Raw genomic sequence first — 113,064 nt, 5'->3', positions numbered from 1 at the left:
TTGGTCGGCATTTCGCATTGGAGTTCGATCGCGCCCGCATTCAATAGTTTTGGACGTAGTTTCTCGGAGTAGAAGTTCTTCAGCCCACCTTCCGCACTGGAAACGCACGGAAACAAAATAAGCGATAACAAGACAATAGCCGCTTTTGGCATCTTCACCCCCCCAAAAAACTCTTACGCACTTCGGGATCGGCCAGCAGTTCCTTGCCCGTGCCGGTGTACGCGTTCCGCCCCTGAACCAGCACATATCCCTTGTCCGCGATTTCCAGCGCCTGACGGGCGTTTTGCTCGACCATCAGGATTGGCAACCCGGTGCGCGAGACCTCAATGATCCGGTCAAACAGCTCATCCATCACGATGGGCGAGACGCCGGCGGTTGGTTCATCGAGCATCAGCACCTTTGGCTGAGTCATCAGCGCGCGGCCCACGGCGACCTGTTGGCGTTGACCGCCTGACAGCTCTCCGGCCGCCTGATTGCGCTTGTCGCGTAGGATGGGGAAGAGGTCATAGACCTGCTCCATCGTCTGGCTGATGTCGTCGCGGCGGATGAAGGCGCCCATTTCCAGGTTTTCCTCAACCGTCATCGACGTAAAGATATTCGAGGTTTGCGGCACAAACCCCATCCCTTTGATCACGCGGTCCTGCGGCGAGAGATTGGTGATATCCTCACCATCCAGCCGCACGCTGCCCGAGCGTACGTCCAGCATCCCGAACAGTGCCTTCATCGCCGTGGATTTACCGGCTCCGTTCGGGCCGACGATAACCGCGATCTCACCTTTGTTGGCGGAAATCGTGCAGTCATGCAAAATGTCCGGCCCTTTGCCATAGCCACCGGTCATGGTGTCGCCGATTAGGAAGGGGCCACCTGCAACCTTAAATGTTGCGCCGCTTTTGCGATGCGCGGGGGTCATGGTTCCGACGCCATGCGGATTGGTGATCGAGGCGTCCTTATTGCCCTTGTCGTCGTGATAAGGGTTGTCGGTTTTGCCAGCGGTCATGTTTGGGCCTCCAGCTTGTCTTTGTTCTTCAGGCCAGTGCCCAGATAGGCTTCGATCACGTGCTCGTTGGCCTTGATCTCGTCCAGAGTGCCTTCGGCGAGAACTTTACCCTCGGCCATGCAGATGACCGGGTCGCAAATCTTGCCAATGAAATCCATGTCATGCTCAATGACGACGAAGGTATAGCCGCGCTCTTTGTTCAGGCGGATGATCGTGTCGGCGATGGTCATCAGCAGCGTGCGGTTCACGCCTGCGCCGACCTCGTCCAGAAACACGATCTTGGCATCGACCATCATGGTGCGACCCAGCTCCAACAGCTTTTTCTGTCCGCCCGAGACCTGACCAGCTTTGTGATCGGCAAGGTGTTCGATGGTTAGAAATTCCAGAACCTCGTCAGCTTTGGCCTGCAACGCGCGCTCTTCGTTCGCGATGCGCTTGCGACCAAACCAGGTGTTCCAAAGCGATTCACCAGATTGCGCGCCGGGAACCATCATCAGGTTTTCGCGGCAGGTCATCGACGAAAACTCATGCGCGATCTGGAACGTGCGCAACAGACCCTTATGAAACAAGTCGTGCGGCGGCAGGCCGGTGATATCTTCACTATCCATGAAAACGCGGCCGCTGGTCGGTGGAAGTACACCCGCGATCACATTGAACAGCGTCGTTTTTCCGGCCCCGTTTGGCCCGATCAGGCCGGTGATCGAACCCTTCTGGATTTCCAGCGATGCTCCGTCCACCGCATGAAACCCGCCGAAATGCTTGTGCACGTCTTCGACGACGATCATCTTTTCCCCTTGCCGCCTTTCTTGGCGCTTTGTCCCGCCCCGTTTTCCGGGGTGCGGCCTTTTTTCACTGAAACAGCCCGGACACAAGGCCCGGGCTGCTTGTTTTTATGACTGTTGACGCCGGATCAACGGAAGTTAACGGTTTTGTTTTCGCCGTCGGTCACTTCGATCTCACGATACGAGCCGGCGCTTTCACCGGGGCCGATCAATTCAACGCCTGAAGCGCCGACATAGTCGATGTCCTGACCTGCCGCCAGCAATTCCAGACCCTTGGCCAGTTCTCCGGGATAGATTTTCTCGCCGGGTTCATTGGCAACTTCCATGATCTTTGCGCCGTAATCCGCCGGGTTGGTCGAACCCGCGGCCTGCATGGCCAGCATGAACAGGGCAGCAGCGTCATAGGATTCAGGCGAGTAGGGTGACGAACCGTCAAACCCTTCGGCTTCGGCCATCGCAAAGTACTTTTCAGCACCTTCTCCACCAGAACCGGCGATCTGACCGAAGGAACCGTTTAGGTCAGGTCCGACATTGGCAGGCAGCGAGTCGCCAATCATGCCACCGGGCAGACCGAACGTGTCGAACGCACCGCTGTCCAGTGCTGCCTGGATAATCCCCAGACCGCCCTGGTCCAGATAGCCCGCGACAACCAGAATGTCGCCACCGGCTGAGGCCAGCGCGCCGACTTCGGCCGAATAGTCCGCTTTGCCGTCTTCGTGCGCAGCGACGATGGTGATTTCACCGCCCGAAGCTTCGAAAGACGACTGGATCGCATCTGCAAGACCTTTGCCGTAGTCGTTGTTGGTGTAGGTCAGCGCAATCGAGCTGATACCGCGATCGTTCAGAATGTCTGCCATTACCTGACCTTCGCGCGCATCCGACGGAGCGGTACGGAAGAACAGTCCGTTATCTTCCATTGTCGACAAGCCAGGCGAGGTCGCCGAGGGCGAGATCATAACCATGCCGTTCGGAATTGCGACGTTCTGAAGGATTGCACCGGTAACGCCCGAGCAATCTCCGCCAATGATGCCGGCAACGCCGTCCGCGATCATGCGTTCACCGTTCGACGTGGCTAGGCCGTTATCGATGCAGCCGGTGTCGGCGCGAGACGCGGTGACTGTTGCACCGTCCAGAAGCTTGCCGGATTCGGTGACTTCGGCCATCGCCAGTTCAGCACCCGAACCCATGGCAGGTGCCAGCGATTCAATCGGTCCGGTAAAACCGAAAAGAACGCCGAGTGTTACGTCTTCGGCCATGGCTGTGCCGGCCAATAGAGCAGTTGCTGCAGTTGCAGTAAGCAGCTTTTTCATTAGGTTACTCCCATGTTGGAACATTTTCTTCCTGCTCAAGACCCTAGGCAAGCTGTCACAAAAAGAAAAGTCCCAACGAAAAAGTGTTTTTGCGGCTTGGAACTCTATCTGTTTTCATGACGCGCGCGATCGCGAAACTGGTTCGGAATACGACGGAGTGCTTTTATGATTCGGGTTTTTGTAATAGTGGGTCTTGCTTGGGCCGGAATCGCAAGTGCACAGAACGTGCAAACGTCGCAAGGGACGGTTGAGCTTACCGAAATGGCAAGTGGCCTCGATACACCTTGGGCCGTGGACATTTTACCCGACAACAGTTTCCTGGTGACAGAACGCAAAGGAGAACTGTTGTATGTCCGCGATGGAGTAACTCAGCGCGTGCGCGGCGTTCCGAAAGTGGCTCCGAACGGGCAGGGTGGATTGTTGGATGTCACCATCGCAAGAGATTTCGCGGAAACCCGCGAAATATTTCTGACCTTTGCAAAGCGCCAGTTCCGCAAAGCAGGGACCTCGCTGGCGGTTGCGCGCCTGTCGGAAGACGGCGATCGGCTTACCAAGGTACGCGTGATCTTTGAGGCCGTGCCCGGCGGTCGCACTGGAAAGCATTTTGGATCGCGCGTTGTGGAAGCTACGGATGGTAGCTTGTTTGTAACGATCGGTGACAGGGGTGACCGGCCTGCCGCCCAAGATACGACAAACCACATCGGATCGGTGATCCGCGTCAATCGCAACGGGACCATCCCTGACGACAACCCATTTGTTGATGATGACGATGTTCGGTCCGAGATCTGGTCGTTCGGCCATCGCAACCCGCAGGGGGCTGGTCTGGACGCCGAGGGACGTCTTTGGATTTCCGAACACGGCGCGAGAGGCGGGGATGAGATCAATCTGGTCAAACCGGGATTGAACTATGGCTGGCCAGTTATCTCTTATGGCGTTCATTATTCAGGTGAGAAAATCGGCGAGGGAACCTCGAAACCCGGAATGGAGCAGCCCGAGCATTATTGGGACCCATCCATGGCCCCATCGGGCTTGATGGTGTATTCCGGCAAACTGTGGCCGGAATGGACGGGTGATATCTTTGTCGGTTCGCTTAAGTTTGACTACATCGCGCGGCTCGCAGGATCACCGCTGCGCGAAGTTGAGCAAATCAAAGCCCCGGAAACAGAACGTGTGCGCGATGTCGTTGAGGCTCCGGACGGGTCGATATGGTTTATTTCAGTCGGGCAGGGCGCGGTTTACAGGATGACGCCACCTGACTTGGGCTAAGGGAGGCTCGCGGAACAGATAAGCGCGCGGTTTCATCGTGCCGCAAATCATCTTGAAGGCGCGCGTCCTAAAGGCTCTGTAAGTTTTTCTGAAGAACTTAAACTGACAACCTGTCGCCGTGCGCACCACGTTCCCGATACGGTGTGGTGTTGTAATGGGCCCGGTAGCACTTTGAGAAATGCGACGGGCTGGCAAAGCCGCACGCCAATGCCACGTTAATCACGCTCATATCGGTCTGCATCAGAAGATTGCGCGCTTTGTGCAGACGTAACTCCATATAATACCGCTTCGGCGAGCGGCTCAGGTAACGTCGGAAGAGGCGCTCAAGCTGACGCGTCGACATGCCGACATCCTTGGCCAGGATCGAAGGCGAGATGGGCTCTTCGATGTTCTTCTCCATCATGAGGATGACCTGACTTAGCTTCGGATGGCGCACACCGATACGGGTGGGGGTCGACAAGCGTTGGGTGTCCTGATCGGTTCGAATTGACGAATAAATCATCTGGTCGGCCACCGCATTGGCCAGATCTTCACCGAAATCATCAGCGATGATTTTTAACATCAGGTCGATCGAGGACGTGCCGCCTGCTGTCGTCATTCGATTACCGTCGATTTGAAACACAGATTTGGTCAGTTGGACCTCATCAAATTCCTCGATGAAACTGTCCGAGTTCTCCCAGTGGATGGTCGCGCGCTTGCCGTCCAAAAGCCCGGCCTTAGCCAATGAGTAGGCAGCCGTGCACAGACCACCGATGCGCAAACCGCGCCGCGCCTCGCGGCGGACCCAATTCAGCACCTTCTTTGTGGTCGCTGTCTGAACGTCCACACCGCCACAGATCAACACAACATCGTCCCGTTGCAGTTCGACCAGATCGCTGTCCAATGCAAAGGTTGTTCCGGCTGAGCAGCTTATGGACCCACCGCCTTCACCCATGAGTGACCACGAATAAAGCGTCTTGTCCGCCATTCGGTTGGCGATCCGCAGGCTGTCCAGGGCCGAAGCAAATGACAGCAGCGAGAACTTGTCCAACAGGACAAACACGAAGTGACGTGAGGTGGCTGCAGTGTCTTCCACCGTGACAACTTGGCGTTGCTCTTGCATGGCGAGGTGTCCTTGATTCGGCGCTCGACGGTTTTGTGTCGGCGACAACTTTGGCAGCCACCTTGACCAAAGCTTGTTTGCGACGTCAAGGGGCGCAAATCGTATATGGTCAGTCTTCAATGCATTTTGTATAGAGGCACCCTGAATACTTCAGCGGAGATCAAAGCTATGACTGAATGGCAAAAAACGAACTGGCGCAACAAGCCCCGGGTTCAGATGCCAGACTATACCGACGCGGCCGCACTGGCCAAGGTCGAGGCGCAGCTTTCGCAGTATCCCCCGCTGGTCTTTGCGGGCGAGGCACGGCGTCTTAAGCAACATTTGGGTGCCGCCGGTCGCGGCGAGGCCTTCCTGTTGCAAGGCGGGGATTGTGCTGAAAGCTTTGAACAATTCAGTGCCGATGCGATTCGTGACACCTTCAAGGTGATGCTGCAAATGGCGATGGTTCTGACCTATGGTGCCAAGGTGCCTGTGGTCAAAGTGGGCCGCATGGCGGGACAGTTCGCCAAACCACGCAGTGCCCCGACCGAGGTGGTGGATGGTGTCGAGCTGCCAAGCTACCGGGGTGATATCATCAACGAACTGGCGTTTACCCCCGAAGCGCGCATTCCGAATCCCGGCAAAATGTTGCAGGCCTATACGCAAGCTGCCGCAACGCTGAACCTGCTGCGGGCATTTTCGACCGGTGGTTTCGCCGATATGAGCCGGGTCCACTCCTGGACGCTTGGCTTCACCGATGAACAGGACGTACAGAAATACTCGGAAATCGCGGATCGGATTCAAGACACGATCGACTTCATGGATGCGGCAGGAATCACTGCTGAGACGACGCATGAATTCTCGACCGTAGAATTCTACACCAGCCACGAAAGCCTGCTACTTGAATATGAAGAGGCGCTGACCCGCCTTGATTCAACCTCGGGCAACTGGCTGGCAGGTTCGGGTCACATGATTTGGATTGGTGACCGCACGCGTCAGCCTGATGGTGCGCATGTCGAATTCTGTCGCGGTGTACTGAACCCCATCGGTCTGAAATGCGGTCCGACGACAACGGCCGAAGACCTTAAAGTTTTGATGTCCAAGCTGAACCCCGAAAACGAAGAGGGTCGTTTGACCCTGATCGCCCGGTTCGGCGCAGGCAAGGCCAGCGAGCATCTGCCGCGCCTGATCAAAGCCGTCAAGGAAGAGGGTGCCAAGGTGACTTGGGTATGCGACCCGATGCATGGCAACACGATCAAGTCGGCAACTGGCTACAAGACCCGTCCGTTCGAGTCCGTGCTGCGTGAGGTGCGCGATTTCTTTGGCGTGCATCAGGCCGAAGGTACGGTGCCCGGCGGCGTGCATTTCGAGATGACCGGCCTGGACGTGACCGAATGCATCGGCGGCGTGCGCGCAGTCACCGAAGAAGATCTGTCGGATCGTTATCACACCGCCTGCGACCCGCGTCTGAACGCCTCGCAGTCGTTGGAACTGGCGTTCTTGGTTGCAGAAGAACTCACCAATCTGCGCCGTGATCGAAGCAAACGCGAAGCCAGCTAAGGCACTGTGGCTATTTAACGAAAGGCGGGCAGGGATTGCCCGCCTTTTTCGTTTTAATCATCGCGGGACACTACCAGTCTCAGGTGAGACCTGGGGCGTTTGAACTCTTGAGGAGACTCGGCAAACCCGGTCGAAAGCTGCCGCTTTGGTCTTTTGGGCGCCTGAACGTCGGAAACAGCGCGCAGTTCTGCGTCTTGAATGGTGAAACGGCGGGGCGTTGCGCCGATCGCGCCATCACTCACCAATACTCCGAGAACACGGCTGACATCTCCAAGATCGCTTTTTAACGGCAATAGTATCATTCGCGCCTGTACTCGGGCGCGACCGAGTTTGCCTGCGGAGACAAGGTCAAATCCAGCGATGGCAGGCTGGGCAAAAACCTGCTCCAGCACATCAGAAATCTCCGAACGCGCACTGGGCTCAAAGAAGGCTGTCAGGGGCATGCCACGGACTTCCATGCCCGCAAGTTTGTTCAGATGACTGCCTGCAACACGGAACCGCGCCAGCCGCGGGGTGATCCGTTCAAGTATGAACGTGTATTCCAGGATATTCTCAAGCCCTCGCGGATCGATCTGGGATCGCTTGGGGATGCCGTCACTGGTTAGCAACGCGGTCCAGTAAGCCTCGGCCTGTCGGATGGGCGAAAGGCTGCGCCCATTGTCAAAACGATCCATTGTAACGATCTTTCCAGAATTCGACCCGAACCTGTTGCCGAAAAAACTATTCATTTTCATCACCCTAGCGTCAAGCGACCGCAATTTTCATAAAAAGCCAGACATCTGGATCATCCAGATCTGCCTTGGTCCAAAGTTGACACGGGTTGATTCAATTTTGGAGGAAATCTTTAATGAATGGTTAACTTCCGGCTGAACACGCAAATTCAGCAAAGGCTTGCCCTGCGGCCATTGTTAGCTTTAGGTGCGGCAAGCGAGCAGACAGGGGCAGCAAGTATGATCAGATCCATGACCGGTTTCGCCTCAGGCAAGGGGGTTCTAGGGCCGCATAGCTGGACGTGGGAGCTGCGCAGTGTGAATGGCAAAGGGCTGGACATGCGCCTGCGCGTGCCCGATTGGTTAACCGGGTTAGAGGCCGCCTTGCGCAGTCAGATGACCAAGGCGCTGAGCCGTGGGAATGTCACTCTGTCTTTGCGATTGAGCCGGGATGAAACTGCCCTTGATTTGGTTTTGAACGAAGCCGCGATGGGTGCGGCGCTTGTTGCAATGGCGCGAACACAGGAAATGGCAGCGGCCAGCGGCGTAACCCTTGCGCCTTCAACCGCATCAGATCTGATTTCAATCAAGGGTATGTTGGAGGCCGGCAGCGATGTGGACGATCCGGCGCCGCTGGTGGAGGCTTTGACGGTTGATTTCGAAGACCTGTTGGCCCGCTTTGTCGATATGCGTCAGGCCGAAGGTAAAGCCTTGGCCGAAATCTTGGACTCACAGCTACGCCTAGTTTCGGAACTGGTGACTCAAGCAGCCGAACTTGCCGAACAGCGAAAGGACAAAATGGCAGACACGCTGCGGGAAAACCTTGCGCGGGTGCTGGACAACGCGCAGGGGGTTGAACCCGATCGTCTGGCACAGGAACTGGCGCTGATCGCGGTCAAATCCGACATCACTGAAGAGATTGACCGGTTGAAAGCCCATGTCGACGCAGCACGCAGTCTGCTATCGCAGGATGTGGCGGTGGGGCGCAAGCTGGATTTTCTGATGCAAGAGTTCAATCGCGAAGCGAACACGCTGTGTTCAAAGGCGCAAAGCGCTGATCTGACATCGGTGGGGCTTGAGTTGAAAGCCGTAATAGACCAGATGCGCGAGCAAGTGCAAAATGTTGAATGAATATGGGAAGACCTGATATGGCAGATCGCCGCGGCCTACTTATCATCCTGTCTTCGCCGTCTGGCGCAGGTAAATCCACCTTGGCGCGTCGGTTGATGGCGTGGGACGGAGACCTCGAATTCTCGATTTCGGCCACAACCCGCGCTCCACGCCCCGGTGAAGAGCATGGGCGCGAGTACTATTTCCTGTCGGAGGATGAGTTCAAACAGCAAGTCGCCAAAGGGCAAATGCTGGAACACGCCCATGTGTTCGGAAATTTTTACGGCTCGCCGGCCGGACCCGTGCGGGAGTCGATCAACGCCGGTCGGGACGTCTTGTTTGACGTTGACTGGCAGGGTGAGGTGCAGATCCGTAACTCGGACTTGGGAAAGCACGCGCTGTCCATCTTTATTCTACCACCTTCGATCCCTGAACTGCGGCGACGTCTTGAGACGCGCGGGCAGGACAGCGAGGACGTGATCGCCAAGCGGATGCTCAAAAGCTGGGATGAGATCAGCCACTGGGGTTATTACGACTATGTCTTGGTCAATGACGACCTGGATGCAACCGAGGAAAAACTGAAAACCATTGTCAGCGCCGAAAGAATGCGGCGTATCCAGCAACCCAGACTGCAAAACCATGTCCGAACCTTGCAGAACGAATTTGAGGGCCTGTCATGACTGTTTACGCCTTGGGTGAGCATTCTCCGCAAATCCACGAAGACACATGGGTTGCCCCGGATGCGAACCTGATCGGTAAAGTCGTGCTGGAAAAAGGGGCTTCAGTCTGGTTCGGCTGTACCATTCGTGCTGACCACGAGGAAATTCGGGTGGGCGAAGGCAGCAATGTACAGGAAAACTGTGTCATGCATATCGACGCCGGCTACCCGCTTACCATCGGCAGAAACTGCACTATTGGGCACAAGGTGATGCTGCACGGTTGCACCATCGGTGAAAACACTCTGATAGGCATGGGAGCTATCGTTCTCAATGGTGCAAAGATCGGGAAGAATTGCCTGATAGGGGCCGGAGCGTTGATTACGGAAGGCAAGGAAATCCCTGATAATTCGCTTGTCGTGGGATCGCCGGGAAAGGTCGTGCGGCAACTGGATGACGCCGCAGCACAGAAGATCACTTGGAGCGCGCTTCATTACCAAGAGAACATGCGCCGGTTCCGCGATGAGTTGAAGCCCCGGTCTTAACGCTTCGGGAAAAGAGCATAGTGATGTCAGACGATCTGCTTGCCGAGTTTGTCGCGGCCATTCCGATGCCGGCTTTGATGGTCGATCAGACGGAACGGATTATCGCGGCCAATACCGATGCAAAGACGTTGTTGGCGCAGAACATCGTCGGCCGCCATTTCGCAACAATCCTAAGGCAGCCGCAGGTTATCGAGGCGATAGAGCAAAGCCTCCGCTCGAAAGGGCCGGCCATAACGCGACACCTGTCCAACGATGGCGCGCAGGACACAACGTTTGAGGTTAAATGCCGCTACATGAACGACGTTGGCGCGGTTTCGGGCGGTGCGACGTTGGCTATTTTTCAGGACGTCACACATGTCGAGCAGGCCAGCCAGATGCGCCGGGACTTCGTGGCAAACGTTAGTCATGAATTGCGGACACCCCTGACCGCTTTGATGGGCTTTATTGAAACTTTGCAAGGCCCGGCCCGTGACGATGCCGCTGCACGCGAGCGCTTTCTGAAGATCATGTCTGACGAAGCCAACCGGATGAACCGTCTGGTCGGGGATCTGCTGTCCTTGAACAGGGTTGAAAGCGAAGAGCGGGTGCGTCCGAAAGAACAGGTTGAGCTAACGGGGCTGTTGCAATCGACGTTGAATTCTCTGCGCCCTCTGGCCACGGATGCGAAGGTTGATCTGAACCTGAACGCGCCGGAAGGCCCGGTAACGCTGACTGGGGACAATGATCAGTTGCGGCAGGTTTTTACCAACCTGATTGAGAACGCCATCAAATATGGTGGTAGCGGCGGCAGTGTTGAGGTGCGGGTTATACCCTCGGAACGTGACACCGCCATGCGTGGTCCGGCGGTTCGGGTTCAGGTGATTGATAAGGGGCCGGGTATTGATGCGGTTCACCTGCCGCGTCTGACTGAGCGATTCTATCGTGCAGACAGTCACAGATCCCGCCAGTTGGGCGGAACCGGATTGGGGCTTGCGATCGTAAAGCACATAATCAACCGCCATCGTGGCCGGTTACGGGTAGAAAGCGATCTGGGTAAGGGCGCGACGTTTACCGTTATTTTGCCGCGTTAAGGCGGTCGGAACGTCTGGATTCAGCTTAGTTTGCTCAACCTATGTAAAAATTGCATGTCCGCTTTGCGCTACGTCACGCAGGTTTCTTCTGCTCTGTCATAAAGCTGTTACAAACTTGTCACAAAAGGCTTACGCACGGCTTTTAGAGGTTCGCGCAAGATCATCATGGGGTGATCAGAACTTTTCTTTTCAGGGAGACTGAAATGTCCTTTGTAAAACTGTCGGCTTCTGCGCTGGCTATCGCTGCTGTTTCGGCAACCACCGCTGCAGCCCGTGACAACGTCCAAGTCGCAGGTTCGTCGACCGTGCTGCCTTATGCTTCGATCGTGGCAGAACTGTTTGGTGAAAACACTGATTTCCCGACACCGGTTGTTGAGTCGGGTGGTTCCTCAGCTGGTCTGAAGCGTTTCTGCGAAGGCGTTGGCGAAAACACCATCGATATTGCAAACGCATCTCGCGCTATTCGCGAGAAAGAGATTAAGGCCTGTGCCGAAAACGGCGTGACCGACATCATGGAAGTCCGTATCGGCTATGACGGTATCGTCTTTGCAAGCCAGCAGTCGGGCCCGGCCTTCAACGCGTTTGAGCCTGCCGATATCTTCAACGCCCTTGGCGCCAAGGTTCTGAAAGACGGTGAAATCGTCGACAACCCATACAACACGTGGGCTGAATTCAACTCTGATCTGCCGGATGTTGAAATCGCAAGCTTTATTCCCGGCACCAAGCACGGCACTCGCGAAGTCTTTGAGGAAAAAGTTCTGCTGATCGGCTGTGAAGCGACTGGCGCAATGGAAGCCATGGTTGCCGGCGGTATGAGCGAAGACGACGCGGAAGACGCGTGTCTGGACGTTCGCACAGACGGAAAATCGGTCGATATTGACGGTGACTACACCGAGACCCTTGCGCGTATCGACACCAACCCGAACGGTATCGGCGTGTTTGGTCTGGCGTTTTATGAGAACAACACCGACAAGCTGAAAGTGGCCACCATGTCCGGTGTCGCTCCGTCGACTGAAACTATCTCGACCGGTGAATACCCTGTGTCGCGCCCGCTGTTCTTCTACGTCAAGAAAGCACATATCGGTGTGATCCCTGGCTTGAAGGAATACGCGCAGTTCTTCGTCGCTGACGAGATCGCAGGTCCGTCGAGCCCGCTGGCCAACTACGGCCTGGTTGCTGACCCTGAGCTGGCAAAAACTCAGGAAGCAATTGCCAACGAAGTCACCATGGGTTCGGGCAGCTAAGCCTGACGCTGGTCTAATTTGCTGGGGGCGAATTTCGATGTCGCCCCTACGCACCTTTAAATACCAAATGAGACCAGTGGGGGTGTCATGCCGATACTTTGGCTCTTTCTGATCGTTCTGGCGATCGCGGCGGGCGGCTATTTTGTTGGGCGGTCGCGCGCATTGCAAAGCGCCGGAGGCGATAGCCGAAGCCTCCATTCGCTGCCTTCCTTTTACGGCGCTAACGTTTTCCTTAAGACAATCGTGCCTGCATTTGGTCTCATGATCCTATGGTTGCTCGTGCAGCCGATCTACGTGAATAACCAGATATCCGGCATGATCCCGGAAACGGCGATTGAGGAAGGTTCGTCCCGCAGCCTGGTTCTGGCAGAGGTGCGCCGCGCGGCGCGTGGATTGGACAATGCGGTTGATCAAGGTCTTATAACCGAGGATATCGCCCAGAACGCGCGCGCCGATTTTACTGACATGACACAACGCCTCAAAGATGCAGGCCAGGTCGTTACGTCGAATATCACGCAACCGGTTCTGCGCGCGGCTCAGAGCTATCGCGTTCTGAATTCGACGGGCCGCACTGCCATGACGATTGCTGTGCTGCTTGCCGCGGTGGCTGGCGCGGCCTTCAGTTTGTGGCAAACAAACACAGTTTTCCGCGCCCGAAATGTCGTTGAGCAAGGTGTTCAGGTTCTGCTTCTTGCGGCCGCCTCTATTGCCATCCTCACCACTGTTGGGATTGTTCTTTCCCTGGTTTTCAACACCTGGGAATTCTTCACGCTCTATCCGGCGTCAGATTTCTTTTTCGGAACCACCTGGTCGCCCAGCTTTTCCGGCCGCGGTGGTTCGTCTGAGCTTGGTATAATTCCATTGCTGTGGGGCACGTTCTACATATCGCTCGTTGCCTTGCTGGTGGCCGTTCCGATCGGTCTTTTTGCGGCCATTTATCTAAGTGAATACGCATCCCCGCGTGTGCGGGCCTTTGCAAAGCCTCTGCTGGAGGTTCTGGCCGGTATCCCGACGATTGTTTACGGCCTCTTTGCGCTGCTGACCGTTGGGCCGCTCTTGCTGGGCGTTTTCGGTGACGAGGGGCTGGGATGGATGAAAGCAGGAACCGCTGTTGTGACAGCCGGGCTTGTTATGGGCATCATGCTGATCCCGTTTGTTTCATCGCTTTCAGACGACATCATCAACGCGGTGCCGCAGGCCATGCGTGACGGATCATACGGATTGGGTGCAACCCAGTCTGAGACAATCCGACAGGTTGTCCTGCCTGCTGCCTTGCCGGGGATCGTTGGAGCGATCCTTCTGGCGGCGTCGCGCGCTATCGGTGAAACCATGATTGTGGTTCTGGGGGCAGGGGCTGCCGCCCGGCTCAGCCTCAATCCGTTCGAAGCCATGACAACCGTAACGGCCAAAATCGTAAGCCAGTTGACGGGTGACGCTGATTTTGCATCGCCCGAGGCATTGGTGGCCTTCGCACTGGGAATGACCCTTTTCATCCTCACACTGGGGCTTAACGTCTTTGCCCTTTACATCGTGCGCAAGTACCGGGAGCAGTACGAATGACCGACGCAAGCATGGAAAACCCCGGAACGGGTCGCCGCGCAACCTCCCTCACCGCCAGTGATGAGCGCACGCTAAAGCGCGCCAAGGCCGAAAAGCGCTTTCGTCTTTACGGTATAATTGCGATTGCAACAGGCCTGTTCTTTCTGGTGGTACTTTTTGCGTCGATCCTGAAAGAAGGAATACCCGCATTCACGCGAACTGTTGTCAGCGTTGAGTTCACCCTGACAGAACCGCAGCGGGCCGAGGCGGAAAGCACGCTGTTCAAGACCAAGGCCTATTCTGATCTTTTCATTGCAGAGTTGAACGGCAAGCTGGCGGAAAGCGGGATCAGCGTCGACTTTGACGAAGCCGCGATTGAGCGTCTTTTGGGAAAAGTCGGTGGCACAATCCGAACCTTCTACAGCGAAAATCCGGACCAAGTGGGTGAGCCAATCAACTTCGAATTGGCAGCTTCCAGCCGGGTCGACGGTTATTTCAAGGGCCGCGTGTCGCGCGACACACTTCAGGATAGCCGTTTTCTGCAACTCAGCGATCTTGATCTTGTCGACGCGTTGACAGAGGCGGGGATCATAAAACAGGTGTTCAACTGGCCCTTCATCACCGGCGCGGATTCTGGCGTGGATAACCCCGGCGGGGCAGGTATCGGTGCCTCGGTCGTGGGTTCGTTCTTCATGATGCTGGTGGTTCTGGCGTTGTCGCTGCCGATTGGCGTGGCCGCCTCGATCTATCTTGAGGAGTTTGCGCCTCAGAACAAGTTTACGGACCTGATTGAGGTGAACATCTCTAACCTGGCGGCCGTGCCCTCCATTGTTTTTGGTATCCTGGGTCTCGCGGTTTTCATCCAGTTCATGCACTTGCCGCAGTCGGCGCCGTTGGTCGGGGGGCTTGTTCTGACATTGATGACCCTGCCAACAATCATCATCTCGACCCGTGCTTCCTTGAAAGCGGTTCCACCATCGATCCGCGATGCCGCGTTGGGGGTAGGGGCGTCAAAGATGCAGGCGGTATTCCATCACGTGTTGCCCTTGGCCGCGCCGGGAATTCTGACGGGCACGATCATCGGACTTGCTCAGGCACTGGGCGAGACAGCGCCTCTACTGCTGATCGGTATGGTTGGATTCGTAGCCCGCGGATACCCGGACGGTTTTCTGGCTGGTTTCACCGAACCGAACTCGGCCATGCCCGCCCAGATCTATACCTGGGCCGCGCGCGCAGATGTGGGCTTCTATGAAAAAGCGTGGGGTGGGATTATCATTCTTCTCATGTTCCTTCTCACGATGAATATTATCGCAATCATCCTGCGCCGCCGCTTTGAACGGCGCTGGTAAGGAAGGGCAGTAAAATGAACGACATGTCGCGAGTGGAGAGACAAGTGGACACCAATGAAATCAAGCTGGAGTGCCGTGATTGCCAAGTTTATTACGGTGACACCCATGCTATCAAAGACGTGAATGTCGATATTGAAGACAAGACCGTCACTGCCTTCATTGGTCCGTCCGGCTGCGGTAAATCGACATTCCTGCGGTGCCTGAACCGGATGAATGACACAATCGACGTCGCGCGTGTTGAAGGGACCTATAAACTGGATGGCGAAGACATTTACGACAAACGCGTCGATCCCGTGCAGCTGCGCGCAAAGGTAGGCATGGTTTTCCAAAAGCCCAACCCGTTTCCCAAGTCGATCTATGACAACGTAGCTTATGGTCCGCGTATTCATGGGCTTGCCAGGAATAAGGCGGAGCTGGATGAAATCGTTGAAAAATCCCTGCGTCGCGGCGCAATCTGGGATGAGGTGAAAGACCGGCTTGATGCGCCCGGCACTGGCTTGTCCGGGGGACAGCAACAACGTCTGTGCATCGCCCGCGCCGTCGCGACCGAGCCTGAGGTTTTGCTAATGGACGAGCCGTGCTCGGCCCTGGACCCGATCGCAACCGCGCAGGTCGAGGAACTGATTGATGAACTTCGATCGCGATATTCCGTAGTGATCGTGACGCATTCGATGCAGCAGGCCGCGCGGGTCAGCCAGAAGACCGCATTTTTCCACCTCGGAAACCTTGTTGAATTTGGCGAGACGGGCCAGATCTTCACCAACCCCGAAGACCCCCGCACCGAAAGTTACATCACCGGCCGGATCGGCTGAGCACAGGTATCAAAGCATGAGCGAACAACATATCGCATCCGTATTCGACCGGGATCTCGAAGCCATTCAGGCCCACATCATGAAAATGGGCGGGTTGGTCGAGGCCGCAATCATGAGCTCGGCCAGATCGCTTGAAACGCGCGATGAAGAACTGGCCCAGCAGGTTCGTCAGGGCGACAAGGCAATTGATGCTTTGGAGGACCTGATTAACGAGGAGACTGCGCGACTGATCGCCCTTCGCGCACCCACGGCCAGCGATTTAAGGCTGGTGCTGTCGGTGCTGAAAGTATCCGCAAACCTGGAACGCATCGGCGACTATTCCAAGAACATCGCCAAACGCACAACGGTTTTGGTCAACGCTGGTGAGATCAATGGCAGCGCCGCCGCCCTGCGGCGAATGGCGCGCGAGGTTGAGCGTATGCTACGCGATGCGTTGGACGCGTATATTCAGCGTGATGCCGAATTGGCGACGGATGTGATCGCCCGCGATGAGGAAGTGGACCAGATGTACAATGGCCTGTTCCGCGAATTCCTGACCTTCATGGCCGAGGATCCGCGCAACATATCATCCTGCATGCATCTTCATTTCATTGCCAAGAACATCGAACGCATGGGCGACCATGTCACTGCGATCGCTGAGCAGGTCGTATATCTTGTTACCGGTGAACGTCCGACCGAGGCGCGACCGAAAGCCGACATAACCTCGCAATCCGCCTAGGAGTTTTGACAGATGTCCGCTGATCAACCGACCGTTCTGGTTGTCGAGGATGAACCCGCGCAACGCGAAGTTCTGGCTTACAACCTTGAAGCGGAAGGGTTTCGGGTTTCGAGGGCCGGTAGCGGCGACGACGCAATGCTGCTGGTCGATGAGGAACATCCAGACATTATCGTTTTGGATTGGATGATGCCCAACCTCAGTGGGATAGAAGTCTGCCGCCGCTTAAAGTCGCGCCCAGATACGCGGTCGATCCCGATCATCATGCTTTCGGCCCGCACGGAAGAAGTTGACAAGGTGCGCGGCCTTGAGACCGGCGCGGACGACTATGTGATCAAGCCGTATTCGGTTGTTGAGCTGATGGCGCGCGTGCGCACGCAATTGCGACGGGTCAGGCCCGCAACCGTTGGTCTTCGGTTGGAGTTTGATGATATTGTTCTGGACTCGGAAACGCACAAGGTCAGCCGCGACAGCAAGCCGTTGAAACTCGGCCCGACCGAATTCCGACTGCTCAGCACATTCATGGAGAAACCGGGCCGTGTCTGGAGCCGTGAACAATTGCTTGATCGGGTCTGGGGTCGCGATATCTATGTAGATACGCGTACGGTTGACGTTCACATCGGGCGGTTGCGCAAGGCATTGACGCAACACGGTGGGCAAGACCCCGTAAGAACTGTGCGCGGAGCCGGGTACGCCTTGGGATAAATCCAGGGGGCAGGGGTATGAGTTCCGCTCATGGTTAGATGCGAAACTCTTACTGTCATTTGACTGCGTGCCGGGTTAGTTTGCCCCCAAGCCGACTATGCGGAGAAACACCATGAACGCCCCCGACACCAAGCCAACCCTACGTGCAAAAGACGCGCCAGACATGGGTAAATTCGCATGGGATGACCCGTTTCGCCTGAGCGATCAGTTGAACGAAGACGAGCGTATGATCGCCGCCAGCGCGCAGGCCTATGCTCAGGAAAAACTGCAACCTCGTGTGACCGACGCGTTTCAAAACGAAGAAACGGATCCCGAAATCTTTCGCGAAATGGGTGAGATGGGCCTGCTGGGCACCACGATCCCTGAACAATACGGCGGCCTTGGGGCAGGGTATGTCTCATACGGTTTGGTCGCGCGTGAAGTTGAGCGTGTAGATTCCGGTTATCGCTCGATGATGTCGGTGCAAAGCTCGCTGGTGATGTACCCGATCTATGCTTACGGCAGTGAGGAACAGCGCCGGAAGTATCTTCCAAAACTGGCCAGTGGCGAATGGATTGGCTGCTTTGGTTTGACCGAAGCGGATGCAGGGTCAGACCCGGCAGGGATGAAGACCCGTGCGGAAAAGATCGACGGTGGTTATCGTCTGACAGGAAGCAAGATGTGGATCTCGAACGCTCCGATTGCGGATGTGTTCGTCATCTGGGCCAAGTCTGATGCACATGACGGAAAGATACGCGGGTTTGTGCTGGACAAAGGCCTCAAGGGTCTGAGTGCGCCGAAAATCCAAAACAAGTTGAGCCTGCGCGCATCTATTACTGGTGAGCTTGTACTAGAGGGCGTCGAGGTCGACGAAAGCGCGCTGTTGCCGCATGTCCAGGGCCTCAAAGGTCCGTTTGGCTGCCTGAACCGTGCGCGTTATGGCATCAGCTGGGGCGTGATGGGCGCAGCGGAGTATTGCTGGCACGCCGCACGCCAATACGGCTTGGACCGTAAACAGTTTAACCGGCCGCTGGCACAGACCCAGCTGTTCCAACGCAAATTGGCTGACATGCAAACAGAAATCGCTCTGGGTTTGCAGGCAAGCTTGCGTGTGGGTCGCCTGATGGATGACGCCGAAGCTGCGCCGGAGATGATTTCGGTCATCAAGAGAAACAACTGTGGCAAGGCTTTGGATATCGCGCGCATGTCGCGGGACATGCACGGCGGGAATGGCATCTCACTTGAGTTCCAGGTCATTCGTCACATGGTTAACCTTGAGACGGTGAACACCTATGAAGGTACTCATGACGTGCATGCACTGATCCTGGGGCGGTCGCAGACGGGGCTGCAGGCCTTTTACTGATAAGTCGTGTAATTGGTATTATGTTAAAAATGCGAAAATAGCTGAGAGCGGTTTTCAGCGTAACGCCAATTACTTACGATCGTGCCCTAATTTAAAGTCTGGATGTGCTGCATGGACTTGCGTGGAAAAACTGTGGTTGTCACTGGTGCTGCGCACGGGATCGGCAAAGGTCTGGCCCAACGATTTTCTCAGGACGGTGCCAAGATTGTCTGCGCGGATATCGACGAAATTGGCGCTCAGCACGTGGCGCGAGATATTGATGGGCACGCCATAACCTGCGACGTGTCGCGCGAAGACGCAATCAAGGCGCTGATTGAAACTGTTGAGGATTCGATTGCGCCCATTGATTTATTCTGCGCGAATGCCGGTGTTCTGACATTGGGCGGATTGGAGGTTCCGAACGAAGACTGGGATCGGATCTGGACGATCAATGTTATGTCCCATGTCTGGGCAGCGCGGCACTTGGTGCCACGTATGATTGCACGCGGCGGCGGATACTTCCTGATTACAGCGTCAGCCGCCGGAGTGCTGAACCAACCCGGGGCTGCCCCTTACGGTGTTTCCAAGCACGCCGCTGTCGGGTTTGCAGAATGGCTTTCCTTGACTTATGGCCGCAAAGGATTGCGCGTTTCAGTTCTGTGTCCGCAAGCTGTGCGGTCTGAAATGACTCGCGGCCATGAGACCTCGGTCGCAGCGATTGACGGCATGCTAGAACCCGAAGATGTTGCCGAAACCTGTGTTCAAGCCATCCGATCTGAACAGTTCTTGATACTTCCGCATCCTCAAGTTCTGGACTACATGCAACTCAAAGCTAATGATTATGACCGCTGGCTAGCAGGAATGCGAAATTTAAATCAGAAGTTTATCGAAGACAGCTAAGGTTTCTTCCGCGCTTTGCGCATCAGGCCTTCCTGCGCTACGGATGCGATCAAAGTCCCGTCATCGGTATAGATGGAGCCACGATTGAAATTGCGTCCCTGCCCGCTCCATGGCGAATCCATCGAGTACAGATGCCAGTTTTCGAAATGAACCGGCGCGTGAAACCACAAAGCGTGGTCTAGGCTGGCGCCATTGATCTCTCCGGTAAACCAACTTAGCCCATGCGGACGCATTCCTGACGACATCAGATACATGTCCGACGCGTAAGCCAAAATTAGGTGTTGCGTTACCGGGTCGGCGCCGGCCGCGCCTGGCATTCGGAACCAAATCTGGTTTCGGTCATCTGATTTTGCGGGGTTGAATGGGTTCAGATGATCCACTTCACGCACTTCGATGGGCCTTTCGCGCATGAGCTCGGCACGAAGTTTTTCCGGAACCTTATCTTCATATTTCTTCCGCAATTCTTCTCGCGCTGGATAGTTTTCTGGTGCTTTGGTCTGCGGCATGGCGTGATAATGATCCCAGCCTTCATCCTTTACGTGAAACGATGCCGACATGTTCAGGATTTGCTGTCCATGCTGAATGGCGACCACACGCCGAGTTGTCATGGAACCTCCGTCTCGGGCTCTATCTACCTGATATATAACCGGAATGGTCGGATCACCAGCACGGATAAAATAGGCATGCAGCGAATGACACAGCCGATCATCGACCGTGCGGTACGCTGCTGCCAAAGCCTGCGCGATGACCTGCCCACCAAAGATGCGCGTCGGTGTTTCCCCGCCAGAGCCCGTCCCGCGAAACAGATCAACCTCAAGCCTTTCGATGTTCAAAAGGTTCAGAAGAACACGTTCCGCTTCGGTCATGTTTTTATCTCCGGTGTGCTGTGTATGGATTTGGTATCAGCGCTCAAGGTGTCATTCAATCATCGCCCCAAGGACCAACGCCTTGAGTTCTGCGCGCGATGGGTACGAGCTGGAGGGCGACAACTGCGTGAAGAAAACAGTGCTCAGGTCGTTGACCCGGTCGATCCAAAAAAATGTCGATGCCATGCCGCCCCAACTGAAGTCGCCCAACGATCCGGGCACACGCGTTCGGCCCGGGTTAGTGATAACGGCACCGCCTAAACCAAAGCCTGTCCCTTCCATGGGTTGTTCCGCAAAACTCTGCGGTCCCATAGAGGCAATATCACCCGGTAAGTGATTGGTCATCATGTACGAAACTGTTTTTGGACTTAACAATCGGTGTCCGTCGCCCTGCCCGCCGTTTCTTAGCATTTCGGCGAAACGGGAATAGTCGTCGATCGTGCTGACCAATCCACCGCCGCCTGAAAATGTTGTTGTGTTTTCAAACGGAGACTCGCCAGCCGCATCCACCAATCGCAGCGTGTCATGCCCTGTTTTGGCAGAATTCAACGCCATCGCGTCGCCGGCCAATGGGGTATAGAGCGACGCAAACCGATCCCCTGCTCCCAACGCGGGCGTGAAACCCGTTTCATGCATCCCAAGCGGTTCAAGGATCTCTTGCGTAAGGAACTTGTCCAGGGGCTGGCCTGAGACGACCTCGATCACGCGGCCCAGCACGTCAATGCCAACCGAATACTCCCACCGCGTACCGGGCTGAAAGGCCAAAGGAAGTGCAGCAAGGTCCGACACGCGATCAGCTAAGAGCCCCTGGTCAGGTTTAAAGAGCAAATCCTGCGCATCCATCAGTTCTGGCACAACTCCGGGGTTAAACGGATAGCTAAACCCACTCGTGTGCGTCAGTAACTGATGCAGTGTTGGTGTTGGTGCGTCCTCGGTTTGATCAGCCCGTACGGCACCCGGAATCAGGGCCTTCATATCCGCGAAAACTGGTAAGAATTCAGATAGCTGCGCGTCGAGGTGAAACAAGCCACGCTCAGCCAGCATCATCAATGCAACGGTGGTCACCGGCTTTGTCATCGAATAGATGCGTACGAGCGTATCGCGCTGGAACGCTAAATCATTTTCGATGCTTCTTTTTCCGCAGGCGTTGGAAAAAACCTCCTCTCCGTTGTGTTTTATCAACAAGGAGCTGCCTGCGTATTTCCGCTCGTCAACATAACGCTGCATCCAGTCCGTGATACGGTTCAGGCGCGACGGTTCGAATTCGGTCATCTATGTTGCCCCTCGTTTTACAACGCGATACTGCGCGCCGTTGCTCCGAGTTAAAAGCGGATTCTTCAAGACTTCTACGGGAAGGGTCAGCAGCCTGTTACACTTGGCCTGTAGCGGATTCGCTTGTCACGAGTTGGAACAGTAAAGATTGTCGCCATTTCGGAGGAGCATCATGACGCGACACATAGATTTCGTTTATGATTTCTGTAGCCCCAATGCCTTTCTCGCGTATAAAACACTGCCCGATGTGGCGGAAAGGCATGGTGCTCAGGTGTCCTACGCGCCGGTTCTGCTTTCGATAGTCTTCAAGGTTACCAACAACCAGAACCCGTTCCAGGCGTTTTCCGAAAATCGCCAGAAAACGGCGTATCTGAGCCATGATCTTCACCGGTTTGCGCGGATGCGCGGTCTGAGTTTCCACATGAGTCCACACTTTCCGGTCAACACAAAGCTGGCCATGCGAGGTGCGGTTTTTTCATCAGGAAAATCTTGGGAGACCAGATATATAAAGGCGGTATTTGATGCAATGTGGGTACACGGACAGAAGGTGGACGACATAGGTGTCCTGTCCGAAATTTTGCAAGAAAACGAGCTACCAGTGCGCAAGATACGTGAGGCAATTTTCAGTACTGAGATCAAACAACACCTGAAGGATCAAACAAAAGCCGCCATCAAGCGCGGCGTTTTTGGTGTGCCCAGTATGTTTGTGGGGACCGAGATGTTTTTTGGAAAAAACAGCATGACAGACTTAGGACTGGAGCTATCGAAAACAGCCTAGTCTTCTAACGCTTCCAGCCCGTGCTTTGCGAACATCGGAACATATGACCCCAAGATTTTAGCGCGTTCAGGATCAGAAGCATTACCGTCTTGAGCGCGTTTAAAGACACCCTGCAAAATACTGCCCATACGGAAGAAATTGAAGGCAAGGTAAAAGCCGAAATTCTTGATACCCGGCAATTGTCGGCGCTGACAATATTGATCGATAAATGCCTGATCGGAAGGTAAACCCAGACTGGTCCGGTCGACTCCAGCAAGCCCGCGTCCCTCGGTGCCGGGTGGCATGCGCCACTGCATTATCACCGCTGCCAAATCAGCGTAAGGGTGTCCGATCGTTGAAAGCTCCCAATCCAGTACGCCAATGCAGCGGTTTCCCTGTTTCTCAAACATCAGGTTGTCGATCCGGTAGTCCCCGTGAACCAGTGTTCGTTGACCATCATCCCGCGGTACCGAGCTCTCAAGTACCGTGATCAGGGCATCCATCTCGGCGATATGCGACGTTTCCGATGCGCGATACTGTTTGATCCAGCGCGCAATCTGACGCTCAAAATAATTACCGGGTGGGCCGAAATCCGACAGACCAACAGCATCAATATCCACGTCGTGCAAATCGGCCAAAACCCGGTTCATTTCATCCAGAACAGCAGCGCGCGTTTCGTTGCTTTCGCCGCGCATTGTGGGTTCCAGAAAAATCCGGCCGTCCAGATGCTCCATCACGTAAAAATCCGAACCTATGACAGTTTTGTCTTCACACAGCAGGTACACCTTCGGAACGGGTACCGCAGTGTCCGCTAATGCGGTCTGAACGCGAAACTCTCTGTCGACGGCATGAGCGGATTTAAGCAGTTTTCCGGGCGGCTTGCGGCGTAAAACGTATGTGCTTTTTGGGGTCGTCAAAAGGAAAGTGGGGTTTGATTGCCCTATTGCGAATTTGGTCGCTTCAATCGGCCCCTGATACCCGGGCAGATGGCGACTGAGATATGTGTCAACGGCCGACAGATCCATTTGTGTACTGTTCATCTTTCACCTTCGCAATCACATGGCTTCGGCGAAGATATTGCCGGCTGTTTCCACGTTGATACCACCGGACACTGGAATAACCGCCCCGGTAACATAGCTGCCCCCGCGTCCGCACAGGAATAACATGCAGCCCGCAATATCCTCATCGCGTCCAACACGCCCCAATGGCACCGTACTTCCAACCCGCTCTCGGGTCTCTTCGTCGGCGGTGGCAAAGGCGGTCATTTTTGAAACGAATGGTCCGGGTGCCAGAGCGTTTACGGTGATATGATGGGGCGCGAACTCTTTCGCCATGATTTTAGTCAGGTGCAGAACAGCAGCTTTTGAGGCTGCGTAACTATAGGCACCATCCCCCATTGGCACCTCTCCCATCACAGAGCCAACATTCACTACGCGCGCTGGATCATCGGCCGAGCCCGATTTCATCAGTGTGGGCAGAAGTTTTTGGGTAAGGTCGAATAGACCAGCGACGTTTACAGACATGACTTTGTCCCACGCATCGTAGGGGAATTGACCCATCGGAGCTCCCCATGTTACGCCTGCATTATTCATCAGTATATCAAGCGTTTCTGTGCGCTTGTTTATCTCGGTTACTAATGCATCGATCCCTTCTTGCGTAGCGACATCGCCGCCAAATCCTTCGGCACGACCAGACGCATCCAGAGCGTTTAATTCAGAAGCAACCGCCTCGCAGGCCTCGGCCTTGCGCGACGCAATCAGAACGCGCGCACCTGCACGCACCAGCGCCTCGGCCGCCATTCGGCCAATACCGGTCGCTCCTCCGGTGACAAGCGCTGTTTTGCCCTGCAATGAGAAAAGCGTTTCGGGGGTCATCGTCTGCTCCTTTGTTTTTGGTCGCTTTCAGACGGTATGCGATGGAAACCGTTGATTTCTTGACAATACCGACTGTGGCGACAAAGTTCATTCCGAGCGAATAACAAGGATAACGGGACGAAAATGCAAGCTTTACTCAGCGTCTTGCCGGGCGGGCCTGAAACTCTGCAGCTGAAAACGCTGCCCGACCCTATACCGGGCAAAGGCGAGCTTCTGGTTGGTGTCCGGGCCGCAGGCGTGAATTTCCCCGATACACTTGTCATTCAAGACCTCTACCAAATCAAACCACCTCGCCCCTTTGCTCCGGGTGGCGAAATCGCCGGAGAAGTCCTGGCTATTGGTGAGGGCGTGACTGGTTTCATAATTGGAGATCGCGTTCTGGCGCTTACCGGACATGGTGGGTTCGCCACGCATCTTACGCTCCCTGCGGCAACTGCTGTAAAGATTCCGGAAACAATGCCTTTTGAAGATGCCGCTTGTTTCATTTTTACCTACGGTACGTCCTATCATGCGTTGAAGGACCGGGCTGCGTTGCAGCCTGATGAAACGCTGTTGGTGCTTGGAGCAGCAGGAGGTGTAGGCTCTGCAGCAGTTGAGTTGGGCAAAGCGATGGGTGCACGGGTTATTGCGGCAGTATCCTCGGAAGAAAAAGCTGCCTTTTGCCGAAGCCTGGGCGCGGATGAAACGATTATCTACGCAAATGAAATGGATAAAACGGCACAGAAGGCATTTTCGTCTGAAATCAAAGCTTTGTCCGGGCCTTCGGGTGTAGATGTGGTTTATGACGCCGTTGGCGGTGATTACGCTGAACCCGCGTTGCGCAGTGTGGGCTGGGCCGGACGATACCTGGTGGTTGGTTTTCCGGCCGGCATCCCCAAAATTCCACTAAACCTGCCCCTTTTGAAAAGCTGTCAGATTGTCGGCGTTTTTTGGGGTGCGTCTGTGTTGCGTGATCCCAAGGGCCATTCCAAAAACGTAAAAGATTTGTTTCGGTTATATGTCGAAGCTCGTATAAAACCAAGGATCAGCGCAGAATTTCCGCTGAACCATGCGGCCGACGCTTTGACCTATCTTTCCAATCGCTCGGCACTCGGGAAGATCGTAGTTACTATGCCCGACAAAGCGGAGCATGTTTGAAACAGAATGTCGTGTTCGCTTATTGCGAGTGCTTGGCGGTGGACATTTCCACCTATCCGCGACTAAGAACCTGTAATGGGGACAGTGAAGTAATGCAAAAAGTTCTGATTTTAAACGGCCCGAATCTGAATCTTTTAGGAACCAGGCAGCCAGAGGTTTATGGCAGTACGACGCTTGGGATGGTGGAAGACCTGTGTAGGACTCATGGATCCTCGCTTGGAGTAGATGTGACTTGTTTTCAGTCCAACCATGAAGGGGCGTTGATTGATGCCATTCACAGAGCAAAGGGTGAGCAGGACGGGCTAATTCTGAACGCCGGCGCGTATACGCACACGTCAATCGCCTTGATGGACGCGATCGCATCGGTCGAGCTGCCGGTGGTTGAAGTTCATTTGTCAAACATCCATGCGCGCGAGAAATTTCGGCATGCGTCCTACATCGCAAAGGTCGCGATTGGTCAGATCTGCGGCTTTGGTGCGCACGGATACGTGCTGGCCCTGGATGCTCTTTCCGATCATTTGAAAAACAGGTCAACTCTATGAAGTTGAGTGAATACCTGCACTTTCTAAGTTACACCAAGACCCTGGAAGAGCTCTGGGATGCCCACTGTCGACAGATGGCGAAGTTTGGCTTTGACCGGTTGATTTACGGCCATACGCAATTTCGAACGGAAACATCATTGGGCGACCCCGAAGACTTTTTGGTCCTGACCAACCATGAAAAGCCGTATCTGGACGGGTTTTTGCGCGGCGGGCTGTACTTTCACGCCCCGATGCTCAAGTGGGCGTTGAACAACGAAGGGGCCGCAAGTTGGAGCATGGCTCAGAAGATGGTTGCCAGCGGCAAAATGTCCAAAGAAGAGCTGGACGTTCTCGATTTTAATCGAAAACAGGGTGTGTCATTCGGATACACGGTCAGTTTCACGTCAGTGTCAATGCGATCGAAGGGAGCGATCTCGCTGTCCGCGGGAGAAGCAGCCTCGCAAAAAGAGGTTGATGAGATGTGGGAGAGTTGTGGCGACGATATCTTGTTGATGAACAATGTTGCACACCTCAAAATTCTCACTCTGCCCTATCACGCGCCGAACCGGGCCTTAACCAAGCGTCAGCGGGAAGCCTTGCAATGGGTCGGAGACGGAAAAACCACTCAGGATATCGCTTTGCTGATGGGCCTCACATCGGCAACGGTTGAGAAACATCTGAGGCTAGCCCGCGAGGCACTTTCTGTGGAAACGACAGCTCAGGCTGTACTTAAAGCCTCGTTACAGAACCAAATGTTCATAATGGAAGTGTAGATCGCTAAACTGACGCGAAAATGCATCAATTTACCTTAGGTAAGGAAATCATGACTTTCCGAATCTTTGCCCTTAGTTGCAAAATGATATCGTTCCGTGAGTGGTGGCTTTAGCCAGGGAACATTTGGGTTGGATCTTTGCAATATCAAGGCTCTCCATCCGCTCTGACAATCAGGCGTCTATTTGTACGCGTCTGTGTGTCGGAATTTTGAGGAGCCCCGACCATCCCCATCTTGCGGGGCTCCTCATTTACCCTGAATTATTAGAAACGAAAAAGGGCGCTTTCGCGCCCGTTCTTCTCTCCGCACATGACTTCGAACCGTACTTCCGCATTACGCGGATGGTTTTTGAGTGCGCCTGGGCTTTAATCGCCCAGACGCATTCTTTTAACCCTGAGCAGCCTTTGCGACCTCGGCTGCGAAGTCTTCTTTTTCGACGACGATGCCTTCGCCAACTTCCAGGCGTACAAAGCCTGTGATGGTGGCACCCGCTTCCTTAGCTGCTGCTTCAACAGTCAGATCAGGATTCACAACGAATTGCTGGTTCAGCAGAGTCGACTCGGCGACGAATTTCTTCATGCGGCCTTCGATCATCTTCTCGATCACCTGCTCCGGCTTGCCGGATTCGCGGGCGATGTCCATCTGAACTTGCTTTTCTTTCTCGACAACCGCCGGGTCCATGTCCGCTTCGGACAGGGCCGCTGGGTTCACAGCTGCAATGTGCATCGCAACCTGCTTGCCGATTGCTTGGTCGCCACCGCTTAAGGCAACCAGAACGCCGATTTTGCCCATGCCGTTGGTGGCTGCGTTGTGGACGTAGGACACAACAGTGTCGCCCGACAGTTTTGCCATGCGACGCACTGACATGTTCTCGCCAATGGTGGCGATCTTGTCCGTCAGAGTGTCGGCCACATTCTTACCGCCCAGATCAGCCGCCAACAGCGCCTCGACATTGTCGACGCCCTCGGCTGCGTATGCGATCTTGCCAACCATTTCTTGGAATTCCGCGTTCTTCGCAACGAAGTCGGTTTCCGAATTCACTTCGACCGCAACACCGTTGCCGCCGTCAACGTGGACGGCTACCAGACCTTCTGCTGCGGTACGGCCTGATTTCTTGGCTGCCTTGGCCAGGCCTTTGGTGCGCAGCCAGTCAACGGCTTCGTCCATGTTGCCGCCGGTTTCTGTCAGCGCCTTTTTTGCGTCCATCATGCCTGCGCCGGTCGAGTCGCGCAGTTCTTTAACCATTGCTGCTGTGATTGCCATCTCTTGGCTCTCCTCAATTCAAACGGATTTGGGGCAGGTCATACCCTGCCCCATATGTCATTTACGTGACGGGCAGCTTACGCTTCGGCTTTGGCTTCCGACGCGGCTTCATCCGCCGGGGCTTCGTCAGCAACGGCTTCTTCAACCGGAGCTTCTTCGAATGCTCCAAGGTCAACGCCTGCTGCACCCATTTGCGCAGTCATACCGTCCAAGGCGGCGCGCGAAGCCAGATCGCAATACAATGAGATCGCGCGGGCTGCGTCGTCGTTGCCAGGGATGATGTAATCAACACCGTCGGGTGAGCAGTTGGTGTCAACAACAGCCACAACCGGGATACCCAGCTTGTTGGCTTCTGCAATGGCCAGTGCTTCTTTTTTGACGTCGATGACGAACAGCAAGTCAGGAACGCCACCCATTTCACGGATACCGCCCAGCGAAGCTTGCAGCTTGGCTTGGTCACGTTCCATGCCCAGACGCTCTTTCTTGGTCAGACCTTCGGCACCGGATTCCATAGCTTCGTCGATCTGGTTCAGACGGTTGATCGACTGGGAGACGGTTTTCCAGTTGGTCAGAGTGCCGCCCAGCCAGCGGTGGTTCATGTAGTACTGAGCCGACTTTTCAGCCGCTTCCGCGATCGGGCCAGCGGCTTGACGCTTGGTGCCAACGAACAGAACACGGCCGCCTTTTGCAACGGTGTCACGAACGGCTTGCAGCGCCTGATCCAACATCGGAACTGTCTGGGTCAGGTCCATGATGTGGATGCCATTGCGCGAGCCGTAAATGAACGGGCCCATGCGGGGATTCCAACGCTGTGTCTGGTGACCAAAGTGAACGCCAGCTTCCAATAGCTGACGCATGGAGAACTCGGGAAGAGCCATGCGGTATTTTCCTTTTCCGGTTTGCGCCTGGGCGGGGGTGAAAGAAGCAGATGCTCCAACCGGCGGTCTTGATGAGGATGTCTCCCTCAAAAAGCCCAAACCCCGCCTGCGGGTTTGAATGGCGCGCGTATAAGGTAGGTTTTGTCGTTGCGCAAGGGGTATTCGTCCGTATTACTCAAGCCGTGCCAAGCTATGAGCGTGGCGCACCGCCTCTTCACAATGCGCGGCCAGTGCCTTGCGGTCTTCAAAGTCGCTAACCTTGGCCGGGGTGTGATAAATCAGTTCCACGCTACCCTGTCGGCGTGCCCCCAGCGTTTTGATCAGATGTGGACCAAAATCCATCTCACCCCACCAGCCATAAAACCTTTCAGGCTGGCCATTGGGAGCGTGGAAAATAACCGTCACCGGCTGCACGTACATGAACTCGCGCAACTCGTCTGCGAAGAACGCCGCAAAGAGCGTTGTTTTAAAAGGTAAAACGCGCAGTCCGTCTGTTGACGTTCCTTCCGGGAAAAACAGAAGCTTGTGGCCAGCCTTCAGGCGGGATTCGAAGACTTTGGTTTGTTCCTTTGCTTTCTTACGGTCGCGCTCAATGAAAACCGTGCCAGTTGCGTGAGCCAGCCAACCTATCACGGGCCATTTTGCAACCTCGGCTTTAGAGACGAAATAAACACGCTTCCTCGCATTCAGCGCGAAGATGTCCAGCCAACTTGTGTGGTTGGCCACCACGGCACCGCGCTGCCGCATCAATTCGCCAGATGTCCGAAAACCGATTCCCAGAATCCGGAACGCGTTGCGACAGACGAATTGTGAAATGAACGGAGTGATCGGACGGCGCACGCCGAATAGGGGGTACTCGACAAGGCGAATGAGGACAAGAACGGCCAGTCCACCGAACACCAGCAAAGCCAACGGCACGCCTCGAAGGACAACCAAAACCCAGCCCACCGGACCAAGGACAACCGAATCTGGCGCATCCTCGCTGTTCCAGATCGGCTCACTCACTGCGTTGGACTCCGCCATAGATGCGCCGTTGACGTGTATTCATGCGGGCAGTGTCGAGGATCAGACACACATCCGTTGTGTTGAAGCTGTGGTCAATAAATGCACCTTCACCAACGAATCCCCCAAGCCGCAGATAGGCTTTGATAAGAGCCGGCACCTGCACCATCGCGGCCCGACGATCCAGATCTTGCGGCGCGACAAGATCCATGGATTCAAACTGCCCCGGTTGCGCCCTTACCCGAAGGTCCGGGGGTGCCAGGTGGTTGTGGTGCAACATCGACAGGGGCTGCGCCAGTTTCTGGACGTCGGTCCCATGAAAGCTGGCGACACCGAATAAAACCTCAATCTCACGTTCTTTGACATAGGCCGCAAGCCCGTTCCAAAGATGGTACATTGCCGTGCCGCCACGATAGTCGAGATGCAGACAGGACCGACCCAACTCTAGCAGCTTTCGTCCGCTTTGTTTGAGGACGCTGAGATCGTATTCGTCTTCCGAGTAAAACTGCCCAAGCTTCGCAGCGCATTCGCCGGATAACAGCCTGTAAACACCGACAACCTTTCCGGTATGGTTGTCGATCGCCAGCATGTGGTCAAAGTAAGGATCGAACTTGTCCTGTTCTAATTCAGCCGCGTGGTCGACCATTTCTCCGCCACCGCCTAATTCACGGACAAATACGTCATATCGCAGCCGCTGCGCCGCGCGCAGCTCAGCCTTTGTTTCCGCAAGTCTGATCGTGAAGGATGGGCCCGCATCCGGCATTGGTGGTTCCGTTTTTGTTTGCGCGCTGATACCTCAACTCTCGGGGGTATGGCAACATAAGCAGATATGCGAGAAAGTTAACCTTTCCTAAACCAGTTTCACGGATCAAAGACAGGCATCAGAGCGATACGCGTTCCGTCAATCACCACTTTCCCTTGGTCGCGAAAGTTCACGGTGACCTTGCCGCCGACGTTAGACTGTACCTGTCCAACGCCCCAATCGGGGAAATCGGGGTGGCGGACAAACATGCCCGGTGCAAGAATGGCATTCAGGTCTGTCATCATGGGCTCCAGGTCCGGCGGCAGATACATCAGGAGGTACGCATGAGCGACACCACAGTCAACCTGGCGGAGTTGATCGGTTCAAGAATCTGTCACGATCTGATCAGCCCTATTGGTGCGATCACAAATGGGCTGGAACTGCTTGAGATGGTTGGCTCGATCCATGGCCCTGAGATGGATTTGATCTCGGGCAGTGTTGGCAGTGCAGGCGCGCGCATACGGTTTTTTCGGGTCGCGTTTGGTTCGGCCAGCGCTCATCCGCTGGGGCGCACCGAAGTATCAGAGTTGCTGAGGGATATCGAACGCGCAGGGCGCTTGCGCGTGAATTGGCACCTGACCGAAGCGATCCCGCGCAACCAGGTCAAACTAGTCTTCCTCGCCTTGATGTGCTGCGAAAGCGCGATGCCGTTTGGCGGCGAGGTCACAGTGGAACAAGCGGATGAAGGTTGGACGATAACCGGTTCTGCTGACAAACTGAATGTCGAGGCGGACCTGTGGAAAAACTTGCCGACGGGGCAGTTCGCAAACAAACTGACACCAGCGCAGGTGCAATTTCTTCTTCTGCCGGAGACTGCCGCTTCAATGGGGCGGCGGGTGGTGGCCGAAACCACCTCAACCCGAGTGGAGATCCGGTTTTAGGACCGTGTCGTTCCCTCTCCGCGAACAAGATATTTGAAGCTGGTCAGTTGCGCCGCTCCCACTGGACCGCGCGCATGCATCTTTCCTGTTGCGATTCCGATCTCGGCGCCCATACCAAATTCGCCACCATCGGCGAACTGCGTCGATGCGTTGTGCATCAGAATCGCGCTGTCCAGCCGCTCAAAGAACCGCGCGGCAGCGTCTGCGTCTTCCGTCATGATACAGTCGGTGTGGTTTGAGCCATATTGACGGATATGGGCAATGGCCGCGTCGATATCGGCCACGGGTTTAGCCGCAATGATACTATCGAGATATTCTTTGCCCCAATCCTCCTCGGTGGCAGCAAGCGTCCCATCGATGGCCAGATCGCCCTCGGCATGCACTTCTACACCTGCTGCGTGCAACGCGGCAATGACGTCCCTGCCCAGCGTTTTTGCCACGTCTTCGTGGATCAACAGACACTCCGCTGCACCGCAGATACCCGTACGTCGGGTTTTGGCGTTTAGGACGACATCCAGCGTTTTCTTAGGATCAGCAGCTTTGTCGATGTAGATATGCACAATGCCTTCAAGATGGGCAAAGACGGGAACGCGGGCTTCGCGCTGAACCAGGCCGACCAGTCCCTTGCCCCCGCGCGGCACGATAACGTCAACATAATCCGTTAAAGTCAAAAGCTCCTGAACGGCGGCACGGTCCCGGGTTGGGACCAACTGGATGGCATCTTCGGGCAGATTGGCGGCCTTTAGCCCCTCAACAAGACAGGCGTGAATGGCACCTGAGGAATGAAAGCTTTCCGACCCGCCCCGCAGGATCACCGCATTGCCGGATTTCAGGCACAGCGCACCTGCGTCCGCAGTGACATTTGGACGGCTTTCATAGATCACACCAATCACGCCTAAAGGAGTGCGCAGACGCTGGATGTTCAGGCCCGACGGCATATCCCACTCCGTAAGCACTTCGCCCACAGGGTCAGCTTGGTCTGCGACAGTGCGCAGCCCGTCAACCATGCCCTGAATGCGGGCCTCGTCCAACATCAAGCGATCCATCATCGCCGGGCTCAGACCTTTCTCGCGACCGAACTCAAGGTCTTTCTTGTTTGCCGCGATGATGTCGGCCCGGTTGGTCCAAACTGCATCTGCAGCAGCGATCAGCGCTGCGTGCTTACGTTCGGCACTGGCAAAGGCCAATTCCGCCGAAGCCGCCTTTGCGCGTTTTCCGAGATCGGCCATCAGTGTGGGAATGCTGTCGAAATCCTTCATCTCATGTGCCCTTTGATCATGTGCGTGGTGTTTTTTCATCGCGCTTCTACAGCGCCAAATCATCTCGGTGGATCAGGACCGCCCGTCCTGGATATCCTAGAATGGCCTCAATTTCCGAAGACTTGCGCCCCTTGATTGCGTCTGCTTCTTGCGCGGTATATCGGCTGAGACCTTGCGCCAAACGGCGGGCTACCGGATCCAGAATAGCCACCGGATCACCGCGGCCAAAATCTCCGGTCACTTCAACGATGCCAGCGGGAAGCAAACTTTTCCCATTACCAAGCGCACGGGCGGCACCGGCGTCAACCACGATTTCACCGCGTGGCTTCATCGCAGAAATCCAGCGTTTCCGCGCCGCATGCGGGTCCAACGTCGCCGTGAACCACGTGCAATTTGCCCCATTCTCAAGCGTCTTCAGAGGGTTCAGGGGCGATCCTTCGGTAATCGCCATATCACATCCTGCAGCCGTCGCCATCTTGGCCGCCAGCAGCTTGGTCTTCATCCCGCCTTTGGACAAGCCCGATCCGGCGTCCCCTGCCATATTTTCAATCTCCGGGGTGATTTTTTCGATCACGTCGAAACGTGTGGCCGAACTGTCCTCATTCGGATTTCCAGTATAGAATCCATCCACGTCTGATAACAAGATGAGCTGATCCGCGCCCACCGTGACTGCGATCTGTGCCGCCAACCGGTCATTGTCACCATAGCGGATCTCATCGGTCGCCACCGTGTCGTTTTCGTTGACAATTGGAACCACGCCCAAGCTGAGCAGTGTTTCCAGCGTCGCGCGCGAGTTCAGGTATCTGCGACGGTCGGTGCTATCTTCGAGCGTGACCAAAACTTGCCCAGTCTTGATGTTATGTGGTGTCAGTGCCTCTTCATAAGCGCGCGCCAATCGGATTTGTCCAACAGCCGCCGCGGCCTGAGATTTTTCGAGCGCCAATGTTTCCATCGGTAAACCCAGGACCCCGCGCCCCAAGGCAATTGAGCCGGAAGAAACCAGAATGACATCCGTGCCCTGCCCCTTCAGCCAAGCCACGTCTTGCGCCAAGGAATGCAGCCAGTCCGATCGCAATAAACCCGAGCTCCGATCCACCAGCAAAGCAGACCCGATTTTGACCACCAGTCGTTTGGCAGAGGTCAGGGTTGCCACGTCCTCGCCTCCTCAGCGGGCTTTTGCCGTAAGCGGTTCTCGTCAATCTGCGCGCGCAAGGCTCGCAGCACGTCGGTTACACCGAGATGGGCCACACCTGACATGGTCATCACCGGGCCGCCCACCGCCTCTTCCAATTCAGCTTTGGTAAGGTCGCGTTCTTCGTCGTCCAGCGCGTCGACCTTGTTTAGCACCGTAATCCGGGGCTTTTCGGCCAATTCGCCGCCATAGGCCTCAAGCTCGTGAATGATAGTTCGGTAGTCTTCGGCAACCGTCTGGGACGTTCCGTCAACAAGATGTAGCAGAACGGCGCAGCGTTCGACGTGGCCAAGAAACCGATCGCCGATACCCCTGCCCTCATGCGCGCCTTCGATCAGGCCGGGGATGTCGGCCACCACGAATTCGACATTGTCGACACCGACAACGCCGAGATTGGGGTGCAGGGTTGTGAAAGGATAATCGGCAATCTTCGGGCGTGCGTTCGATGTGGCGGCCAGAAAGGTCGACTTGCCCGCGTTGGGCATGCCAAGCAAGCCCACATCTGCAATCAGTTTCAGCCGCAGCCAGATCGTGCGCTCAACCCCAGCTTGCCCAGGATTGGCCCGGCGCGGTGCCTGGTTGGTGGCCGACTTAAAGTGCAGGTTTCCAAAGCCGCCATTGCCACCCTGGGCCAGCAGAAACCTCTGACCCACCTCGGTCAGATCGCAGATGACCGTTTCTTCGTCCTCGTCCAGGATCTCGGTGCCTACAGGCACGCGCAGAACGATGTCATCACCATCCTTACCTGTTCGCTGCTGCCCGCGCCCCGGCTGGCCGTTTTTGGCGAAGAAATGCTGCTGATAGCGAAAATCGATCAGGGTGTTCAGCCCATCCACGACCTCAACCCAGACCGAGCCACCTTTGCCGCCGTCCCCGCCATCGGGTCCGCCGTATTCGATGTATTTTTCGCGCCGGAAGCTGACGCAGCCGCTACCACCGGCCCCGGACCGGATGTAGACCTTTGCAAGATCGAGAAATTTCATGACTGTCCCCTACTGCAAAGGCCCCATCGGCCACAAGTCAGAGTTTTTTACTATACGTCCAGGTGGGTACATTTGCGTCGCGCGCAACGGAATAGCTTTCGGCATCGCCAAGATACTGGAACCCGCAATGTGTCAGAACACGGGCCGAGGCCGGATTATCCTGTAACACGCTGGCGAACATGGTGGCGTTCCCCAGCGGATTTGCGTTGACCAACGTCTCTACTGCCAGCGACGCAATGCCCGAGTTCCAATAAAGCGGGGCCACCCAATACCCCACTTCGGTCTGATTGCGATCTAACCGCGTCAACGAGATCAGGCCGATCAACTCGGGTCCGCCATCTTTGGTGGCATCCATCACCCATACGTCCTCTTCGCGATCCTCGGCCATGGAACGGGTCACAAAGGCCTCAATCGAGCCGGGCGGCAAGGGATGCGGGATCGACGTGGTCATACGCGCCACGCGCTCATCACCGGCATAATGTTCGATGAGACCCATATCCGACCGACGCAACGGGCGAAGGTCGAACCGTTCGGTTTCTATGACCGGCTGGTTGATGATTGTCTCCAGTTTCATCTGTGCGTTCCTCCTCCGAACACAACGTAAATTCTGACGCGAAATTAAATCTTATCTGCGCCTACATTGGATATCTGTTGCCTGACGGTCATAAGCAGCGCGTGTAACTAGGCCGTTTAAACGGACAGGTATGTAACTTGCTGAACAGGTCATCAGGGCGATACTTCAAAACTGCGTTAAAACGAGAAAGGGGACCGGCACTTTCTGCCGGTCCCCCATGAATTTTCAAAAACCTTCTGGGCTTCGGCTTACTCTGCGGCCTCCGCCACTGGCAGGACCGAAATAAAGGTGCGGTTCTTTAGTCCCTTGTGGAACTTCACGGCGCCATCAACAGTAGCAAAGATGGTGTGATCTTTGCCCATCCCTACGCCTTCGCCCGGCCAGAACTTGGTGCCGCGCTGACGCACGATGATGTTGCCTGCGATGGCTGCTTGGCCACCATACAGTTTCACGCCAAGGCGACGACCTGCTGAGTCGCGACCGTTACGGGAGGAACCGCCAGCTTTTTTATGTGCCATTCTCTCTCTCCTTAGCCTTGAGCCAGCTCTTTGGCTTGCTCAACCCATTCGGGCTTCACTTTGATGGTGTCGATAGCAGCAATCTGCTCGTCCGACAAGGCGGCCAGAGCGGCAAAGCTCTCGATACCGGCCTCATTCAGCTTTTTGGCAGCGGCGGGACCGACACCGTTCAACTGAGTCAGATCGTCAGCGGCAGCAGCGGCGGGTGCCTCTGCTTTGGCTTCTGCTTTCTTGGCAGGCTTTGCAGCCGGTGCCGCTTCGCCAGCCGGAGCAGACCCGGTTGCAGCTTTGATGCCCGACTTGTCAGCGCCCGACGACAGGATGTCGGTGATTTTGACCAGAGTCAGCTTCTGACGGTGGCCAACAGTACGCTTTGAGCTGTGCTTACGACGGCGCTTGACGAACTTGATGACCTTGTCACCTTTGATCTGTTCGATCACTTCGGCCTGAACGCCTGCGCCTTCAACGAAAGGTGCACCAACAACCGGAGCATCTCCGCCCAGCATCAGAACATCGTTGAATTGAACTTTTTCACCTGCATCGGCAGCCAGTTTTTCAACGCGGAGCACATCGCCCGCCTGAACCTTGTACTGCTTGCCGCCAGTCTTGAGGACCGCAAACATGCGTCTTTCCTTTTTCAAACCGCGTTCTGTGGTCCCCGGCTGGGTGTTTTGGCTTTCGCCACCTCGAACAGCGCGCCCTTTTCGGGCTGTGTGAAGACCCCGGGGAAGGCCCGTTGGGTCAATAATAACGATACCCGGCGCGGAGAAACCGGCCGGGATGCGCGCTTATCCATATTGTGGGAAGGAAAGTCAACAACAAATGCAGGCCTAGAGGTCTGACCCTTTGAGTACCTGTGCCACCGCCTCACCCAACTGAAAATAGATCGCATCGAACATCTGATCAAAGCTCTCAAAAAGGGCTGTATTGACGGCCTTGCCCGTCTCGGTCCGCGAAAACGCGATATTCTCGCGCATCTGCGCATCGCTCAGCGGTTTGTAGGCCAACAGGAAAAAGGAATAAAGCCAGGTGCGGGTTTCTTCGGTGGTATCGTCCTTTTGTTCAAGAAGCTGCGTCAGCAGTTCCGCTTCGTTCTGGCCTGCCCCAATGTTTAGTCCGCGGAAAAAATTGTAGTCTGCGCTTATCGAATTCTGAACGTTTTCTTCGATCAGATTGTTGACTTGAATGTATTCATCCACCAGCCGATACAAATCCGCGTCACGGTCCGCGTTTTTGTAGCTATCCTGCGCCATCTCTTCGATCGTTTCGTCCGACAACGCCACACGGGCCGATAGTTCGAGTGACACAAGGGTCTGTCCAAGCTCGCTTTCGAAGAAGAGGATTGCTTGGTCCAGCTGTTTGTCAGAAAGCGTGTCATCAAACACCTCTTCGACATACAGGCGCATTTTGTCGGCGTCATAAATCCGGGCAACCTGATCCACAAAGACCGGACCGCCCTTATTGTCCAGAAACGTCTCTTGCAGGTTTTGCCCCAGTATTTCACCTTCGTCGCGCAGGATGTCGATGACTTCGTCCAGCTGCAAAGCACGCAACAACCGGTCAACTCTTTCCTCCGCTTGCAGCGGAAAGGCTGATACGAAACACGTTAGTACGACCGCAATCAGGCGCATCAGATATCCTGAGCCGGGTGTAAGTCCGCCATCCGCGCAGCGAGATCTTCGAATTTCATCGCCATAATCTCATACTGAACGGCGTTAAGTAGCTCATAGACCTCTTGCATCAATGGCTGCTCCAGGGCGTCAGCATATGCGACAACATCCGCGTCAGAAAAATCCTGATAGGTGTAGGCTGCTCCTGCAAGCGCAGACATCTGCAACGCTTGGCGCATGCCTGTTTCGTTCTGTCGCATCATTTCGCGTAGCTCATCTGCGCTCAATTGCAGGTCGATCACGCCCGAAGCGCTGGCGGCCAGCAGAAATCGCAATTGGATTTCCTGCAGTGCGCGCAGGGCTGTCCCGCTGGAATCAATTGCCGCGTTCATGCGTTTGAGGTTTTCAACCCGGCTTGAACCCTCTTTGATAAGGTCAGCTACGATTTCCTGCCCCTCTTGTTGCTTGGCGTCTTCGTCCTCGCGCAAGTGGGATGCGTTTTCCGCCTCGACCAACCGCTGACCCAAATCCGAAGCATAAAACTCAACCGCGTGGTTCAGCGCCTCATCCCTTAGCGTTTGTTCCAAAATCGATACGGCAGTTTCATGCATGTCATCGACGTTGAACACGTCTTCGGTTAGCCGCTTCCAATCGGAACCGAACCCGTCGGGGTCGATCCCGAGCATTTGTGGCGCTGATGCGGACGACAAAGCAATGCTCTCCAAAGCCACATCAAATCCTGTTGTGGTCAGAAACGCTTCTATCCGGTCGCGCCCGGCGGCGAAGGTCTGCGCGGGCAACAAGGCGAACGTCAGAAGTATGAACGAAGTAATCAGGGCGGTGCGGCGAAGAAGATGGGTCATACCACAGAGCCTAGGTGATTTAATCCCTGTGGCAATGGAAAATCCCGTGATGATGAGATTCGGGAATTTTCTGCTTGCACCCCTGCGCGTTCCTCACTAAATCCCCCCCTCACAGACCCCCGCGGAGAGGTGCCGGAGTGGTCGAACGGGGCGGTCTCGAAAACCGTTGTGGGTGCAAGCCCACCCAGGGTTCGAATCCCTGTCTCTCCGCCACTTTTCAAAGTTATCTTTACCGGTCCAACGGCCTGCGAAGATCGGCCGCATCGCAGCCTCGGTACTGGCGGCATGAAATCGCCATGAGGTCACAAGACATCGGCGTAGCCTGGCCCAATCCCAGGGTTTTACACAATCTTCGGGATTTCTGGTGAGACAATCGCTATTTTTCAGTAGCTTTAAGGCACATTTTTCAAAGGAGAGAGTTATGTCGCGCACCCTTCTCGTAGTTGTATTTATCGCAGCAATAGGTGCCGGAGTTTACTATTTCGCAGCACAACCTGACCCCACCCCAGCTGAGCAAGTCCAGGCTGCGACTGAGGATGCAAGCGAGGCAGTCAGCGAAACGGCCGACGCTGCTGGCGAAACGGCCGACACCGTAGCTGAGGAAACTAATGAAGCCGCATCTTCCATAGTTGAACAGGCAACAGAAGCGGCGGACCAAGCCGGGCAGTCAGCAACTGATCTGGTCAACCAAGCCGGTGAGGATGTCGCTGCACTCGCCAATCAAGGTCAAGATCTGTTGAATTCGTGGATTGAGGAAGGCGCGCTAACCCTTGAAAACTTTGACTATGACGCCATCGTCGCTTCGGTTCAGGAAAGCGATCTTGCGCAGGACCTGAAAACACAAGCTATTCAAATTCTCGAAGACATACAGGCGTCGCCTGAGTTGATAGCGGCTAAGTTACAAGAGCTTCGCGACCTTTTGACGGGGCAATAAGGCGAATAGGGCTGAGCCTTTTGGCTCGGCCCCATGCTCGTGACTCAGCGACAGCTCCACTAACGTCAAGCTGCGGGTCGATTGACGTGCCACACTGCATTTGTTTGGTTGCGATCCAGCCGAGGGTAAATAGATATCTTCAAAAGCTGTACCGCTGATATCATGGTTTGCTCTGGCCGGATTTCACTGGCCGAGATGATCTTTTCAAGAATAAGGAATACGCATGACCACTCTACCCCACAGTATGTTCGCAACCGTATTGCTTCACGACGGTTTCACCGGCTCGCCCACCGGTCCGTATATCGATGATGCTGGGGACTGGCTGGCCGAGGCAGAGCTGCCCGTACCAGAACCGGGCCCCGGGCAGGTTCTGATCAAACTGCGGGCGGCTTCGGTCAACCCGTCCGATATTCATTTCATCAAGGGTGAGTATGGACAACCACGCGTCAAAGGCGCTGCTGCTGGGTTTGAAGGCTGCGGCGATGTTGTGGCCACCGGAAAAGGGGCCGAAGCGCTGCAGGATCAACGCGTCGCCTTTGTTACCGCAGGTTCCGGTGCATGGGCAGAATACGTGTTGGCCCCGGCAATCATGTGCATTCCCCTACGCCCCGAGATTTCCGACGAAGACGGTGCTGCACAGATCGTGAACCCGCTGACGGCAATGGCGATGGTCGATATAGCGCGCGCATCCGGGGATGCGTTCGTTCTTTCCGCGGCCACCAGTCAATTGGGAAAACTGATGTGCAGCCTTGGCCGCGATCTTGGCCTGAAGCCAATTGCACTGGTCCGGCGACCGGAAACGGTGGAAGCGTTGAAAGAACTTGGCGCGGCAGAAGTGCTAGTGACAACGCACCCCAACATTTTGCAGGACTTCAGCCAGATTTGCAAAGAACTGAAGCCCCGTGTTTTTCTGGATGCCGTGGTTGATCAACTGTCTGAACAGGTGTTCTGCGCCATGCCCAACCAAGCGCGCTGGATCTGCTATGGAAAACTCAGCGCTGAAGCGCCGACCCTGACCCAGAGTGGACAATTGATCTTTATGGGAAAGCAGATCGAAGGGTTCTGGCTGACCAACTGGGTTACATCCACGCCGCCGGAAGATCAGGCGCGCGTGGTAGCCGAGGTGCAAGCCCGCTTTGCGGATGGACGATGGAAAACAGATGTTTCGGAACGGCTCGCGCTGAAATCTTTGGTGCCGAATCTCGCGTCTGCGCTGAAAAAGAGCGGTGGGAAGGTGATTATCACACCTTAGCAGAACCATCCCAATACCGGCACAGAGGTTGTGACCCGCACACGGCGATAACCGCAAGCAAGCGGGATAAGCATGACAATCGCCCGTAGGATCACAAAAACCAGGGTTTGTTGGTCGCGCACAAATCAAAAAAAACGGCCGCAATTTCTTGCGACCGTTTGAAATTCGAAACCCGTTGCGATTAACGCTTCGAGAACTGGAACGAACGACGGGCTTTGCGCTTACCGTATTTCTTACGTTCCACAACGCGGCTGTCGCGGGTCAGGAAGCCAGCGGCTTTCAGTGCGCCACGCAGGCTGGGATCGTACAGTTGCAGCGCTTTCGAGATGCCGTGCTTCACCGCACCGGCCTGACCGGTCAGGCCACCGCCTTTGACGGTTGCAACAACGTCGAACTCACCTTCTACACCGGCAACCTGGAACGGTTGGCGCAGGATCAGCTGCAGAACGGGACGAGCAAAATACTTGTCCTGATCCTTGCCGTTCACGGTGACCTTGCCGGAACCCGGCTTGATCCAAACGCGGGCAACAGCGTCTTTACGCTTGCCGGTGGCGTAGGAGCGGCCCAGTTCGTCACGTACGGGTTCACGCACGATGACTTCTTCGGCCACGGTTTCAACGCCTGCGACGGCGCTCAGCTCTTCGAGAGTATTGATCTGATCAGCCATCGGTCATTAGCTCCGGGTGTTTTTCTTGTTCATGGACTTTACGTCCAGAACTTCGGGCGCTTGCGCCTCATGAGGATGCTCGGCACCGGCGTAAACGCGCAGGTTGGTCATCTGCTGACGTGCCAGACGGTTGCCCGGCAGCATGCGCTTGACCGCTTGGGTCACGACGCGCTCGGGGTGTGCGCCCTCGAGGATCTGCTGCTTGGTGCGCGACTTGATGCCGCCCGGGTGGCCCGTGTGCCAGTAGAAGTTTTCTTCGCGCTTCTTGCCGGTCATCTGGATTTTGTCAGCGTTGATCACGATGACGTTGTCGCCCATGTCCATATTCGGGGTGAACGACGCTTTGTGCTTGCCACGCAGGCGCATGGCGACGATCGAAGCAAGACGGCCCAGAACAACGCCCTCGGCGTCGATCAGGATCCATTTCTTGTCGATGTCTGCAGGAGTTGCAGAAAAGGTTTTCATGGCAGGATAGTCCTGTTTGATGTGAAAGACCGCCCCACGACAGAGCGGCCCGAATTCGATGAAGCGTATTTAGAGGCGTGCGCGATGCAGGTCAATAACGTTTGACGCTTTAAAAATGTTCTATTTCAATAGCTTACAAAATAGGTATCATTTTACCCCAAAATCAGACACTGATTTGCTCTGGCGGATTATCCAGCAACTTACGCAGTCGCTGCATCGCGTCTTCGAAACGGTCCAGCGATACATGCCCGTTCATCGCGATGCGTACTGCATTTGGCGCGCGCCCGTCACGAAGGGCGAACTCATCGGCTGAACGTAGTTGAATCCCTTCACGCTCGGCTGCACGGCTGAAGGCGGCAGCGCGCCAACCGGATGGTAAATGAAGCCAAACAAAAGGAACATCCGGCGCCCAGTTGAGTTCAAATCCTCCCAAAGCATTGACCGCGACACGGACGTATTCCCCCATCTTTGCACGAACGTCCTTTGCTATCTGGCGCGTTCTGGGGTCGGACAGCAACAGGCGGGTCAGCTCAGCCAGCGGTTGGGCCAGTCCGAAATACCCATATTCGGCGGAACGCCGCAAATCTCCACTTCTTTCCCGCGGCGCGATGGCGAAACCGACCCGCAACGCTGGTGTCAGTGTTTTTGAGATTGATGTCACATGCCACCCCCGCTCGGGCGCAAGGGCGCGATAGCTCGGCGCGCGCGCGGCGCCCATGCGGTAACAATCATCCTCGACAATCTGCAGGTCAAAGCGGCGGGCCACTTCCACAATTTCTTGTCGACGTTCAAGTGGCGTGTGCACCCCTGTGGGGTTCTGCACTTCTGGTGAAACGCAGACGGCTTGCGCCTGAGTTTGGCGAAGAACGCGCTCCATATCGGTCGGATCAATGCCCCATTTATCCATTTTCACACCGACAACATCAGCCCGCATCAACTCACCGGCCCGGCGGAATCCGGCATACGACAGATCTTCGATCAGAATCAGGGGCTTGGGGCCGTGCAAAATGGTCTGAAAGACAAGGCACAGCCCGTTCTGACCGCCGTGGGTCAGAACGATGTCGTCATGCGAGAGCGCACCCAGAGGAAGGTCTGACAGCCAGTCAACCACGATCTGCCGCATCGGTTGATAAGCGTCTCGGGTTGGATAGTTCAGGAATAGGCCAGGATCAGCTTTGGATACCTTTTGCAAGCACTCGCGGATCAAGGCCACCTGCCCCACATCTGCCAGACGCGGGCTGAACAGGCTGACACTGGCGTTGTTCTTGTCATCGCGCAGGTGAAGCTGACGGGCCCAGACATCATCCAAGACCGGAGATTTTGGCGGAGCCACGAATGTACCACGCCCTACCTCAGCTTGTAGCAATCCTTCGTCCGTCAGAATGGTATAAGCCCGCGCGACAGTTCCCGGAGTGATCTTCAACCGATACGCCAACTCTCGCACCGGAGGAAGTTTTGCTCCGACCTCCAGCATCTTGTTATCAATGGCCTTCCGGATGGTGTCAGCGACCAGTGTGTATTTTGGTCCCTTAGATGCCGGCAGTGCTTCGGGCCAAATTGTATCCATTACAATTCTTCCTTTGCTTTTGACACAATCCTGAATGTATCACCACAATGTACTTAGCATATTAGCTTTGTGTCAATACAATTTTGAAAGGATACCCGATATGACACGCGCAATGCACAACCCCGCCCTCATGCTGCTGAACGACAGTCCTCGACTGCCGCTGATCGCCGCGCTGGCCGTGCGGTTTGCTGCGATTGTCACAACATGGGAACGTCAACGCCGCACGCGGATCAATTTGTCCAAACTGGATGACAGACTTTTGAAGGATGTTGGCCTGACACGGCATGAAGCACGCAAGGAATACACCCGGCCATTCTGGCAGGGCTGAGTTTCCCCAGTCCCACGATGGGACCTCTTCCTGGCCGGGCAATGCCCGGCCTTTTTTTATCCAAACGCAGCCGCGGCCGATCCTTCAGGCGGAAGCGAATACGTCATAGTGGCCCGCGCGACAGGCTTGTCGGACCCTTCGGAAAACATAAGCACGTCCCCAACGGCAAGACTGCGACCAAGTTTCAGCATGCGGCAATGGGCGATCATATCCTTGCCACCCAAGGGTTTACGCAGAAAATCTAAAGAACTGTTGGTCGTTACAGCCAGAGAAAGTCGTCCTTTGCGCGCAAGGATCAACGCATACACGCTCACATCAGCCAAACCGAACATAGACGGGCCCGACACTGTCCCCCCTGGCCTCAGATGTCTGTCTTCGACAACCAGCCGCATCACGATCGAGTCTTCATGGAGCTCTTCAATGACAAAATCCCGATGCACCTGCGGAAATATCTGCGCCATATATTCCGACAGATCGTTCCGACTCATTGCCAATGACATGCTTTCCCTCCTCGACTTGCCGACCTAGAGTTGGCCAACATCGCAACGGAGAGCAAGATGGCAATTCTGGAACGTAACGACACTGGCGCGGTCGCCACCCTTAAGCTGAACGCGCCTGACCGGTTGAATGCGCTGAGCGACGAAATGCTTGCCGCTCTTCAGGCCGAGTTTGACGCTCTCAGCGGTGATTCCTCTGTACGGGCAGTGATCATAAAAGGGGAAGGTAAGGCGTTCTGCGCAGGCCATGACCTTAAACAAATGACAGCAGGTCGTCAGGCCGAGGACGGTGGCAAGGCCTATTTTCAGGATTTGTTCGGCAGATGCGCACGCATGATGCTGTCGATTCGATCCCTGCCCCAGCCGGTCATCGCGCAGGTCCATGGCATCGCGACGGCTGCGGGATGCCAATTGGTCGCCACGTGTGATCTGGCAGTTGCCGCCGAAGGGACGCGGTTTGGTGTGAATGGCGTGAATATCGGCCTGTTCTGTTCGACCCCAATGGTTGCGCTCAGTCGCAACATTCCTCGCAAACGAGCGTTCGAGATGTTGACAACTGGTGAGTTCATTTCAGCCGAAACTGCCGCGGAATTGGGCTTGGTCAATCGTGTCGTGCCGGAAATGCTGCTGGAGCATGAAACTGCGACGCTTGCAAGTCAGCTTGCGGACAAGCTGGGTTCCGCCGTCAAGATCGGGAAGCAGGCCTTTTATCAGCAGTTAGAAATGCCGATTGAACAAGCCTACGATTACACCGGAGACGTAATGGCTCAGAATATGCTGCACCGTGATACCGAAGAAGGCATTTCTGCATTTATCGAAAAAAGGCCGCCAAACTGGCATCAATAAGGCGATTATTGTCAACAATTTTTAGCATTGTTCGCAATTTAGCACTTTTCAAAAGGGCGACACTGTGGCAATGCTGGGACAGAGCTTAGGCTCTGGAGACACTTTTGGGTCGCCGTGGGCGGAAGGTCCCTCCAAGCTGGTTTCTCTCACCGGCATCGACATTCCCGCAGCGGCGACCCCAAGATCCCTTAAAATACTAGCGCTATTTGGTCTGTGTTGCGTTGTGCTTTGCACTGCCCTATGTGGCAGCGCATGACACAGAAATTGCATATCGTGGGCGGCGGCATGGCCGGGTCCGAGGCCGCTTGGCAGGCGGCGGAAATGGGCGTTGACGTGGTGATCCATGAGATGCGGCCCAAAGTGGGCACTTTTGCACACCAAACCAGCAACCTGGCTGAGATGGTATGCTCAAACTCATTCCGATCCGATGATGACGAACAGAATGCAGTTGGTTTGTTGCATTGGGAAATGCGGGCAGCAAATGGCTTGATCATGACGACAGCCGATGCGCACCGTCTTCCCGCTGGTGGCGCGCTGGCCGTTGATCGTGATCCCTTCGCCGAAGCCGTCACCGCGAAACTGCGCAGCCATCCGAGAATTGAGGTCACTGGCGACGAGGTGACCGCCCTGCCCGACGAAGGTCATTGGATTTTCGCAACCGGCCCTTTGACCTCAGCTGGGTTGGGTGAAGCTATTCGTGCCGAGACCGGCGCAGAGTCCCTGGCCTTCTTCGACGCAATCGCCCCCATCGTATATGCCGATAGCATCGATATGAGCAAAGCATGGATGCAATCGCGCTATGACAAGGGTGAAACCGAGGAAGAACGGACCGCCTATCTGAACTGTCCGATGGACAAGGATCAGTATGAGGCGTTCATTGATGCGTTGCTGGCCGCCGACAAGACCGAATTCCACGAGGGCGAGACCGCTGGCTACTTTGACGGTTGTCTGCCGATCGAAGTGATGTCCGAGCGTGGCCGCGAAACGCTGCGACATGGGCCGATGAAGCCGGTTGGCCTGACCAACCCGCACCAGCCGGACGTCAAACCGCATGCCGTGGTACAGTTGCGCCGCGACAACGCTCTTGGGACGTTGTTCAATATCGTGGGCTTTCAAACCAAGATGAAATACGGCGCGCAGACCGAGGTGTTCCGCATGATCCCCGGTTTGGAAAACGCCAGTTTTGCGCGGCTTGGCGGGATTCATCGCAATACGTTCATCAACTCGCCCACGCTTCTGGACGCGCAGATGCGTTTGAAGTCCAAGCCGAATATTCGGTTTGCCGGGCAGATCACAGGGGTTGAGGGCTATGTCGAAAGCGCGGCGATGGGTCTTTTGGCTGGCCGACTGGCCGCGGCCGAAATTCTGGGGCTGAACCTGCCCGAAATACCAAAAGACAGCGCGATGGGCGCCCTGATCCACCATATTACCGGCGGAGCTGAGGCCAAGACTTTTCAACCCATGAATGTCAACTTTGGTCTATTCCGTCCGGTGGACGGCTTGAAAGGTGGACGTCGCGGTCGCAAGGACCGCTACAAGGCCTATACAGACCGGGCCAAAGCCGAGTGGACGCGCTGGTTGGGGTAAAGCTGACTGGACGCACCGGGTCTATCGCGCTTAACATCAGTCTATGAGCGATAAGTATCTCAAGGACGCCTACGGCCTGGACACTCCGCAAGCCACGCACGCACATTATCAGAAATGGGCATCGTCGTATGATTCCGAGGTGGCCGCTCAAGGCTATGCAACTCCCGGTCGCGTGGCCGAGGCATTGTGGTCAAAACTGCCTCAGCCGCAGACGCCCATTCTGGACTATGGATGCGGAACTGGCCTGTCAGGTGTAGCCTTAAGCGCAGTAGGTTTTGAGGTTATTGACGGCGTTGATCCATCCCCCAAGATGTTGGAGGGTGCGGCGGCCAAAAGCGTTTATCGCAAGCTCTCATCTTTCGAGATCACGGATCCGAACCCTCTGGATCAAGGTGCTTACAAGGCAATTGCTGCAATTGGCGTAATCAGCACTGGGGCTGCGCCACCCGCGGTTTTTGATGTGTTGATGCGCGCCCTGCCAAAAGATGGACTGCTGGCGTTTTCCTTTAATGATCATACGCTTGACGACATTTCTTACACATCGCGCCTAAATGACTGGCTGGACACAGGCGCGGCACGTTTGCTATTTCGCGAGTATGGTCCGCACCTTCCGGGGATGGACCTTAAGTCTGACGTATATGTTGTTCAAAAAGCGTGACATTTAGAACTCGATTTGCGCCTTCACCAAGTGGCCCTTTGCATTTGGGACATGCTTATTCAGCGCTATTGGCCCATGATCTGGCAGTGGCGGAGAACGGTCAATTCCTTCTGAGGATCGAAGATATTGACCGAGCGCGTTCTCGTTTAAGCTGGGAAGATCAAATCTACAGAGATTTGCGCTGGATCGGTCTCAACTGGCCTGAACCCGTAATGCGGCAATCCGACCGATTGGACGTCTATACCACAGCGCTGGACAGGTTATGGGCCCGTGGCCTGCTTTACCCGTGTACGTGCAACCGGAAAGACATTGCTGCCGCGGCCAGTGCGCCGCAAGAAGGCCGTCCGCTTCATGGGCCGGATGGCATCATTTATCCGGGTACGTGCCGAGATAAATTCCGACCATCCGCAGCAGAGGGACCGCGTCCGAAGGACATTCCGCTTCGCTTGAATATGGCGGCTGCTTGCCGTGCGCTTAACGGATCAGACGATCCTGGCGCTCAGATCGGTTCTTTTCTGGAAACTGGTGCCGGACCAGATGGTGAGACAGGATCGATCGCGTTCACGATGAAAGAGTTGACGAGCACGATCGGAGATGTGGTTCTGTCGCGTCGTGACATGGGAACATCCTACCACTTGTCAGTAGTTCTGGATGACGCCGCGCAACAGATTACCCATGTCGTGCGCGGACAGGACCTGTTCGAGGCCACGAGAATTCATGTCGTTTTGCAGCGCCTGCTGGGATTGCCAACACCAACGTACCGTCATCACAGGTTGATCTGCGACGAGGTCGGTAAACGGTTGGCTAAACGCGATGACGCGCGCGCGCTTTCAAAATACCGTGCGGACGGTGCCACCGCAGAGGATATCCGGGCCTTGGTCGGTTTGTGACCGTGTCACACCATTGGTGGCATCAGCTCAACCTCTTTCCCGTCCCGCACGGCAGTGTAGAAGCAGGTCCTGCGGTTCGTGTGGCAGGCGGGGCCGGTTTGACGGACCAGAACCAGCAAGCAATCGCGGTCGCAATCGTGCCGGAAATCCACAAGTTCCTGCACATGACCTGACGTTTCACCTTTGATCCAGAACGACTGGCGGGACCGCGACCAATAGGTGACGCGACCGGTTTCCAATGTTTTCTTAACGGCTTGCACATTCATCCAGGCCATCATCAGAACCTCGCCCGAGCTTTCGTCTTGGGCTATGGCAGGGATCAGGCCGGCTTCGTTGTATTTCAAAGATGATGGATCAAATGCGACAGTCGCAGACATGAGAAAAACCTTTTGCATCCCGGTAGAGGCTGATTATGTATGGGGGACAGGCAACGAGGTAAAGCCATGTCCGGTGAAAATGACCTTATCAAACTCTACTCTGGCCGCATCTTGTCGCTGGCAGCAGACATTCCGCATCTGGACCGGCTTGATCATCCTGATGCAACGGTAAAAAAGCGGTCGCCGCTGTGTGGATCAACCATAACCGTTGATTTGAACGTGCAGGACGGCAAAGTCTCGGGTTTTGGGCAGGACGTCAAAGCTTGTGCGTTGGGTCAGGCGTCTGCGTCGGTTGTCGGCAGCGCAATCATCGGAGCGACGCGTGTACAAGTAGAGACCGCGCGAGATCAGCTTACGGCCATGCTGAAAAAAGGTGGCCCTGCTCCGGACGCCCCGTTTGAGGGCCTGGAAGTCCTGATACCGGCGCGGGATTACAAGAACCGCCATGCGTCGATTATGCTCGCGCTTGAGGCTACAGCCGAAGCCTTTGAACAGGCTGAGCAAGCCAATTGCGCTTAGTGGTTGTTTAATCTCTTTCTCTTCCTACAGTAACTTACTGATTGATCTTTAAGTTGAGATCGCGCCATCGTTGGCTCTCAGCTGCGTTCTTCAATAAATCTATCTTTGATAGAAATCTTATGAGAGCTAGTGATTGGATAGCGTTGCTTGTTTGCCGCGTGACCGCCATGACGCAGCAAGCTTTAAAAAACAAATCGCTTCTTCAAAATGAAATGGCGCAGGTCAATAGCTACACCGGTCAATAATCGGGTGACTTACGGCATTCTGGCGCCATGTTCCCTCTCTTGTCTTTTGACGCTTGTTCAAAAGTTAGAGCAACGCGCGCGAACCTGATGGAGGCTCCAAGAAAAAACCGCCGCGCCTTCCGGGCGGAAAGGGCGGCGGCAGGTTGTGCGTGTCTCGCGTAGGGTCCGGATAGCCGTACGAGGCCGAGGCAGGCCTCTCAAGAGGATTGGGACAGGTTGGTCACCCTTGACTGAAATGGGGATAACAGCACGGTAACGCCGGCACGAGATCGCAGGCAGAAACGGTCAGAAAACTCCGGGAATATGCAGGGCAACCATGAGCATAACCACCAAAGACACGGCTCCTACAGCGTCCTGCAAAATTGTCGACTGCGATCGGCTCAAAGTCATCTTGATCTGGGTCAGCATGGTTTCACCTCTGGGTATCATCCTTCTGTTGACCTTTTGTTCTCATATTTTACCGAGTCGGTAAAGAACTTTTTAGGAACAAATGCGAACAAATTGGTAATATCTCTTTAACCTACTGAAATTAAACGAATTGCCTGATCCTGTTTCATAAGCCACAAAAGAACGCGCGCGGCCTGTCCCCGGTCAGTCCGCAGCGACGGGTCAGCGGTCAGCAATGCACGGGCATCGGTTTGGGCTGTAGCCATAAGCCCGGCCTGACGTTCAAGGTCAGCGATCCGAAATTTTGGTAATCCGGATTGGGCCGTTCCGATCAAATCTCCTGCGCCGCGCATCTGAAGGTCTGTTTCGGAAATCCGAAATCCGTCCTCGGTTTCGCGTAAAACTTCCAGCCTTTTGCGACCACCCTCGCTGAGCGGAGGTTGATACATCATAAGGCAGGTCGAATCCGCCTGACCGCGCCCGACGCGACCGCGCAGTTGGTGCAGTTGCGCCAGCCCGAAGATCTCAGCCCGCTCAATGACCATGATGGATGCGTTGGGAACATTGACCCCGACCTCAATCACAGTCGTGGCGACCAATACTTTTGTCTGCCCTTCTTGAAAGGCCTGCATTGCGGCGTCTTTTTCAGCAGACGGCATCTGGCCATGCACCAATCCAACCGTCCCTTCGACAAGAATGGCACGCAACCGTTTGAACCTTTCCTCAGCTGCCGTCAAATCTGAAACTTCCGACTCGTCGACCAGCGGGCAAACCCAATAGCATTGGCGCCCTTCAGCGATCGCGCGGCGCAGATGCGAGACAACCTCATCCATGCGTTCGGTGCTCACGATTGCCGTCTTGACGGGTTTCCGTCCGGGCGGCTTTTCGTCCAAAACAGATACGTCCATATCGCCATATTGCGCCAACGCCAGGCTGCGCGGGATCGGAGTGGCCGTCATCACCAAAACGTCCGCGCCCTGCCCTTTCTCAGACAGTTCCATCCGTTGACGCACGCCGAACCTGTGCTGTTCGTCAACAATTGCCAAACGCAGCGCTTTGAACTCCACATCATTTTGAAATACGGCGTGTGTGCCGACCAGAATGTGAATGTCGCCGCTTTTCAAAGCTGCCAGTTTGGCGCGACGTTCCGCGCTTTTGTCGCGTCCAGTCAGGATCTCCAGAACAATGCCTGCGTCTTCGGCCAAGGGGCGCAGACCTTCCAGGTGTTGGCGCGCAAGAATTTCGGTTGGCGCCATCATGACGCCCTGCCCGCCCGCTTCGACGGCGATAAGCAAGGCCATGAACGCCACGAGTGTTTTTCCTGCACCTACATCACCTTGCAACAAACGGTTCATCCGAGCATCCGACGCCATGTCGCTTGCGATGTCATCAATGGCCCGAAGTTGAGCGCCGGTCGGTTTGTACGGTAGACTGGCCAGAACTTTGCTTTGCAAAACACCTGTACCAACACTCACAATGCCGCGCGCTTTGCGCTCGCGCTGCCGTGCTAGCGCCAGCGTCAATTGATGTGCAAAAAGCTCGTCATATGCCATACGTTCCCGCGCCGGAGCATGGGCCGCTACATCATCGGCCCCTTGCGGATTGTGCGCCGCAGAAACGGCCTCTGCCCAATTGGGCCATCCCTGATTTTTGATCAAGGCCGTATCGATCCATTCGTTCAGAGCAGGCGCGCGCGCCAAGGCGCTACGGGCGGCTTTGTAAGCCGTCTTTTGCGTGATTCCCTGCGTCAAATGATAAACGGGTTCAAATTCTGGGATGCCCTTGGCGTCTTCTAATGGCAGCATGTAATCAGGGTGGACCATCTGCGCCATCCCGTCGAACAGTTCAAGCTTGCCTGAAATGACACGACGCGCCCCTTGCGGAAGAACCTTTTTCAGGTACTCCCCGCGTGCGTGGAAAAAGACCAATTGGAAGTCTGCCTCGCTATCCTCGACGTGAACCCTGTAGGCTCCACCTTTGTTGCGGGGTGGCCTATGGACGCCGACAGTCACCTCGACTGTTAACGTGGCAGGAAGATCAACATCTCGGATCGTGTCGCGACGGCGGCGGTCGATCACGGCGTATGGCAGGTTGAAGAGAACGTCACGCGGGGACTCCGTCCCCGCTTGTATCAAGATCTGAGCTGTTTTTGGCCCGACCCCATCCAGAGTTTCCAAGCTGGCAAATAGCGGGAACAAGCTTTCTGGGCGACCACTCATGCAGAACCGATCAGCTGTAGCCAACCATCCTCGTCCAGTGTTTCAACGCCAAGATCAGCGGCTTTTTTCGCCTTTGAACCTGCGCCAGGACCCGCCACCAGAAGATCGGTCTTTTTGCTGACAGACCCCGAGACCTTGGCGCCAAGCGCCTCAGCCCTGGCCTTGGCTTCTGCGCGGGTCATCTTTTCCAATGTCCCGGTGAAAACGACAGTTTTTCCGGCGACTGGACTGCCAGCGGTATCTGGCCGTTTGGCAGCTTGCACGTCCAACTGAGCGACCAGAGCATCTATGCTGGCCCGCTCTGCGTCTTGCGCAAATGCCGACACAAGCGCCCGGGCCATGACTTCACCAACTCCATCTACGCTGAGCAGGTCATCCCACTCTGGCCCATTGAAATCTGCCGCCGCGGTAATCGCACGTTCGAATTCCGGCCAGTTGCCATAATGGGTCGCGATTAGGTTTGACGCCGCCTCGCCCATATGCCGAATACCCAGCGCAAACAGCAGCCGACCAAACGGAATTTGGCGTTTCTCGTCAATCGCCTCCCAGAGATTCCTGGCACTCTGCGTACCCCAGCCTTTTCGATTGGCCAGTTTTGTCAAATTTGCACTGTCTCGGTCGTGCAAGGTAAAAATATCTACCGGAGTTTTTATTGGAAGATCAGGGTCGTTGTAAAACATCTCGATCTGCTTGGCGCCCAGACCTTCGATGTCAAACGCTTTGCGTGAAACGAAATGTTTTAGTTTTTCAATTGCTTGCGCAGGACAGATCATACCACCCGTACAGCGGCGCACGGCGTCACCCTCTTCGCGGATGGCATCGCTGCCGCATTCAGGGCAGGTCGTGGGAAATTCGAAAGAGGTGGCACCTTCTGGCCGTTTTGAAATGTCCACATCCGCGATTTTGGGAATTACATCGCCCGCGCGGTAAACCTGAACCCAGTCGCCGACGCGAATGTCTTTGCCGTCTCGGATCGTGCCGCCCTTGGCATCCCGACCCGCGATATAGTCTTCATTGTGCAATGTGGCATTTGAAACCACCACCCCGCCTACCGTGACCGGATGTAGCCGGGCAACCGGGCTCAAAGCACCTGTGCGCCCCACCTGAATCTCGATCGCTTCCAGACGAGTCCATGCAAGCTGAGCCGGAAATTTATGCGCAATCGCCCAACGGGGTGTCGTGGAGCGGAATCCCAGTCGACCTTGCAAGGACAGGTCGTTCACCTTGTAAACAACTCCGTCAATGTCATAGCCGAGTGTGGATCGCTGGACCTCGATATCGCGGTAGTGCTCTAGCATCTGAGCGGTTGTTTCACACAGCTTGGTCAGTGGATTCGTCGCAAACCCCAGATCACGCAACCGGTCAATTGCGGCCATCTGCGTGTTTGCCAACGGTTCAGACAATTGCCCCCAAGCATAGGCAAAGAATTTCAGTGGACGCGCGCGTGTGACGGACGCATCCAGTTGGCGCAAGGAACCCGCGGCCGCGTTTCTTGGATTGGCAAAGGTCTTTTCGCCGGCGTTTTCCTGTGATGCATTCAGCCTTTCGAAGTCTTCATGCGACATGTAGACCTCACCCCGGACCTCCAGCACTTTCGGCGCATTTTCCAGAACCTGAGGAATGTCCGAAATTGTCCGGGCGTTTGCAGTGACGTTTTCCCCCACCTCTCCGTCGCCGCGTGTGGCAGCCTGTACCAGCTTGCCATTTTCATATCTCAATGAAAGGGACAGGCCGTCGATTTTGGGTTCTGCAGTAAACGACAGCGGTGTTGCAGCATCCAGGCCAAGGTACTTTCGGACCGATCGGTCAAAATCCCGAGTGTCTTCATCATCAAACGCATTGCCAAGCGACATCATTCGAACCGCATGGGTAACTTTCGAAAACCCGCCAGCCGGTCGTGCCCCGATTTGATCCGAGGGGCTGTCGGGGCGTTTCAGATTGGGAAACCGTGCTTCAATTTCAGCATTTCGACGTTTGAGCGCATCGTAGGCTGCATCAGAAATCTCTGGCGCGTCTTCACCGTGATAGAGTTTATCTGCCCGCAACAATTGCGCTGCCAACTGCGCCAACTCTTCGCGGGCAGCCTCCTCGGTCAGGTCAGCTACCGGAATCAATTTACTCATGGCCTCGCCCTGTCACGTCATCTTGGGTCTCAGTGATAGGGCGAGGTCTTGGCCAGGTCCAGATGCGCTGTCTAGTTAGCGCGCAGGATCACCCCGGACTTGGGCGACTGTGTTTTTGTTCACGCCCCTACAGCCATCCGCGTCTCATCAACGGTTTTGCTTTGCGGATCACGCAGGACATATCCCCGGCCCCAAACAGTTTCGATATAGTTGTTACCGCCTGTGGCGTTGCTGAGCTTTTTGCGGAGCTTGCAAATGAAGACGTCGATAATCTTCAACTCGGGCTCATCCATGCCGCCGTAAAGGTGGTTCAAGAACATCTCTTTGGTCAGTGTCGTGCCTTTCCGAAGGCTTAACAACTCTAACATCTGGTATTCTTTGCCGGTCAGATGAACTGCCTTCCCTTCCACTTCAACCGTCTTTGCGTCAAGATTCACAGCGACCCGGCCAGTGTGGATAATGGATTGCGAATGCCCCTTTGATCGCCGAATGATGGCATGAATCCGGGCCACCAATTCCTCACGATGGAAAGGTTTGGTCATGTAGTCATCTGCACCGAACCCAAAACCCTTGATCTTATTCTCTGTATCGTCTGCGCCGGACAGGATCAGGATCGGGGTTTCAACTCGGGCGATGCGCAACTGCCGCAACACTTCATGCCCGTTCATGTCAGGGAGGTTCAAGTCCAACAAGATCAGATCATAGTCGTAGAGTTTGGCAAGATCGATGCCTTCCTCGCCCAGGTCCGTTGCGTAGACATTGAGGTTTGCATGCGTCAGCATCAATTCAATGCTTTTTGACGTGGTCGGATCATCCTCGACAAGAAGTATTCTCATTTACCGCTCCAATTCGGGTCAATTTACCAATCTCAAATTCACCCTGCTCAAAAATGGTTAATCTGACGTTACCGTTGAATCTGTTATTCACTTTCGCTTTTAAGTTGTCGATATTTTTTTAATGCAGTGACTTTTAATGCGTCCGTTCCGTGCTCAGCGACCGCTGAAACCCATGAATTGAATTCTTCGTCACTTAGCCCGTATCGCTTTTTGGCGTCTGAGAGTGTTATCAGCCCATAAAGTACACCGCGAACCACAATCACTTTCCGCGAAGCGACCCAACGTGCCGTGTTTTCTGGTGGTAAGTCCGCGCGCGATAAAATTGAACCATCCGGAAGGGTTACAGATCTGGGACCCTCGACTTTCTGTAATAGCATTTTTTGACCCTCTTCGTGCTGCGGTAAAGCTGACACCAGCGTACTTAATGCCGAGTGAAACCGCCCCTTGAGAGTGTGTAGAATTTTCTTATATTCTGCCGGTCTTCCCTCATCCGTATTGGAATCGTCATGGCCCTGGATACTGAGACACCGCTGAATTCGCTTGGCTTTGCCAAACCCCCGTCGGAAACGCGGGTGGTTGTGGCGATGTCCGGTGGCGTGGACAGTTCTGTTGTGGCCGCTTATCTGGCGGACCAGGGCTATGACGTGGTGGGCGTTACACTGCAGCTTTATGATCACGGTGCGGCGCTGGCCAAGAAAGGTGCCTGTTGCGCGGGCATCGATATTCACGACGCCCGCCGCGTGGCTGAAGAGCGCGGGTTCCCTCATTACGTGTTGGATTACGAAAACATCTTCAAAGATGCTGTGATCGATGAATTTGCCGACAGCTATCTGGCGGGCGCAACTCCTGTGCCCTGCATCCGTTGCAACGAACGGGTGAAGTTCAAGGATCTGTTGGAGACCGCCAAGGATCTTGAGGCCGACTGCATGGCCACTGGTCACTATATTCAAAGAAAGATGGGGTCAAACGGGCCAGAACTGCACAGCGCCGAAGATGCAAATCGCGATCAGTCGTACTTTCTGTTCTCAACCACGCCCGAGCAGCTGGATTTCTTGCGGTTTCCGCTGGGGCACCTGCCCTCGAAGGATGCGACGCGCGAGATGGCCGCGCAATACGGGTTGGCGGTGGCCGACAAACCCGACAGTCAGGACATTTGTTTTGTGCCCAACGGGAATTACGCCAGCGTAATTGAAAAGCTGCGCCCCGGCGCGGCCGAACCGGGTGAGATTGTCCACGCAGATGGGCGCGTCTTGGCGCAACATGATGGTGTGATCCACTACACCATTGGGCAACGACGCGGACTGGGTATTGGTGGCCTCAGTGAGCCCTTGTACGTCGTCAAGTTGGACGTCGACAAGAAACAGGTGGTTGTCGGACCTAAAGAGATGCTGGCCACCAGAACTGTCCCGGTCCGCGAAATCAATTGGTTGGGGGATATGCCCTTCACGTCTCAAAAAGAATGGCACGTTTCGGTTAAGGTGCGTTCGACGCGCCCACCGCAAGAGGCAATCATTCGTCCCCTGAGCGATACAACGGCCGAGGTTGAACTGTTGACGCCCGAGGAAGGTGTTTCACCGGGTCAAGCCTGTGTTTTCTATGCCTCTGAAGGCAGCCGCATTTTTGGTGGCGGTTGGATCTGGCGCGGATACTAGATCGCGTCCGTCCATGAGTTGCTGAGGATATACAGACCAGCGCAAATCATCACATACGGCACAAGGCTTTCCAGTCGATTGGCGACAGAGCCGCTCATAAACGGGACTTTTGATCCCAGTAGAGCGATCAACGCAAGACAGCACGCGGCAAGCCCTGCGCCAGCAACGCCTGCGGTGCGATAACTCGGCGCCGAATCCGCCAGCAGTGGCGCCAGAATCACAAAAGTGTCCACCGAAAGGCTGAGAAACAGCAGTGTGGTCACGAGGATCGATGCTCCGTTTTGAAGCTTGGGATTGGCATCGTCATCGGTTTCACGCCTTTTTCGGATCAAGGTTAAAACACCCAAACCCAGTGGGATCAGACCCAAATATCCCGCCCCTCGCGGCACCACATCTGCGACCCCGAAGGCAAGCAAGAGCGCTGAGCAGATTATGATCACCTGCGCCACTAGAAAGCCAAAGACTGACCGCTTCGCTCCGGCCACCACTGAAAGCGCAAGCAGAGCTGCAAGGTTGTCCAGATTGGTCAGAACCTGAGCCATAAAGACAGACAGGCCAAACGCCACGAAATCCAGCACTAGGACTTCATCCTTGCCAAAACCGCGCGCGCTGCGCGCAGGCCGGGTGCCTCACCCCCGTGTCCCAACCGTTCCATCGTTGTCGCCATCGCCTTACGTTGAGCATCCGGAGAGGCCGAGACCTGCTCCAGTGCCGCAGCAATCATTTCCGGCTGGCAGTCATCCAGCAGACATTCAGGCACAGTCCGGGTTTCTGAAACGAGATTGACCAGTGTCACCGTATCCAGCTTGACCATCCGTTCGGCTATCTTCTGGGTCAGCCAACTAAGCCTGTAAGCAATCACCATCGGCGTGGCTTGTGCGGCCAGTTCCAGCGAAACGGTTCCCGAGGCCGCCAACGCCACTTCAGCCGCCGCAAACGCCGCCCGCTTTTCTTTCACCGCCTGATCCGAAGCCATTCCGCGCGGGTCAAGAACGATTGGATTTCCGGGCCAAGCGCGCACATGCTCAACCACTGCATCGACCATATGCGCAACGGCGGGTACTACGACCCGAGCGTTGGGCCTGCTTTTCAGGTACAGCCGCAATGCGTCACCAAAGACCGGTGCAAGGCGATCAATTTCTCCGCCGCGCGAACCCGGAAGGGCAAGGATAAGAGGGGCCGCTCCGAGGCTATAGGCGTCTCGAAACTCCTGAATATCCGCTTCCGAGGCTACCGGCTCGCTGGCGACGGGATGGCCGACAAAATCACACTCCATGCCCGCGCGTTCCATATAGGGTGGCTCGAACGGCAAGAGCGCCAGAACATGATCAATCACTTTCGCCATCTTGTCGGCGCGCCCAGGTCGCCAGGCCCAGACGCTCGGGGCAACGTAGTGCACCGTTCTGATCTTGCTGTGCGCCTTGACGATCTTTGCGACGCGCAGCGAGAAATCGGGACTGTCGATTGTGATCAACACGTCTGGCCGCGTGTCCAGAACGGCTTGGGCCGTCTCGGAAATACGACGCTTCAGATGGAAGTATTTCGGCAAAACCTCGACCAAACCCATTACCGAGAGTTCGGCCATCGGAAAGCGGCTGTCCAAGCCCTGTGCCTGCATCAATGGACCGCCAACCCCGTCAAACTGAATATCGGGGACCAGACTGCGCAGCCCTTCCATCAATGCACCGCCCAACCGATCGCCCGAAGGTTCGCCGGCGACCAGAAACACCCGCATCAACTGGCCCGCTCGCGCACGTGAAGGAACAGACCTAGGCGGTTGCATTCATCAATAACCCGATCCCGCTGCAATACGATTACGCCGCCTTTTTCAATGATGATGCCAGCCAAACCGGCAGCCACGGCACCAGAAACAGTACCTGGTCCAATGGTCGGCAGATCAGCGCGTCGATCCTGATCTGGCTTTGGGGCTTTGAACAAAATACCCCCGCCTGCGTCGGGCCGTTGCGTCAAGGATTGCAACATCCAATCGGTCCCAAAGATGCTCTCAACAACGAGGGCCTGGCCATTTAACACTGCGCAGGCCTGCCCGATATCCGCCGCCCCCATGGCCCGCAGAATACTTGCCGCCCTGCCCGCATCGGACAGATCAACCTCTGACGGTTGAGCCTCGGTCAGGCATCCCAGCGGAGGCAGTAAGGCCGGCGCGATCTGATGCGCGGCGCGTACGGTCAGACCGGCGTCTTCGAAAATGCCGATGACCGCGCGCAATGCGCCGTCATCCCCCGACATCATCGCCTGTTGAAGCAAAGGGACCAAAGGCATCGTGGCGGCGTCAATCCGTGCTGGGTCAATGGCCGGACGACGGACGGCGCCAGCCATACAAATCTCAGTGACACCCCGAGCTTTAAGATCGGCAATGAAACTCCCCAAATGCTCCAACGGAAAGACGATATCCGTGCTTAAGCTCTCGGGTGAGAACCCCTCCATCGCGCAGATCAAGGGACGGTCGGTGAGGCAATCAACCACCTCACCCGGCAATGCACCAGTTCCGGCAATCAGCGCCAGCATCGGCCTACTTCCTTGGTGTCAGAAACGAGCGATCCGACTCACCAGTCACAAAATCCACGATCCGCTGGACATATTCGCTCTGGTTGTCTTGGCCGAGTCGATGGGCCCGCTCCATGAACGTACCTTCACCCTCAGACAATTCCCGGAAGGCCGCGCGCAATGCCGCGATATCCTCGCGCGACACCCCTTTTCGCTTCAAACCTACAAGGTTCAGCCCGTCCAGTTCACCCCGTGGTGCCTGTACCAGACCGTATGGGATAACATCATTAGCGACCATGGTCAGCGCACCAATAATCGCGCCACGGCCCACGCGCACCCACTGGTGCAAGCCTGAAATGCCACCGACAATTACGTCATCTTCGATGATACAATGTCCTGCGGCACCAGCGTGATTGACCATGATCACCCGGTCTCCGATTTGAACGTCGTGCGCCACATGCACACCGGCCATCAACAGGCAATCATCACCGATCCGGGTAACACCGCCGCCGCCTTCGGTGCCGGTGTTCACCGTGACATGCTCACGAATACGGTTGCGCTTGCCAATCCGCAGACGCGTATCCTCACCGCCGAATTTCAGATCCTGCGGAATTTCTCCGATCACTGAGAAATTGAATATAACGGTTTCGTCACCGATGGATGTGTCGCCTGTCACCACGACATGAGATTTCAGTTCGACCCGATCGCCCAGTTTGACCTGTGGGCCGATGTGGCAGAAAGGTCCGATGATGCAGCCCTCACCGATTTGCGCACCGTCTTCAATGATTGCGCTTGGGTGAATGCCGCTCATGTTGTTTTTTCCATGTCCCAGTCGACATAGGCTGAGAATTCAGCTTCGGTCGCGACTTCACCATCCACCGTCGCGCGACCGCTGAACTTGAAGATTTTGCCACCCTTTTTGCCCCGAACAGTTTCCACGTGCATCTCGAGCACGTCACCCGGGATCACTTTTCGGCGGAATTTGCACTTGTCGATGTTCATGAAATAAATCAACAACTCGCTGTCGATGACATCCATGCCTACGCCCAACATTACGCCTGCGGTCTGTGCCATCGCCTCGACAATGGTGACGCCCGGCATGATCGGAGTACCCGGAAAGTGACCTTGGAAATGCGGCTCGTTCATCGTGACGTTCTTTATGCCAACGGCCGACTGATAGCCTGAGATATCAACGACCTTGTCGACCAGCAGAAACGGATAGCGGTGCGGCAATATCCGCTGTATCAGCTGAATATCGGCGGTCTTGGTTTCCGTGCTCATAATGCTGTTGTCCCGTAGTGTATTTGTGTTTGCCGAGTGGTTAGCAATACCGCGCCCTAAGGGCAAGCAAACCTATTCACTGGTACCGGATTCAACGGCGCGACCGTCGCCAATTACCGCATCAATCCGGGTAATTGCCGCATCTGTGATGTCAGTCCGGTCCGAACTCAGGAAGACGCTTGAACGTTCAATAATGATCGCGGCTCCGGAATCGCGCAAAAGATCAATCAAAACAGGCCGAACCAGCACAAGGAACCTTTGCCGGGCGTCCTCGCCGCGGCGGGCCAACGCGTCAAGTTTTGCCCTCTGGCCCTCTCGATGCGACTGGACCTTTTCGTCAAAAGCATCAGCCAGAGGGCGAAACTCCTCAGCCGTCATTGTCGCGCGCTGCTCTGTCAAAACCTTTTCTTCGCGGCTGAGTTCCGCCACGATGCGTTCGTTTTCTTCGCCTAGCAGTATGCCTTCGACTTCGATCTCACGCAGGACCCGCTTGCCAAAGGCAGACTCGGCGAACAAACGTTCGCTCGACAGTGTTACGACACTGCTTTCAGGCACCCCCAACTGCTGAGAGACGGCAGTACCTGCAGCAAACAGGGCTAAAAAAACACACAGGGCCCGCAATGGGCCCTGCATTTTGATGATAACATCCTGCAACATTCAGGATTAGAACCGGGCCTGAACCGTCAGGTCAAAGTTCTGCTCTTTATCGAAGTCCTCTTTCTTGAGCGCATGCGAGAAGTTAAAGCGCAGCGGACCAAAGGGTGTTTCCCAAAGAACAGAGACGCCGATCACGTGACGGATCGATCCATCCTCACCGACGATATCACCACCGGCTGTGTTCACGTCGTTGAGGTTGTAAAGGTTGCCGAAGTCATAGAAAACCCCGCCGCGCAGGCCCAATTCTTCGGGCAGGCCCAGCGGAAAGTCCGATTCAAGGCGTGCGACCCAGTAATAGTTGCCCCCGATCGCATCGTCCTGACCGTTCGACAGGTCGCGCGGGCCGATACCAGCAGGCTCGAAGCCACGGAAGACACTCGGCCCCAGAACAAAGCGGTCGATGGTTCGGCTAAAGTCATCACCTCTCCAGTGCAAGGCGCCGACTTCGAGTGTCGCGCGCAGCACAACCTCTTCGTTCCAAACCCGGGTTTGCGCAATACCGCGCGCGGTCGTCTTGAAGAACTCATTGTCGCCGCCCAGTCCGGCTGCATCAATACCAGCTTCGAACAGAAAACCTGCGTTGGGATTCAGACCGCCAAGCCGGCTGTCATAGATATACGAGATACCCAATGAGCTGGTCGTACGTTCGCCCTGCGCGATGTCAGAGGCGATGACCGCGCCGTTGATCTCGTCATCCTGTTGCGTCATCTCGCTACGGTCCCAGTTATAGCGCAGTCGCAGTGCTGACAAATCGCCGATCGCGTAACTTAGCTGGGGTCGGAAGAACAGCGTGTCGGTGTCGTAGCTCGCAAAGCTAGAGTTCGTTGTTGACAGACCCAGACCCAGATCGAACCGCAGCTTTCGGCCCAGTAGGTAAGGTTCGGAAAAGTTCAGGGTGTACTGCTCGGCGTCCTGTGCTGTCGAAAGGTTGACCCCCACAGTTTGCCCACGGCCGAGGAAGTTGGATTCGCTCAACCCGATTGCAACACCAAAACCGTCTGAGACCGAGTAACTACCACCCAGGCTCAGCGATCCGGTGGGCTGCTCTTCTACATCGACGTCAACAATGACCTGGCTGGGCGAGGATCCCTCGCGCGGTTCAACATCGGCTACCGCGAAGAAACCCAACGCTCGGATACGCTCGGCAGCCTGGCGGATTTCACGCGGATTGAAGGGATCACCTTCGACCGTATCAAATTGGCGGCGGATGACGCGGTCCAGCGTTGTCGTGTTGCCCTCGATGTCGATCCTTTCAACAAAGATCCGCGGACCCTTGGTCAGGACAAATTGAACATCCAGCGTCAGATCACGTGCATTGCGCGTCACCCGCGGTTCTACCCGAAGAAAGTCTACGCCTTGCTTGATCCCAAGACGCTCCATCCGGGCGATCGAGTTCTCAACCAACGACGGCGTATAAGTTACGCCCGGGCGAATTTTCAATGCATCTTGATACGGCGCTGGATCTACACCGGGAATTTCACTGACTGTGCTGATCTGGCCGAACGAAAACTTCTGACCCTCGGTGATGTTCATCACCAGGAAAAAGGCGTCACGCTCTTGGGTGAATTCAACATTCGCGCTGTTGACGCGGAAATCGACGTAGCCACGCGACAGATAGAAATCGCGAATAACCTGTTTATCGAACTCAATCCGGTCAGCAATGAAGGTGTCACTGCTGATGAATGTACGCAAAAAGTTGGCCTGCTTGGTTTCAAGAACCCGGCGCAAACGACGATCAGAGAACGCGCGGTTGCCTACAAAGCTAACGCGCTCCACCTCAATCGTCGTGCCTTCCGCAACTTCAAAAACCAGATCGACCCGGTTATCGCTGCGGCGAATAATGCGAGGAATGACCGTCGCCGACACGCGCCCTTGGGACGAGTAGATTTCAGCAATCAGGTCGGCGTCAGCCTCGGCCACCTGAGGCGTGAACACTCGACGCGGTTCAGAGGAGATTGCTTCAAGCAACACATCGTCTTTCACACGGCGGTTTCCTTCGACGCTGATCTGGTTGATCGTCGGATATTCTTCAACCGCAATCACCAAAGTATTCCCGCGTGGTGTCAATTCGACTGTTTCAAAAACACCACTGTCAAGTAAACGCTGATAGGCATCGTTCAATTCGCCGGCAGTCACCGACTGGCCCGGCTCGATCCCTGTACGAGCGATAATAGTAGAGCTTTCGATGCGCCGATTTCCCTCGACGTCAAACGAATTGATTACGAAGTTTTGAGCCCATGCGACCTGTGGAACCGGTACAAAACCCACCAATGTCAGAAGAAATGTAAATATTAGTGACCGCCACAAAATCTTGTTTTCTGGCTTTTGTCCCCCGCAGGATGTGCCCGCGCCTCGCCTATCAGTCATTTTTTCACTACCCAATATTTTTGGACTTTAATGCTGAGTAGCGAGAATATTTATACTTGTCAAAAGACCAAAATAGAAAGCTGGCGCAAGGGAAGACGTCAGTCGCCTCTAGCAAATGTGAAAAGAATCACATGGTGATGAGATATGCCCAGCCAAACATGGCAACTGCGGTCGCACCGAAGAACAGCAACGCATCCCAGTTCAGAACGAACAGGCACCAAAAGCTGTTGGCAGATTTGCGAAGGGCCTTTGTCATCACAACCTCAGAAACGGGTCAATTCCGGGCAAAAGCCTATGCAAGTATTGGGGCGAAATTGCGGCATGAAAGTGCCGCAATCTCCACAATCAGCAGAACAGATCGTTGGACACCGAAAAGATCATAAGACCAAGGATCAGGGATACCCCTACCCCCATCAGAACACGAAGAGCCCCATCACTGGGCGGTTTGCCCGCCACGGCCTCATACGCATAGAACACCAGATGTCCGCCATCCAGGGCTGGAATGGGAAACAGGTTCAACAGCCCAACTGCGGTCGAGAGCACAGCGATGAAAAAGATAAAGTTCTGCGCGCCTTGGCTCGCCATTGCGCCCGAAGTTTCCGCAATGCCAATGGGACCCGAGATATTGCAGGTGCTGATCGCCCCAGTCACCATGTGCCAGATACCAGACAGCGACCCGTCAATAATACGCAGGGTCTGCTGAACGCCGCCTGACAGCGACGCCAGAACACCTGCTGGTTCCGTCGCCGGATCAAGAACCATACCGCCTACAATTCCGATACGCCAATGCGTTACAAACCCGCCCTCAGGCTGTGGTTCATCCGTGCGGCGCGGTGCGAGTGCGAATTCCAAATCCGCACCATCCCGCCAGACGTCAAGCAAAAGAACTTTGCCGTCAGAACCCTCGACATGCTCTTTCAGTTGTTCAAACGCGTAAATCGGTTCACCGTTGACGGCTGTAATCACATCGCCGGGCTTCAAATCGATATCCATCGCTGCACTGCGCGGGATAACCTGTTGGATTAGCGCAGGGAATAACCAAGGGCCGGAGACGTCCAGCGTTTGCCCGTCGCGGACCACTGTGTAGTCCAGCTTAGGTTCGACAGGCAAAGCATCGGTAAAGTCGGACCATGCGCCTTCCTGATCGAACTCTGGCACCGGAAGCCCCGCGATGGCTACGATCTCGTCACCGTCTTGCAACTCCTGAACCGCGCCCGGCATCGGGTGCAACTCGCCAACGGTCAAGGGCTCACGCGTTACGCCCTGATACATGAAGATCAGACCAAAAACGATTATGGACATTGCAAAATTGAAGACCGGGCCTGCGGCGACCGTAGCCGCTCTTGCCCATAAAGGTGCGCCGTGCATGGTGCGGCGCAATTCTTCGGGGCTTCGTTCCGTGATTGTTTGCATCGCTGCTGCGTCTTTGCCCGACGCAGCGTTGGAATCCCCCAGAAACTTGACATAGCCGCCAAATGGCAGTGCAGCGATTTGCCAGCGGGTTCCGCGCTTATCGACACGACTCCAAAGCACTGGGCCGAACCCGACCGAGAACACCTCGGCATGTATGCCTGACCAGCGCCCCACGATGTAGTGGCCATATTCATGCACTGCCACGATGACAGACAGGGCCACCACAAAGGCAACGATAGTATACAGCAAGTTGCCAAATTGAGGGATCAGAGAGAGTACGTCCAAGTTTCTATCCTGCTTTCTGAATTGCGGCTTCGCTGGCCCACTTACGTGCCAGATGGTCCGCTTGCAGTACGTTATCAAGGTTTAATTCGGCATCAAGAAGACCATTTGACGTTTCAAACCTGCTCAAAACGGATTCAACAATTTCTGCCATCTGAAGAAAACCAACCTGCCGGGCGATAAAAAGGTCCAGTGCGCGTTCCTTGGCGGCGTTGAACACCGTACCGGAAAGGCCACCGCGTTCCATGACATTGCGGGCAAGGCGCAATGCCGGGTAGCGATCTTCGTCTGGTTCCTGAAAGCTCAACTTGCCCAGTTTGGCGAGGTTTAACCGCTCAACTGGCAATTCTTGTCGTTCCGGCCAATGTAACGCATAGCCAATGGCATGACGCATGTCTGGCGCACCCATATGGGCCATTACGGCCCCATCTTTGAACCCGACGAGCGAATGCACGATGGACTCAGGATGAATCAACACTTCGATTTGATCCGGAGAAGTCCCGAAGAATTCTTTTGTTTCAATCAGCTCTAACGCCTTGTTGAACATAGATGCGCTGTCGATTGTAATGCGTTGCCCCATGTCCCAATTCGGATGGCTTGAGGCCTGTTCGACCGTCGCATTGGCCAGATCACGCAGCGGCCAGTCGCGGAAAGCGCCCCCGCTCGCCGTGATTATGATCCGCTCAAGGGTCTCGATATCCTCGCCAACCAGAGCCTGAAATACGGCGGAATGTTCGCTGTCTACCGGTAGAAGGCGAGCGTTGTACCTTTTGGCTGTTTCCAACACCAAAGCCCCGGCACAGACCAAAGTCTCCTTGTTCGCCAACGCCAGCGTGGCACCTTGCTTCAATGCCTCTAGCCCCGGTTTCAACCCGGCTGCACCGACGATGGCCGACATCACCCAATCCGCAGGTCTCGCAGCAGCTTCGGTCAGCGCCGCCTGCCCCGCCGCAGCCTCAACACCGCTCCCGGACAGCGCCGCACGCAGGTCTTCCAACCTATCTTCATAGGCGGTTACGGCCACATCCGCATTCAGACGACGCGCGTCTTTGGCCAGTTTCTCAATATTCGCCCCACCTGTCAGCGCAACGACGTTATAGGCTGACGGTTGCCTGTCTATCAGGTCGATGGTGTTCTGCCCGATCGAGCCGGTCGCGCCAAAAATGGAGATTTTGCGCATTACATACCCCCGGGGGAATAGATCATACCCGCAATAAGAACAAACAGAGCAGCACCCATCATACCATCGAACCGATCCAGAAATCCGCCATGTCCTGGGATCAGGTTCGAGCTGTCCTTCACGCCGAATCTACGCTTTGTCGCGCTTTCGACGATGTCCCCCGCCTGGCTGGCCATGGATGCCAGAACCGTGATGACGATGAACATGAACCCAAAACCGGCATGAAGAGCGAACACGAACCCTACGACCGCTGCTGCGGCCCATCCACCTGCGGTGCCAGACCACGTTTTCTTTGGGCTGACTTTCGGCCAGAATTTCGGTCCACCAAACGTCTTGCCCACGAAATAGCCCGCGACGTCCGTCGCAACAACAACCGAGATCAACCAGATCATCCAACCAAAACCCATCGTCTCGCGGATTGAGATAAAGCCCAGACCAGACGCGGCAATCCACATGGCAAACAGGGCGTAGATCAGTTTCGCGCGGCCAACCTGCCCTGCGCCGACCAATGCCGGGGCCAGCAGGATCGGTATCTTGTAAATCGGCGGCACATGGTAGCTGAGCAGAACCGCGACTCCGGTCAGAATCCCTAACTGAACTCGCACAGCCGATTTGTCAGGATCAACCATCCGCACCAATTCCCAGGTCATCAGGCCGCAGGCGATTGCGATGAAGGTTTCAAACCAAAACCCGCCCAACCAAACCTCGACCGAGCCGATGGCGACAAGCACGGCAGCAGAGAGGATGCGGGTGGTAAGATCAGACCATCGGCCGTCACTCATGCCGGAACCGCTCCATACCGGCGTTCGCGACCGCCGAAGTTTCGGCACAAACTTTCGAACTCAGCAGCGGTGAAATCTGGCCAAAGCGTGTCGACAAATTCGTATTCAGAATATGCCGATTGCCACAGCAGAAAATTTGAAATTCGCGCCTCACCACTTGTGCGGATAACCAGATCTGGATCCGGAAGAACACGTGTATCCAGATACTTAGGAAGGGTTTCTTCATCCACATCTTCGGGGTGCAAAAGGCCTTCTGCTACGTCGCGCGCCAACCGCTTCGTTGCTCTGGCCACTTCGTCTCGGCCACCATAGTTCAGCGCAACTGTGAGGTGGACCAGATCATTGTCCTTTGTTTCTTCTTCCAGCGTATCCATCAGGGCGGTCAACTTGGCATCCAGCCGGACCCGATCTCCGATAAACCGAACGCGAATTCCGTTTTCCTTAAGGGTCTGGGTTTCTTTGATGATATAACGCCGAAACAGGCTCATGAGCCCGGCAACCTCGGCCTGAGTCCGTTTCCAATTCTCAGTCGAAAAGGCGAAAACCGTCAGATATTTGACCCCAAGTCCTGGGCAAGCCTCAACCACTTCACGCACGCGCCGTGCGCCCGCGTGGTGTCCAAACAACCTTGGCCGACCGCGCGCCTGCGCCCAGCGGCCGTTTCCGTCCATAATGATGGCGACGTGGCGCGGCCCAGCCAGGGTATGTGGAGGGTTGAACATAATGCGACGTCAGACCTGCATGATCTCTGCCTGCTTGGTCTCAAGCGCGGCATCAACGGATTTGATCATTTCATCGGTCAGATCCTGAACTTCTGTTTCCCAGAATTTCTGATCGTCCTCGGAGATTCCGTCGGCTTTGGCCTTCTTGATCTGATCCATTCCGTCGCGACGCACATTGCGGATCGAAACGCGGGCGTGCTCGGCATATTGCCCTGCGACCTTGCCCAGTTCGCGGCGCCGCTCTTCGTTCAGTTCCGGGATCGGCAGCATAATGATTGTGCCGTTCAGCTGTGGGTTAATTCCCAAACCACTTTCACGAATTGCCTTTTCGACCTTACCGACAAGACCCTTGTCCCAAACATTCACCGTGACCATTCGAGGTTCGGGGACATTTACCGTTCCAACCTGATTGATCGGGGTCATTGCGCCGTAGGCGTCTACCATGACCGGCTCAAGCATCGAGGCTGATGCCCGCCCGGTCCGAAGCGAGGCGAATTCGGTTCTGAGGTTTGCCATGGCGCCTTCCATGCGCCGTTTAAGATCATCGGTGTCCAGTTCAAAATCGTCAGACATGCTGCTCACTCCCCGTCTTCAGGTCCTGTTTGCATGGCTCATAAGCCATCGCAGTTGGGATGTATAGCAATGATGATGTGGAAATGCGCCAATGACCAGAGGAGTTTCCGGCTTTTTCAGGACGTTTCTAACAGGAAAAGACCGGTCAGCACGCGGGCCAACCGGTCTGGCAGAACAGTTTTTAATCAGGCATTTACGTCGACAACAACGCGCCCTTTTACCTTACCCTTAAGAATATCCGCGCCCAATTGTGGCAGGTCACTTAGGGTCGCTGGGTGCACCATCGCGTCCAACTTGTCCATCGGCAGGTCAGTTGCAATACGTTGCCACGCGCGCAAACGGTTTTCGTATGGCTGCATCACGCTGTCGATGCCCAGCAAATTCACGCCGCGCAACAAGAATGGAATGACGGTTGCAGGCAACGCTGCCCCACCCGCGAGGCCAACCGCTGCGACCGAAGCGCCGTACTTCATCTGCCCCAGAACGCGCGCCAGCATCTCTCCACCAACTGCGTCGACACACCCTGCCCAGGTTTCGCTTTCCAGAGGGCGCTTGGTTGTCTCGTTCAACTCCTCACGGGGTACAATGGTCGTGGCACCCAGGGATTTCAGATACTCCCCGGTTTCCGGCCGTCCGGTCACTGCTGCAACCTCATACCCCAGATTGGCCAGAATAGCCGTCGCGACCGAGCCGACACCACCAGCAGCGCCGGTTACCAGAACCGGTCCGTGGTCGGTTTTCATCCCGTGATCCTCAAGCGCCATGACCGCCAACATCGCGGTGAATCCGGCCGTGCCAACAGCCATCGCCTGCCGTGTATCAAGACCATCTGGCAAAGGCACCAGCCATTCAGCCAGGGCATTGGCCTTCTGCGAGTAGCCACCCCAATGAGCTTCACCTACACGCCAGCCCGTCAAAACCACCTTGTCACCCGCCTTGTAGCGATCATCCGACGACGCCTCCACCGTTCCAGCGTAGTCAATTCCGGGCACGTGCGGGTATTTTCGCACCAATCCACCGCCTTTCGGCGACAAACAAAGGCCGTCCTTGTAATTCACCGTTGAATACTCGACCGCGACCGTGACTTCACCATGGGACAGATCGTCGGTAGACAATTGTTTGACCGAAGGACTGGCAAGCCCGCTGTCTTCGTCTTTTTCCATAACCAATGCGTTAAACATCGCTTTTCCTCTCGTTTCCGCGCTCTTAGGCCTTGTATCTCATCCAGCTTTAACGTCCTGCATGATCTGCGAAGCGACATAGATACAGTTTCGTCTTGCCATCAGATCCAGAACCGTTCCTGTACAGTGGCACTGCGTATGCCGTCTGGTGTTTCAACCTCAACCACTGTCCCGGCGTCCCAATGACTGAGCCGCAACATGCCAATCGAAACATTGGTTTCAAAGTCAGGAGACCAAGCGGCAGAAGTTACTTGCCCAACACGTTTTCCGTTCGCGAACACCGGCCACGGTCGATCACAGGGTGGTACGGCATCGCCAGCGATTGCAATGGGACGAATCTGTTGGACAGGACCTTCTTTAGCCACGCGCAACAACGCATCCCGCCCGATGCAGCCGATGGCAGTATGCGTATTGCAAAACTTGCCCAGTCCACATTCATGTGGGGTATTATAGTCAGTCATATCGTTTCCATAAGACAGCAGCCCACCCTCAATCCTTTCAATCAGATTGGGGCAGCCCGCGCGCACCTGCAGGTCTTCACCTGCCGCAAACAGCGCGTTCCACAGCGGCATACCAATGTCCGAGCCTTCGACGTAGATCTCGAACCCGCCCTGCTTGGAGTACCCCGATCGCGCCACCGCCAGATCCCGGCCTTCAAACTGGAACATATCAAACTTGAAAAATCTGATATCGCGCACCCTGTCTCCGAAAACCCGCGACATCAATTCATCCGCTTTTGGTCCTTGGACCGCGAGTGGTGATACGTCCGGTTCATCCACCAGAACATCCAAGCGATATCCGTTGGCAATTCCTTTAACCCAGAGCAGCAAGTCACTGTCTGCAATGGAAATCCACCAACGATCATCCGAAAGTTTGACGGCCACGGGATCATTCAGCATACCACCCGTTTCGTCAACAATCGGAACGTAGTAGCATTGCCCCGGCAGCATCCCACGTAAATCGCGTGGGGTCAGCATTTGCATCAAACGTGCGGCGTCCGGACCACGCAGTTCAACTTGCCGTTCGCAAGATACATCCCACACCTGAACATGGCTTTTGAGATGACGATAGTCCGCCTCAATGCTTTCGAAAACGGTGGGCAGCAACATTCGGTTGTAAACCGTATATCCTTTGACCCCAGCAGCCTCGACACCGTCTGAAAACGGGGTGCGCCGCAATCGACGGGACAGGGAAATCTGTGCCATTCAAACCTCCAGGGGCAAAAACATCCAATTACGTACGGGTGTTGTACGTCCTGTTTGACTCAGTCTCTCATGCTTTCCGCCAAGCCAAGGGATTTGTCGGTGAAACACGGCGCTGATTTCTAACGGTAGCTGTAAACTGGACGCTGTAAGATATCCGTTCAAACTCCTGTTTATAAACGGATTACGCTGTGTCTTGGTCGGCTTGCACATCCAAGAGATCATTACTTGGGTCCATGCCAGTCTATCGGACATATCTCAGCTGACTTACCACCGAAATCCCACACGCGACCATAGTCACGCACCTTAGATTTGGTGCCCCGCGCAACAATGATATCCGGACCCATCCAGTATTTTGAGTTCGAAACCATCACAGGGTGATCGGCATCTTTACCTGCCAGCATCTCGATCTCTCCCTGAATCTTTCGCCCGATCACAATGCGGCGCTTTGTGCCATCCCGTTCAATCTGAACCGGTGCACGTTCAGCGCCCATGATCTCACTGACCAGCATGGTAAAGAGGCCAGTAGTTCCGCCGGCTTGACCGCTGAAAATCTGCAACAGTCCGTTATAGGCCTTGCCGCTGGCGCGCTCGTCGACATATGCGGCCACTTTCCACTGTCCTTCCCCCATCCGACCGGGAATATCGACCAGAAGCCCGACATTCAGCCCAGACAGGTCCTCACCTTCAAAGTGACCTTCATCAATGATGACACCCATCCACGCGTGGCAATGCCCTTCGGTCGGCGGATGTGCGCCAAGTGATACAACACACGGGCAAAACACATCGCAGGAGCAGTTTAGGATCAACTCGCCCTTGATAGCCCACTCAGTCGGGCTCATCTCTCTGCGCTTGGGATTCGGCATTCGGCTGTCGATACGCTGACTGATTGGTAATCTGTCAGCATCCGGTTTCCTGTTTTTTGCCATTGGCTTATCCTCCGAAAGTAATGGGATAGATGAGCAGGACGAGTCCGCCTGCGATAAGAGCGAACCCCAACGGTCGCGTGATCACGTGCCCGATCTGGGGCAACTTTTCCAAAACCATAAAAAACGTCGCCAGTCCCATCCATAGCAGGCTCATGACGCCACCAACAAAGCCTAGCGCCATAAAGCCCCAACAACAGCCGACACAGAAGGCACCCAGTCCGACACCCATGCGAAGCCCTCCGACGAAGCCAGTTCGCCAGTGTCCCAGGAAATACGTCATAGGTGCGTGGCAGACACCGTGGCAGACCTCTTTCGCACGGGTGAACTGGAATGCGCCAACCGCGATCATCAGGCCGCCCGCCACGACGCCGGATTTTGCAATCCCAAGCATGTCGACGACACCACCAAACAGCAGGACCAGCTGAACGCCGGCAATCAACGCGGCGAAACCAACCCACACCGCCAGATAACCGCCCAAAACGCCAAGCCAGCCCGCGCGCGAACCGTTTGCGCTTTGGATCAGGTCCTCATAGCTGCGCAGGGTCGGCACAACGGTCGGAAGCATCATCGCCGCCATCATGATGGCCCACATCCAAAACAATGGACCAAATTCTGCCATGGGCATGTACATGTCCATGCGCGGGTCCATTGCCGCCATGGCCTGACCCATTGGTCCCGGACGTCCGATCCAATCCAGATCCATTTCGCGGCTCATGGTGAACATCATCCACCACGACCATAAGATCAGGACATAAAATCCCAGCCAAAATCCACTACGTAGAACCGCGCGACTCACGTCTTCCTCCCGACTCAGTTCTTGCTTTTGAAATGTCAGACTTTTAAATGTCAGACAAATAAAAAGTCACGTGTGGTCGTCATATTATGAAAACTAACTCTCAGAGACCGGCGGATTTGTCCGCACAGATTGCGCAGGCCATTCGCGATGCAATTGTCTCGGGCGAATTGATCGTGGATGAACGTCTGCCGTCTGAGGCAGAACTGTCGGAGCAGTTTCAAGTTTCGCGCCCTACTGTGCGCGAAGCTTTGAAACGCTTGGCGGCGCAGTCCCTGATCCGAACGCAACGCGGTGCAAGTGGCGGTGCGTTTGTAAACCGCCTGAGCTTTGAAGGCGCGTATTCTCAGCAAATCACGACCTCGACCCTGTTGTTGTCAATGAATGCAGTGAGTTTTGATACTGCGTGCGAGGCTCGGTTCGCGTTAGAGCGCGCGTGCGCACCCTTATCTGCAAAGCGTCGCACACCAGGACATCTGGCGACGATGCGAGAGGAGATTCACCGCCAATCGCAACCGGACCTGACCGATGAGGCTTTCTGCGCCTCTGACGTGGCGTTTCACCGCGCGCTCGTCGATGGAGCAGGTAACCCAGTGCTGTCCTATCAATTGGCCGGGGCTGTTGAGGCCATGCAACCCTTGATGAACATGATCACATTTACTGCCCGATCGCGCGAGGTAATCATCGGTCTGCACAACCAGATAGCAGACGCATTGGAGGGAAGTGACGCGCAAAACGTGGATGCAGCGTTGGTTGAGCTTGAAAACTATACTCGACAACTGGCGCAGGATGTCGCGAAACAACGCAGAAAACCTGAATAGGAAAAATGAGATGACAAATGTCTTTAATGTAATCGCGGCGCTCTTGACCGTCGGGTTCGGCTTGTTCGGTTTTCTCGCGCCGAGTTTTACGGCAACTTCTTTGGACCTTGCTCCAACGAACAGCACCATGGGGCTAAGTGAGATGCGGGCCTCGGTCGGAGGATTGTTTGTCGTCACCGGACTTGCCGTTATCTGGCTGAATAATCCAATGGCCTACGCCATGCTGGGCGTTGTCTATGCGGGCGCGGCCTTGGGGCGCTTTGTTTCGGTTGTTCTGGACAATCCACCACTGGTCAAGGCGATGACTTTCGGAGGCATTGAACTGGCCTTAGCGTTGTGGCTGATTCTGGCCAACATTAGCAGAGACATGTAACCTCATGTTTTCAAAGCTTTGGGTGTTGGAAATTCGACAATTGCATCCGCGCCACCGCTCACCTATATAGAAGGGGTCCTTCGGGACTATGGACATAAACGCGCTCGTAATAAGCGGATCGGACCCGGGGGCGGTACCCGGCGGCTCCACCAAATATCCTTCGTTTGGGGATTATGGGGCCGAAATAGGATCGACGAACGTCTAAAGGGGTTAGCTTTGTCTCGGCTGTCTGCCACCGTTACCGGCGAAAATAGTACAATTGCAAACGACAATCGTGCTCCGGTTGCAGTTGCTGCGTAAGCAGTAACAAGACCGAAATCTAAGCCCTTGCGCCTAGCCGCGTAAGGCGGGGTTCGCAGGTACCTGGCAACAGAAACCTGCATTTTCCCCATAATGTCTGTGGTTTAATAGTTCTCGTGTTCGCGTTTATCGTTCTTTTACTCTCGTGTCCCATTCTAAGGCTGACATAAAAAGGAGAGCGGGGATGCCACACGCGGATCTACTCAGGAACTGGTTTGCTGAGGTTTGGGAAAACGGAAATACGGACGTCATCGACCAATTCTTTGCTCCGGACACAGTGGCCGAAGGATTGATTCCCGAAATGCAGGTCGGCTCGGATGAACTGAAGGATCTCGTAACGGCGTTCCGGCACGTTCTTGGGGATATCAAAGTCGAGCTTCCAAAAATTCTGGAAGATGGTGATTGGGTTTCCGCAATCGTTCATCTAAAGACGACACGCGCGGACAATGGTGCCCCTTTGCAAGCTACCGGCAGCGTTATTGCGCGCGTAAAGGACAATCACGTGGTCGAAGCGTACAACCAGTTTGATTTCATATCCTTGTTTGAACAACTGGGCCAATTCCCGAAGGATACTTTGCCTGTTTGCATGACAGGTCAAAGGCTGGATTGGGCCTGATCGCAATCTTGACCCGTTCCGCGGTTGACCGTAAGCAAACCCTGCGGGGTTTGATTGCGAACGCCCCGCTCATTTTGAAGAAGGTTCGCATGTGTCCCTTGAAACCACGAGACATGCTGTGCCTTCCACGGACCTAATTGCTCAGAACCAATGGAAATATTTGGTCGGTGCAGGGTCGGTTCCGAGAGTCAATTCTATCCTCCAGCTGTCGGATTGTGTCACTGAAACGCAGTTCACTTCCACCCGCGGCAAAGCCTCACAGATTGCTTGGGCTAGTGATACTCACAACACTACCGCAGCCCTAGAAAATGACAGTTCGGTGGCGCGTTGGGTGGGTTTACCACAGCTTGGAAACGATAGGCGCCCGCACGAGCGCAGCAGTAGCCGCATGAGGTGCTGCACGTTCGGCGAAATCAGCAACAGAGATTACTGTCAGACGGACCACCTGTCATGACTCCATCACTTGCTGATCTTGTTCGGGTGTTCGGGCGTATTGGGTTGCTTTCGTTTGGCGGTCCCGCGGCGCAGATTTCATTGATGCATCACGAATTGGTTGAGCGGCGCCCGTGGCTCGACGAACAGACCTATCTGAGGGCGTTGTCGCTTTGCATGCTCTTGCCCGGGCCTGAGGCGATGCAACTTGCAACCTATGCCGGCTGGCGGCTGCGTGGCGTGAGTGGAGGTTTGATCGCAGGCACCTTGTTCGTGCTGCCAGGAGCCATGGTAATAGCGATCCTAGTTGGGCTTTACGCCGCCTATGGAAACCTTCCCTTGGTGCAAGCGGGCTTTTTGGGCGTGAAGGCCACCGTGATCATCATTGTGTTGCAAGCCGTCAAAAGGCTATGGGGCAAAGCACTCACAGACAGATGGCACCGGGCTGCGGCAGCACTGGCCTTCATCGCCATCTTTCTGTTGGACCTGCCCTTTCCTTTGATCATTTTGGTCGCTGCAATATTGGGTTACGCCAAGTTTAACGGCGAGACCGAGACCGCAAATCAATCTCATGCCGTAAAGACGTCAGGTATGTTTCAAACTGCCGTCCTGTGGCTGGTTCTATGGTTGGGGCCGCTGGTGGCGTTGACTTTGTCAGGTCAAAAACTGCTCAGTGACTTGGGATGGTTTTTCGCCCGCTTGGCTGTCGTGACATTTGGCGGTGCTTACGCGGTGCTGGCGTATATGACGCAGACCGTTGTGGACAAGTATCAATGGATCACCACAGACCAGATGATCGATGCACTTGGGCTGGCTGAGACGACTCCCGGACCATTGATCCTGGTGACGCAGTTTGTCGCTATGTTGGCAGGTCAGATCAACGGCGGTGCGTCATTGGCCTTAGCCGCAGGCTTGGTTGCGCTGTGGGCAACCTTTGTTCCGTGCTTTCTTTGGATTTTCCTTGCGGCACCTCATTTAGATCAATTGGCCACCCGCCCCCGCTTGTCAGCGGCGCTTCACGGTATCACTGCAGCCGTCGTAGGTGTGATTCTCAACCTGTCCGTGTGGTTTGGCCTGAACGTTCTTTTTCAAGAGGTCCCTGAGAAAACCTGGGGACCACTCTCCGTTCCATGGCCCGACATCGCTAGCATTAACCCAACTGCGCTGATCTTAACTATTCTTGCTGCGTTGCTGATTTTTAAGTTTAAATTTGGGATGGTCTCCGCTCTGGCATTCATGACAGGGATCGGTGTAGGGCTGCATTTTCTTTAAACAATACTCGCATACCCGGTCTTTCGTTTCCGTCGAAATTCCCTATGCTGAGGGCAACCACTTTTGAGGATGACACATGTCGCAAGACATCGACTATGGGAACCTGATGCACACCGCGATGCGCGGGCTCATCAAGACGGTTTTAACCAGTGTGGCCAAAAACGGCCTGCCGGGCGCACATCATTTCTTTATTACCTTTGATACCCGTGAAGACGGAGTACAGCTTGCTGATTGGTTACGTGAACGTTATCCCGACGAAATGACCATCGTGATGCAGCACTGGTTCGAAAACCTAGAGGTCGGAGATGACGGGTTTGCAATTACGCTGAACTTTGGTGACGCGCCGGAACCGCTGTACATTCCGTATGCATCAATCAAGACCTTCGTAGATCCGTCGGTTGAATTTGGGTTGCGCTTTGAAAGCCCCGAAGAGGAAGATGAAATCGAAGCTGTTGTCGAAGAGGATACAATCGAGGTTGAGGAAGAACCCGAACAGCAAGATGCTGAAGTTGTATCGCTGGACAGCTTTCGCAAATAGCGACCAATTAAGTTTTACTGCTTTTTCAAAAACGTCTCGACAGAGCGTGACTTAACCCCGTTGCGGAACCGCGAAAAAGACAAGTTGAGCCCGCCCTCTGCCAGCGTTCGGTCATACTGCTGCAATTCGTAACCGCCGGTCTCGTCGATAAACAGCGAAAATACAGTCAGCGTGTCACCGTCGATCCGACCCCAGACAAACGGCTCGCCCTGCATCGGGTCAAGCGGAACTTCATGACCGAAGACGTTGTGCTTCATGGCGGCAGAGAAAACATCAACCCGGTCGGATTGTTTGAAATCTACCGAAAATTTTTGAGTTTTGATCCGACCATCGGCTTTGTATGTGGTCGTCGTCCAACTGACGTTAAAGCCGTTTTTCCGCTCTTGAATTGATACGCTCATATCTCGCGGCGTTTCGGTTCCGTCATCGTCCACCATATTTGCCGAGCCAACGTAATCACCGATAAAAGGTGAGATATCAGCGGCATGACTTGGACGTCCGTTCAAAACGACAAGTAAAAGAACGCCGATACAAAGAACGAAGAATTTCAGGGGGTAAGTCCGAACCAACTCGCTCACCTTAGCCTCCATTAAAGTGATCTTTTTTATTGTAGCTTACACGCAAGCACGCACAATGCGATTCACGCGAAAAAATCACCTAGTCTTCCACCTATACCTCTGGTGTCCTTAAGTTTATGGTGCGCGAAACTGGCCGATTGCACCTATGCCCTCTTACGGGTAAACGGCATGCAACTGTATACACGACGGAGTAACAGATGTCTCAAACCCGCACTGAATCCGATAGTTTTGGCCCTTTGGAAGTCCCCTCTGACAAGTATTGGGGTGCGCAAACTCAACGTTCGATCATGAATTTCCCGATTGGCTGGGAAAAACAACCTGTCGCTATCGTGCGCGCATTGGGCGTGATCAAAAAAGCGTGTGCCATGGAAAACAAGTCCATCGGGAAGCTGGACGCAAGGATCGCGGACGCAATCATCCAAGCCGCGGGTGAGGTGATCGACGGCAAGTTTGACGACAATTTCCCTTTGGTCGTTTGGCAAACGGGATCGGGCACGCAGTCAAATATGAACTCAAACGAGGTCATCGCCAACCGCGCGATTGAGATTCTGGGGGGTGTTATCGGCTCTAAGGACCCTGTTCATCCGAACGACCACTGTAACATGGGGCAATCATCGAACGACACGTTCCCAACTGCGATGCACATAGCCACAGCCATGAGTGTACGCGACGTGCTGATGCCGGGTCTCGAAAAATTCGCCTCGGCGCTGGAAGCCAAGGCAAAAGAGTTTGCAGGCATCATCAAGATCGGTCGGACCCACACACAGGATGCAACGCCGCTGACGCTTGAACAGGAATTCGGCGGTTATGCACATCAAATCCGGCAGGGTATTGCCAGGGTCAAGGCCTGTATGCCCGGTATCTATGAACTGGCACAAGGCGGCACCGCCGTTGGGACCGGGCTCAACACCCATGGTGGCTGGGATGAAGCCGTCGCGCAGAACATGGCTGAGATCACCGACCTGCCCTTCATCACTGCCCCCAACAAGTTTGAAGCGCTTGCGGCGCATGACGCCATGGTTTTCCTGTCCGGTGCTTTGGCGACGGTTGCAGGCTCCTGCTACAAGATCGCAAACGACATCCGGTTGCTGGGTTCGGGCCCGCGTTCGGGACTGGGTGAGTTGATCCTACCGGAAAATGAGCCCGGCTCTTCGATCATGCCCGGAAAAGTAAACCCGACGCAGGCGGAGGCGCTTACGCAGGTGGCCGCGCATGTCATTGGTAACGACGCCGCGATAAAATTTGCCGGCTCGCAAGGGCACTTCCAGTTGAACGTCTATAACCCGATGATGTCTTACAACCTGTTGCAGTCCATCCAATTGCTGGGCGACGCGACCGACAGCTTTACCGAAAGGATGTTGATTGGCATCAAAGCCAACGAACCGCGCATCGATAAGCTGATGAAAGAGTCTCTGATGCTGGTGACTGCGCTGGCACCGACCATCGGTTATGACAACGCTACGAAGGTCGCCAAAACTGCGCATAAGAACGGCACGACCCTCAAGGAAGAAGCCATCGCGCTGGGTTTTGTGGATGAAGCAACTTTTGACGCTGTTGTCCGCCCCGAACATATGATCGGTCCCAAAGACTGATGGGAAAGCCGGTCAACCTGAACCGGTACAGAAAACAAAAAGCGCGGGCTCAGAAAAAAGCCCGCGCAGATCAAAACGCTGTCAAGTTCGGACGCAGCAAGGTTCAAAGGGTCGAGGAAGAATTCGATCAGAACAAGCAGCGCCGCGATCTTGATAATCGTGAGCTGGACGAATGAGCGGTCGGCCGGTCAAACGTTCACTGACCCTGAAAGGGCATCGCACCTCTGTTTCTCTTGAGGACGAGTTTTGGCAGGCATTCCGCGAAATTGCCGATCAAAAAAATATGGCAATCAATACCTTGGCCGCTGAAATTGACGTAAAGCGTGATCCAAATATTGGCTTGGCATCTGCGATCCGCGTGTTTGTCCTGAATTGGTATCGCGCCTAGCCAGCGTCCTTCGCCTTCCGCATCTTTCGACCCCGTTGGACGACTCGAACATCTGCAGCTGGATATTTGACGGTCTTTGCCTTTCCTCAACCCTTTTCAGTATAAATACTCTCCGGTAACATATTGTAAAAAAGAGAGAATTATAATGACAAAGACCGAAAAACACGCAATTCTATTGGATCGACGCGTGGAATATTTTGTCGATATTGCCCCCCAACGCAGCGTTGAATTCACTATCCGATTGCTGTTTCGATAGACCTTCGGTCAAAGCACGTGAAAATGAAGCTATCATTTTGCCGTTTTGTCCCAGCAGGTCACAGGCTTGCTGCGTAGAATATCCACCGGACAGTGCCACGACACGTAAGACACGCGGGTGATCAGCCACCTCATCAAAAAGGTTCGCTTTACTGGGGATCGTCAACTTCAGCATGACCTCCTGGCCCTCGTCCAATTGGTCGAGATTCTTCAAAATTTCGGCTTTCAGGATGTCTTCTGCTTCGGCTTTGGTCGCAGAATTGATGTTGACTTCAGGCTCGATAATCGGAACCATGCCGGCCGCAACGACCTCGCGGGCCACGTCGAACTGCTGGGCGACCACTGCTGCGATACCTTCAGCGTTGGCTTCGTGAATGACAGAGCGTTCCTTGGTGCCGAACACATCCTTTGTCTTTGAAAGGGTATCTGCCAGACCCGGTATCGGTTTCATCAACTGAACACCGTTAGCTTGTTCTTCCAAGCCTTTGTCAATCTTGAGGAATGGAACGATACCCTTCTGCGACCAAAGATAGTCGGCGACATTGCGGCCCTCGATCTCTTCTCCGAGGGTACGTTCGAACAGGATGGCACCAATGACTTTGTCCTTGGTAAAGTCGTCAGCCAATATGATACGCGCCCTCATTTTCTGGATTTCATCAAACATCTCTTCCTCAGAGTTGTAATCCGACGCCTGAACCCCATAGAGACCCAGCGCTTTGGGTGTCGACCCGCCACTTTGATCCAGGGCTGCAATGAAACCCGCGCCATTGGACATCTGCTTGCGCTGTTCTGCTTTGGACATAACCATTTCCTGTTCAACGATGATTCCGCATTTTTTATTCGCATACAGCAACGTGACGGACGATGGTAGGATGTTAGCGCTCAACCAAGCGCAACCAAATTCCGTCCTTCGAGCGCACGGTCAGATGTGCCACCGGAACCGGCGTGCGCCCCTTAACCAGTTCGAACCTAAAGTTCCGTAAGAGCATCGAAAGCAGCAAGGGCCCTTCGACCATCGCAAACCCGGCGCCAGTGCAGACACGCGGGCCGGCAGAGAATGGGATGTAAGCGTTGCGCTGACAGGTTTTTCCGTTTTCGGTGTGCCATCTGGTGGGATCAAAGTCATCCGGCCGGTCCCACAAACGCTCCTGTCGATGCAGATGCCATGGGCTGATTATGATTTGTGAGCCCTTGGCGACCTCCCGATCCCGGAACCGTTCTGGGCACGACGCCTCTCGCACCATCATCGGTACCGGTGGATAAAGCCGTAGAGCTTCACGGAAAACATCCCGGCTGAGTTTAAGTTTCGACAGACTGCCAAAACTGGGATCGTCCAAAACAGCGGCCTCAGAAAACAGACGGTCCTGCCATTCAGGATAAAGCGCCATCAAGTACAGTGTCCAAGCCAGCGCGGACGCGCTGGTTTCATGACCGGCGAGAAAGAAGATGGCCACCTGATCCACCATCTCATTCGTATCAAAGCAACGCCCGGTTTCGGGATCCGGTGTAGTCATGATCTTTGTGGCCAGATCATCCGGTGCATGTCCTGCAGCGATTTGCTGTGCGCGTTCGGTCGTCATTTGGCCGATCAGTGCTCTAATCTCACGCGCGTTTCGGCGCGTACTGCCTGCGTGCAATCTTGGCATCCATCGCGGCATAGGAACGAAGGCCGCAAGGTTCAGCAACGGTTGTTGCCGCTGATACGCGCGGAATTTTTCAAAGACCTGTGCAGCCACCTCATGCTGGATGGGCACCGAGAAAAGCGTTCGAAAGATCACATCCGCCGCAGCGTGGCTGGTGATTTCTTCACATTCAACCACTTTGCCGCCCTGCCCCCTCAGGCGCGCGACGCAAGCTTGTGCCGCTTGTAGCATGGCCGGAAAGGTGTCTTTCAACCGCCCGCCCTCAAACGCAGGATCGATAATCCGGCGCTGACGTTTCCATTTGTCGCCGTTGGTCAAAAAGACCGACTCCCCAAGCAATGGGCGCAACCCTTCGCTTATGCGCCCAGATTTGGGAAAATCGTCTGGGCGCTGTCTGAGGACCGTATCCACAAGCTCGGGCTGGTTCATAAGGTAGGACCGAAAGAAGGGCGTGCGAAACTCGGCCATCCATGCGCGATAGAGACGCTGAGGTTGAGCCGACAGCAGGTCTTTGCGAAACAATTTCAGATAGCGCCACAGCGAGACGGTGTCCGATCGCGATGTTGGCTTTGGTGGCTTCATCCGCGCACCGACCGGTATTTCGAAACGGCATGGTCAATGCGTGACTTCGACGGGTTTCGCCCGCTGAATCGCTGGTCCAAGGTGAGCGGCCCGGCGGTGATGCGGAAATAATCATAAACGCCCGGTCGGTCGAACGCGCAAAGATACTGGAAATGCAGCTGAAAAAACCTCCAGCGCAGCTCCTGCCAACGCTCAGGCGACAGCGTCTGAGTGAAGGCCGCAGATAAAACCAACGGCCATCGTTTCTGGCTCGTTGCCACACCACTGACACTGACCGGATCGCACAACGCAAAGGCGCATCCATCACCGGGCGCTGAGATATCGACCCATGTGAGAGCGTCTTGGATTGAAAGAAATTGCAAGTCGGCCCGCAGATCTTGGGCGTCAGGAAGGAATGAAACCATTGGAACAACCTGTCCGAGCGTCAGCAACGACAGCTTTGGCCCATCCGGCGGCACGTCTCGGTCTCGGATCAATTGGGCCAATGTGATCACCCCAAGATGCGCCCCGGAAGAGTGCCCGACCACCAAAACTTCGTCCACATCGGTCTCAAGCGCCGCTCTGATATGATCCGTGAATTCGACAAGACGCTGCTTTAACTCAGTAGGAACAGCACCTCGCAAGGCCGCAGAATAGGCGTAGTCATGCATAAGGTAGTAGGCGAAAAGGCGGTTGTCTTTCTTGCGAAACCAATACAGCAGCGCCCATGCTGCGAAGATCGCTACAGCAGTTCCTGGCCAGCCCATGACGGGCCAGAGCAGCATCGTAATACCAAAGGCCAAAGCGAGTGCTAAGCCAAGCTGCACGATCAGCATGACAACAGGGTATAGTGCTGCAATCACTGGTCCCTTACGTAGGCTCATCAGAGATTTCAGGGCACCAGAGGCAACATAAATCCATGCGGTTCGAAAAAGCTGCAAATACGTAGCAGGGATCGAGGTTGCCATGCTGTCGCGCACGATATCGGACCAGAGCAGAACCTGAACGTCCGCCTCAACTTCAAAACCGTCCTGAACCGACTGAACATGCCATCCGTAAGTCGTGTCGCTCGGCTTCGGTGAAATCGAAATCTCGTACCCCGAGATCTTCGCCTGTATCTGACTTTCTTTGCGGTACAGCTCTCGGTATCGCCGCGGGTGAATGGGATCGTAGCCGGGAATGTAGAACACCCGACGCCTGCGCACCTGCGGCTGATTGTTTTGACTGCTCATGGCCTTACCTTCTGCTGCGCAGATTAGCGCAGCGTTGCTGACAAGGTAAGTCAGATCAACAGATCACCCAAAATTGGCCAATGCTGGGAAGGTCTCAAGCAGCCACCAACTGAATTCTGTAAATAGGCCTGTGATCAGCATAATACCCACGAAGAGCAGTAGCCCGCCCATGACTTTTTCGATCGTCGCCATGTGTGGCTTGATACGGTTCATTACCGACATCGACCGGTTCAGGAACATTGCGGCCAGCAAAAACGGAATACCAAGACCAGCCGCATATACGCCCAACAGCAGCGTACCGCGCGCAACCGATGCTTCCGACGCTGCCAAAGACAAGATCGCACCGAGTTGGGGGCCAATGCACGGCGTCCAGCCAAAGGCAAAAGCCAGACCAAGAATATAGGCGCCGAACACTGAACCACCCGAATCTCCGGTCTCGATCCGCGCTTCGCGATCAAGGAAGGGAATGCGGAAGACGTTCAGGAAATGCAAACCAAAGACAATGACCACAGCGCCTGAAAGCTTGGCGAACAGCACCTGGTTCTGCAACACAAACGCCCCAAAGGCGGATGCGGTAAAGCCAAGCAGCAAAAATACGGTCGACAATCCAAGCACAAAGAACAATGCCGTCAATGTTGCTTTGCGCCGCGCTTGCGCTTCGTCCTTCATCTCGTTGATTGAAACACCGCTCATATACGCCAGGTATGGTGGCACAATGGGCAGGACGCAGGGCGAGAGAAAGCTGATAAGCCCGCCGAGCATTGCGATGAACATGGCAGGAAGCAGGCCTGCGTCTATGATATCTATTCCGAACATGTTTCAGCACATAGGGTATCAAATTCGCTGCGTCACCGGGCCATTCGGTCACATCCTCGTGGTTGCGCGCTGGACACAAAGGAAAAGTGAAAATATCTGAGTGATATGTCTAATCCTACCGAAACACTCGACGCGTTGGGTCTATTGTGCCCCTTACCCGTTCTCAAAGCCAGAAAACGCCTTAAATCCTTGCCTGCAGGGGCTGTGCTGCGCGTGCTTGCGGATGATCCGGCCGCTATTGTGGACGTTCCGCATTTTTGCGCGGAAAGCGGGCATCAACTGCTTTCACAAGAGGATGCGGGTGAACACCAAGTCTATCTAATACAAAAAGCAGGTTAAGTCGCAGAAGCGATCTGATCTAAAAAAGGCGGACCCTGAGGCCCGCCTTTGCTAGTCACTGTCCCAAGGACCACCATCCGCGTCGTTTCGGTTTGGCGGGTTCTTCGGGTTGTTCCGGCTCGTCCGCAACAACTTCGAGCACCGGAGCAGACGAGTCTTTCGGCTTCGCGTTGGCCTCCGCTACTTCAACATTCTCGGTGATCGGTTCTACACCTTCGACGACTGCCGTTTCTGTCACCTCTTCAACCTCGGTGCTGCTTGACTGCACGATAGTGTCCTCAACAGCTTGTACTGGTTCAGGCTGTGCGTTTGCCGCGACTTGTTCGCCTTCGTCGGTGCGACTTTCAGCACCGACTTCTGCTGTTGGTTCCGCTGCAACTTCATCAGCCTGAGGCTCAGGCGACTCCGTAGCCGGGGTTTCCTCGGAAACGTCCGCCTGCTCGGCAGTTTTTTTGCGACTGCGAGGAGCGCGGCGCCGCTTGGGCTTTTCCGCTTTCTCATCAGAAGCTGTTTCTTCAACCTTGGTATCTGACGGGGCCTCTTCTGCCTTGGCATCAGACACTGCAGCATCATCTGAAGCTTCTGCAGCGGTCTCTCCGTCCTCAGCGCTGGTGTCAGGCGTATCGGAAGAACCGTTGTTTTTCTTCCGGCGGCGGCGACGGCGCTTGCGCTTGGGCTTGGTGTCCTCTTCGGTCTGAACCGCGTCTTCCTCAGCGGTTTCGTCATCGTCCGAGTCGACCATGTCCATCAAGGATGCGTCGACGGATATAACCGGCGCGCTTGCCTCGGGGACGACGCGGCTGGCGGTTTTGAACTTCTCCATCGAGAAATCAGGGCTGACCAAATGTATGTCACCCTCGATCCGAACTGACATACCGTAGCGCGCTTCGATCTGTGCAATGTGTTCGCGCTTTTGGTTCATCAGGAAATTCGAAATACCAACCGGGCAGCGCACCAGAACCTCGCGTGATCGGCGACGGGTGCCTTCTTCTTCGATCTGGCGCAGGATCGAAAGCGCCATGTTGTCGTCCGAGCGGATCAGCCCGGTACCGTGGCAATGAGGGCATGGCTGCGTCGTTGCCTCAAGCATTCCGGGGCGCAGGCGCTGGCGACTCATCTCCATCAGGCCGAATCCGGAAATCCGACCCACCTGAATGCGTGCGCGATCGGTCTTTAGCTTTTCCTTCAACCGCTTTTCGACGGCTGAGTTATTCTTGCGCTCATCCATATCGATGAAATCGATGACGATCAGGCCCGCAAGGTCACGCAGGCGCAATTGCCGCGCCACTTCTTCGGCGGCTTCAAGATTGGTCTTGAGCGCGGTTTCTTCGATCGAACCTTCTTTGGTCGCGCGGCCCGAGTTCACATCAATCGCGACGAGCGCCTCGGTAACGCCAATTACGATGTACCCACCGGATTTCAGCTGTACCGTCGGGTTGAACATTCCGGCCAGATAGCTTTCGACCTGGTAGCGCGCGAACAAAGGAAGCGCGTCTTCATAGCGCTTCACGTTCTTGGCATGGGACGGCATGATCATTTTCATGAAGTCTTTGGCGATGCGATAGCCGCCTTCGCCTTCGACCAGAACTTCGTCAATATCGCGATTATACAGGTCGCGGATCGACCGCTTGATCAGGTCGCCTTCTTCATAAATCTTCGCCGGTGCTATGGATTGCAACGTCAATTCGCGGATTTGTTCCCACATGCGCTGCAGATATTCATAGTCACGCTTGATCTCGGATTTGGTGCGCTTGGCACCTGCTGTTCGAATGATCAGGCCGGCGCCAGTAGGAACGTCGATCTCCGCCGCGATTTCTTTCAGTTTTTTCCGGTCCGGTGCATTGGTGATCTTGCGGCTGATCCCGCCTCCCCGCGCCGTGTTGGGCATCAGCACGCAGTAGCGACCGGCCAGAGACAGATATGTCGTGAGCGCTGCGCCCTTGTTGCCGCGCTCTTCTTTCACGACCTGAACCAGCAGAACCTGACGAACCTTTATGACTTCCTGGATCTTGTACCGGCGCGGGCGCGGCTTGCGCGGCGGGCGGATATCCTCGCTATCATCATCATCGGCCACCGACTCGATGCTGTCATCCTTGGCTGCCGCGTCCGAACGGGCGACGGTTTCAGCATCGCCATTCCCATCGGTCTCTTCGCTGGCTTCGTCAGCCGAAACATCCTCAGCATCCGCATCGGCTGTTTCAGGCTCGTCAGAATCGTCTAGAGCCTGAAGCTCATCATCCGCGACCTGCGTTTCCGGCTCAATCGGTGCCTCAGTGTCCACTGCGACAGCATCAATGTCCTCGCCCGCCGTGCCGGATTCATCGTCGATAGGCTCTTCTACCGGCGTCTCAGCGACATACTCCATAGGAGAGGTGCCCTCTGGGACGTTCAGATCAGGGCCTTCTTCGCCCTCATCCAGATCAATCGTTTCCATCCCGGTCGGTTCTGCCGACACGTCAATGGACTCGACGATATCGTCGGATTTTACATCCGCAGCCTTTGTGCGTGACCGCGAGCGCCGTTTCTTAGGCTTGGACTCTTCTGCTTCATCCCGTGCCTTCATGGCCTCGGCATAAGCACGTTCTTCTTCCATTAACGCTTCGCGATCGGCGACAGGAATCTGATAGTAATCCGGGTGAATTTCCGAGAATGCCAGGAATCCGTGACGATTTCCGCCGTAATCTACAAAAGCAGCCTGTAGCGACGGCTCGACCCGTGTTACTTTTGCAAGGTAGATATTACCAGCGAGTTGACGTTTATTTTCGGACTCAAAATCGAACTCCTCGACCTTGTTTCCGTCCACCACCACAACGCGGGTTTCCTCCGCGTGGGTGGCGTCAATAAGCATTTTCTTAGCCATGTTTCCTTGATGCACCGCGCCAAATGCGTTGTCCTTACCCGTCCGGGGGGACAGGCGCTTTTGGGGTGGTGTCTTGTCAGGGCGATATCGGACGGCGCGCGGCAGGGTCTGGCGCTGTGGCCCCCTGCCCGTAAACTCGATCGTTGCGCGCGCGTCATCGCGGTTCTTCTCCGACAGGTGCGATTTGTCGCGACCTGCCCATTTATTCCTTTCGCCCGCGTTTGCGGGCTCAGGCGTTCAACAGCCCCACTGGGGCATAATCGGTCTGCTTTACCTCGTGGGTTTCATCACCATCCGCGACAAAGCAGCGAAACTCAAAAAAATCGGGGCTTAAGGGCATAAAAACGCCCTGCCCGTTTCGACACCATAAAGGCAGTCTTGTGGAAAAGACAATGGGCAAACTGCGTTGCAACCGCGTCGACGCCACTGCGGCTCCACCCTTTGACTAAAAACATAACGGCTATCTAAGGCGTATGGACTGGTGTCTTGAGGGTGCCTGACTTTTCAACTCACAGGTAATCCGACCTTTGGAGGCTGTACTTCGCCATCTTCTCGTTCAATGTACGCCGCGGCAGGCATAGCTCCTCCATTACAGAAGCGATCGAGCCTTTGTGACGGCGCATGGTATTATCAATCAGCATCCGCTCAAATGCTTCGACATATTCCTTGAGCGGCTTACCCTCGGTCGTCATGACCGGCTGCATTTCCTCATGGTCAGACATCAGCAGCGAAGCAATCGTTCCCGATCCACGTCGTGACTGCAGTACGGCGCGTTCCGCGATGTTGATCAATTGGCGCACATTGCCTGGCCAGGGAGCCTGCAGCAGTTGCGCCGCCTCCTGAGCGCTGACCTGCGGTGCGTCGCAGCCATATTCTTCGGCGAATTGCTCGCTGAGGCGTGTGAACAGGGTCAGTATATCCTCTCCGCGCTGGCGGAGCGGAGGCATGGTGATGCGTAGCGCGGCCAGACGGTAGAACAGGTCGGGGCGTAGCACATCTTCGCTGGTCTTTCCTGCCTCTTGAAGGTTCGAAATCGCGACGATACGCGTCTCTGCCGGTGTACCTTGATCATTCATTACACTCAGCAAACGCGCCTGAAGCGTATCGCTGAGTGCTTCGACGTCTTCCAATACCAGGGTTCCGCCGCGCGCCTCTTCGATAGCGGGCAATTGCGCATCCTCGGGCATCATCGGCCCGAACAGGCGTTTGGATAGCGCCTCTTCCTCAAGCGCGGCGCATGATACCAGAACAAATTTCTTTCCGGCCCGGCTTCCCACTGCGTGCAGCGCATGCGCAACCAGCGTCTTGCCTGTGCCCGTCTCACCATCAATCAGAACGTGACCATCCGCCTGACCCAAATCCAGAATATCCTCGCGCAAGCGCTCCATCACAGGGCTGGCGCCGATCAGCTTGTTCATGATCTGGGTCCCGCCGGACAGTTCACGCCGCAGCGCCCGGTTGTCCAGCGTCAGACGACGCGCGTTGCTGGCACGTTTCGCCAGTTCCGACATGCGATCGGGGTTGAATGGCTTTTCCAGAAAATCAAACGCGCCAACGCGCATCGCTTCCACAGCCATCGGCACATCGCCGTGCCCAGTTATCATGATAACCGGCAGAGTGCTGTCCGCGCCCATCAGCTTTTTCAGCAGTTGAATGCCATCCATACCCGGCATCTTGATGTCGGATATCACGATACCCGGGTATTCCGGCCCCAAAACTTTCAGAGCGTCTTCGGCGCTTGAAAACGTTTCGGTGTCATATCCCGACAAGGCCAGCCACTGGCTGATCGACTGGCGCATGTCCTGTTCGTCATCCACAATGGCGATTTTCATGGCTTGTGCCATAGTCAATCCTCGTTACTCAGCGGCCGCAAGGCCGTCGCTTCCCAGTATCGGCAGCTGCATTTCGAACACAGCGCCGCCTTGCTGACTGTTACGTGCAGTTAGCCGTCCGCCGTGGTCGTTCACGATACCCGACGAAATGGCAAGACCCAAACCAACCCCGTCGCCGGGTTGCTTGGTGGTGTAGAACGGCTCGAAAAGGTTCTCGATATCTTCAATTCCGTAACCATTGTCGCGCACGGTCAGCACCGCCATGTCGCCCGCTGCCAGTATGATCTCAACATCCGGGTCCGACACAGACTTGGTGGCGTCCAACGCATTCCGCAAGAGATTGACCATCACCTGTTCGATCCGCATCCGATCCCCCATCACTATGACAGGTTCTTCCGGCAAAATCTGCGTTATTTTGACGTGTCGCTGACGCAGCTGTGGCTCCATCATCGACAAGGACGAGGCTAACGCTTCACCAAGGTTTACAGGGGAAAACGCATCTGCACCCTTCCGCGCGTAGGATTTAAGCTGGCGCGTAATTGCACCCATCCGCTCAATCAGGCCGTCGATACGGCCAAAGCTGGCCAGCGCTTCTTCCGGCCGGTTTCTACGCAGCAGCAGCCGCGCGCCCGCAAGATACGTTTTCATTGCAGCCAACGGTTGATTCAACTCGTGGCTCACAGCGGCCGACATCTCGCCCAGGGCTGCAAGTTTCGAGCTTTGCGCAAGCGTCTGCTCGGCAACTTCCAAGGTCTTTTCAACTCGCTCTCGCTCAGCAATTTCCCGCTGTAGCCGTGTGTTCAATGCGCGAAGCTCTGCCGACTCGCGCTGAAACAAAGTCATCCGGAACGTCGCCCGACGGCTAAGCGCGTAGAAGGCCAACGCCAGAAGAATCGCAAACCCCATGATCTCAAGCGCAAGAACGCTGTTCACCCTTTCGCGGATCGACGCATAGGTAGTGAAAGAAGTCATTTGCCACCCTCGGAACGGTATGCGGGTTTCCATCCGCATCACGGCCTCGCCTTGCAAATAGGCGTCGGGCGGCAGAGCGCTCCAGTCGGTGGTTGCCCGGATCGCACGTTGGATGGCCCCTTCCGGCGGTTGACGTTGTAGCGCCTCGTCTTCTTTGAGGCCGCGCCACTGAGGTTCGGTTGACAAAATAATGGTGCCAGTGCTGTCAGCTACCATCACTGCATCCGAAATTCCCGCCCAGGCCAGTTCGAATTTGCGCAAATCGACTTCAACCACGATCACGCCCAGTATTTCGGCATTTGCCTCAATACGGCGTGAATAGACAAAACTGTAGCCGCCGGACTCTTTTTCGATCACGGTAAAGATCGTTGAATTCGAACGCACCGCGTCAATGAAATAAGGAAAACTGCGATGCGCCTCACCCAACCGATTTCGATCGGTGGACGCGACCGACCGCCCATCCCCGTCCAACAGCATCAACGATGCGGCACCAATTTCTTCGACAAAAGAAATCAGGCGTTGCGTCGACAGCGAATAGTCACTGGATTGAAGCGCCGAAATCAACGTCGGATCGCGGGCGAGGAGTTGCGGCACAATTGAATTTCTACGCAGCTCGCTCAGAAGGTTGCCGGAATACAGGGCCAAACGCAGTTCGGCCCGATTACGCGTCGACTCGGTAAACCTGTCCGTCAAAAGCCTGTTCGTGATCCAGACTGTTGCCACCGCGGCGACCAAAAGCGCAATGACGGCAAGTCGCAGGCGCCACCCAAGGGGTGCGCCACGAAAGGGCTTTGTGAGATTGAACCCGCCAGAGCGTTCGTCGGAACTCATCCCCAGAAATTACGCGGGGATTGATGCAACCACAAGTCACGCGGGTGTAAGAACGCCCGACAATGCGCGGAACAACGCCGTTCCGTCAGTCCCACCATGACCCTCATCCGCTGCGCGTTCGGGATGTGGCATCATACCCAGAACGCGGCGGTTTTCGGAAAGAATGCCAGCAATGTCGCCAACCGAGCCGTTGGGGTTCTCGGTATAGGTGAAAGCGATCCTGTCTTGATCACGAAGTGAGGACAATGTCGCGTCATCTGCGAAATAGTTTCCATCATGGTGAGCAATCGGAATGCCCAAAACATCGCCGGCATTATAGCCTTGGGTAAAGGCACTGTCGCTGGTTTCAACCTTCAGACCAACCGTCTTGCAAATGTACTTCAAACCCGCATTGCGCAAAAGCGCACCGGGCAGGATACCGGTCTCGGTCAGGATCTGGAATCCGTTACAGATACCCACGGCATAGCCACCCCGTTCGGTGTGTTCTACCACCGCCTTGCAGATCGGAGATTGCGCGGCAATCGCGCCGCAACGCAGATAGTCACCGTAAGAAAACCCACCAGGGACGCCCACGATGTCAATCCCCTGCGGTAGCGCGGCGTCCTTATGCCATACCATGTCGACCTCAAAGCCCGCCTGTTCAAAAGCGACGGCAAGGTCCCGGTCACAGTTAGAGCCTGGGAAAACGATGACAGCAGCGCGCATTGCGAAGCCTCCGGGAAAAAGGGATTAGACCAGTTCGATCTCGTAACGCTCGATGACCGTGTTGGCCAACAGTTTTTCGCACATCTCGGTGATGTCAGCCTCGGTCGAACCGTCGGCCAACTCAAGATCAATCACCTTGCCTTGGCGTACGCCTTCGACCTGATTAAAACCCATTGCGCCCAATGCATGCCGCACAGCTTCACCTTGCGGATCAAGGACCCCGTTCTTCAGCATCACATGCACCCGTGCTTTCATTCCTGCAACTCCAGCTGAGGGCCAAGGTTTCAGGCCCGTTCCGTTGCGCGGGGGATAACGTGCCAAACGTCATTCGACAACCCTCGTCCTTGCATTGATCGTACTGGTTTTTTAACTCAGTTCCCGCCCGTCAGCCCAGGATATCGCGTATCGATGGCATTAAAGGTACCAGTCAGCACCATTTCAACGGCGACAGCGACAAGGATGATCGCCATTACGCGAGTGATCACATTGATCATGGTCGGACCCAGAAACCGAGAAATCGGGTCCGCGAACAACAAACCCGCTCCGACAATCGCGCAGGCTATCAGCACTGCTGAACCCAGGGTCACAATCTCGGCCCCGTCTGAAAGCGTATGCGCAAAAACGATAGTCGTAGCGATGGTTCCCGGACCAATCGTCAACGGAATCGCCAACGGCACCACGGCGATATTACTCTTCTTGGTATGGCCATGCTCTGCAGCCTTCTGATCCCCTTTCGGCGGATCAGACGCGTTCAACATGGTCATCCCTACCCCAAGAATTATCAGCCCCCCGGCGATGCGGAACGAGGGGATGTCGATCCCAAAAATCGCCAAAACCTCTTCACCGACCAGAACCGATATCAAAGCAACGGTCACAACGGTCCCGGTCACGATAAAAGCAACGCGCTTACGTTCGGTTGCCGAGTATCCTTCGGTCATGCTCAGGAAAATCGGAATACCGTATAGTGGATTAAAAATCGCCAGTAGCGCTGCAAGAAATTTTAGAAAAACTGCCTGATCAAACAATTCGGCCATGTTGGAACTGCCGTAAGTTGCACCTGTGCTGACAATGCGAAGGTCCCGCCGCCCTGTCAAACCACAAGGGCAAAAGAAACGGGCGCCGCTTGCAGAAAACAGCGCCCCAAGCAGGTTACGTTTATTAATGGTTTAGTTGATCAGCGTCGGCTTTGAGACATTGCTTTTCGGCAAAACACCCAGTCGCCGCGCGACCTCGGAATAGGCATCCGTCAGGTTCCCCAAATCGCGGCGGAACACGTCCTTGTCCAGCTTCTGACCAGTTTCGATATCCCAAAGGCGGCAACTGTCCGGGCTGATCTCATCAGCGACGATCAAACGCTGATAGTCACCTTCGTAAACGCGGCCAATTTCAATCTTGAAGTCGACCAAGCGGATGCCAACCGAGTACATCACGCCGCTCATGAAATCATTCACACGCAATGCAAGGCTCAGGATATCGTCCATATCCTGCTGACTGGCCCAACCAAACGCTGCGATATGCTCCTCTGAAACCAGTGGGTCGCCGAGAGCATCGTCTTTGTAGCAGTATTCGACAATGGGGCGCGGAAGCTGCGTACCCTCGGCGATGCCCAGACGCTTTGACATCGAACCAGCGGCATAATTACGCACGATTACTTCAAGGGGCACGATTTCGCAGCTGCGCACCAATTGTTCGCGCATGTTCAGGCGGCGAATGAAGTGCGTTGGCACGCCGATCTGGGCAAGACCGGTCATAAAGAACTCACTCAGACGGTTGTTCAGAACGCCTTTGCCATCAATCACGTCTTTTTTCTCGGCGTTGAACGCAGTGGCATCATCTTTGAAATACTGCACGATGGTCCCCGGTTCCGGCCCTTCGTACAATATCTTAGCCTTGCCTTCGTAGATTTTCTTGCGACGCGCCATTAGCGACCCTTCCAGTCTGTCGAGAGGGAATGACTCCCTCCACTTTGGCGTTCTCATAGTGCAAGCCCCCTTTTCCCGCAAGTTTACTGATCCAAGGGGCTTTGATGCAGCGCAAATCACTTGCGAACAGCTTGTCGTATGGTCATATCATCACCAAACACGTTGTAACCCAAGAGGTCCCCTACCAATGACCACGTTTGACGAACGCGAAAACGCCTTTGAAGCCAAGTATGCGCATGACGAAGAGATGCAGTTCAAGGCGCAGGCCCGCTGCAACAAACTGCTTGGCCTGTGGGCCGCAGAAAAACTGGGCAAATCCGGTGATGATGCGGCAGAATACGCCAGGACCGTCGTCATTGCGGATTTTGAAGAGGCCGGCCACGAAGACGTGGTGCGCAAGGTCGCGGGTGATCTTGGGTCTTTGTCCTCGGCTGATGAAATCCGCGCCAAGATGGCCGAACTTCTACCCGTCGCCAAATCCCAGGTCTTAAGCGAGACAGAATAAGGGCTTAACACCGACCTCATGATCTTCATGAGATTTATGAATTTGATTTGACGCCCCGGTCATGAGACACGGGGCGTCTCTTCTTTTGACAGGCCATTTGCGCCTTTTTTCGGAATACCCCAATGACAAATGCACTCAGCCAGCTTCTTGCGACAAACGATGTCATTCTCGCAGATGGGGCCACGGGCACCAATTTGTTCAATGTGGGGCTGCAGTCGGGTGACGCGCCAGAACTTTGGAATGTGGATTCGCCAGACAAAATTCGGGCGCTGTATCAGGGTTGGGTTGACGCGGGCAGTGATTTGTTCCTGACCAACACGTTTGGTGGAACGGCTGCACGTCTAAAACTGCACGACGCACAGAACCGGGTGGCCGAATTAAACCGCATCGGGGCGGAACTTGGTCGGGAAATTGCTGACAAAGCAGGTCGCACTATTGTTGTTGCTGGTTCGGTCGGGCCTACAGGTGAAATCATGGAACCGGTCGGAAGCCTGTCGCACGCGGATGCGGTTGAGATGTTCCACGAACAGGCTGAAGCACTCAAGAAGGGTGGTGCAGACGTTCTGTGGGTCGAAACCATCAGCGCGCCCGAGGAATTCCGTGCCGCGACCGAGGCATTTGCGATGGCCGATATGCCGTGGTGCGGAACGATGAGTTTTGACACCGCTGGCCGTACAATGATGGGCGTAACCTCGGCGGATCTGGCCAAATTGGTCGAAACACTTCCGAACAAACCGCTGGCCTTCGGCGCGAATTGCGGCACGGGCTCATCTGATATCATGCGGACGGTTTTGGGCTTTGTGGCTCAGGGAACGGACCTGCCCTTGATTTCAAAAGGAAACGCCGGAATTCCAAAATATGTGGATGGTAGCATTCAGTATGACGGTACGCCCGACCTGATGGCGCAATACGCCGTGATGGCACGCGATGCGGGTGCGACTATTATTGGCGGATGCTGCGGAACGATGCCCGCGCATATGCGGAAAATGCGCGAGGCGCTTGATAGCACGCCGCGCGGGTCGAGACCAACGTTGGATCAGATCACTGATGCCTTGGGGCCGTTTACATCTGCCTCGGACGGTACAGGTGACAGCGCCGCCGCGCCTGAGCGGCGCTCACGCCGCCGCCGTCGCGCGTAAGCGCTTTCAGCGCCCTTCGAATTTCGGGGGGCGTTTTTCCATAAATGCCACGACACCTTCGGCGAAGTCTCGGCTGCGCCCGCATTCGCCTTGCAAATTCGCCTCTAATGCCAATTGTTGAGGCAAGGTTTTTTCATAGGTTCCGCGAATGGCCTTTTTAATCGCGCCAAACCCGGCTGTCGGACCGTCCGCCAGGTAGGACGCACGCTTGCGCCAATGGGCGTCGAATTCAGCGTCTGGTACGGCTTCCCAGATCAAGCCCCATTGATCTGCCTCACGCGCACTGATCTTGTCAGCAAACAAGGCCGCGCCCATGGCTTTGGCAAATCCCATCTGGCGTGGCATGAACCAAGTACCGCCTGCGTCGGGCAACAATCCAATCCGAGCAAACGCCTGCAAGAAATAGGCGCTTTCGGTTGCGATCACCACATCGGCGCACAGCGCAAGGTTTGCCCCTGCCCCCGCCGCAGCCCCGTTCACGGCCGCGATAGTCGGCACCGGGCAGTTGTAGATCGACTCCAACATGGGTTCGTATTCGTCACGCAGCGTGCGCTCCAGATCCACTTTGCCGGTGCTGGACGCGTCGCCGAGATCCTGCCCCGAGCAAAACGCCCCACCTGCTCCAGTCACAACAATCGCGCGCGCATTCCGAGCGGCGTAGATCATGGCGTGTGTAACCTCGGCGCGCATTTGCACCGTCATCGCGTTCATCTTGTCAGGGCGGTTTAGGGTAACAACCGCCAAGTCGTCTGTGATATCCAGCAGGATCGTTTCGTAGTCCATGAACCCCTCACCAAATCTGAGCTTTGGCGGACCTTGACCCAATTAGACGAGAAGGAAAAGATGAACCGTGGGTCAGTCTTTAAGAATTTGGCGCAAACGCTCTTTCTCGGCCTCACTGAGGGTATCTTTCTCGCCCTCGGCCTGCACTTGGGACCGCTTTCGCAGAAAATTCCATCCCATAGCTGCCGCGAGCAACAGCATAGTCGGGCCTGCCAGCCACAGCATCAGGTTCGAGCCTGTGACAGTTGGTTTTAACAGAACATACTCGCCATAGCGATCCACGATGAAGGCGATTGCCTCTTCATCCGTGTCCCCGGCAACCAAACGTTCGCGCACCAAAAGGCGCAGGTCGCGGGCCAAGTCTGCATTGCTTTCATCGATGCTTTCGTTGCGGCAGACAAGGCAGCGCAAACCGGTGCTAAGGTCGCGCGCCCTTTCTTCCAGCACCGGATCATCCAGCACCTCGTCCGGCTGCACCGCGAATAATGGCGACGCAATCAGCGACAGAACTAGGGCCAGACGCTTCATTCTGCCGGCACCCCGCGCGCTGGCGTCTTGCGCGCACCAGCTGCGACGCGGAAACGTCGATCCGACAGGCTGAGCAATCCACCCAGGGACATCAGGATACATCCGGCCCAAATCCAATTGGCAAAGGGCTTGATATAGGTTCGAACAACCCACCCTCCATTGGCTTGCTGATCCCCGATCACCACATAGAGGTCGCGCAGGAACCGATAGTCGATGGCGGCTTCGGTGGTGGGCATCTGCGCCACGGGGTAATCACGTTTTTCGGGATGCAGAGTTCCAATGCTTCGCCCATCTTTTTCGACCAGCACGTCTGCTGTTGTAGAAAAATAGTTTGGCCCTTGTACGCGCCTGACATCTTCCAGAGTGAGAGTAAACTGGCCAACCTCGAACGGCTGACCAGGCTGGGCGACGCGAATATCCTCAACCTCCCACGCGGTCAGACCAGCAACGGCAAACATGGTCACGCCAAGACCAGTATGCGCCACAGCTTTACCCCAGTCCGCACCGGGCAGACGGAAAAGGCGCTTTAGGCTTCCGTTGCGGCCGGTTCGGCTCCACAAATCAAAGGCCGCCCCCATCGTGATCCAGGCACCAAGGAACAGACCAACCGGCCCCAACGCGCTGCGGCCTGTCTGCATCGCCCAGACCAACAACGCCAACGCAAGGGCCAGAATGAAGACATAACGTAACGAATATGCTGTTTTCCCCAGCTTGCCACGTTTCCACGGTAGCATCGCACCAACAGGCAGCACTATTCCCAAAGCGACCATAAACGGGGTAAATGCCGCGTTAAAGAACGGAGGGCCAACCGATAGCTTCCGGTCAAAGGCCATTTCGGCGACCATCGGCCACATCGTTCCAACAAATACGACAAAACAGCTAACGGCCAGCAGGATGTTGTTCAGCACCAGTGCGCTTTCACGGCTGACCATGCCGAAAACGCCCTTTGCCTCCATTGTCTGCGCGCGGGCAGCGAATAACGTCAGCGCGCCCCCCATGAAGAACACAAGGATAAGCAAAATAAAGACGCCCCGTTCGGGATCAGTTGCGAAGGCATGGACCGAGGTCAACAATCCCGAACGCACAATAAATGTACCGATCAGTGAGAATCCAAATGCGATGATCGCCAACAGGATGGTCCAGCTTTTTAGCGCCTCTCGTTTTTCCACAACAATCGCTGAATGCAACAAAGCAGCCGCCAAGAGCCACGGCATAAAGGATGCGTTTTCAACCGGGTCCCAGAACCAGAACCCGCCCCAGCCCAGCTCATAATATGCCCACCACGACCCCAGAGCGATACCGATTGTCAAAAACACCCAGGCCGCCAGTGTCCACGGACGTACCCAACGGCCCCAAGCCGCGTCGACACGGCCCTCAATCAATGCGGCCACCGCAAAGCTGAACGCCATGCTAAGGCCAACATAGCCCAAATACAGAAATGGCGGATGGAAGGCCAAGCCTGGGTCCTGCAACAGCGGGTTCAAGTCCCGACCGTCAAAAGGTGCAACAACCAGCCGGTCAAACGGGTTAGAGGTGAACAGGATGAAGGCAAAGAACGCAACTGCGATTGAGGCCTGCACCGCCAGAACTCGTGCTTTCAGGGTTGGGGGCAGACCACCCCCGAAAAACGCGGCCATCGCGCCGAACAGAGCCACGATAAGCACCCACAGCAACATGGACCCTTCATGGTTTCCCCAAGTTCCGCTGATCTTGTACAGCATCGGTTTGGCCGAATGGCTATTCTCGACCACGATCCTTAGGGAAAAATCAGAATTCACAAACGCCCACACCAGTGCGGCGAACGAAAAAGCAACTAACGAGAATTGGATAATCGCCGCGGATTCGGCGAAACTCATCCAGCTAGGCCATCGTTTGGCGGCACCTATCAGAGGAACCACCGTCTGCACGATGGCAACCAAAAAAGCGAGGATCAGGGCGAAATGGCCAAGTTCTGTAAACATGGCCAAAGGTATAATTCGGTTGGGCGGTGAGCTCCAATAACTTTCGCCCTTTTCAGACGACCATAGTGTCGCGGCTTATACGGGGCGCGAACTCCGCCAGTCGTCCAACGCGGGATTACGATCCGGGCGGCTCGCCCGTTCAGCCAGTATGACATCTGGTCCGGGATCTGCTGAGCCGATCGCATCGCTACGCATTGAGCGTATGGCGTATAAGTTGTCCATAACGTCTGGTGTGCGCCGCATCGTGGCCGAGATCTCGCGTTGAAGGTCTTGCATCTTGGCTTGGTGACGCGCACCAAAATAGAAAGAAACGATCACGCCCAGCAGCCACCACAACGGCTCGGGCACCAACGCAATGCCCTGCATTCGCGCGGCAAACCATAGCGGATCGACCATAGCGGCAACAAAAAGACCCAACGTGCCAAGCGCCATCGCTGGACGCGGAAGGCGGTTTAACCCATCCATGAACCGATCAAACGGGCTCTTCTGCTGGGCCTTGAACTCATCACGGAACTGAACCATCGCTTGCTGTTGCAGTCCCAGGTTCCGCTCGGCCCCTTTTTCAGAGTTTTCACGAAATATCTCAACGGTTTCACGCACGATGTTGCGGTTACTACCGAAGAGAAAAGACAATACGTTGGCGATTAAACCCATGCTGCAACCCTTTGTTGAAACTCATCATGGCTGAGATGATATTTGGACGAGACGAACTCCTCAGCCCTCCGGATCCAACCACCTTTGCCACCATTCCTGCGGCGCACATATTTACGGGATGCAGGTCTGTGATCGGCCAGACGAAAATAGAAGTTGCGCCGTGCGACACCGTAGGCATCCCGAAGCGTGAGCGGGTCGTGCTTTGCTGCGCTACCGCAAGCATGTGCCGTTTGGGGCCCGACAATTCCATCTACATCAAGTTCATACCCCATCTCACGCAACAGACGCTGCAGTATTGTAACAGCCTGTCCGCCGGCATTCACATACATGTCGAAAACCGAAGGACGGATCGCCGCGGGCAGAAGGTTCAGGCGGGGCAACTCATAGTAGTGCTGGATAAATATCTCTGCTGCCTCAGATTTGCTGAGCATCCGAACATCTGTCGTATCGATTACCCCGTCGTTGGACAGATCCAAGCCCAAACGCCGCATCGTGTGAATTGTAACGCCATATTTCGTCGCACCGCCCGGGTCGTCGGGATCGTCGATGAACCCGCCTTCACGCGCCACGATTTCGGTTGCTATCTGTCTGACCGTTCTCAATTCACCCTCCGTTAGTTATTGGGTGAACGCTGCTTGAATTCGGTAAAGGTTCAGGAAAAAGAAAGGGCGCTACTTGTGCAACGCCCTGTCTAGAACACAACGAAGAAGGTGGTTAACCACCGCCGGTTTCTTTGTAGACACCCTGTTCTTTCAGAGCATCCATCACCTCTTTCGGCATGTATGTCTCATCGTGTTTCGCAAGAATTTCAGTGGCTTCAAATACGCCGTTCACGTACGATCCAGTGCCCACCATCCCTTGATTTTCCGAAAAAAGATCCGGCAGCACTCCGGTAAACGCCACGGGCACACTTTCGCCGCCATCGGTAACAACAAAGCGCACCGTCTCACCCTGTCCGCGCACGATCGAGCCTTCTTCAACCAGCCCGCCAATGCGGAACACTTCGGTCGGCAAAGGTGGTTCAGCAATCACCTGGCTGGGAGAGCGGAAAAAGTTGATACCATCCCGCATCGCATACCCAATCAACCCCGTCGACAAGACCAATGCCACAACGGCCAGCACGATGACCTGAACTCGACGACGTTTCTTGAGCGTTTTCATACCGTCCTCATGGGAACAAGGGGGCCATCATCAAACCCGTTGTTTCGTTCTCACCTAACATCAGGTTCGCGTTCTGCAAGGCTTGTCCACTGCTACCTTTTGTCAGGTTATCAAGCGCCCCGATCACGATTGCACGACGTTCGATCCGGTCGCTGACGACGCCAATATGGCAGAAATTGGAACCTCGTACATGATGCGTGGAAGGAGTCTCGCCAAAAGGCAACATCTGGATAAAAGGTTCACCCTTGTAAGCGGCGACGAGCGTTTCATACACGCTGACCGGATCGCCTTTTACGTAGGTCGTTGCCAGAATGCCCCTGTTGGCCGGTATAAGGTGCGGTGTGAACTGCACATGTACCGTGCGTCCGGCAAGTGCTGAAAACTCCTGATCGAACTCACCCAAATGCCGATGAGTTCCGCCGACAGCATAGGCGTTGTATCCTTCGCTCAACTCTGAATGCAGCAGGTTTTCCTTTAGCGAGCGACCAGCCCCCGACACGGCACATTTCAGATCCAGAACGATGTCATCCAAGTCAATAACGCCACCTGAAACTAGCGGCCGCAGCACGTATTGCCCCGTCGCAGCATTACAGCCGGTCCCTGCGACCAGTCGCGCGTTTCTAATTTCATCGCGGTAGAACTCGGTCAGGCCGTAAACGGCTTCATCCTGCATTTCCAACGCCGCATGCGGATTGCCGTACCATTTTTCATATTCTCCGGCATCCCGCAGCCGGAAATCGGCGGACAAGTCGATTATCTTGAGGTCTTTCGGCAAATCGCGAATGACTTCCTGACTGGTTTTATGCGGCAATGCGCAAAAACACAGGTCAATCTGCGAAAAATCAATTTCAGAGACTTTGCACAGGTCGGGCAGTGCCATGTGGCGCAGATGTGGGAAAACCTGTGCCATCGACATGCCCGCCTTGCGTTCGGCTGCCAAGGCAGTGATTTCCATGTTCGGGTGCTCGGCAATCAGCCTCACGAGTTCGGCGCCGGTGTAACCGGAAGCACCGAGAATTGCGATTTTATGGGTCATGTCAGACCTCTTACTTCATAGTGTCAAGTGTCACGACCGCCGACGCGACGGTCTTTGAGTAATCGAAGGAGTGCGGCAAGGTCCTTGACCTGCGTCAGGCTGCTTGGAACTTGATCTGTCGTCGGAGGAACTGGGTCGCCCGGTCGCTAACGAAATCTGGTTTGCCCGTCGTCAGGAATCCACCTTTGGCGTCGCCCTGCATTTTCGGATGGCGCTGCAGGTAATCCGCAAGGCTTTCCGCGACCAATGCACCTTGGCTGAAAACCTGCACTTTGGGACCAAGTGCAGCCTGAAACGTGTCCGCCATCAAAGGATAATGGGTACAGCCCAGAATAGCCGCCTGAGGTTCTGGCATTTTGCGTTTCAGCGCATCCACATGACTTCGCACCAGTGCCTCGGCAAGGATCATGTCACCATCTTCGATCGCATCAACCACGCCGCCGCATGCCTGCGCCTCAACATCTACGCCAATGGCCCGAAATGCCAATTCCCTTTGAAACGCGCGGCTGGAAACGGTTGCGGGTGTCGCAAACAGGGCCACATGCTTGATGGCAACTTCACGAGGAGGGCTGTTGTCACCCCATTGACGTTCGGTCAGAGCCTCGATCAGTGGTACGAATACACCTAAAACGCGCTTACCCTCTGGCACGCCTTCTTCCTGCATCCGGCGCAGTGCGGCAGCACTGGCGGTATTACAGGCCAGAATCACCAGATCACAGCCGCGGTTCCAAAGATCACCTACGGCGTGCCGCGTCAGTTCATAGATGTTTTCAGCGTCGCGTACGCCATACGGCGCATGCGCGCTGTCCGCGTAATACAGAAAATCGACGTCCGGAAGACGTTTCTGCGCAGCGTCCAGGACGGTCAGACCGCCCAAGCCAGAATCAAAGATGCCTACTGCCATTTGCCCCTTTAGGCGCGATGCCGTTCCTCAAATTCATAGCCGTAGTCATAAGACTCTAACGGCGTCGGAGACAGCTCATACGTGGCTTTGCGCAAGAAATCCATCATCTTGCGCGTATCCTTGGCCAAAGGATCCAAAACTTCCCTACCGATGGGGTCGCCAATAACCACTCTGACAGGCGTATCCACGCGTTTTTTGAACTCTTTAATCAACAGACCCATGCGCAGAGTGTTGTGCAAATGACTGGCGATCTGGAACAGGCGTGAGGTGTGGCCGTCAAAGAAAACAGGCACCACCGTGGCGTTCGATTTTGCAACCATCCGTGCCGTGAAGCCGCGCCAGCCCGGATCCATCGGGTGCGAAAAGGGTTTTACCGCCGTGCTCACCGTGCCGCCCGGAAAAATCCCGATTGCCCCGTCAGAGCCCAAGTAATTCAAGGCTGTCTTTCGCGTCTCAAGGTTCAGCTTCATCGCCTCTTTCGTTTCATCAAACGAAATCGGAAGTATGATGCGGTTTATATCTTCGGCCTTTCGGAATACCCGATTGGCCAAAATACGGAAATCACCGCGTGTCTGAGACAAAATATGCCCCATCATCAGCCCGTCCAGAATCCCATAGGGGTGGTTGGCAATCAGAATCAATGGCCCTGTCTTGGGGATATTTGCCAGCGAGCCGCCAACCACATCCAGCGACAGACCATAGCGATCTACCATGACTGACCAGAAATCACGCCCGTTTGTGACTTCTTTCTCATACCCGTCCGCGCGCTTGATTAGTCGCAGTCTGCCGGTGGTGTTTTCCATAAGTTTAATGACCATACGTCCGCCTTTTGTTTCGGCGGAATGGGCATAGGAAATGTCCCGAGCGACATGACGGCGTGATGGCATCCGAGTCTCCGAAGGTTGCTGCCCGCAAAATAGGATCAAGCAACAATTTTGCCTAGGTTTCGTGACACGCCTGTGACGATTTATTCAGCAGCGGCGCGCAGCTCGGGACCTCCGCCTTTAATGATACTCAACAATTCTTCACGCCTTTTGGCGGCCTTTGCCTCATTCGCCCGCAAAACCGGACCGAAACCTCGGATATCCAGCGGAAGTTGCGCCAAAGCGATCACCGCGTCGCGGGTTTGCGCATTAATCAAGGGCTCCACCTCTTTGAAATCACGCTCGTATTGCTTGATCAGATCACGCTCCATTCGGCGTTCTTCGCTATAGCTGAAGATATCCAGCGGCGTGCCGCGAAGGACTTTCAGCTTAGCCAAGAGCTTCATTGGCGTCAGCATCCACTCACCAAATGCGCGCTTTTTGGGGCGTCCATCCGGACCTTTCCCGCCCAGAATGGGAGGAGCCAGATGGAACGTCATTTTGAAGTCTCCATCAAATTCGGCTGACGCCTTGTCGCGGCTGTCCAGCATCAGTCGGGCAACTTCGTATTCATCCTTGTAAGACAGAAGCTTATGATACCCTTTTGCCACGGCTTTCCGGACCTGAGTATCGTCAAACCTTTCCACGAATTCGCGATAACGTTTGGCTAAACGGTTGCTTTGATACGCAGTCAGGTGTGCCGCGCGATAGTCGATCTTTTGATCCAGTGTTTTCGGCATTTCTGACAGATTAGGCTTAAGAATTGCCTCCACTTCGGATGGATGCAAAACCGCCCAACGCCCGATGTCAAACGCGCGTTTGTTCCGTTCAACAGCAGTACCGTTCAATTCGATAGCCTGCATCATGGCGCCGTGGCTGATCGGCAGTAAACCCCGCTGCCAAGCAGCACCAAAAACCATCATGTTAGAATAAATCGAGTCTCCCATCACCGCGCGCGCCAGTTCAGTCGCATCGAACAAAGAGACGCCTTCTTTCAACCGTGCCTGCAAAGCCAGTTCAAGCCGATCTCCGGGAATGCGGAAACCGGTATCGCGGGTGAAGTCACCTGTTACTGTTTCATGGTTGTTGACCACCGCGCCGGTTTGTCCGGTACGTGTCAGCCCCAGTGTCTTCGCACCGGCCGAAACAACCAAATCACCACCGATCAATGCGTGCGCCTCGCCTGTCGCAACACGAATAGCGCTGATATCTTCGGGCTTATTTGCAAGGCGGCAATGTATATGTACGGCACCACCCTTTTGGGCCAGTCCCGCCATCTCCATCATGCCTGCGCCCTTGCCGTCTATCTGCGCTGCCTGTGCCAGGACCGCACCCAACGTCACCACGCCAGTGCCACCAACCCCTGTGATCACAACGTTGTGCGTTCCTTCGATTTCCGGCAGCACGGGTTCCTGCAGGTGAGGTAGATCAATCTCAGTCGTGGCTTCTTTACGGATTTTTGCGCCTTCCAACGTTACAAACGACGGGCAAAAGCCCTTGAGGCAAGAAAAATCCTTGTTGCAGCTTGATTGGTCAATCGCACGCTTGCGCCCCAATTCGGTTTCTTTCGGAACGATCGAAACACAGTTCGATTGCACCCCACAATCACCGCAGCCTTCGCAAATATCGGTGTTGATAAATACGCGTTTGTCCGGATCGGGGAAAGTACCGCGCTTGCGCCGGCGGCGTTTTTCGGCGGCACAAGTTTGCACGTATACGATAACCGAGACGCCCGCGATTTCGCGGAAACGCTCCTGAACCTGCATTAACTTAGCGCGTTCAGTTGTCTCGACACCTGACGGCAGAGCCTTGAAGTTCACGTCTTCTTTTTCGTCATACACCACTGCCACGTGCTGTACGCCCATCGCCGTGACCTCGGCGACGATCCTCTCAGCGGTCAAATCACCTTCGTTCTCTTGCCCTCCGGTCATTGCGACGGCGTCGTTATACAGGATTTTAAAGGTGATGTTCGTACCTGCGGCAAGCGCGGCACGGATTGCCTGCACGCCCGAGTGGTTATACGTGCCGTCGCCAAGGTTCTGGAACACGTGTTTGGTGGTCGAAAACGGCGCTTCACCAATCCAGTTGGCTCCTTCGCCGCCCATCTGTGTGAACCCGGTTGTTTCCCGGTCCATCCATTGCACCATGTAGTGACAGCCGATACCGGCATAGGCACGGCTGCCATCCGGGACTTTGGTTGAGCTGTTATGAGGACAGCCCGAGCAGAAATACGGTAATCGCGTCGCGATTTCTTCGGCGTTGTCCGCTCGGCGCGCCTCGGATAGCTTGGCCAAACCTGCGCGAACGCCATCCGTATCGCGACCCTCTTCTATCAGGATTTCACCCAGTTTCTCAGCGATCATGTTCGGATCAAGTGCGCCACGTGTGGGGAACAGCTCCTCGCGGTGCAAGGTCCCGGCCCCGCCTTTGTACCACCCGTAGACACGACGCCCCCGACGGTCATCAAAGATGGCTTCTTTGACCTGAACCTCGATCAGCTTTCGCTTTTCTTCCACGATAACAACTAGGTCCAGCCCTTCGGCCCAGTCATGGAAACCGGACATATCCAATGGGAAGGTCTGACCGATTTTGTACGTGGTGATCCCCAACCGCTCAGCTTCTTCGGCATCAATATTCAACAGTGACATGGCGTGCATAAGGTCAAGCCAGTTTTTACCTGCCGCAACAAAGCCTATCTTGGCTCCGGGCTTACCCCAGACACGCTTGTCCATCTTGTTTGCGTGCGAAAACGTTTCGGCCGCAAAGCGTTTATAGTCGATAATGCGCGCTTCTTGCAGATGCGGTGTGTCGCCCAACCGGATGTTCAAACCGCCTTCGGGCATGCTGAAGTCGGGTACAACCAGATTCATCCGGTCAACGCTTCCATCCACAACCGACGTAACCTCGATCGTGTCTTTCATCGTCTTCAGACCAACCCAGACCCCGGCAAACCGGCTGAGTGCAAAGCCGTAGATGCCATAATCCAGAATTTCCTGCACACCAGCGGGGCTGACGACCGGCATGTACATATCGACCAGCGACCATTCGGACTGGTGCAAAACGGTCGAGCTTTCGCCGGTATGGTCGTCCCCCATCGCCATCAGCACGCCACCGTGCTTGGCCGTACCCGCCATGTTGGCATGGCGCATCACGTCGCCCGACCGATCAACACCGGGGCCTTTTCCGTACCAAAGACCGAACACGCCATCAAACCGGCCATCCCCGCGCAGCCCTGCCTGCTGGCTTCCCCAAAGCGCGGTTGCGGCAAGGTCCTCGTTCAGACCGTATTGAAAGGTGACGTCGCTTTCCGCCAGCCGTTTCTGCGCCCGCGTCATCTGCGTGTCCACTGCGCCCAGCGGTGAGCCACGATATCCAGTCACCAGACCTGCCGTGTTTAAGCCCGCCTGTGTATCCCGTGCCTTCTGCATCAGCATCAGGCGCACAAGCGCTTGTGTGCCGTTCAAAAGAACGGGGCTTTTATCCAAATCAAATCTGTCGTTCAGCGATATTTTTGGCTGACTCATCAGACGTCTCCCCTCGTCAGATCAGTGTGCTGCATTTGTGTCCATTTTAGGTCATAATTTCTGACCTGTATAGTATTTATCCTCAGTATCCCAAGGATTTCAGTGTTTGAATGTAGAAGTTGTTACCTATTTCATATAGGCCTTCCGAAGGATAACGAAAGTTGCGGCGATGGATTGGGACAAGCTTAGGATATTTCACGCAGTTGCGGATGCGGGCAGCCTGACTCATGCGGGTGATAAGCTGAATCTGTCTCAGTCAGCGGTCAGCCGACAGATCAGAGCCTTAGAAGAGTCGCTTGATTCGACTCTGTTCCACCGCCACGCACGGGGGTTGATCCTGACCGAACAAGGCGAGCTGCTGTTTGATGCGACTTCAGCCATGTCGAAGCGCCTGGATGCGGCCGCAGCGCGCATCCGTGACAGCGAGGAAGAGGTGTTCGGGGTCTTGCGGGTGACAACGACATTTGGGTTCGGCACCCTGTGGCTGGCCCCGCGCCTTCCGAAACTTTACGAACAATATCCTGACTTGAACATCGACCTGATGTTGGAAGAACGTGTGTTGGACTTGCCGATGCGCGAGGCTGACGTCGCCATTCGCATGAAAGAACCCAGCCAGGCGGATCTGGTTCGCAAGCGCCTCATGACGGTGCAAATGCAGCTTTACGCGACGCAGGAATATCTCGACACGCGCGGAGGTATGCCCGCCTCTCTGGAGGACATCGAGCACCACCGATTGATCTGCCAAACACCTGCGGCCCCGCAAGTTGGTGCCAGCGCAGCCATGGTTCGGCATTTGATGACTTACAACCCGGGCTCACTGCTGACCGTCAACAACTATTTCGGTGTCTTGCAAGGCGTATTGCACCATCTGGGTATCGGCGTACTGCCCGACTATGTCACCCATGGGTTGCCCAATGTCGTTCCCATCCTGCCCGATATCGAAAGTGCAGATGTTCCTGTTTACCTCGCCTACCCAGAAGAGTTGCGCCATTCGAAACGCGTCGCAGCCTTTCGCGATTTCGTTCAGGATGAGATCATTGAACAGCGCAAGCAGTTGAAGCAAATGGGAAAACTCTAGCTATGCACAGATGGCATAGCGGACATGACCAACGATCAATCTGAAATGTCTTGATCGTTAACAAACTGACCCCTAAATGAGCAATCGAAGGCGATGATGCCGAAACGCTCATCATCTTCATACCTCCCTGTTGGACTACGGCCGAGCTTAGTGCTCGGCCCTTTTTTTGCCTTTAGGCAACGCGCGCCGCGTACAAAGGGCAAAACATCTATGATTCCCGGGCACTTATTCTTATGATCACGTAAAATTTATAAAGTTGCGTGTTCGAGGACAGATTCGATGCTTACTCCTGTTCGCCTTTTCCTGGCGATCTTCTCAATTTGTTTCTTTTTCCATCCTGCATTTGCGCAGGAAAATGAAGCGCCCAGTTCTTCGGGCACGGTCAGCATTCCCCAAGATCTGACGCCGGAACAAGTAGATGATCTTGTCGCGCGCATGTCCGATGACCAGGTCCGCGCCATCCTGCTTGAGCGGTTGGACGCAGTTGCCGAACAAAACCAGGCCGAAGAGGCAGAGCGAGAAGATCCGATAACGGAAATCGGCGAGATATGGGCCGCAATGGTGGCTTCATGGACTGATGTGGCGGTCACCGTGCCCAATTTATTTACCGCACAGACGCAGGCAGTCGGCAACTTTATCGGAACTTTCGGAACAAACGGTGTCTTTGTTCTGTTGGGTTTGGTTCTGAGTGTTCTTGTCGCCGGGCTGATCGCCGAAAAGCTGTTCGGCTTGCTCACTCGAAACTGGCGAAACAGGCCTGAACCGGCTGATGAAAACGATCTTTGGGGTGCGGTCAGCTATTTGTTCAATCGCTTTTGCCGCGAGATTGCCGGTTTGGTAGTTTTCTATGTGGTCATCCGAGCCTTGGGGCGAGGACTGCTAACGCCCGAGCAACTCACCTACGCCGCACCCTTCGTGTTTTACTTGATTTGGGTTCCCCGCCTCGGAGCCGCCGCTTCTCGGTTTATTCTGGCCCCTACCAAGCCTCATTTCCGCTTGGTGAATATCGATGATCATTGGGCGAAGTACCTGTATCGAAATTTGGTCGGACTTCTGATCCTGATAGGATTTACGCTGTTTATTCTGCGGTTTAACGCTTTGAACGGAATTACGGGCGACGAAACGCGCATCGGTTTCTGGCTGAATGCTGCAATCCACATTTACATCGGTATCATCGCATGGACTGCGCGCGAGGGGCTGTCGCAAATGATGCTTGGCACAGATCCTGACCACACAAAATTCGACGAAGAGGTTGCCCGTTACTATCCGTATTTCGCTATCGGTGTTTCAGTAGTATTTTGGCTGCTTGTTGAATTCCTTGCCGCGCAGCGTGATCCGATGAAAATCGCACTGCTGGTTCAGGGGGCGCATTTCGCCACCATGTTCTGGCTGCTGATCGCGCCCGCGCTGGACACTGTGATCCGCGGCTTGGTGCGTCATCTGCAACCTCCGATGCAAGGTGAAGGCCGTGTGGCTGAGAGAGCCTACAAATCCACCAAACGCAGCTATATCCGAATTGGCCGAGTTCTTGCGGGCATATTGATCATTCTCATGATCGCAAGAGCATGGGATCTTGACCTTGGAGAAATCGCGGGCGGTCGAGAGGAAGCTGGCGGAAGATTGATCCAGTTCTTCATTATTATCGCTGTCGGGTACATCCTGAATGAACTTGTCTCACTCTGGATCAACCGCCGTCTGGCAAGAGAGCAAACCGAAGCCGAGCAGAGCCCCGACGCAGAAGCCGGAGAAGGCGGTGGCTCGGGCGGCTCGCGCCTTGCGACCGTTTTACCCCTTCTGCGCGTAACGGCCCAGGTTGCCATCGCCGTGATCTTTGTTTTGCTGGCGCTTGGGGCGTTGGGTATCAATATCACACCGCTGCTTGCCGGTGCCGGTGTACTGGGTCTGGCCATCGGTTTTGGTGCGCAAAAGCTGGTTGCCGATATCGTTGGCGGGATTTTCTTTCTGGTCGATGATGCTTTCCGGGTGGGCGAATATGTCGACGTTGGCGGCACGACTGGCACGGTCGAAAAAATTTCGATCCGTTCGATGCAACTGCGCCATCATCGCGGTCCCGTTCACACCATTCCTTACGGTGAGATTCAAAAGCTGACGAATTACAGCCGCGACTGGGTCATCATGAAGCTGAAATTCACCGTACCCTTCGACACTGACCCCAACAAAGTGAAGAAGATTTTCAAGAAGATCGGGGCCGAGATGATGGCGGACGAAGCCTTCAAGGACGGTTTCCTTCAGCCCTTTAAATCTCAGGGTGTGTTTGACTTCGACGACGTCGGCATGATCATCCGAGGCAAATTTATGGCCAAGCCCGGCAAACAGTTCACCCTGCGCAAAGAAATCTTTAACCGCGTTAAGGCCGCGTTCAATGAAAACGGGATTGATTTTGCGCGGCGCGAGGTTCGCGTTGCGATTCCCGGTTTGGACGACGCCGACCACTTGAGCGAAGAGCAAAAGGCCGCGATCGGGGCTGCAGCGGGCGAAGCCGTCAATCAACAAGTTGAGCAGCAAGCGCAGAAACCCGGCTCGGAACACGGCGCGCCCAAGTAACCTAAATGCCATTGCAAATAGTCAAAGGGCCGTCCCGAGGACGGCCTTTTTTATCGGATTGCCCCAGGAAACCCGATGCGGTTGGTCTTAACCCTTTCCACCGACGCGGCCTTGCCCTAAAACGCGCGCAATCTCGGCCACCTTGAGAACAGGACAGACGATGCAAGAGCCCGCCATCACACCGGATCTGATTGCCGCCCACGGATTGAAGCCCGAAGAATACGACATGATCCTTGAGATCATCGGGCGCGAGCCGACCTTCACCGAGCTGGGCATTTTCTCCGCCATGTGGAACGAGCACTGCTCATACAAATCGTCGAAGAAATGGCTCCGCACCTTGCCGACCTCTGGCCCTCAGGTGATCTGTGGACCGGGTGAAAACGCAGGCGTTGTCGATATTGGGGATGGGCAAGCCGTTGTTTTCAAGATGGAAAGCCACAACCACCCCTCGTACATCGAACCATATCAGGGTGCCGCGACCGGTGTCGGAGGTATTCTGCGCGATGTGTTCACCATGGGCGCGCGGCCGATTGCTTCGATGAATGCCCTCTCGTTTGGTGAGCCTGACCACCACAAGACACGCCAGCTCGTCAACGGCGTGGTCGAAGGCATCGGTGGGTATGGCAATTGCTTCGGCGTGCCTTGCGTCGGCGGTGAGGTGCGATTCCATCCCGCATACAACGGCAACTGCCTTGTGAATGCCTTTGCTGCAGGTCTGGCTGACAGCGACAAAATTTTCTATTCGGCAGCGTCCGGCGTGGGTATGCCGGTGGTTTACCTGGGCGCAAAAACCGGTCGCGATGGCGTCGGCGGAGCAACGATGGCATCGGCTGAATTCGACGACACGATTGAAGAAAAGCGCCCGACCGTACAGGTAGGTGACCCGTTCACCGAAAAACGCTTGATGGAAGCCACACTAGAGCTGATGCGGACAGGCGCCGTGATCTCGATTCAGGACATGGGCGCCGCTGGCCTGACCTGTTCTGCCGTTGAAATGGGGGACAAGGGTGGTCTGGGCGTTCGTCTTGATCTGGAGAATGTACCCCAGCGCGAAGAGAACATGACAGCGTATGAGATGATGCTGTCTGAATCGCAGGAACGCATGCTCATGGTGCTGAAGCCTGAGCTTGAGGCTGAGGCCCGCGCCGTCTTCGAAAAATGGGATCTGGATTTCGCCATCGTTGGTGAAACCATTGCCGAAGACCGCTTTTTGATTGTCCACAACGGAGAGGTCAAAGCGGATTTGGTCCTGTCTAAGCTGTCCTCCACCGCGCCAGAGTATGACCGCCCGTGGGTGCCGACACCGGCGGCTGAGGAGCTGGCCGAAGTGCCTCAGATCGACCCAATTGATGGTCTGCGCGCCCTGCTCTCTTCCCCCAACTATGCCGGCAAGCAGTGGGTGTACGAACAGTATGACACGATGGTAATGGCTGATACTGCCCGCACGCCCGGTTTAGGTGCTGGCATGGTCCGCGTTCACGGAACTGACAAGGCGTTGGCTTTCACCAGCGACGTCACACCACGCTATGTCCGGGCAAACCCAGTCGAGGGTGGCAAACAGGCGGTGGCCGAAGCCTATCGAAACCTGACCGCCGTTGGGGCCAAACCGCTGGCGACCACCGATAACCTGAACTTCGGCAATCCTGAAAAGCCCGAGATCATGGGTCAGTTCGTCGGTGCGATCAAGGGTATCGGCGAGGCCGTCGCAGCACTGGATATGCCAATCGTTTCGGGCAATGTCTCGCTTTATAACGAAACTGACGGTCAGGCGATCCTGCCTACGCCAACCATCGGCGCGGTAGGTTTGCTGAATCATACGGATGAGATCATCGGCACCGAAGTCCGCGAAGGGCACGTCGCGCTAGTAATCGGAGATACTCACGGCCATCTTGGTCAATCGGCCCTGCTTGCTGAGGTTTTCAACCGCGAAGACGGGGATGCGCCTCATGTTGATCTGGAAGCAGAAAAGCGTAACGGCGACTTCGTCCGTGAAAACCGCGAGTTGATCAAGGCATGTACTGATCTTGGCGACGGCGGGCTTGCCCTGGCGGCGTTTGAACTGGCCGAATCTGCTGGTGTCGGTATCCATCTGGACGAGGCGTCGACCGAGTTCCTGTTCGGCGAAGATCAGGCCCGCTATCTGATCGCATGTAATTTTGATCAGGCCGAGGCTTTGATGATCGCAGCAGGCCAGGCCGGTGTCCCGCTGGTGTCTGTTGGACGCTTCACTGGTGACACTGTCAAGATCGGAACCTCTGAAGCCGCGCTCACTGACCTTGCGGATACGTTCCGTAGAAGTTTTGCAGCAGCCGTGGCCTGATATTGAATCGCGACCGCATCACAAAACCTGTGCACAACTTGCGCAGGTTTTGTGATTTTCAGCCCCCTATCACACCCTTGCGCGCCCCGTCCGGGCGCTCTACATCTTGGGAAAGACCTTCTGGAGTTACCTACATGCCGATGAGCGCCCACGAAATCGAACACCTGCTGCGCGAAGCCTTTCCTGATGCTGAGATACAGGTCGGCGGTCAGGATGGTGTTCATATGTCCGCCATGGTGGTGGACGAAAGCTTTCGCGGCAAAAACCGGGTTCAGCAACAGCGTGCAGTCTATGCCGCGTTGAAGGGAAAAATGGATGGCCCGGACGGGGAGTTGCATGCGCTGGCTTTAACAACCAAAGTGCCGGAATAAAATGGATCTTGGACTTGGCATCGTTGTCGGTATCGCGGCCGTTATTGTTTTGACGGCCCTATTGGCACGAAGCCGATCTAAAAATGACCCCCATTCCAAACGAGGAACTCGTCCAGGATTGGGATATCGCACGATTTTTACAATTTATGACTCAGGCGGGTCCGGCGGTGGACATTCCA

The 113,064-nt window shown here is 55.3% G+C and carries 114 protein-coding genes, 1 tRNA gene and 1 other RNA gene (1 of these 116 running past the window's edge); 45 read left to right on the top strand and 71 right to left on the bottom strand.

The genetic code is table 11. From position 1 onward, the window contains the following. The 4 genes from ACXAET_RS04950 to ACXAET_RS04935 all read right to left on the bottom strand — a co-directional run. Positions 1-152 carry the 5' end (the start) of a hypothetical protein gene (locus ACXAET_RS04950; RefSeq protein ID WP_475181994.1) on the bottom strand. 325 nt of this gene lie to the left of the window's left edge, so the window shows 152 of its 477 coding nt (coding positions 1-152); the start codon lies at positions 150-152; its stop codon lies beyond the left edge, outside the window. 2 nt (positions 153-154) lie between these two features. Beyond that, on the bottom strand, positions 155-997 hold the full coding sequence (locus ACXAET_RS04945; RefSeq protein WP_082677354.1) for an ABC transporter ATP-binding protein: 843 nt from the start codon (positions 995-997) through the stop codon (positions 155-157). Further along, complete coding sequence (locus ACXAET_RS04940) at positions 994-1,782, bottom strand: ABC transporter ATP-binding protein (RefSeq protein WP_475181992.1); 789 nt, start codon at positions 1,780-1,782, stop codon at positions 994-996. Before ACXAET_RS04940 ends, ACXAET_RS04945 begins: the two co-directional genes overlap by 4 nt. A gap of 125 nt (positions 1,783-1,907) precedes the next feature. Next, positions 1,908-3,089 (bottom strand): ABC transporter substrate-binding protein, encoded by a 1,182-nt coding sequence (locus ACXAET_RS04935; protein ID WP_475181987.1) that lies wholly within the window; start codon positions 3,087-3,089, stop codon positions 1,908-1,910. Between the two features lie 165 nt (positions 3,090-3,254). Here ACXAET_RS04935 and ACXAET_RS04930 point away from each other — a divergent pair, with 165 nt between their 5' ends. Continuing rightward, on the top strand, positions 3,255-4,355 hold the full coding sequence (locus tag ACXAET_RS04930; RefSeq protein ID WP_475181982.1) for a PQQ-dependent sugar dehydrogenase: 1,101 nt from the start codon (positions 3,255-3,257) through the stop codon (positions 4,353-4,355). Between the two features lie 97 nt (positions 4,356-4,452). On the opposite strand, the gene ACXAET_RS04925 is transcribed toward ACXAET_RS04930, so the two are convergent. Beyond that, positions 4,453-5,457, bottom strand: coding sequence for a GlxA family transcriptional regulator (locus tag ACXAET_RS04925; protein WP_475181980.1), 1,005 nt, complete (start codon positions 5,455-5,457; stop codon positions 4,453-4,455). Between the two features lie 168 nt (positions 5,458-5,625). Between ACXAET_RS04925 and ACXAET_RS04920 the strand changes: the two genes are divergently transcribed. Next, the gene (locus ACXAET_RS04920; protein ID WP_068331266.1) at positions 5,626-6,996 is read left to right on the top strand and encodes a class II 3-deoxy-7-phosphoheptulonate synthase; all 1,371 of its coding nucleotides are present in this window, start codon (positions 5,626-5,628) and stop codon (positions 6,994-6,996) included. A 53-nt stretch (positions 6,997-7,049) separates the two neighbouring features. On the opposite strand, the gene ACXAET_RS04915 is transcribed toward ACXAET_RS04920, so the two are convergent. Then, a complete protein-coding gene (locus ACXAET_RS04915; protein WP_475181973.1) occupies positions 7,050-7,724 on the bottom strand; it encodes a PAS domain-containing protein in 675 nt (224 codons plus the stop codon). 222 nt (positions 7,725-7,946) lie between these two features. Between ACXAET_RS04915 and ACXAET_RS04910 the strand changes: the two genes are divergently transcribed. The 12 genes from ACXAET_RS04910 (at position 7,947) to ACXAET_RS04855 (ending at position 19,672) form a co-directional block, all read left to right on the top strand. Continuing rightward, entirely contained in the window at positions 7,947-8,837 is an 891-nt protein-coding gene (locus tag ACXAET_RS04910) for a YicC/YloC family endoribonuclease (protein ID WP_475181969.1), read from the top strand. Positions 8,838-8,854: 17 nt separating this feature from the next. Then, positions 8,855-9,496 (top strand): guanylate kinase, encoded by a 642-nt coding sequence (gene gmk / locus ACXAET_RS04905; protein ID WP_475181966.1) that lies wholly within the window; start codon positions 8,855-8,857, stop codon positions 9,494-9,496. Next, complete coding sequence (locus tag ACXAET_RS04900) at positions 9,493-10,017, top strand: gamma carbonic anhydrase family protein (protein ID WP_475181965.1); 525 nt, start codon at positions 9,493-9,495, stop codon at positions 10,015-10,017. Before gmk ends, ACXAET_RS04900 begins: the two co-directional genes overlap by 4 nt. A gap of 23 nt (positions 10,018-10,040) precedes the next feature. Beyond that, positions 10,041-11,087, top strand: coding sequence for a sensor histidine kinase (locus ACXAET_RS04895; protein WP_475181962.1), 1,047 nt, complete (start codon positions 10,041-10,043; stop codon positions 11,085-11,087). 203 nt (positions 11,088-11,290) lie between these two features. Beyond that, on the top strand, positions 11,291-12,331 hold the full coding sequence (locus ACXAET_RS04890; RefSeq protein ID WP_475181958.1) for a substrate-binding domain-containing protein: 1,041 nt from the start codon (positions 11,291-11,293) through the stop codon (positions 12,329-12,331). Between the two features lie 87 nt (positions 12,332-12,418). After that, positions 12,419-13,891 (top strand): phosphate ABC transporter permease subunit PstC, encoded by a 1,473-nt coding sequence (gene pstC / locus ACXAET_RS04885; protein WP_475181956.1) that lies wholly within the window; start codon positions 12,419-12,421, stop codon positions 13,889-13,891. Beyond that, positions 13,888-15,219 (top strand): phosphate ABC transporter permease PstA, encoded by a 1,332-nt coding sequence (pstA, locus tag ACXAET_RS04880; protein ID WP_475181953.1) that lies wholly within the window; start codon positions 13,888-13,890, stop codon positions 15,217-15,219. The genes pstC and pstA overlap by 4 nt, the downstream gene beginning before the upstream one ends. 14 nt (positions 15,220-15,233) lie before the next feature. Further along, the gene (gene pstB / locus ACXAET_RS04875) at positions 15,234-16,031 is read left to right on the top strand and encodes a phosphate ABC transporter ATP-binding protein PstB (protein ID WP_475181951.1); all 798 of its coding nucleotides are present in this window, start codon (positions 15,234-15,236) and stop codon (positions 16,029-16,031) included. Between the two features lie 16 nt (positions 16,032-16,047). After that, the gene (gene phoU, locus ACXAET_RS04870; protein ID WP_475181947.1) at positions 16,048-16,749 is read left to right on the top strand and encodes a phosphate signaling complex protein PhoU; all 702 of its coding nucleotides are present in this window, start codon (positions 16,048-16,050) and stop codon (positions 16,747-16,749) included. A 12-nt stretch (positions 16,750-16,761) separates the two neighbouring features. Further along, entirely contained in the window at positions 16,762-17,451 is a 690-nt protein-coding gene (phoB, locus tag ACXAET_RS04865; protein ID WP_475181943.1) for a phosphate regulon transcriptional regulator PhoB, read from the top strand. A 112-nt stretch (positions 17,452-17,563) separates the two neighbouring features. Then, positions 17,564-18,793 (top strand): acyl-CoA dehydrogenase, encoded by a 1,230-nt coding sequence (locus ACXAET_RS04860; protein ID WP_475181940.1) that lies wholly within the window; start codon positions 17,564-17,566, stop codon positions 18,791-18,793. A 111-nt stretch (positions 18,794-18,904) separates the two neighbouring features. Then, positions 18,905-19,672, top strand: coding sequence for an SDR family oxidoreductase (locus tag ACXAET_RS04855; protein WP_475181938.1), 768 nt, complete (start codon positions 18,905-18,907; stop codon positions 19,670-19,672). On the opposite strand, the gene ACXAET_RS04850 is transcribed toward ACXAET_RS04855, so the two are convergent. Next, on the bottom strand, positions 19,669-20,538 hold the full coding sequence (locus tag ACXAET_RS04850; RefSeq protein ID WP_475181935.1) for an acyl-CoA thioesterase: 870 nt from the start codon (positions 20,536-20,538) through the stop codon (positions 19,669-19,671). The two genes, ACXAET_RS04855 and ACXAET_RS04850, sit on opposite strands and share 4 nt — an antisense overlap. Positions 20,539-20,589: 51 nt before the next feature. Continuing rightward, the gene (locus ACXAET_RS04845) at positions 20,590-21,810 is read right to left on the bottom strand and encodes a serine hydrolase domain-containing protein (RefSeq protein WP_475181933.1); all 1,221 of its coding nucleotides are present in this window, start codon (positions 21,808-21,810) and stop codon (positions 20,590-20,592) included. Between the two features lie 172 nt (positions 21,811-21,982). Between ACXAET_RS04845 and ACXAET_RS04840 the strand changes: the two genes are divergently transcribed. Beyond that, complete coding sequence (locus ACXAET_RS04840; RefSeq protein WP_475181930.1) at positions 21,983-22,588, top strand: DsbA family protein; 606 nt, start codon at positions 21,983-21,985, stop codon at positions 22,586-22,588. Here the strand turns inward: ACXAET_RS04840 and ACXAET_RS04835 are convergent. Together ACXAET_RS04835 and ACXAET_RS04830 are read right to left on the bottom strand one after the other, a co-directional pair. Further along, positions 22,585-23,607 carry a phosphotransferase family protein gene (locus ACXAET_RS04835; RefSeq protein WP_475181927.1) on the bottom strand — a complete coding sequence of 341 codons (1,023 nt, stop codon included), beginning with the start codon at positions 23,605-23,607 and terminating at the stop codon, positions 22,585-22,587. The genes ACXAET_RS04840 and ACXAET_RS04835 overlap by 4 nt on opposite strands. 15 nt (positions 23,608-23,622) lie before the next feature. Next, positions 23,623-24,441, bottom strand: a complete 819-nt coding sequence (locus ACXAET_RS04830; protein ID WP_475181923.1) for an SDR family NAD(P)-dependent oxidoreductase — start codon at positions 24,439-24,441, stop codon at positions 23,623-23,625. Between the two features lie 123 nt (positions 24,442-24,564). Here ACXAET_RS04830 and ACXAET_RS04825 point away from each other — a divergent pair, with 123 nt between their 5' ends. From ACXAET_RS04825 to ACXAET_RS04815, 3 genes are all read left to right on the top strand, one after another. After that, positions 24,565-25,578 carry an NADPH:quinone oxidoreductase family protein gene (locus ACXAET_RS04825; RefSeq protein ID WP_475181919.1) on the top strand — a complete coding sequence of 338 codons (1,014 nt, stop codon included), beginning with the start codon at positions 24,565-24,567 and terminating at the stop codon, positions 25,576-25,578. Between the two features lie 92 nt (positions 25,579-25,670). After that, on the top strand, positions 25,671-26,120 hold the full coding sequence (gene aroQ / locus ACXAET_RS04820) for a type II 3-dehydroquinate dehydratase (protein WP_475181916.1): 450 nt from the start codon (positions 25,671-25,673) through the stop codon (positions 26,118-26,120). Continuing rightward, entirely contained in the window at positions 26,117-26,872 is a 756-nt protein-coding gene (locus tag ACXAET_RS04815; RefSeq protein ID WP_475181913.1) for a helix-turn-helix transcriptional regulator, read from the top strand. The genes aroQ and ACXAET_RS04815 overlap by 4 nt, the downstream gene beginning before the upstream one ends. Positions 26,873-27,258: 386 nt before the next feature. Here the strand turns inward: ACXAET_RS04815 and tsf are convergent, their stop codons facing one another. The 5 genes from tsf to ACXAET_RS04790 form a co-directional block, all read right to left on the bottom strand. Then, positions 27,259-28,134 (bottom strand): translation elongation factor Ts, encoded by an 876-nt coding sequence (tsf, locus tag ACXAET_RS04810; RefSeq protein WP_475181911.1) that lies wholly within the window; start codon positions 28,132-28,134, stop codon positions 27,259-27,261. A gap of 77 nt (positions 28,135-28,211) precedes the next feature. Then, on the bottom strand, positions 28,212-29,012 hold the full coding sequence (gene rpsB / locus ACXAET_RS04805) for a 30S ribosomal protein S2 (RefSeq protein ID WP_475181909.1): 801 nt from the start codon (positions 29,010-29,012) through the stop codon (positions 28,212-28,214). A gap of 171 nt (positions 29,013-29,183) precedes the next feature. Next, positions 29,184-30,035: a lyso-ornithine lipid O-acyltransferase gene (olsA, locus tag ACXAET_RS04800; RefSeq protein ID WP_475181906.1), complete on the bottom strand. Its 852-nt coding sequence runs from the start codon at positions 30,033-30,035 to the stop codon at positions 29,184-29,186. After that, complete coding sequence (gene olsB / locus ACXAET_RS04795; protein ID WP_475181905.1) at positions 30,010-30,777, bottom strand: L-ornithine N(alpha)-acyltransferase; 768 nt, start codon at positions 30,775-30,777, stop codon at positions 30,010-30,012. The genes olsA and olsB overlap by 26 nt, the downstream gene beginning before the upstream one ends. Positions 30,778-30,875: 98 nt before the next feature. Then, on the bottom strand, positions 30,876-31,058 hold the full coding sequence (locus ACXAET_RS04790) for a DUF3553 domain-containing protein (protein ID WP_475181902.1): 183 nt from the start codon (positions 31,056-31,058) through the stop codon (positions 30,876-30,878). A 42-nt stretch (positions 31,059-31,100) separates the two neighbouring features. Here ACXAET_RS04790 and ACXAET_RS04785 point away from each other — a divergent pair, with 42 nt between their 5' ends. Further along, positions 31,101-31,697, top strand: coding sequence for a histidine phosphotransferase family protein (locus tag ACXAET_RS04785; RefSeq protein WP_475181898.1), 597 nt, complete (start codon positions 31,101-31,103; stop codon positions 31,695-31,697). On the opposite strand, the gene ACXAET_RS04780 is transcribed toward ACXAET_RS04785, so the two are convergent. The 8 genes from ACXAET_RS04780 to ACXAET_RS04745 form a co-directional block, all read right to left on the bottom strand. Then, positions 31,694-32,956 (bottom strand): glutamate-5-semialdehyde dehydrogenase, encoded by a 1,263-nt coding sequence (locus tag ACXAET_RS04780; RefSeq protein ID WP_475187095.1) that lies wholly within the window; start codon positions 32,954-32,956, stop codon positions 31,694-31,696. The genes ACXAET_RS04785 and ACXAET_RS04780 overlap by 4 nt on opposite strands. A 46-nt stretch (positions 32,957-33,002) precedes the next feature. Next, entirely contained in the window at positions 33,003-34,109 is a 1,107-nt protein-coding gene (proB, locus tag ACXAET_RS04775; RefSeq protein WP_475181895.1) for a glutamate 5-kinase, read from the bottom strand. Beyond that, the gene (obgE, locus tag ACXAET_RS04770; RefSeq protein ID WP_475181892.1) at positions 34,097-35,131 is read right to left on the bottom strand and encodes a GTPase ObgE; all 1,035 of its coding nucleotides are present in this window, start codon (positions 35,129-35,131) and stop codon (positions 34,097-34,099) included. The genes proB and obgE overlap by 13 nt, the downstream gene beginning before the upstream one ends. 37 nt (positions 35,132-35,168) lie before the next feature. Next, positions 35,169-35,705, bottom strand: a complete 537-nt coding sequence (locus ACXAET_RS04765; protein WP_475181891.1) for a GNAT family N-acetyltransferase — start codon at positions 35,703-35,705, stop codon at positions 35,169-35,171. Positions 35,706-35,953: 248 nt separating this feature from the next. Further along, positions 35,954-36,223: a 50S ribosomal protein L27 gene (rpmA, locus tag ACXAET_RS04760; RefSeq protein WP_010440093.1), complete on the bottom strand. Its 270-nt coding sequence runs from the start codon at positions 36,221-36,223 to the stop codon at positions 35,954-35,956. A gap of 11 nt (positions 36,224-36,234) precedes the next feature. After that, on the bottom strand, positions 36,235-36,846 hold the full coding sequence (locus ACXAET_RS04755) for a 50S ribosomal protein L21 (protein ID WP_475181887.1): 612 nt from the start codon (positions 36,844-36,846) through the stop codon (positions 36,235-36,237). Positions 36,847-37,053: 207 nt separating this feature from the next. Then, the gene (locus tag ACXAET_RS04750) at positions 37,054-37,854 is read right to left on the bottom strand and encodes a DUF2059 domain-containing protein (RefSeq protein ID WP_475181884.1); all 801 of its coding nucleotides are present in this window, start codon (positions 37,852-37,854) and stop codon (positions 37,054-37,056) included. Further along, positions 37,854-38,696, bottom strand: a complete 843-nt coding sequence (locus ACXAET_RS04745) for a DUF2059 domain-containing protein (protein WP_475181880.1) — start codon at positions 38,694-38,696, stop codon at positions 37,854-37,856. The genes ACXAET_RS04750 and ACXAET_RS04745 overlap by 1 nt, the downstream gene beginning before the upstream one ends. Before the next feature lie 123 nt (positions 38,697-38,819). Between ACXAET_RS04745 and ACXAET_RS04740 the strand changes: the two genes are divergently transcribed. The 3 genes from ACXAET_RS04740 (at position 38,820) to ACXAET_RS04730 (ending at position 40,882) form a co-directional block, all read left to right on the top strand. Beyond that, positions 38,820-38,909, top strand: a tRNA-Ser gene (locus tag ACXAET_RS04740). A gap of 208 nt (positions 38,910-39,117) precedes the next feature. Beyond that, entirely contained in the window at positions 39,118-39,630 is a 513-nt protein-coding gene (locus ACXAET_RS04735; protein WP_475181878.1) for a hypothetical protein, read from the top strand. A 223-nt stretch (positions 39,631-39,853) separates the two neighbouring features. Continuing rightward, complete coding sequence (locus tag ACXAET_RS04730) at positions 39,854-40,882, top strand: alcohol dehydrogenase catalytic domain-containing protein (RefSeq protein WP_475181874.1); 1,029 nt, start codon at positions 39,854-39,856, stop codon at positions 40,880-40,882. Positions 40,883-41,063: 181 nt separating this feature from the next. On the opposite strand, the gene rpsI is transcribed toward ACXAET_RS04730, so the two are convergent. From rpsI to ACXAET_RS04715, 3 genes are all read right to left on the bottom strand, one after another. Further along, positions 41,064-41,549 carry a 30S ribosomal protein S9 gene (gene rpsI, locus ACXAET_RS04725; RefSeq protein ID WP_039535473.1) on the bottom strand — a complete coding sequence of 162 codons (486 nt, stop codon included), beginning with the start codon at positions 41,547-41,549 and terminating at the stop codon, positions 41,064-41,066. A gap of 6 nt (positions 41,550-41,555) precedes the next feature. Continuing rightward, on the bottom strand, positions 41,556-42,014 hold the full coding sequence (gene rplM, locus ACXAET_RS04720; protein ID WP_039536983.1) for a 50S ribosomal protein L13: 459 nt from the start codon (positions 42,012-42,014) through the stop codon (positions 41,556-41,558). Between the two features lie 163 nt (positions 42,015-42,177). Next, positions 42,178-43,581, bottom strand: coding sequence for an aminotransferase-like domain-containing protein (locus tag ACXAET_RS04715; RefSeq protein ID WP_475181870.1), 1,404 nt, complete (start codon positions 43,579-43,581; stop codon positions 42,178-42,180). Between the two features lie 100 nt (positions 43,582-43,681). Here ACXAET_RS04715 and ACXAET_RS04710 point away from each other — a divergent pair, with 100 nt between their 5' ends. Then, complete coding sequence (locus ACXAET_RS04710) at positions 43,682-43,909, top strand: DUF1127 domain-containing protein (RefSeq protein WP_475181868.1); 228 nt, start codon at positions 43,682-43,684, stop codon at positions 43,907-43,909. 56 nt (positions 43,910-43,965) lie between these two features. Here ACXAET_RS04710 and ACXAET_RS04705 read toward each other — a convergent pair whose 3' ends face one another. After that, entirely contained in the window at positions 43,966-44,409 is a 444-nt protein-coding gene (locus ACXAET_RS04705; RefSeq protein WP_475181864.1) for a PaaI family thioesterase, read from the bottom strand. A 39-nt stretch (positions 44,410-44,448) separates the two neighbouring features. On the opposite strand from ACXAET_RS04705, the gene ACXAET_RS04700 reads away from it, so the two are divergent. The 4 genes from ACXAET_RS04700 (at position 44,449) to gluQRS (ending at position 48,387) form a co-directional block, all read left to right on the top strand. Then, positions 44,449-45,252 carry an enoyl-CoA hydratase gene (locus tag ACXAET_RS04700; protein WP_475187091.1) on the top strand — a complete coding sequence of 268 codons (804 nt, stop codon included), beginning with the start codon at positions 44,449-44,451 and terminating at the stop codon, positions 45,250-45,252. A 252-nt stretch (positions 45,253-45,504) separates the two neighbouring features. After that, positions 45,505-46,839, top strand: a complete 1,335-nt coding sequence (gene trmFO, locus ACXAET_RS04695) for a methylenetetrahydrofolate--tRNA-(uracil(54)-C(5))-methyltransferase (FADH(2)-oxidizing) TrmFO (protein ID WP_475181859.1) — start codon at positions 45,505-45,507, stop codon at positions 46,837-46,839. Between the two features lie 43 nt (positions 46,840-46,882). Further along, positions 46,883-47,497 carry a class I SAM-dependent DNA methyltransferase gene (locus tag ACXAET_RS04690; protein ID WP_475181856.1) on the top strand — a complete coding sequence of 205 codons (615 nt, stop codon included), beginning with the start codon at positions 46,883-46,885 and terminating at the stop codon, positions 47,495-47,497. Continuing rightward, entirely contained in the window at positions 47,494-48,387 is an 894-nt protein-coding gene (gluQRS, locus tag ACXAET_RS04685) for a tRNA glutamyl-Q(34) synthetase GluQRS (RefSeq protein WP_475181851.1), read from the top strand. The genes ACXAET_RS04690 and gluQRS overlap by 4 nt, the downstream gene beginning before the upstream one ends. Before the next feature lie 5 nt (positions 48,388-48,392). Here the strand turns inward: gluQRS and hisI are convergent, their stop codons facing one another. Continuing rightward, a complete protein-coding gene (gene hisI / locus ACXAET_RS04680; RefSeq protein WP_475181847.1) occupies positions 48,393-48,782 on the bottom strand; it encodes a phosphoribosyl-AMP cyclohydrolase in 390 nt (129 codons plus the stop codon). A gap of 48 nt (positions 48,783-48,830) precedes the next feature. Here hisI and ACXAET_RS04675 point away from each other — a divergent pair, with 48 nt between their 5' ends. Beyond that, a complete protein-coding gene (locus tag ACXAET_RS04675) occupies positions 48,831-49,283 on the top strand; it encodes an iron-sulfur cluster assembly scaffold protein (protein WP_475181844.1) in 453 nt (150 codons plus the stop codon). A 760-nt stretch (positions 49,284-50,043) separates the two neighbouring features. On the opposite strand, the gene recG is transcribed toward ACXAET_RS04675, so the two are convergent. The 4 genes from recG to sciP form a co-directional block, all read right to left on the bottom strand. Continuing rightward, complete coding sequence (gene recG / locus ACXAET_RS04670; RefSeq protein WP_475181840.1) at positions 50,044-52,134, bottom strand: ATP-dependent DNA helicase RecG; 2,091 nt, start codon at positions 52,132-52,134, stop codon at positions 50,044-50,046. Continuing rightward, a complete protein-coding gene (ligA, locus tag ACXAET_RS04665; RefSeq protein ID WP_475181837.1) occupies positions 52,131-54,257 on the bottom strand; it encodes an NAD-dependent DNA ligase LigA in 2,127 nt (708 codons plus the stop codon). Before ligA ends, recG begins: the two co-directional genes overlap by 4 nt. 119 nt (positions 54,258-54,376) lie before the next feature. After that, positions 54,377-55,093, bottom strand: a complete 717-nt coding sequence (gene ctrA / locus ACXAET_RS04660) for a response regulator transcription factor CtrA (RefSeq protein ID WP_475181833.1) — start codon at positions 55,091-55,093, stop codon at positions 54,377-54,379. 83 nt (positions 55,094-55,176) lie between these two features. After that, positions 55,177-55,470 carry a CtrA inhibitor SciP gene (sciP, locus tag ACXAET_RS04655; RefSeq protein ID WP_475181829.1) on the bottom strand — a complete coding sequence of 98 codons (294 nt, stop codon included), beginning with the start codon at positions 55,468-55,470 and terminating at the stop codon, positions 55,177-55,179. Positions 55,471-55,599: 129 nt separating this feature from the next. Here sciP and mnmA point away from each other — a divergent pair, with 129 nt between their 5' ends. Then, a complete protein-coding gene (mnmA, locus tag ACXAET_RS04650; RefSeq protein ID WP_475181826.1) occupies positions 55,600-56,745 on the top strand; it encodes a tRNA 2-thiouridine(34) synthase MnmA in 1,146 nt (381 codons plus the stop codon). Here the strand turns inward: mnmA and ACXAET_RS04645 are convergent. From ACXAET_RS04645 to ACXAET_RS04565, 17 genes are all read right to left on the bottom strand, one after another. Continuing rightward, complete coding sequence (locus tag ACXAET_RS04645) at positions 56,742-57,323, bottom strand: cadmium resistance transporter (RefSeq protein WP_475181824.1); 582 nt, start codon at positions 57,321-57,323, stop codon at positions 56,742-56,744. The genes mnmA and ACXAET_RS04645 overlap by 4 nt on opposite strands. After that, positions 57,323-58,480, bottom strand: a complete 1,158-nt coding sequence (gene lpxB, locus ACXAET_RS04640) for a lipid-A-disaccharide synthase (protein ID WP_475181822.1) — start codon at positions 58,478-58,480, stop codon at positions 57,323-57,325. The genes ACXAET_RS04645 and lpxB overlap by 1 nt, the downstream gene beginning before the upstream one ends. Beyond that, positions 58,480-59,274, bottom strand: a complete 795-nt coding sequence (locus tag ACXAET_RS04635; protein WP_475181818.1) for an LpxI family protein — start codon at positions 59,272-59,274, stop codon at positions 58,480-58,482. The genes lpxB and ACXAET_RS04635 overlap by 1 nt, the downstream gene beginning before the upstream one ends. Positions 59,275-59,278: 4 nt before the next feature. Then, the gene (lpxA, locus tag ACXAET_RS04630) at positions 59,279-60,064 is read right to left on the bottom strand and encodes an acyl-ACP--UDP-N-acetylglucosamine O-acyltransferase (protein ID WP_475181813.1); all 786 of its coding nucleotides are present in this window, start codon (positions 60,062-60,064) and stop codon (positions 59,279-59,281) included. Further along, positions 60,061-60,534 (bottom strand): 3-hydroxyacyl-ACP dehydratase FabZ, encoded by a 474-nt coding sequence (gene fabZ / locus ACXAET_RS04625; protein ID WP_475181808.1) that lies wholly within the window; start codon positions 60,532-60,534, stop codon positions 60,061-60,063. Before fabZ ends, lpxA begins: the two co-directional genes overlap by 4 nt. 72 nt (positions 60,535-60,606) lie before the next feature. Next, on the bottom strand, positions 60,607-61,167 hold the full coding sequence (locus ACXAET_RS04620) for an OmpH/Skp family outer membrane protein (protein ID WP_475181805.1): 561 nt from the start codon (positions 61,165-61,167) through the stop codon (positions 60,607-60,609). A gap of 30 nt (positions 61,168-61,197) precedes the next feature. Next, the gene (gene bamA / locus ACXAET_RS04615; protein WP_475181803.1) at positions 61,198-63,558 is read right to left on the bottom strand and encodes an outer membrane protein assembly factor BamA; all 2,361 of its coding nucleotides are present in this window, start codon (positions 63,556-63,558) and stop codon (positions 61,198-61,200) included. A 127-nt stretch (positions 63,559-63,685) separates the two neighbouring features. After that, positions 63,686-63,814: a hypothetical protein gene (locus tag ACXAET_RS04610; protein WP_475181801.1), complete on the bottom strand. Its 129-nt coding sequence runs from the start codon at positions 63,812-63,814 to the stop codon at positions 63,686-63,688. An 89-nt stretch (positions 63,815-63,903) separates the two neighbouring features. Beyond that, positions 63,904-65,256 (bottom strand): RIP metalloprotease RseP, encoded by a 1,353-nt coding sequence (gene rseP, locus ACXAET_RS04605; protein WP_475181799.1) that lies wholly within the window; start codon positions 65,254-65,256, stop codon positions 63,904-63,906. A gap of 4 nt (positions 65,257-65,260) precedes the next feature. Continuing rightward, positions 65,261-66,433: a 1-deoxy-D-xylulose-5-phosphate reductoisomerase gene (gene dxr / locus ACXAET_RS04600; protein WP_475181796.1), complete on the bottom strand. Its 1,173-nt coding sequence runs from the start codon at positions 66,431-66,433 to the stop codon at positions 65,261-65,263. Beyond that, positions 66,433-67,215 carry a phosphatidate cytidylyltransferase gene (locus tag ACXAET_RS04595; RefSeq protein ID WP_475181793.1) on the bottom strand — a complete coding sequence of 261 codons (783 nt, stop codon included), beginning with the start codon at positions 67,213-67,215 and terminating at the stop codon, positions 66,433-66,435. The genes dxr and ACXAET_RS04595 overlap by 1 nt, the downstream gene beginning before the upstream one ends. Next, positions 67,212-67,937: a polyprenyl diphosphate synthase gene (gene uppS, locus ACXAET_RS04590; protein ID WP_475181788.1), complete on the bottom strand. Its 726-nt coding sequence runs from the start codon at positions 67,935-67,937 to the stop codon at positions 67,212-67,214. Before uppS ends, ACXAET_RS04595 begins: the two co-directional genes overlap by 4 nt. A gap of 9 nt (positions 67,938-67,946) precedes the next feature. Beyond that, a complete protein-coding gene (gene frr, locus ACXAET_RS04585) occupies positions 67,947-68,510 on the bottom strand; it encodes a ribosome recycling factor (RefSeq protein WP_475181783.1) in 564 nt (187 codons plus the stop codon). Between the two features lie 185 nt (positions 68,511-68,695). Continuing rightward, positions 68,696-69,691, bottom strand: a complete 996-nt coding sequence (acuI, locus tag ACXAET_RS04580) for an acryloyl-CoA reductase (RefSeq protein WP_475181777.1) — start codon at positions 69,689-69,691, stop codon at positions 68,696-68,698. Between the two features lie 101 nt (positions 69,692-69,792). Next, positions 69,793-70,896: a dimethylsulfoniopropionate demethylase gene (locus ACXAET_RS04575; protein ID WP_475181774.1), complete on the bottom strand. Its 1,104-nt coding sequence runs from the start codon at positions 70,894-70,896 to the stop codon at positions 69,793-69,795. A 221-nt stretch (positions 70,897-71,117) separates the two neighbouring features. Continuing rightward, positions 71,118-71,822 (bottom strand): DUF1326 domain-containing protein, encoded by a 705-nt coding sequence (locus tag ACXAET_RS04570; RefSeq protein WP_475181773.1) that lies wholly within the window; start codon positions 71,820-71,822, stop codon positions 71,118-71,120. 4 nt (positions 71,823-71,826) lie between these two features. Next, positions 71,827-72,618, bottom strand: coding sequence for a DUF2182 domain-containing protein (locus ACXAET_RS04565; RefSeq protein WP_475181771.1), 792 nt, complete (start codon positions 72,616-72,618; stop codon positions 71,827-71,829). An 86-nt stretch (positions 72,619-72,704) separates the two neighbouring features. Here ACXAET_RS04565 and ACXAET_RS04560 point away from each other — a divergent pair, with 86 nt between their 5' ends. The 6 genes from ACXAET_RS04560 (at position 72,705) to ACXAET_RS04535 (ending at position 76,967) form a co-directional block, all read left to right on the top strand. After that, positions 72,705-73,436 (top strand): FadR/GntR family transcriptional regulator, encoded by a 732-nt coding sequence (locus ACXAET_RS04560; RefSeq protein ID WP_475181769.1) that lies wholly within the window; start codon positions 72,705-72,707, stop codon positions 73,434-73,436. A 10-nt stretch (positions 73,437-73,446) separates the two neighbouring features. Beyond that, a complete protein-coding gene (locus ACXAET_RS04555) occupies positions 73,447-73,809 on the top strand; it encodes a DUF4345 family protein (RefSeq protein ID WP_475181765.1) in 363 nt (120 codons plus the stop codon). Positions 73,810-73,845: 36 nt separating this feature from the next. Next, positions 73,846-74,193, top strand: a transfer-messenger RNA (tmRNA) gene (gene ssrA, locus ACXAET_RS04550). A gap of 100 nt (positions 74,194-74,293) precedes the next feature. After that, the gene (locus ACXAET_RS04545) at positions 74,294-74,725 is read left to right on the top strand and encodes an ester cyclase (RefSeq protein WP_475181761.1); all 432 of its coding nucleotides are present in this window, start codon (positions 74,294-74,296) and stop codon (positions 74,723-74,725) included. A gap of 450 nt (positions 74,726-75,175) precedes the next feature. Continuing rightward, positions 75,176-76,429, top strand: coding sequence for a chromate efflux transporter (chrA, locus tag ACXAET_RS04540; protein WP_475181760.1), 1,254 nt, complete (start codon positions 75,176-75,178; stop codon positions 76,427-76,429). 76 nt (positions 76,430-76,505) lie between these two features. Next, entirely contained in the window at positions 76,506-76,967 is a 462-nt protein-coding gene (locus tag ACXAET_RS04535; protein WP_475181758.1) for an SspB family protein, read from the top strand. A gap of 14 nt (positions 76,968-76,981) precedes the next feature. On the opposite strand, the gene ACXAET_RS04530 is transcribed toward ACXAET_RS04535, so the two are convergent. After that, complete coding sequence (locus ACXAET_RS04530; protein WP_475181754.1) at positions 76,982-77,545, bottom strand: hypothetical protein; 564 nt, start codon at positions 77,543-77,545, stop codon at positions 76,982-76,984. A gap of 197 nt (positions 77,546-77,742) precedes the next feature. Here ACXAET_RS04530 and fumC point away from each other — a divergent pair, with 197 nt between their 5' ends. Genes fumC through ACXAET_RS04515 form a run of 3 tightly spaced genes read left to right on the top strand, consistent with a single transcriptional unit; the run spans position 77,743 to position 79,525 of the window. Beyond that, positions 77,743-79,137 (top strand): class II fumarate hydratase, encoded by a 1,395-nt coding sequence (gene fumC / locus ACXAET_RS04525; protein WP_475181749.1) that lies wholly within the window; start codon positions 77,743-77,745, stop codon positions 79,135-79,137. Beyond that, complete coding sequence (locus tag ACXAET_RS04520; protein ID WP_475181746.1) at positions 79,137-79,313, top strand: DUF4169 family protein; 177 nt, start codon at positions 79,137-79,139, stop codon at positions 79,311-79,313. Before fumC ends, ACXAET_RS04520 begins: the two co-directional genes overlap by 1 nt. Continuing rightward, positions 79,310-79,525 (top strand): ribbon-helix-helix domain-containing protein, encoded by a 216-nt coding sequence (locus ACXAET_RS04515; RefSeq protein ID WP_475181742.1) that lies wholly within the window; start codon positions 79,310-79,312, stop codon positions 79,523-79,525. The genes ACXAET_RS04520 and ACXAET_RS04515 overlap by 4 nt, the downstream gene beginning before the upstream one ends. A gap of 172 nt (positions 79,526-79,697) precedes the next feature. Here the strand turns inward: ACXAET_RS04515 and ACXAET_RS04510 are convergent, their stop codons facing one another. From ACXAET_RS04510 to ACXAET_RS04495, 4 genes are all read right to left on the bottom strand, one after another. Beyond that, positions 79,698-80,582 carry a fructose bisphosphate aldolase gene (locus tag ACXAET_RS04510; protein ID WP_475181740.1) on the bottom strand — a complete coding sequence of 295 codons (885 nt, stop codon included), beginning with the start codon at positions 80,580-80,582 and terminating at the stop codon, positions 79,698-79,700. A 73-nt stretch (positions 80,583-80,655) separates the two neighbouring features. Then, on the bottom strand, positions 80,656-82,005 hold the full coding sequence (locus ACXAET_RS04505) for a cytochrome P450 (protein ID WP_475181736.1): 1,350 nt from the start codon (positions 82,003-82,005) through the stop codon (positions 80,656-80,658). Then, the gene (locus ACXAET_RS04500) at positions 82,002-83,216 is read right to left on the bottom strand and encodes a hypothetical protein (RefSeq protein WP_475181732.1); all 1,215 of its coding nucleotides are present in this window, start codon (positions 83,214-83,216) and stop codon (positions 82,002-82,004) included. The genes ACXAET_RS04505 and ACXAET_RS04500 overlap by 4 nt, the downstream gene beginning before the upstream one ends. 63 nt (positions 83,217-83,279) lie before the next feature. Continuing rightward, entirely contained in the window at positions 83,280-84,032 is a 753-nt protein-coding gene (locus ACXAET_RS04495; protein WP_475181730.1) for a cytochrome c biogenesis CcdA family protein, read from the bottom strand. Positions 84,033-84,137: 105 nt separating this feature from the next. On the opposite strand from ACXAET_RS04495, the gene ACXAET_RS04490 reads away from it, so the two are divergent. Beyond that, positions 84,138-84,371 carry a sulfurtransferase TusA family protein gene (locus ACXAET_RS04490; protein ID WP_475181727.1) on the top strand — a complete coding sequence of 78 codons (234 nt, stop codon included), beginning with the start codon at positions 84,138-84,140 and terminating at the stop codon, positions 84,369-84,371. Between the two features lie 55 nt (positions 84,372-84,426). On the opposite strand, the gene ACXAET_RS04485 is transcribed toward ACXAET_RS04490, so the two are convergent. From ACXAET_RS04485 to purC, 7 genes are all read right to left on the bottom strand, one after another. Next, entirely contained in the window at positions 84,427-87,231 is a 2,805-nt protein-coding gene (locus ACXAET_RS04485) for an Rne/Rng family ribonuclease (RefSeq protein ID WP_475181723.1), read from the bottom strand. Positions 87,232-87,740: 509 nt separating this feature from the next. Next, the gene (locus ACXAET_RS04480) at positions 87,741-89,075 is read right to left on the bottom strand and encodes a sigma-54-dependent transcriptional regulator (protein WP_170358340.1); all 1,335 of its coding nucleotides are present in this window, start codon (positions 89,073-89,075) and stop codon (positions 87,741-87,743) included. 12 nt (positions 89,076-89,087) lie between these two features. Then, on the bottom strand, positions 89,088-90,866 hold the full coding sequence (locus ACXAET_RS04475; RefSeq protein ID WP_475181718.1) for a sensor histidine kinase: 1,779 nt from the start codon (positions 90,864-90,866) through the stop codon (positions 89,088-89,090). 36 nt (positions 90,867-90,902) lie between these two features. Next, positions 90,903-91,571: a phosphoribosylformylglycinamidine synthase subunit PurQ gene (gene purQ, locus ACXAET_RS04470; RefSeq protein WP_475181713.1), complete on the bottom strand. Its 669-nt coding sequence runs from the start codon at positions 91,569-91,571 to the stop codon at positions 90,903-90,905. 24 nt (positions 91,572-91,595) lie between these two features. Then, entirely contained in the window at positions 91,596-91,826 is a 231-nt protein-coding gene (gene purS, locus ACXAET_RS04465; protein ID WP_475181709.1) for a phosphoribosylformylglycinamidine synthase subunit PurS, read from the bottom strand. Positions 91,827-91,942: 116 nt separating this feature from the next. Then, positions 91,943-92,605 carry a MarC family protein gene (locus tag ACXAET_RS04460; protein WP_475181705.1) on the bottom strand — a complete coding sequence of 221 codons (663 nt, stop codon included), beginning with the start codon at positions 92,603-92,605 and terminating at the stop codon, positions 91,943-91,945. Positions 92,606-92,737: 132 nt separating this feature from the next. Beyond that, positions 92,738-93,493 (bottom strand): phosphoribosylaminoimidazolesuccinocarboxamide synthase, encoded by a 756-nt coding sequence (gene purC / locus ACXAET_RS04455; protein WP_475181700.1) that lies wholly within the window; start codon positions 93,491-93,493, stop codon positions 92,738-92,740. Positions 93,494-93,680: 187 nt separating this feature from the next. On the opposite strand from purC, the gene ACXAET_RS04450 reads away from it, so the two are divergent. Together ACXAET_RS04450 and bmt are read left to right on the top strand one after the other, a co-directional pair. Beyond that, positions 93,681-93,998, top strand: a complete 318-nt coding sequence (locus ACXAET_RS04450; protein WP_068331095.1) for a DUF1476 domain-containing protein — start codon at positions 93,681-93,683, stop codon at positions 93,996-93,998. Between the two features lie 122 nt (positions 93,999-94,120). After that, positions 94,121-95,137 carry a betaine--homocysteine S-methyltransferase gene (gene bmt / locus ACXAET_RS04445; RefSeq protein ID WP_475181696.1) on the top strand — a complete coding sequence of 339 codons (1,017 nt, stop codon included), beginning with the start codon at positions 94,121-94,123 and terminating at the stop codon, positions 95,135-95,137. A 6-nt stretch (positions 95,138-95,143) separates the two neighbouring features. Here bmt and ACXAET_RS04440 read toward each other — a convergent pair whose 3' ends face one another. The 10 genes from ACXAET_RS04440 to ACXAET_RS04395 form a co-directional block, all read right to left on the bottom strand. Next, the gene (locus ACXAET_RS04440) at positions 95,144-95,920 is read right to left on the bottom strand and encodes an enoyl-CoA hydratase-related protein (protein ID WP_475181693.1); all 777 of its coding nucleotides are present in this window, start codon (positions 95,918-95,920) and stop codon (positions 95,144-95,146) included. 72 nt (positions 95,921-95,992) lie between these two features. Further along, positions 95,993-96,448, bottom strand: coding sequence for a cytochrome c-type biogenesis protein (locus ACXAET_RS04435; protein ID WP_475181691.1), 456 nt, complete (start codon positions 96,446-96,448; stop codon positions 95,993-95,995). Then, on the bottom strand, positions 96,445-98,409 hold the full coding sequence (locus ACXAET_RS04430; protein WP_475181688.1) for a heme lyase CcmF/NrfE family subunit: 1,965 nt from the start codon (positions 98,407-98,409) through the stop codon (positions 96,445-96,447). The genes ACXAET_RS04435 and ACXAET_RS04430 overlap by 4 nt, the downstream gene beginning before the upstream one ends. Positions 98,410-98,484: 75 nt before the next feature. After that, on the bottom strand, positions 98,485-99,063 hold the full coding sequence (locus tag ACXAET_RS04425; protein WP_475181687.1) for a holin family protein: 579 nt from the start codon (positions 99,061-99,063) through the stop codon (positions 98,485-98,487). Continuing rightward, entirely contained in the window at positions 99,054-99,665 is a 612-nt protein-coding gene (locus ACXAET_RS04420) for a holin-associated N-acetylmuramidase (RefSeq protein WP_475181686.1), read from the bottom strand. The genes ACXAET_RS04425 and ACXAET_RS04420 overlap by 10 nt, the downstream gene beginning before the upstream one ends. Before the next feature lie 112 nt (positions 99,666-99,777). Next, entirely contained in the window at positions 99,778-100,224 is a 447-nt protein-coding gene (ccmE, locus tag ACXAET_RS04415) for a cytochrome c maturation protein CcmE (protein ID WP_475181683.1), read from the bottom strand. A 7-nt stretch (positions 100,225-100,231) separates the two neighbouring features. Continuing rightward, on the bottom strand, positions 100,232-101,260 hold the full coding sequence (argC, locus tag ACXAET_RS04410) for an N-acetyl-gamma-glutamyl-phosphate reductase (RefSeq protein ID WP_475181680.1): 1,029 nt from the start codon (positions 101,258-101,260) through the stop codon (positions 100,232-100,234). A 94-nt stretch (positions 101,261-101,354) separates the two neighbouring features. After that, the gene (murI, locus tag ACXAET_RS04405; protein ID WP_475181678.1) at positions 101,355-102,164 is read right to left on the bottom strand and encodes a glutamate racemase; all 810 of its coding nucleotides are present in this window, start codon (positions 102,162-102,164) and stop codon (positions 101,355-101,357) included. Positions 102,165-102,172: 8 nt separating this feature from the next. Next, positions 102,173-103,051 (bottom strand): lysophospholipid acyltransferase family protein, encoded by an 879-nt coding sequence (locus ACXAET_RS04400; RefSeq protein ID WP_475181673.1) that lies wholly within the window; start codon positions 103,049-103,051, stop codon positions 102,173-102,175. Positions 103,052-103,131: 80 nt separating this feature from the next. Then, the gene (locus ACXAET_RS04395; RefSeq protein ID WP_475181668.1) at positions 103,132-106,551 is read right to left on the bottom strand and encodes an indolepyruvate ferredoxin oxidoreductase family protein; all 3,420 of its coding nucleotides are present in this window, start codon (positions 106,549-106,551) and stop codon (positions 103,132-103,134) included. Positions 106,552-106,720: 169 nt separating this feature from the next. Here ACXAET_RS04395 and ACXAET_RS04390 point away from each other — a divergent pair, with 169 nt between their 5' ends. From ACXAET_RS04390 to ACXAET_RS04375, 4 genes are all read left to right on the top strand, one after another. Beyond that, a complete protein-coding gene (locus tag ACXAET_RS04390; RefSeq protein ID WP_475181665.1) occupies positions 106,721-107,629 on the top strand; it encodes a LysR family transcriptional regulator in 909 nt (302 codons plus the stop codon). Positions 107,630-107,908: 279 nt separating this feature from the next. Then, positions 107,909-110,194, top strand: a complete 2,286-nt coding sequence (locus ACXAET_RS04385; RefSeq protein WP_475181661.1) for a mechanosensitive ion channel family protein — start codon at positions 107,909-107,911, stop codon at positions 110,192-110,194. A gap of 160 nt (positions 110,195-110,354) precedes the next feature. Further along, positions 110,355-112,514 (top strand): phosphoribosylformylglycinamidine synthase subunit PurL, encoded by a 2,160-nt coding sequence (gene purL, locus ACXAET_RS04380; RefSeq protein ID WP_475181656.1) that lies wholly within the window; start codon positions 110,355-110,357, stop codon positions 112,512-112,514. A gap of 134 nt (positions 112,515-112,648) precedes the next feature. Then, entirely contained in the window at positions 112,649-112,885 is a 237-nt protein-coding gene (locus ACXAET_RS04375) for a BolA/IbaG family iron-sulfur metabolism protein (protein WP_117869058.1), read from the top strand. Positions 112,886-113,064 lie beyond the last annotated feature (179 nt).

Source organism: Ruegeria sp. AWH4_226 (genome assembly GCF_056159225.1).
This window is presented reverse-complemented; position numbering and strand designations above follow the sequence as displayed.

Excerpts from the sequence above, each read along its gene's own strand:
- ACXAET_RS04500 (WP_475181732.1), bottom strand. The coding sequence starts at position 83,216 with ATGAGCAGTCAAAACAATCAGCCGCAGGTGCGCAGGCGTCGGGTGTTC.
- gmk (WP_475181966.1), top strand. The coding sequence starts at position 8,855 with ATGGCAGATCGCCGCGGCCTACTTATCATCCTGTCTTCGCCGTCTGGC.
- ACXAET_RS04485 (WP_475181723.1), bottom strand. The coding sequence starts at position 87,231 with ATGGCTAAGAAAATGCTTATTGACGCCACCCACGCGGAGGAAACCCGC.
- ACXAET_RS04480 (WP_170358340.1), bottom strand. The coding sequence starts at position 89,075 with ATGGCACAAGCCATGAAAATCGCCATTGTGGATGACGAACAGGACATG.
- ACXAET_RS04765 (WP_475181891.1), bottom strand. The coding sequence starts at position 35,705 with ATGAAACTGGAGACAATCATCAACCAGCCGGTCATAGAAACCGAACGG.
- ACXAET_RS04755 (WP_475181887.1), bottom strand. The coding sequence starts at position 36,846 with ATGTTTGCGGTCCTCAAGACTGGCGGCAAGCAGTACAAGGTTCAGGCG.
- ACXAET_RS04690 (WP_475181856.1), top strand. The coding sequence starts at position 46,883 with ATGAGCGATAAGTATCTCAAGGACGCCTACGGCCTGGACACTCCGCAA.
- phoU (WP_475181947.1), top strand. The coding sequence starts at position 16,048 with ATGAGCGAACAACATATCGCATCCGTATTCGACCGGGATCTCGAAGCC.
- ACXAET_RS04915 (WP_475181973.1), bottom strand. The coding sequence starts at position 7,724 with ATGAATAGTTTTTTCGGCAACAGGTTCGGGTCGAATTCTGGAAAGATC.
- tsf (WP_475181911.1), bottom strand. The coding sequence starts at position 28,134 with ATGGCAATCACAGCAGCAATGGTTAAAGAACTGCGCGACTCGACCGGC.
- ligA (WP_475181837.1), bottom strand. The coding sequence starts at position 54,257 with ATGAGTAAATTGATTCCGGTAGCTGACCTGACCGAGGAGGCTGCCCGC.
- purQ (WP_475181713.1), bottom strand. The coding sequence starts at position 91,571 with ATGCGCGCTGCTGTCATCGTTTTCCCAGGCTCTAACTGTGACCGGGAC.
- lpxA (WP_475181813.1), bottom strand. The coding sequence starts at position 60,064 with ATGAGCGGCATTCACCCAAGCGCAATCATTGAAGACGGTGCGCAAATC.
- pstA (WP_475181953.1), top strand. The coding sequence starts at position 13,888 with ATGACCGACGCAAGCATGGAAAACCCCGGAACGGGTCGCCGCGCAACC.
- rpsI (WP_039535473.1), bottom strand. The coding sequence starts at position 41,549 with ATGGCTGATCAGATCAATACTCTCGAAGAGCTGAGCGCCGTCGCAGGC.
- bamA (WP_475181803.1), bottom strand. The coding sequence starts at position 63,558 with ATGACTGATAGGCGAGGCGCGGGCACATCCTGCGGGGGACAAAAGCCA.
- argC (WP_475181680.1), bottom strand. The coding sequence starts at position 101,260 with ATGACCCATAAAATCGCAATTCTCGGTGCTTCCGGTTACACCGGCGCC.
- trmFO (WP_475181859.1), top strand. The coding sequence starts at position 45,505 with ATGACACAGAAATTGCATATCGTGGGCGGCGGCATGGCCGGGTCCGAG.
- rpsB (WP_475181909.1), bottom strand. The coding sequence starts at position 29,012 with ATGGCTCTTCCCGAGTTCTCCATGCGTCAGCTATTGGAAGCTGGCGTT.
- recG (WP_475181840.1), bottom strand. The coding sequence starts at position 52,134 with ATGAGTGGTCGCCCAGAAAGCTTGTTCCCGCTATTTGCCAGCTTGGAA.
- ACXAET_RS04555 (WP_475181765.1), top strand. The coding sequence starts at position 73,447 with ATGACAAATGTCTTTAATGTAATCGCGGCGCTCTTGACCGTCGGGTTC.
- pstC (WP_475181956.1), top strand. The coding sequence starts at position 12,419 with ATGCCGATACTTTGGCTCTTTCTGATCGTTCTGGCGATCGCGGCGGGC.
- ACXAET_RS04715 (WP_475181870.1), bottom strand. The coding sequence starts at position 43,581 with ATGGATACAATTTGGCCCGAAGCACTGCCGGCATCTAAGGGACCAAAA.
- ACXAET_RS04515 (WP_475181742.1), top strand. The coding sequence starts at position 79,310 with ATGAGCGGTCGGCCGGTCAAACGTTCACTGACCCTGAAAGGGCATCGC.
- ACXAET_RS04860 (WP_475181940.1), top strand. The coding sequence starts at position 17,564 with ATGAACGCCCCCGACACCAAGCCAACCCTACGTGCAAAAGACGCGCCA.
- ACXAET_RS04395 (WP_475181668.1), bottom strand. The coding sequence starts at position 106,551 with ATGAGTCAGCCAAAAATATCGCTGAACGACAGATTTGATTTGGATAAA.
- ACXAET_RS04750 (WP_475181884.1), bottom strand. The coding sequence starts at position 37,854 with ATGCGCCTGATTGCGGTCGTACTAACGTGTTTCGTATCAGCCTTTCCG.
- ACXAET_RS04610 (WP_475181801.1), bottom strand. The coding sequence starts at position 63,814 with ATGACAAAGGCCCTTCGCAAATCTGCCAACAGCTTTTGGTGCCTGTTC.
- ACXAET_RS04570 (WP_475181773.1), bottom strand. The coding sequence starts at position 71,822 with ATGGCAAAAAACAGGAAACCGGATGCTGACAGATTACCAATCAGTCAG.
- ACXAET_RS04745 (WP_475181880.1), bottom strand. The coding sequence starts at position 38,696 with ATGACCCATCTTCTTCGCCGCACCGCCCTGATTACTTCGTTCATACTT.
- ACXAET_RS04850 (WP_475181935.1), bottom strand. The coding sequence starts at position 20,538 with ATGACCGAAGCGGAACGTGTTCTTCTGAACCTTTTGAACATCGAAAGG.
- uppS (WP_475181788.1), bottom strand. The coding sequence starts at position 67,937 with ATGTTCAACCCTCCACATACCCTGGCTGGGCCGCGCCACGTCGCCATC.
- ACXAET_RS04710 (WP_475181868.1), top strand. The coding sequence starts at position 43,682 with ATGACACGCGCAATGCACAACCCCGCCCTCATGCTGCTGAACGACAGT.
- obgE (WP_475181892.1), bottom strand. The coding sequence starts at position 35,131 with ATGAAATTTCTCGATCTTGCAAAGGTCTACATCCGGTCCGGGGCCGGT.
- bmt (WP_475181696.1), top strand. The coding sequence starts at position 94,121 with ATGACAAATGCACTCAGCCAGCTTCTTGCGACAAACGATGTCATTCTC.
- ACXAET_RS04375 (WP_117869058.1), top strand. The coding sequence starts at position 112,649 with ATGCCGATGAGCGCCCACGAAATCGAACACCTGCTGCGCGAAGCCTTT.
- ACXAET_RS04430 (WP_475181688.1), bottom strand. The coding sequence starts at position 98,409 with ATGTTTACAGAACTTGGCCATTTCGCCCTGATCCTCGCTTTTTTGGTT.
- ACXAET_RS04785 (WP_475181898.1), top strand. The coding sequence starts at position 31,101 with ATGAGCGACACCACAGTCAACCTGGCGGAGTTGATCGGTTCAAGAATC.
- ACXAET_RS04930 (WP_475181982.1), top strand. The coding sequence starts at position 3,255 with ATGATTCGGGTTTTTGTAATAGTGGGTCTTGCTTGGGCCGGAATCGCA.
- ACXAET_RS04595 (WP_475181793.1), bottom strand. The coding sequence starts at position 67,215 with ATGAGTGACGGCCGATGGTCTGATCTTACCACCCGCATCCTCTCTGCT.
- ACXAET_RS04735 (WP_475181878.1), top strand. The coding sequence starts at position 39,118 with ATGTCGCGCACCCTTCTCGTAGTTGTATTTATCGCAGCAATAGGTGCC.
- purS (WP_475181709.1), bottom strand. The coding sequence starts at position 91,826 with ATGAAAGCACGGGTGCATGTGATGCTGAAGAACGGGGTCCTTGATCCG.
- fabZ (WP_475181808.1), bottom strand. The coding sequence starts at position 60,534 with ATGAGCACGGAAACCAAGACCGCCGATATTCAGCTGATACAGCGGATA.
- ACXAET_RS04675 (WP_475181844.1), top strand. The coding sequence starts at position 48,831 with ATGTCCGGTGAAAATGACCTTATCAAACTCTACTCTGGCCGCATCTTG.
- ACXAET_RS04545 (WP_475181761.1), top strand. The coding sequence starts at position 74,294 with ATGCCACACGCGGATCTACTCAGGAACTGGTTTGCTGAGGTTTGGGAA.
- ACXAET_RS04425 (WP_475181687.1), bottom strand. The coding sequence starts at position 99,063 with ATGGGTTTAATCGCCAACGTATTGTCTTTTCTCTTCGGTAGTAACCGC.
- acuI (WP_475181777.1), bottom strand. The coding sequence starts at position 69,691 with ATGTTTAACGCATTGGTTATGGAAAAAGACGAAGACAGCGGGCTTGCC.
- ACXAET_RS04825 (WP_475181919.1), top strand. The coding sequence starts at position 24,565 with ATGCAAGCTTTACTCAGCGTCTTGCCGGGCGGGCCTGAAACTCTGCAG.
- ACXAET_RS04935 (WP_475181987.1), bottom strand. The coding sequence starts at position 3,089 with ATGAAAAAGCTGCTTACTGCAACTGCAGCAACTGCTCTATTGGCCGGC.
- ACXAET_RS04790 (WP_475181902.1), bottom strand. The coding sequence starts at position 31,058 with ATGACAGACCTGAATGCCATTCTTGCACCGGGCATGTTTGTCCGCCAC.
- ACXAET_RS04910 (WP_475181969.1), top strand. The coding sequence starts at position 7,947 with ATGATCAGATCCATGACCGGTTTCGCCTCAGGCAAGGGGGTTCTAGGG.
- ACXAET_RS04840 (WP_475181930.1), top strand. The coding sequence starts at position 21,983 with ATGACGCGACACATAGATTTCGTTTATGATTTCTGTAGCCCCAATGCC.
- ACXAET_RS04505 (WP_475181736.1), bottom strand. The coding sequence starts at position 82,005 with ATGAAGCCACCAAAGCCAACATCGCGATCGGACACCGTCTCGCTGTGG.
- ACXAET_RS04830 (WP_475181923.1), bottom strand. The coding sequence starts at position 24,441 with ATGACCCCCGAAACGCTTTTCTCATTGCAGGGCAAAACAGCGCTTGTC.
- ACXAET_RS04920 (WP_068331266.1), top strand. The coding sequence starts at position 5,626 with ATGACTGAATGGCAAAAAACGAACTGGCGCAACAAGCCCCGGGTTCAG.
- mnmA (WP_475181826.1), top strand. The coding sequence starts at position 55,600 with ATGGCCCTGGATACTGAGACACCGCTGAATTCGCTTGGCTTTGCCAAA.
- pstB (WP_475181951.1), top strand. The coding sequence starts at position 15,234 with ATGAACGACATGTCGCGAGTGGAGAGACAAGTGGACACCAATGAAATC.
- ACXAET_RS04575 (WP_475181774.1), bottom strand. The coding sequence starts at position 70,896 with ATGGCACAGATTTCCCTGTCCCGTCGATTGCGGCGCACCCCGTTTTCA.
- ACXAET_RS04940 (WP_475181992.1), bottom strand. The coding sequence starts at position 1,782 with ATGATCGTCGTCGAAGACGTGCACAAGCATTTCGGCGGGTTTCATGCG.
- ACXAET_RS04385 (WP_475181661.1), top strand. The coding sequence starts at position 107,909 with ATGCTTACTCCTGTTCGCCTTTTCCTGGCGATCTTCTCAATTTGTTTC.
- ACXAET_RS04635 (WP_475181818.1), bottom strand. The coding sequence starts at position 59,274 with ATGCTGGCGCTGATTGCCGGAACTGGTGCATTGCCGGGTGAGGTGGTT.
- fumC (WP_475181749.1), top strand. The coding sequence starts at position 77,743 with ATGTCTCAAACCCGCACTGAATCCGATAGTTTTGGCCCTTTGGAAGTC.
- ACXAET_RS04450 (WP_068331095.1), top strand. The coding sequence starts at position 93,681 with ATGACCACGTTTGACGAACGCGAAAACGCCTTTGAAGCCAAGTATGCG.
- purC (WP_475181700.1), bottom strand. The coding sequence starts at position 93,493 with ATGGCGCGTCGCAAGAAAATCTACGAAGGCAAGGCTAAGATATTGTAC.
- lpxB (WP_475181822.1), bottom strand. The coding sequence starts at position 58,480 with ATGCGGGTGTTTCTGGTCGCCGGCGAACCTTCGGGCGATCGGTTGGGC.
- purL (WP_475181656.1), top strand. The coding sequence starts at position 110,355 with ATGCAAGAGCCCGCCATCACACCGGATCTGATTGCCGCCCACGGATTG.
- ACXAET_RS04900 (WP_475181965.1), top strand. The coding sequence starts at position 9,493 with ATGACTGTTTACGCCTTGGGTGAGCATTCTCCGCAAATCCACGAAGAC.
- dxr (WP_475181796.1), bottom strand. The coding sequence starts at position 66,433 with ATGCGCAAAATCTCCATTTTTGGCGCGACCGGCTCGATCGGGCAGAAC.
- ACXAET_RS04890 (WP_475181958.1), top strand. The coding sequence starts at position 11,291 with ATGTCCTTTGTAAAACTGTCGGCTTCTGCGCTGGCTATCGCTGCTGTT.
- ACXAET_RS04705 (WP_475181864.1), bottom strand. The coding sequence starts at position 44,409 with ATGTCATTGGCAATGAGTCGGAACGATCTGTCGGAATATATGGCGCAG.
- ACXAET_RS04495 (WP_475181730.1), bottom strand. The coding sequence starts at position 84,032 with ATGTTCGGAATAGATATCATAGACGCAGGCCTGCTTCCTGCCATGTTC.
- ACXAET_RS04435 (WP_475181691.1), bottom strand. The coding sequence starts at position 96,448 with ATGAAGCGTCTGGCCCTAGTTCTGTCGCTGATTGCGTCGCCATTATTC.
- ACXAET_RS04620 (WP_475181805.1), bottom strand. The coding sequence starts at position 61,167 with ATGCAGGGCCCATTGCGGGCCCTGTGTGTTTTTTTAGCCCTGTTTGCT.
- murI (WP_475181678.1), bottom strand. The coding sequence starts at position 102,164 with ATGGCAGTAGGCATCTTTGATTCTGGCTTGGGCGGTCTGACCGTCCTG.
- ACXAET_RS04520 (WP_475181746.1), top strand. The coding sequence starts at position 79,137 with ATGGGAAAGCCGGTCAACCTGAACCGGTACAGAAAACAAAAAGCGCGG.
- rpmA (WP_010440093.1), bottom strand. The coding sequence starts at position 36,223 with ATGGCACATAAAAAAGCTGGCGGTTCCTCCCGTAACGGTCGCGACTCA.
- ACXAET_RS04730 (WP_475181874.1), top strand. The coding sequence starts at position 39,854 with ATGACCACTCTACCCCACAGTATGTTCGCAACCGTATTGCTTCACGAC.
- ACXAET_RS04780 (WP_475187095.1), bottom strand. The coding sequence starts at position 32,956 with ATGAAGGATTTCGACAGCATTCCCACACTGATGGCCGATCTCGGAAAA.
- ACXAET_RS04490 (WP_475181727.1), top strand. The coding sequence starts at position 84,138 with ATGTCTAATCCTACCGAAACACTCGACGCGTTGGGTCTATTGTGCCCC.
- ACXAET_RS04855 (WP_475181938.1), top strand. The coding sequence starts at position 18,905 with ATGGACTTGCGTGGAAAAACTGTGGTTGTCACTGGTGCTGCGCACGGG.
- ACXAET_RS04845 (WP_475181933.1), bottom strand. The coding sequence starts at position 21,810 with ATGACCGAATTCGAACCGTCGCGCCTGAACCGTATCACGGACTGGATG.
- ACXAET_RS04815 (WP_475181913.1), top strand. The coding sequence starts at position 26,117 with ATGAAGTTGAGTGAATACCTGCACTTTCTAAGTTACACCAAGACCCTG.
- ACXAET_RS04535 (WP_475181758.1), top strand. The coding sequence starts at position 76,506 with ATGTCGCAAGACATCGACTATGGGAACCTGATGCACACCGCGATGCGC.
- phoB (WP_475181943.1), top strand. The coding sequence starts at position 16,762 with ATGTCCGCTGATCAACCGACCGTTCTGGTTGTCGAGGATGAACCCGCG.
- ACXAET_RS04835 (WP_475181927.1), bottom strand. The coding sequence starts at position 23,607 with ATGAACAGTACACAAATGGATCTGTCGGCCGTTGACACATATCTCAGT.
- ACXAET_RS04475 (WP_475181718.1), bottom strand. The coding sequence starts at position 90,866 with ATGAGTTCCGACGAACGCTCTGGCGGGTTCAATCTCACAAAGCCCTTT.
- ACXAET_RS04895 (WP_475181962.1), top strand. The coding sequence starts at position 10,041 with ATGTCAGACGATCTGCTTGCCGAGTTTGTCGCGGCCATTCCGATGCCG.
- olsB (WP_475181905.1), bottom strand. The coding sequence starts at position 30,777 with ATGCCGGATGCGGGCCCATCCTTCACGATCAGACTTGCGGAAACAAAG.
- ACXAET_RS04925 (WP_475181980.1), bottom strand. The coding sequence starts at position 5,457 with ATGCAAGAGCAACGCCAAGTTGTCACGGTGGAAGACACTGCAGCCACC.
- ctrA (WP_475181833.1), bottom strand. The coding sequence starts at position 55,093 with ATGAGAATACTTCTTGTCGAGGATGATCCGACCACGTCAAAAAGCATT.
- aroQ (WP_475181916.1), top strand. The coding sequence starts at position 25,671 with ATGCAAAAAGTTCTGATTTTAAACGGCCCGAATCTGAATCTTTTAGGA.
- olsA (WP_475181906.1), bottom strand. The coding sequence starts at position 30,035 with ATGGCGGAGTCCAACGCAGTGAGTGAGCCGATCTGGAACAGCGAGGAT.
- rplM (WP_039536983.1), bottom strand. The coding sequence starts at position 42,014 with ATGAAAACCTTTTCTGCAACTCCTGCAGACATCGACAAGAAATGGATC.
- ACXAET_RS04460 (WP_475181705.1), bottom strand. The coding sequence starts at position 92,605 with ATGGCCGAATTGTTTGATCAGGCAGTTTTTCTAAAATTTCTTGCAGCG.
- ACXAET_RS04400 (WP_475181673.1), bottom strand. The coding sequence starts at position 103,051 with ATGCCATCACGCCGTCATGTCGCTCGGGACATTTCCTATGCCCATTCC.
- hisI (WP_475181847.1), bottom strand. The coding sequence starts at position 48,782 with ATGCAAAAGGTTTTTCTCATGTCTGCGACTGTCGCATTTGATCCATCA.
- ACXAET_RS04510 (WP_475181740.1), bottom strand. The coding sequence starts at position 80,582 with ATGTCCAAAGCAGAACAGCGCAAGCAGATGTCCAATGGCGCGGGTTTC.
- chrA (WP_475181760.1), top strand. The coding sequence starts at position 75,176 with ATGACTCCATCACTTGCTGATCTTGTTCGGGTGTTCGGGCGTATTGGG.
- frr (WP_475181783.1), bottom strand. The coding sequence starts at position 68,510 with ATGTCTGACGATTTTGAACTGGACACCGATGATCTTAAACGGCGCATG.
- ACXAET_RS04390 (WP_475181665.1), top strand. The coding sequence starts at position 106,721 with ATGGATTGGGACAAGCTTAGGATATTTCACGCAGTTGCGGATGCGGGC.
- sciP (WP_475181829.1), bottom strand. The coding sequence starts at position 55,470 with ATGCTATTACAGAAAGTCGAGGGTCCCAGATCTGTAACCCTTCCGGAT.
- ACXAET_RS04560 (WP_475181769.1), top strand. The coding sequence starts at position 72,705 with ATGAAAACTAACTCTCAGAGACCGGCGGATTTGTCCGCACAGATTGCG.
- ACXAET_RS04440 (WP_475181693.1), bottom strand. The coding sequence starts at position 95,920 with ATGGACTACGAAACGATCCTGCTGGATATCACAGACGACTTGGCGGTT.
- ACXAET_RS04945 (WP_082677354.1), bottom strand. The coding sequence starts at position 997 with ATGACCGCTGGCAAAACCGACAACCCTTATCACGACGACAAGGGCAAT.
- ccmE (WP_475181683.1), bottom strand. The coding sequence starts at position 100,224 with ATGAAAACGCTCAAGAAACGTCGTCGAGTTCAGGTCATCGTGCTGGCC.